At 68.4% G+C, this 111,638-nt stretch carries 95 protein-coding genes and 1 tRNA gene; 36 read left to right on the forward strand and 60 right to left on the reverse strand.

Features of this window, described 5'->3' with window-relative positions:
• Positions 1 to 218 precede the first annotated feature (218 nt).
• Genes ACXJLU_RS04285 through ACXJLU_RS04300 form a run of 4 tightly spaced genes read right to left on the reverse strand, consistent with a single transcriptional unit; the run spans position 219 to position 3,238 of the window.
• Positions 219 to 992 carry an SDR family oxidoreductase gene (locus ACXJLU_RS04285; protein ID WP_457329238.1) on the reverse strand — a complete coding sequence of 258 codons (774 nt, stop codon included), beginning with the start codon at positions 990 to 992 and terminating at the stop codon, positions 219 to 221.
• Entirely contained in the window at positions 989 to 1,678 is a 690-nt protein-coding gene (gene lptC / locus ACXJLU_RS04290) for an LPS export ABC transporter periplasmic protein LptC (RefSeq protein WP_457329240.1), read from the reverse strand. The genes ACXJLU_RS04285 and lptC overlap by 4 nt, the downstream gene beginning before the upstream one ends.
• On the reverse strand, positions 1,665 to 2,243 hold the full coding sequence (locus tag ACXJLU_RS04295; protein ID WP_457329241.1) for a KdsC family phosphatase: 579 nt from the start codon (positions 2,241 to 2,243) through the stop codon (positions 1,665 to 1,667). Before ACXJLU_RS04295 ends, lptC begins: the two co-directional genes overlap by 14 nt.
• Entirely contained in the window at positions 2,243 to 3,238 is a 996-nt protein-coding gene (locus ACXJLU_RS04300) for a KpsF/GutQ family sugar-phosphate isomerase (RefSeq protein ID WP_457329323.1), read from the reverse strand. The genes ACXJLU_RS04295 and ACXJLU_RS04300 overlap by 1 nt, the downstream gene beginning before the upstream one ends.
• A gap of 70 nt (positions 3,239 to 3,308) precedes the next feature.
• Between ACXJLU_RS04300 and ACXJLU_RS04305 the strand changes: the two genes are divergently transcribed.
• On the forward strand, positions 3,309 to 5,306 hold the full coding sequence (locus ACXJLU_RS04305) for a cation:proton antiporter domain-containing protein (RefSeq protein WP_457329242.1): 1,998 nt from the start codon (positions 3,309 to 3,311) through the stop codon (positions 5,304 to 5,306).
• Between the two features lie 6 nt (positions 5,307 to 5,312).
• On the opposite strand, the gene ACXJLU_RS04310 is transcribed toward ACXJLU_RS04305, so the two are convergent.
• Positions 5,313 to 6,764, reverse strand: coding sequence for an alpha/beta hydrolase family protein (locus tag ACXJLU_RS04310; RefSeq protein WP_457329243.1), 1,452 nt, complete (start codon positions 6,762 to 6,764; stop codon positions 5,313 to 5,315).
• A 209-nt stretch (positions 6,765 to 6,973) separates the two neighbouring features.
• Here ACXJLU_RS04310 and ACXJLU_RS04315 point away from each other — a divergent pair, with 209 nt between their 5' ends.
• Entirely contained in the window at positions 6,974 to 7,534 is a 561-nt protein-coding gene (locus tag ACXJLU_RS04315; RefSeq protein WP_457329244.1) for an adenine phosphoribosyltransferase, read from the forward strand.
• Positions 7,535 to 7,564: 30 nt separating this feature from the next.
• Here ACXJLU_RS04315 and ACXJLU_RS04320 read toward each other — a convergent pair whose 3' ends face one another.
• The 9 genes from ACXJLU_RS04320 to rpmH all read right to left on the reverse strand — a co-directional run bounded on the left by ACXJLU_RS04320 (position 7,565) and on the right by rpmH (position 14,065).
• Positions 7,565 to 8,032: a cyclic nucleotide-binding domain-containing protein gene (locus ACXJLU_RS04320; RefSeq protein ID WP_073467276.1), complete on the reverse strand. Its 468-nt coding sequence runs from the start codon at positions 8,030 to 8,032 to the stop codon at positions 7,565 to 7,567.
• A 172-nt stretch (positions 8,033 to 8,204) separates the two neighbouring features.
• Entirely contained in the window at positions 8,205 to 8,570 is a 366-nt protein-coding gene (locus ACXJLU_RS04325) for an aspartyl protease family protein (RefSeq protein WP_457329245.1), read from the reverse strand.
• Between the two features lie 65 nt (positions 8,571 to 8,635).
• Positions 8,636 to 8,878 carry a hypothetical protein gene (locus ACXJLU_RS04330; RefSeq protein ID WP_457329246.1) on the reverse strand — a complete coding sequence of 81 codons (243 nt, stop codon included), beginning with the start codon at positions 8,876 to 8,878 and terminating at the stop codon, positions 8,636 to 8,638.
• A 62-nt stretch (positions 8,879 to 8,940) separates the two neighbouring features.
• Positions 8,941 to 9,483: a MerR family transcriptional regulator gene (locus tag ACXJLU_RS04335; protein WP_457329247.1), complete on the reverse strand. Its 543-nt coding sequence runs from the start codon at positions 9,481 to 9,483 to the stop codon at positions 8,941 to 8,943.
• Positions 9,484 to 9,550: 67 nt separating this feature from the next.
• Entirely contained in the window at positions 9,551 to 10,939 is a 1,389-nt protein-coding gene (mnmE, locus tag ACXJLU_RS04340; RefSeq protein ID WP_457329248.1) for a tRNA uridine-5-carboxymethylaminomethyl(34) synthesis GTPase MnmE, read from the reverse strand.
• 307 nt (positions 10,940 to 11,246) lie between these two features.
• On the reverse strand, positions 11,247 to 13,034 hold the full coding sequence (yidC, locus tag ACXJLU_RS04345) for a membrane protein insertase YidC (RefSeq protein WP_457329249.1): 1,788 nt from the start codon (positions 13,032 to 13,034) through the stop codon (positions 11,247 to 11,249).
• Positions 13,031 to 13,384 carry a membrane protein insertion efficiency factor YidD gene (gene yidD / locus ACXJLU_RS04350; protein ID WP_457329250.1) on the reverse strand — a complete coding sequence of 118 codons (354 nt, stop codon included), beginning with the start codon at positions 13,382 to 13,384 and terminating at the stop codon, positions 13,031 to 13,033. The genes yidC and yidD overlap by 4 nt, the downstream gene beginning before the upstream one ends.
• 2 nt (positions 13,385 to 13,386) lie before the next feature.
• On the reverse strand, positions 13,387 to 13,836 hold the full coding sequence (locus ACXJLU_RS04355) for a ribonuclease P protein component (RefSeq protein ID WP_457329251.1): 450 nt from the start codon (positions 13,834 to 13,836) through the stop codon (positions 13,387 to 13,389).
• Positions 13,837 to 13,930: 94 nt separating this feature from the next.
• Entirely contained in the window at positions 13,931 to 14,065 is a 135-nt protein-coding gene (gene rpmH / locus ACXJLU_RS04360) for a 50S ribosomal protein L34 (RefSeq protein WP_047486751.1), read from the reverse strand.
• 296 nt (positions 14,066 to 14,361) lie between these two features.
• Between rpmH and dnaA the strand changes: the two genes are divergently transcribed.
• The 3 genes from dnaA to gyrB all read left to right on the forward strand — a co-directional run bounded on the left by dnaA (position 14,362) and on the right by gyrB (position 19,792).
• A complete protein-coding gene (gene dnaA, locus ACXJLU_RS04365; RefSeq protein WP_073467272.1) occupies positions 14,362 to 15,801 on the forward strand; it encodes a chromosomal replication initiator protein DnaA in 1,440 nt (479 codons plus the stop codon).
• Between the two features lie 243 nt (positions 15,802 to 16,044).
• Positions 16,045 to 17,196, forward strand: coding sequence for a DNA polymerase III subunit beta (gene dnaN, locus ACXJLU_RS04370; RefSeq protein WP_457329252.1), 1,152 nt, complete (start codon positions 16,045 to 16,047; stop codon positions 17,194 to 17,196).
• Positions 17,197 to 17,275: 79 nt separating this feature from the next.
• Positions 17,276 to 19,792 carry a DNA topoisomerase (ATP-hydrolyzing) subunit B gene (gene gyrB, locus ACXJLU_RS04375; RefSeq protein ID WP_073467270.1) on the forward strand — a complete coding sequence of 839 codons (2,517 nt, stop codon included), beginning with the start codon at positions 17,276 to 17,278 and terminating at the stop codon, positions 19,790 to 19,792.
• 155 nt (positions 19,793 to 19,947) lie between these two features.
• On the opposite strand, the gene ACXJLU_RS04380 is transcribed toward gyrB, so the two are convergent.
• The 4 genes from ACXJLU_RS04380 to ACXJLU_RS04395 form a co-directional block, all read right to left on the reverse strand.
• The gene (locus tag ACXJLU_RS04380; protein WP_457329253.1) at positions 19,948 to 21,333 is read right to left on the reverse strand and encodes a hypothetical protein; all 1,386 of its coding nucleotides are present in this window, start codon (positions 21,331 to 21,333) and stop codon (positions 19,948 to 19,950) included.
• 1 nt (position 21,334) lies between these two features.
• Entirely contained in the window at positions 21,335 to 22,495 is a 1,161-nt protein-coding gene (locus tag ACXJLU_RS04385) for an ATP-binding domain-containing protein (protein ID WP_457329254.1), read from the reverse strand.
• The gene (locus ACXJLU_RS04390) at positions 22,495 to 23,913 is read right to left on the reverse strand and encodes a protein kinase domain-containing protein (protein ID WP_457329255.1); all 1,419 of its coding nucleotides are present in this window, start codon (positions 23,911 to 23,913) and stop codon (positions 22,495 to 22,497) included. The genes ACXJLU_RS04385 and ACXJLU_RS04390 overlap by 1 nt, the downstream gene beginning before the upstream one ends.
• Before the next feature lie 349 nt (positions 23,914 to 24,262).
• Positions 24,263 to 24,526, reverse strand: coding sequence for a hypothetical protein (locus tag ACXJLU_RS04395; RefSeq protein WP_457329256.1), 264 nt, complete (start codon positions 24,524 to 24,526; stop codon positions 24,263 to 24,265).
• 138 nt (positions 24,527 to 24,664) lie between these two features.
• Here ACXJLU_RS04395 and ACXJLU_RS04400 point away from each other — a divergent pair, with 138 nt between their 5' ends.
• The 5 genes from ACXJLU_RS04400 (at position 24,665) to ACXJLU_RS04420 (ending at position 30,657) form a co-directional block, all read left to right on the forward strand.
• Entirely contained in the window at positions 24,665 to 25,339 is a 675-nt protein-coding gene (locus ACXJLU_RS04400; protein ID WP_457329257.1) for a DUF3348 domain-containing protein, read from the forward strand.
• The gene (locus ACXJLU_RS04405; RefSeq protein ID WP_457329258.1) at positions 25,336 to 27,144 is read left to right on the forward strand and encodes a coiled-coil domain-containing protein; all 1,809 of its coding nucleotides are present in this window, start codon (positions 25,336 to 25,338) and stop codon (positions 27,142 to 27,144) included. The genes ACXJLU_RS04400 and ACXJLU_RS04405 overlap by 4 nt, the downstream gene beginning before the upstream one ends.
• On the forward strand, positions 27,141 to 27,791 hold the full coding sequence (locus ACXJLU_RS04410) for an OmpA family protein (protein WP_457329259.1): 651 nt from the start codon (positions 27,141 to 27,143) through the stop codon (positions 27,789 to 27,791). Before ACXJLU_RS04405 ends, ACXJLU_RS04410 begins: the two co-directional genes overlap by 4 nt.
• Positions 27,784 to 28,368, forward strand: a complete 585-nt coding sequence (locus ACXJLU_RS04415) for a DUF2894 domain-containing protein (RefSeq protein ID WP_457329260.1) — start codon at positions 27,784 to 27,786, stop codon at positions 28,366 to 28,368. Before ACXJLU_RS04410 ends, ACXJLU_RS04415 begins: the two co-directional genes overlap by 8 nt.
• A gap of 141 nt (positions 28,369 to 28,509) precedes the next feature.
• The gene (locus ACXJLU_RS04420; RefSeq protein ID WP_457329261.1) at positions 28,510 to 30,657 is read left to right on the forward strand and encodes a hybrid sensor histidine kinase/response regulator; all 2,148 of its coding nucleotides are present in this window, start codon (positions 28,510 to 28,512) and stop codon (positions 30,655 to 30,657) included.
• A 40-nt stretch (positions 30,658 to 30,697) separates the two neighbouring features.
• Here the strand turns inward: ACXJLU_RS04420 and ACXJLU_RS04425 are convergent, their stop codons facing one another.
• Positions 30,698 to 31,648 (reverse strand): retropepsin-like aspartic protease, encoded by a 951-nt coding sequence (locus ACXJLU_RS04425; RefSeq protein ID WP_457329262.1) that lies wholly within the window; start codon positions 31,646 to 31,648, stop codon positions 30,698 to 30,700.
• 157 nt (positions 31,649 to 31,805) lie between these two features.
• Between ACXJLU_RS04425 and ACXJLU_RS04430 the strand changes: the two genes are divergently transcribed.
• Positions 31,806 to 32,762, forward strand: a complete 957-nt coding sequence (locus ACXJLU_RS04430; RefSeq protein WP_457329263.1) for a LysR family transcriptional regulator — start codon at positions 31,806 to 31,808, stop codon at positions 32,760 to 32,762.
• Between the two features lie 7 nt (positions 32,763 to 32,769).
• Here ACXJLU_RS04430 and ACXJLU_RS04435 read toward each other — a convergent pair whose 3' ends face one another.
• Positions 32,770 to 33,330 carry a carboxymuconolactone decarboxylase family protein gene (locus ACXJLU_RS04435; RefSeq protein WP_457329264.1) on the reverse strand — a complete coding sequence of 187 codons (561 nt, stop codon included), beginning with the start codon at positions 33,328 to 33,330 and terminating at the stop codon, positions 32,770 to 32,772.
• Positions 33,331 to 33,522: 192 nt separating this feature from the next.
• Here ACXJLU_RS04435 and ACXJLU_RS04440 point away from each other — a divergent pair, with 192 nt between their 5' ends.
• The 4 genes from ACXJLU_RS04440 to ACXJLU_RS04455 all read left to right on the forward strand — a co-directional run bounded on the left by ACXJLU_RS04440 (position 33,523) and on the right by ACXJLU_RS04455 (position 41,839).
• Complete coding sequence (locus ACXJLU_RS04440; protein WP_457329265.1) at positions 33,523 to 36,264, forward strand: DUF3857 domain-containing protein; 2,742 nt, start codon at positions 33,523 to 33,525, stop codon at positions 36,262 to 36,264.
• Positions 36,265 to 36,309: 45 nt separating this feature from the next.
• Complete coding sequence (locus ACXJLU_RS04445; RefSeq protein WP_457329266.1) at positions 36,310 to 37,224, forward strand: SMP-30/gluconolactonase/LRE family protein; 915 nt, start codon at positions 36,310 to 36,312, stop codon at positions 37,222 to 37,224.
• A gap of 116 nt (positions 37,225 to 37,340) precedes the next feature.
• Entirely contained in the window at positions 37,341 to 38,234 is an 894-nt protein-coding gene (locus ACXJLU_RS04450) for an ABC transporter ATP-binding protein (RefSeq protein WP_457329267.1), read from the forward strand.
• Positions 38,231 to 41,839, forward strand: a complete 3,609-nt coding sequence (locus ACXJLU_RS04455; protein ID WP_457329268.1) for an ABC transporter permease/M1 family aminopeptidase — start codon at positions 38,231 to 38,233, stop codon at positions 41,837 to 41,839. Before ACXJLU_RS04450 ends, ACXJLU_RS04455 begins: the two co-directional genes overlap by 4 nt.
• 563 nt (positions 41,840 to 42,402) lie before the next feature.
• On the opposite strand, the gene rtcR is transcribed toward ACXJLU_RS04455, so the two are convergent.
• Positions 42,403 to 44,007 carry an RNA repair transcriptional activator RtcR gene (gene rtcR, locus ACXJLU_RS04460; protein ID WP_457329269.1) on the reverse strand — a complete coding sequence of 535 codons (1,605 nt, stop codon included), beginning with the start codon at positions 44,005 to 44,007 and terminating at the stop codon, positions 42,403 to 42,405.
• A gap of 356 nt (positions 44,008 to 44,363) precedes the next feature.
• Here rtcR and ACXJLU_RS04465 point away from each other — a divergent pair.
• From ACXJLU_RS04465 to rtcA, 5 genes are all read left to right on the forward strand, one after another.
• Positions 44,364 to 44,437: transfer RNA gene (locus tag ACXJLU_RS04465), tRNA-Asp, on the forward strand.
• A gap of 251 nt (positions 44,438 to 44,688) precedes the next feature.
• The gene (locus ACXJLU_RS04470; RefSeq protein ID WP_457329324.1) at positions 44,689 to 45,822 is read left to right on the forward strand and encodes a slipin family protein; all 1,134 of its coding nucleotides are present in this window, start codon (positions 44,689 to 44,691) and stop codon (positions 45,820 to 45,822) included.
• Between the two features lie 35 nt (positions 45,823 to 45,857).
• Complete coding sequence (locus ACXJLU_RS04475) at positions 45,858 to 47,087, forward strand: RtcB family protein (RefSeq protein ID WP_457329270.1); 1,230 nt, start codon at positions 45,858 to 45,860, stop codon at positions 47,085 to 47,087.
• Positions 47,088 to 47,098: 11 nt separating this feature from the next.
• Entirely contained in the window at positions 47,099 to 48,487 is a 1,389-nt protein-coding gene (locus tag ACXJLU_RS04480; protein WP_457329271.1) for a hypothetical protein, read from the forward strand.
• Positions 48,484 to 49,527 (forward strand): RNA 3'-terminal phosphate cyclase, encoded by a 1,044-nt coding sequence (rtcA, locus tag ACXJLU_RS04485; RefSeq protein ID WP_457329272.1) that lies wholly within the window; start codon positions 48,484 to 48,486, stop codon positions 49,525 to 49,527. Before ACXJLU_RS04480 ends, rtcA begins: the two co-directional genes overlap by 4 nt.
• A 4-nt stretch (positions 49,528 to 49,531) precedes the next feature.
• Here rtcA and ACXJLU_RS04490 read toward each other — a convergent pair whose 3' ends face one another.
• From ACXJLU_RS04490 to ACXJLU_RS04510, 5 genes are read right to left on the reverse strand one after another with little or no spacing between them, the layout of a single operon-like run.
• A complete protein-coding gene (locus tag ACXJLU_RS04490) occupies positions 49,532 to 50,434 on the reverse strand; it encodes an ADP-ribosylglycohydrolase family protein (RefSeq protein WP_457329273.1) in 903 nt (300 codons plus the stop codon).
• Positions 50,431 to 51,522 (reverse strand): bifunctional nicotinamide-nucleotide adenylyltransferase/Nudix hydroxylase, encoded by a 1,092-nt coding sequence (locus tag ACXJLU_RS04495; RefSeq protein ID WP_457329274.1) that lies wholly within the window; start codon positions 51,520 to 51,522, stop codon positions 50,431 to 50,433. The genes ACXJLU_RS04490 and ACXJLU_RS04495 overlap by 4 nt, the downstream gene beginning before the upstream one ends.
• Complete coding sequence (locus ACXJLU_RS04500) at positions 51,519 to 53,219, reverse strand: NAD+ synthase (RefSeq protein WP_457329275.1); 1,701 nt, start codon at positions 53,217 to 53,219, stop codon at positions 51,519 to 51,521. The genes ACXJLU_RS04495 and ACXJLU_RS04500 overlap by 4 nt, the downstream gene beginning before the upstream one ends.
• Before the next feature lie 10 nt (positions 53,220 to 53,229).
• Entirely contained in the window at positions 53,230 to 54,417 is a 1,188-nt protein-coding gene (gene pncB / locus ACXJLU_RS04505; RefSeq protein ID WP_457329276.1) for a nicotinate phosphoribosyltransferase, read from the reverse strand.
• Positions 54,418 to 54,425: 8 nt separating this feature from the next.
• Positions 54,426 to 55,280, reverse strand: a complete 855-nt coding sequence (locus tag ACXJLU_RS04510) for a cysteine hydrolase family protein (protein WP_457329277.1) — start codon at positions 55,278 to 55,280, stop codon at positions 54,426 to 54,428.
• 99 nt (positions 55,281 to 55,379) lie between these two features.
• Between ACXJLU_RS04510 and ACXJLU_RS04515 the strand changes: the two genes are divergently transcribed.
• Positions 55,380 to 56,063, forward strand: coding sequence for an NUDIX hydrolase (locus tag ACXJLU_RS04515; protein ID WP_457329278.1), 684 nt, complete (start codon positions 55,380 to 55,382; stop codon positions 56,061 to 56,063).
• Here ACXJLU_RS04515 and fusA read toward each other — a convergent pair.
• Positions 56,060 to 58,090, reverse strand: coding sequence for an elongation factor G (gene fusA / locus ACXJLU_RS04520; protein ID WP_457329279.1), 2,031 nt, complete (start codon positions 58,088 to 58,090; stop codon positions 56,060 to 56,062). The genes ACXJLU_RS04515 and fusA overlap by 4 nt on opposite strands.
• Before the next feature lie 422 nt (positions 58,091 to 58,512).
• Here fusA and ACXJLU_RS04525 point away from each other — a divergent pair, with 422 nt between their 5' ends.
• The gene (locus ACXJLU_RS04525) at positions 58,513 to 59,250 is read left to right on the forward strand and encodes an NAD-dependent epimerase/dehydratase family protein (protein WP_457329280.1); all 738 of its coding nucleotides are present in this window, start codon (positions 58,513 to 58,515) and stop codon (positions 59,248 to 59,250) included.
• 385 nt (positions 59,251 to 59,635) lie between these two features.
• Here the strand turns inward: ACXJLU_RS04525 and ACXJLU_RS04530 are convergent, their stop codons facing one another.
• Positions 59,636 to 59,968, reverse strand: coding sequence for a hypothetical protein (locus ACXJLU_RS04530; protein ID WP_047503712.1), 333 nt, complete (start codon positions 59,966 to 59,968; stop codon positions 59,636 to 59,638).
• Positions 59,969 to 59,973: 5 nt separating this feature from the next.
• Complete coding sequence (locus ACXJLU_RS04535) at positions 59,974 to 60,969, reverse strand: threonine ammonia-lyase (RefSeq protein WP_457329281.1); 996 nt, start codon at positions 60,967 to 60,969, stop codon at positions 59,974 to 59,976.
• A 58-nt stretch (positions 60,970 to 61,027) separates the two neighbouring features.
• Between ACXJLU_RS04535 and ACXJLU_RS04540 the strand changes: the two genes are divergently transcribed.
• On the forward strand, positions 61,028 to 62,212 hold the full coding sequence (locus ACXJLU_RS04540; RefSeq protein WP_457329282.1) for a class I SAM-dependent methyltransferase: 1,185 nt from the start codon (positions 61,028 to 61,030) through the stop codon (positions 62,210 to 62,212).
• A 20-nt stretch (positions 62,213 to 62,232) separates the two neighbouring features.
• Here the strand turns inward: ACXJLU_RS04540 and ACXJLU_RS04545 are convergent, their stop codons facing one another.
• The 4 genes from ACXJLU_RS04545 to queA all read right to left on the reverse strand — a co-directional run bounded on the left by ACXJLU_RS04545 (position 62,233) and on the right by queA (position 68,498).
• Positions 62,233 to 63,828: a GMC family oxidoreductase gene (locus tag ACXJLU_RS04545; protein ID WP_457329283.1), complete on the reverse strand. Its 1,596-nt coding sequence runs from the start codon at positions 63,826 to 63,828 to the stop codon at positions 62,233 to 62,235.
• Between the two features lie 17 nt (positions 63,829 to 63,845).
• Positions 63,846 to 66,164, reverse strand: a complete 2,319-nt coding sequence (locus ACXJLU_RS04550) for a putative bifunctional diguanylate cyclase/phosphodiesterase (protein ID WP_457329284.1) — start codon at positions 66,162 to 66,164, stop codon at positions 63,846 to 63,848.
• 89 nt (positions 66,165 to 66,253) lie between these two features.
• Entirely contained in the window at positions 66,254 to 67,411 is a 1,158-nt protein-coding gene (gene tgt, locus ACXJLU_RS04555; protein ID WP_457329285.1) for a tRNA guanosine(34) transglycosylase Tgt, read from the reverse strand.
• Entirely contained in the window at positions 67,398 to 68,498 is a 1,101-nt protein-coding gene (gene queA, locus ACXJLU_RS04560; RefSeq protein WP_457329287.1) for a tRNA preQ1(34) S-adenosylmethionine ribosyltransferase-isomerase QueA, read from the reverse strand. The genes tgt and queA overlap by 14 nt, the downstream gene beginning before the upstream one ends.
• Positions 68,499 to 68,579: 81 nt before the next feature.
• Between queA and recG the strand changes: the two genes are divergently transcribed.
• Both recG and ACXJLU_RS04570 read left to right on the forward strand, forming a co-directional pair.
• A complete protein-coding gene (gene recG, locus ACXJLU_RS04565) occupies positions 68,580 to 70,670 on the forward strand; it encodes an ATP-dependent DNA helicase RecG (protein ID WP_457329288.1) in 2,091 nt (696 codons plus the stop codon).
• Between the two features lie 111 nt (positions 70,671 to 70,781).
• Complete coding sequence (locus tag ACXJLU_RS04570) at positions 70,782 to 71,993, forward strand: Yip1 family protein (RefSeq protein ID WP_457329289.1); 1,212 nt, start codon at positions 70,782 to 70,784, stop codon at positions 71,991 to 71,993.
• A gap of 16 nt (positions 71,994 to 72,009) precedes the next feature.
• Here ACXJLU_RS04570 and ACXJLU_RS04575 read toward each other — a convergent pair whose 3' ends face one another.
• The gene (locus ACXJLU_RS04575; protein ID WP_457329290.1) at positions 72,010 to 72,582 is read right to left on the reverse strand and encodes a hypothetical protein; all 573 of its coding nucleotides are present in this window, start codon (positions 72,580 to 72,582) and stop codon (positions 72,010 to 72,012) included.
• A gap of 174 nt (positions 72,583 to 72,756) precedes the next feature.
• Between ACXJLU_RS04575 and ACXJLU_RS04580 the strand changes: the two genes are divergently transcribed.
• The 3 genes from ACXJLU_RS04580 (at position 72,757) to ACXJLU_RS04590 (ending at position 74,922) form a co-directional block, all read left to right on the forward strand.
• Complete coding sequence (locus ACXJLU_RS04580) at positions 72,757 to 73,677, forward strand: LysR substrate-binding domain-containing protein (protein ID WP_073467765.1); 921 nt, start codon at positions 72,757 to 72,759, stop codon at positions 73,675 to 73,677.
• A 122-nt stretch (positions 73,678 to 73,799) separates the two neighbouring features.
• Positions 73,800 to 74,273, forward strand: coding sequence for a Dps family protein (locus ACXJLU_RS04585; protein ID WP_143171714.1), 474 nt, complete (start codon positions 73,800 to 73,802; stop codon positions 74,271 to 74,273).
• A gap of 31 nt (positions 74,274 to 74,304) precedes the next feature.
• The gene (locus tag ACXJLU_RS04590; protein WP_457329325.1) at positions 74,305 to 74,922 is read left to right on the forward strand and encodes a DJ-1/PfpI family protein; all 618 of its coding nucleotides are present in this window, start codon (positions 74,305 to 74,307) and stop codon (positions 74,920 to 74,922) included.
• Between the two features lie 6 nt (positions 74,923 to 74,928).
• Here the strand turns inward: ACXJLU_RS04590 and ACXJLU_RS04595 are convergent, their stop codons facing one another.
• From ACXJLU_RS04595 to ACXJLU_RS04615, 5 genes are all read right to left on the reverse strand, one after another.
• Entirely contained in the window at positions 74,929 to 76,539 is a 1,611-nt protein-coding gene (locus tag ACXJLU_RS04595) for a SpoVR family protein (RefSeq protein ID WP_457329291.1), read from the reverse strand.
• Positions 76,536 to 77,813, reverse strand: a complete 1,278-nt coding sequence (locus tag ACXJLU_RS04600) for a YeaH/YhbH family protein (protein ID WP_457329292.1) — start codon at positions 77,811 to 77,813, stop codon at positions 76,536 to 76,538. Before ACXJLU_RS04600 ends, ACXJLU_RS04595 begins: the two co-directional genes overlap by 4 nt.
• Before the next feature lie 24 nt (positions 77,814 to 77,837).
• Positions 77,838 to 79,760, reverse strand: a complete 1,923-nt coding sequence (locus tag ACXJLU_RS04605; protein ID WP_457329293.1) for a PrkA family serine protein kinase — start codon at positions 79,758 to 79,760, stop codon at positions 77,838 to 77,840.
• A 371-nt stretch (positions 79,761 to 80,131) separates the two neighbouring features.
• Positions 80,132 to 81,025 carry a ParB/RepB/Spo0J family partition protein gene (locus ACXJLU_RS04610; RefSeq protein WP_073467761.1) on the reverse strand — a complete coding sequence of 298 codons (894 nt, stop codon included), beginning with the start codon at positions 81,023 to 81,025 and terminating at the stop codon, positions 80,132 to 80,134.
• Between the two features lie 17 nt (positions 81,026 to 81,042).
• Positions 81,043 to 81,621: an RBBP9/YdeN family alpha/beta hydrolase gene (locus ACXJLU_RS04615; protein WP_457329294.1), complete on the reverse strand. Its 579-nt coding sequence runs from the start codon at positions 81,619 to 81,621 to the stop codon at positions 81,043 to 81,045.
• A gap of 56 nt (positions 81,622 to 81,677) precedes the next feature.
• On the opposite strand from ACXJLU_RS04615, the gene argC reads away from it, so the two are divergent.
• Positions 81,678 to 82,619, forward strand: a complete 942-nt coding sequence (argC, locus tag ACXJLU_RS04620; protein WP_457329295.1) for an N-acetyl-gamma-glutamyl-phosphate reductase — start codon at positions 81,678 to 81,680, stop codon at positions 82,617 to 82,619.
• A gap of 23 nt (positions 82,620 to 82,642) precedes the next feature.
• On the opposite strand, the gene ACXJLU_RS04625 is transcribed toward argC, so the two are convergent.
• Genes ACXJLU_RS04625 through mnmG form a run of 4 tightly spaced genes read right to left on the reverse strand, consistent with a single transcriptional unit; the run spans position 82,643 to position 86,688 of the window.
• Positions 82,643 to 83,422, reverse strand: a complete 780-nt coding sequence (locus tag ACXJLU_RS04625; protein ID WP_457329296.1) for a ParA family protein — start codon at positions 83,420 to 83,422, stop codon at positions 82,643 to 82,645.
• Between the two features lie 26 nt (positions 83,423 to 83,448).
• Positions 83,449 to 84,060, reverse strand: a complete 612-nt coding sequence (locus tag ACXJLU_RS04630; RefSeq protein ID WP_457329326.1) for a LysE family transporter — start codon at positions 84,058 to 84,060, stop codon at positions 83,449 to 83,451.
• A gap of 2 nt (positions 84,061 to 84,062) precedes the next feature.
• Positions 84,063 to 84,719 (reverse strand): 16S rRNA (guanine(527)-N(7))-methyltransferase RsmG, encoded by a 657-nt coding sequence (gene rsmG / locus ACXJLU_RS04635; RefSeq protein WP_457329297.1) that lies wholly within the window; start codon positions 84,717 to 84,719, stop codon positions 84,063 to 84,065.
• On the reverse strand, positions 84,706 to 86,688 hold the full coding sequence (gene mnmG / locus ACXJLU_RS04640; RefSeq protein ID WP_457329298.1) for a tRNA uridine-5-carboxymethylaminomethyl(34) synthesis enzyme MnmG: 1,983 nt from the start codon (positions 86,686 to 86,688) through the stop codon (positions 84,706 to 84,708). Before mnmG ends, rsmG begins: the two co-directional genes overlap by 14 nt.
• A 174-nt stretch (positions 86,689 to 86,862) precedes the next feature.
• Between mnmG and ACXJLU_RS04645 the strand changes: the two genes are divergently transcribed.
• The 3 genes from ACXJLU_RS04645 to ACXJLU_RS04655 all read left to right on the forward strand — a co-directional run bounded on the left by ACXJLU_RS04645 (position 86,863) and on the right by ACXJLU_RS04655 (position 90,388).
• Positions 86,863 to 87,138 (forward strand): YkgJ family cysteine cluster protein, encoded by a 276-nt coding sequence (locus tag ACXJLU_RS04645; RefSeq protein ID WP_457329299.1) that lies wholly within the window; start codon positions 86,863 to 86,865, stop codon positions 87,136 to 87,138.
• An 80-nt stretch (positions 87,139 to 87,218) separates the two neighbouring features.
• Positions 87,219 to 88,202 carry a Bug family tripartite tricarboxylate transporter substrate binding protein gene (locus tag ACXJLU_RS04650; protein ID WP_457329300.1) on the forward strand — a complete coding sequence of 328 codons (984 nt, stop codon included), beginning with the start codon at positions 87,219 to 87,221 and terminating at the stop codon, positions 88,200 to 88,202.
• A gap of 158 nt (positions 88,203 to 88,360) precedes the next feature.
• On the forward strand, positions 88,361 to 90,388 hold the full coding sequence (locus ACXJLU_RS04655; RefSeq protein WP_457329301.1) for a diguanylate cyclase domain-containing protein: 2,028 nt from the start codon (positions 88,361 to 88,363) through the stop codon (positions 90,386 to 90,388).
• Positions 90,389 to 90,686: 298 nt separating this feature from the next.
• Here the strand turns inward: ACXJLU_RS04655 and ACXJLU_RS04660 are convergent, their stop codons facing one another.
• Together ACXJLU_RS04660 and ACXJLU_RS04665 are read right to left on the reverse strand one after the other, a co-directional pair.
• On the reverse strand, positions 90,687 to 90,845 hold the full coding sequence (locus tag ACXJLU_RS04660; RefSeq protein ID WP_159445486.1) for a hypothetical protein: 159 nt from the start codon (positions 90,843 to 90,845) through the stop codon (positions 90,687 to 90,689).
• A gap of 128 nt (positions 90,846 to 90,973) precedes the next feature.
• Complete coding sequence (locus tag ACXJLU_RS04665; RefSeq protein ID WP_159445485.1) at positions 90,974 to 91,669, reverse strand: helix-turn-helix transcriptional regulator; 696 nt, start codon at positions 91,667 to 91,669, stop codon at positions 90,974 to 90,976.
• Positions 91,670 to 91,856: 187 nt separating this feature from the next.
• Between ACXJLU_RS04665 and ACXJLU_RS04670 the strand changes: the two genes are divergently transcribed.
• Positions 91,857 to 92,228 (forward strand): DUF4902 domain-containing protein, encoded by a 372-nt coding sequence (locus ACXJLU_RS04670; RefSeq protein WP_047503652.1) that lies wholly within the window; start codon positions 91,857 to 91,859, stop codon positions 92,226 to 92,228.
• Between the two features lie 13 nt (positions 92,229 to 92,241).
• On the opposite strand, the gene ACXJLU_RS04675 is transcribed toward ACXJLU_RS04670, so the two are convergent.
• Genes ACXJLU_RS04675 through ACXJLU_RS04695 form a run of 5 tightly spaced genes read right to left on the reverse strand, consistent with a single transcriptional unit; the run spans position 92,242 to position 96,568 of the window.
• Entirely contained in the window at positions 92,242 to 92,724 is a 483-nt protein-coding gene (locus tag ACXJLU_RS04675; RefSeq protein ID WP_457329302.1) for a GNAT family N-acetyltransferase, read from the reverse strand.
• Between the two features lie 37 nt (positions 92,725 to 92,761).
• On the reverse strand, positions 92,762 to 93,934 hold the full coding sequence (locus tag ACXJLU_RS04680) for an ABC transporter permease (protein WP_457329304.1): 1,173 nt from the start codon (positions 93,932 to 93,934) through the stop codon (positions 92,762 to 92,764).
• Positions 93,931 to 94,710: an ABC transporter ATP-binding protein gene (locus tag ACXJLU_RS04685; protein ID WP_457329305.1), complete on the reverse strand. Its 780-nt coding sequence runs from the start codon at positions 94,708 to 94,710 to the stop codon at positions 93,931 to 93,933. The genes ACXJLU_RS04680 and ACXJLU_RS04685 overlap by 4 nt, the downstream gene beginning before the upstream one ends.
• Positions 94,707 to 96,203 (reverse strand): alpha/beta hydrolase, encoded by a 1,497-nt coding sequence (locus ACXJLU_RS04690; protein ID WP_457329306.1) that lies wholly within the window; start codon positions 96,201 to 96,203, stop codon positions 94,707 to 94,709. Before ACXJLU_RS04690 ends, ACXJLU_RS04685 begins: the two co-directional genes overlap by 4 nt.
• Positions 96,200 to 96,568 carry a glutaredoxin domain-containing protein gene (locus ACXJLU_RS04695; protein WP_457329308.1) on the reverse strand — a complete coding sequence of 123 codons (369 nt, stop codon included), beginning with the start codon at positions 96,566 to 96,568 and terminating at the stop codon, positions 96,200 to 96,202. Before ACXJLU_RS04695 ends, ACXJLU_RS04690 begins: the two co-directional genes overlap by 4 nt.
• 131 nt (positions 96,569 to 96,699) lie before the next feature.
• Here ACXJLU_RS04695 and gstA point away from each other — a divergent pair, with 131 nt between their 5' ends.
• Positions 96,700 to 97,305, forward strand: coding sequence for a glutathione transferase GstA (gene gstA / locus ACXJLU_RS04700; RefSeq protein ID WP_457329309.1), 606 nt, complete (start codon positions 96,700 to 96,702; stop codon positions 97,303 to 97,305).
• Positions 97,302 to 97,673: a hypothetical protein gene (locus tag ACXJLU_RS04705; protein ID WP_457329311.1), complete on the forward strand. Its 372-nt coding sequence runs from the start codon at positions 97,302 to 97,304 to the stop codon at positions 97,671 to 97,673. Before gstA ends, ACXJLU_RS04705 begins: the two co-directional genes overlap by 4 nt.
• Positions 97,674 to 97,683: 10 nt before the next feature.
• Here ACXJLU_RS04705 and ACXJLU_RS04710 read toward each other — a convergent pair whose 3' ends face one another.
• From ACXJLU_RS04710 to pabB, 3 genes are all read right to left on the reverse strand, one after another.
• Positions 97,684 to 99,294, reverse strand: a complete 1,611-nt coding sequence (locus ACXJLU_RS04710) for a thioredoxin family protein (protein ID WP_457329312.1) — start codon at positions 99,292 to 99,294, stop codon at positions 97,684 to 97,686.
• A gap of 73 nt (positions 99,295 to 99,367) precedes the next feature.
• Positions 99,368 to 100,096 (reverse strand): hypothetical protein, encoded by a 729-nt coding sequence (locus ACXJLU_RS04715; protein ID WP_457329313.1) that lies wholly within the window; start codon positions 100,094 to 100,096, stop codon positions 99,368 to 99,370.
• Complete coding sequence (pabB, locus tag ACXJLU_RS04720) at positions 100,093 to 101,436, reverse strand: aminodeoxychorismate synthase component I (protein WP_489742047.1); 1,344 nt, start codon at positions 101,434 to 101,436, stop codon at positions 100,093 to 100,095. Before pabB ends, ACXJLU_RS04715 begins: the two co-directional genes overlap by 4 nt.
• Before the next feature lie 96 nt (positions 101,437 to 101,532).
• On the opposite strand from pabB, the gene ACXJLU_RS04725 reads away from it, so the two are divergent.
• A complete protein-coding gene (locus ACXJLU_RS04725) occupies positions 101,533 to 102,060 on the forward strand; it encodes a chorismate--pyruvate lyase family protein (RefSeq protein ID WP_457329315.1) in 528 nt (175 codons plus the stop codon).
• A gap of 4 nt (positions 102,061 to 102,064) precedes the next feature.
• Here the strand turns inward: ACXJLU_RS04725 and ACXJLU_RS04730 are convergent, their stop codons facing one another.
• The 7 genes from ACXJLU_RS04730 to ACXJLU_RS04760 all read right to left on the reverse strand — a co-directional run.
• Positions 102,065 to 102,904: a 2OG-Fe(II) oxygenase gene (locus tag ACXJLU_RS04730; RefSeq protein ID WP_457329316.1), complete on the reverse strand. Its 840-nt coding sequence runs from the start codon at positions 102,902 to 102,904 to the stop codon at positions 102,065 to 102,067.
• A complete protein-coding gene (locus ACXJLU_RS04735) occupies positions 102,901 to 103,533 on the reverse strand; it encodes a hypothetical protein (RefSeq protein ID WP_457329317.1) in 633 nt (210 codons plus the stop codon). Before ACXJLU_RS04735 ends, ACXJLU_RS04730 begins: the two co-directional genes overlap by 4 nt.
• A complete protein-coding gene (locus tag ACXJLU_RS04740) occupies positions 103,530 to 104,885 on the reverse strand; it encodes a cytochrome-c peroxidase (protein ID WP_457329318.1) in 1,356 nt (451 codons plus the stop codon). Before ACXJLU_RS04740 ends, ACXJLU_RS04735 begins: the two co-directional genes overlap by 4 nt.
• 51 nt (positions 104,886 to 104,936) lie before the next feature.
• Positions 104,937 to 107,246 (reverse strand): alkaline phosphatase family protein, encoded by a 2,310-nt coding sequence (locus tag ACXJLU_RS04745; protein ID WP_457329319.1) that lies wholly within the window; start codon positions 107,244 to 107,246, stop codon positions 104,937 to 104,939.
• Positions 107,247 to 107,424: 178 nt separating this feature from the next.
• Positions 107,425 to 108,339 (reverse strand): hypothetical protein, encoded by a 915-nt coding sequence (locus ACXJLU_RS04750; protein ID WP_457329320.1) that lies wholly within the window; start codon positions 108,337 to 108,339, stop codon positions 107,425 to 107,427.
• A complete protein-coding gene (locus tag ACXJLU_RS04755; RefSeq protein ID WP_457329321.1) occupies positions 108,311 to 109,432 on the reverse strand; it encodes a type IV toxin-antitoxin system AbiEi family antitoxin in 1,122 nt (373 codons plus the stop codon). Before ACXJLU_RS04755 ends, ACXJLU_RS04750 begins: the two co-directional genes overlap by 29 nt.
• 97 nt (positions 109,433 to 109,529) lie before the next feature.
• Positions 109,530 to 111,638: ATP-binding protein (locus tag ACXJLU_RS04760; protein ID WP_457329322.1), on the reverse strand; the 2,109-nt coding region annotated here is incomplete at its 5' end.

Genomic DNA, 111,638 nt, shown 5'->3' on the forward strand with positions numbered 1-111,638 from the left:
AACGCGGCCGCGGGCGCCGCGGCACGGACCGCCAGCGMGGCGCTCTCGGGCTCCATCGGCGCCCCGCGACCGCAGGCGGCCAGGGTGCTCACGACGAGGGACAGGGTCAACACGGGCACAAAACGGCGCATCGGGCGTCTCACACAAAGTTCAGGTGAAGACTGATACGCGCGGCGCCGCCAAACGGGGTGAACCCGCCGCGACGATTCATGCCGCCGTCACTCGCCCTGGCGTTTCTTGCGCGGCCGCCCGGCCAGCGCCAGGTCGTAGAGCCAGTTCGGCAGCGCGCGCAGCAGCGTCGCGACGACCCCCATCTGCCACGGGATCACGCGGTAGGTCACGCCGGCCTCGATCGCGCGGAAGGCCCGGTCGGCGAACACCTCGGGCTGCATCAGGAACGGCATGCCGTAGCGGTTCTCGCGCGTCAGCGGCGTGTCGATGTAGCCCGGGCCGAGCGTGACGACCTTCACGCCGTCGGGCCGCAACTCGCCGCGCAGGCTCTCGCAGTAGGCGATCACCGCCGCCTTGCTGGAGCAGTAGGCGCCATGGCCCGGCAGCCCGCGGATGCCGGCCACGCTCGCGATGCCGACCAGCGCACCGCTGCGCCGCGCCCGCATCGCCGTGATGAACGGCTGGAAGGTGGCCGCCATCCCGAGGTTGTTGGTCTCGTAGGTGGCACGCATCACCGCCAGGTCGTCGAACACCGCGGTGTCGATGCCGATGCTGATGCCGGCGTTCGCGATCACCACGTCGGGCAGGCCCTGCGCCGCGATGCAGGCCCGGCCGGCCGCGGTGATCGCGTCGATGTCGCGCACGTCGGCGGCGTAGATCGCGAAACGCGACGCGTCGAGGCGCTGCGCATCGGCCCACTTGTGGACCTCGTCGGTGCGGCGCGCGACCAGCGCCAGCCGGTAGCCGGCCTGGTGGAAGCGCAGCGCGAGCGCCTGGCCGATGCCACTGGACGCGCCGGTGATGTAGACGAGGCCGCTCATTTCGCTTCCCGCGGGCTGAAGACGGCCCGCATGCGTCCGCCGAACTTGATCACCCGGTCGAGGTGGCTGTATTCCATGCTGTCGGCCCGCAGCTCGGTGCCGCCCTGGGTCACGGTGACCGGCAGGTGCGAACGGATGCGCTCGGTGTCGATGAAGGCATGCAGGAACTCGCTGCGGAAATCGATCGGCGGGCCGCCGTCGACGCCGTCGCGGATGATCTCGGCCTGGCCGACCAGCTGCACCTCGGTGGCGTCGCCATTGGCGATGGCCTGGCGCGCGGTGGCGTGCAGCACCCGGCCATCGGGGCCGACGGCGCGCAGCCGCACGTTGTCGATCTCGACGGTATCGGTGTCGGGATAGTGGCGCAGCACGTCGCCTTCGATCTGCGCGCGCAGCTGGCCCTGCGGCGTGAAGCGCTGCAGCGCGAAGTGGCGCATCTCGTAGTCGGGCACGTGGCGCAGCGGCGCGGCGATGCGCGGGTCGTCGGACAGCGGCGTGTTCTTGACCAGCCACCAGGTGCCCATCGCGAGCACGCCCATCAGCAGCAGCGGCAGGTAAGCCGACAGCAGCTCGACCAGCCGCCAGCGCAGCGGCTGCGGCGTGCGCCGGCCACCCGGGCGTGCCGCGGCCGGCGCCAGCGTGCCGGGCCGGCTGCTGGCCGGGGTCGCCGTGTCAGCTTCCGCCATCGAGCGTGACGAGGTGTCCGCGCAGCAGCGCGGCATAGCGGCCGGTGGCCGACAGCAGCAGGTCGCAGAACTCGCGCCCGGCCCCATGCCCGCCGGCGGCCGTGGTCACGTGGTGCGCGATCGCGCGCACCTCGACGTGGCCGTTGGCCGGCGCACAGGCCAGTGCGGCGCGCGCGAGCAGCGGCAGGTCGGGCCAGTCGTCGCCGATGGCGGCCACCGCGTCCCAGCCGATGCCGAGCGTGGTCAGCAGCAGCTGCGCGGCGGCCAGCTTGTCGTGCACGCCGTACACCGCATGCGCGATGCCGAGGTCGGCGACGCGGCGGCGCACCGCCGGGGAATCGCGGCCGGTGATGACGATCGGCGCGATGCCGCCCTGCGCCAGCAGCTTCAGCCCGTGGCCGTCCAGCGTGTTGAAGGCCTTGAACTCCTCGCCGCGCTCGCTGATGTAGATGCGGCCGTCGGTCAGCACGCCGTCGACGTCGAAGATCGCGGCGCGGATGTCCTGCGCGCGCAGCAGCAGTTCGGGCGCGAAGCCCAGCACCGGGGTGATGTCGTCCAGGGCCATCAGATCACTTTCGCGCGCATGAGGTCGTTGGTGTTGATGACGCCGACCAGCCGGTCGTCCGCATCGACCACCAGCAGCACGGTGATGCGGTGCAGCTCCATCAGGTCGGCCGCGTCGACCGCGAGCGCATCGCTGCGCACGCGCCGCGGGCTGCGGTGCATCACGTCGGCCGCGGTCAGTGCGCGCAGGTCGAGGCCTTGCTCGACGAGCCGGCGCAGGTCGCCGTCGGTGAAGATGCCGAGGATCTCGCCGCGCTCGCCGAGCACCGCGGTGGCGCCCAGGCCCTTGCGCGTCATCTCGCGCATGGTGTCGACGAAGGGCGTGGCCGGCGGCACCTGCGGCACCTCGTCGCCGCTGCGCATCACGTCGCGCACATGGGTCAGCAGCTTTCGGCCCAGGCTGCCGCCGGGGTGCGAGCGGGCGAAATCCTCTTCGCGGAACCCCCGCGCATCGAGCAGCGCGACCGCCAGCGCGTCGCCGACCGCCATCTGCGCGATGGTGCTGGTGGTGGGCGCGAGGTTCAGCGGGCAGGCCTCCTGGTCGACGGCGCTGCTGATGGTGATGTCGGCATGGTTCGCCAGGCTGGAGTCGGGCCGACCGGTCATCGCGACCAGCGTGACGCCCAGGCGCTTCAGCGCCGGCAGGATCGCGGCGAGTTCGTCGCTTTCGCCGGAGTTCGAGATCGCGAGCACCACGTCGCCGGGGGTGACCATGCCGAGGTCGCCGTGGCTCGCCTCGGCCGGGTGCACGAACAGCGCCGGCGTGCCGGTGGACGCCAGCGTGGCCGCGACCTTGCGGCCGACGTGCCCGCTCTTGCCCATGCCCATCACCACCACGCGGCCCTTGCAGTGCAGCATCGCCCGCACCGCCTCGACGAAGCTGTCGCCTTGGCGCGCCTGCAGCGCCAGCAGCGCGCGGGCCTCGATGTCGAAGGTCTCGCGCGCCAGCTTCAGCACGCGTTCGGCATCAAAAGAAACGGCGGGAGAGGCGGTCAGGGGCACGGAGAGCGGCTTCGGTCCGATAGGATCCGGCGATTGTAGGCACGCACGTTGCGTTGGCGATTCAATGGCATCCACTCTCGAACTCGTCCTGCTGTATCTCGTTGCCGCGGTCGCCGGGGTGGTGGCATGCCGTTCGTTGAAACTGCCGCCGATGCTCGGCTATTTGACGGTCGGCGTGCTGATCGGCCCGAATGCCCTGGGTCTGGCCAAGGATTCGGCCGGCATGACCTACCTGGCCGAGTTCGGCGTGGTGTTCCTGATGTTCGTGATCGGGCTCGAGTTCAACCTGCCGAAGTTGAACAGCATGCGCCGGCTGGTGTTCGGCCTCGGACTCAGCCAGGTCGCGATGACGGTGCTGGCCGCGCTGGCCGGCAATGCGTTGCTCGGCTGGGGACTGGCCCAGGTCGGCCGCAGCTGGGGGCTGTCATGGCAGAGCGCGTTCGCGCTCGGCGGGGCGCTCGCGATGAGCAGCACCGCGATCGTCGTCAAGCTGATGGCCGAGCGGCTCGAGCTGGAGAGCGAGCATGGCCGCCGCGTGATGGGCGTGCTGCTGTTCCAGGATCTGGCCGTGGTGCCGTTCCTGGTGCTGATCCCGGCGCTGGGCGCGTCGCCCGACGCGCTGGCGCCGGCACTCGCCTGGGCCGGGCTGAAGGCGGTGGCGCTGCTCACCGTGCTGCTGGTCGGCGGCCAGCGCGTGATGCGCTGGTGGCTCACGCTGGTGGCGCGGCGCAAGAGCGAGGAGCTGTTCATCCTGAACCTGCTGCTGGTCACGCTGGGCCTGGCCTGGCTGACCGAGCATGCCGGGCTGTCGCTGGCGCTCGGCGCCTTCGTGGCCGGCATGCTGATTGCCGAGACCGAGTACAAGCACCAGGTCGAGACCGACATCCGCCCGTTCCACGACGTGCTGCTCGGGCTCTTCTTCATCACGATCGGCATGAAGCTCGATGTCGAGATCGTGCTGCGGCAGTGGCCGCTGGTGCTGGCGATGACGGTGCTGCCGGTGCTGTTCAAGTTTGCGCTGGTGACGCTGCTGGCGCGGCTGTCGGGCGCGGCGCCGGGCATCGCGCTGCGCACCGGCCTGTACCTCGCGCAGGCCGGCGAGTTCGGCTTCGTGCTGCTGACGCTGGCGACGCAGGAGCACCTGATCCCGGCCTCGCTGCAGAGCCCGGTGCTCGCGAGCATGGTGCTGAGCATGCTGGCCACGCCCTTCATCATCATGTACAGCAACCGCATCGTGATGCGGCTGAGTTCGAGCGACTGGCTGATGCAGTCGGTCGCGATGACGAGCATCGCCAAACGCGCGATCAACACCGAGGCGCACGTGATCATCGCCGGCTACGGCCGCAGCGGCCAGAGCCTGGCGCGCATCCTCGACGGCGAGCACATCCCGTACATGGCGCTCGACCTCGACCCCGACCGCGTGCGGCAGGCCGCGGCCGCCGGGCAGAGCGTGGTGTTCGGCGACGCCGCACGGCTGCAGAGCCTGATGGCGGCCGGGCTGGCGCGCGCCAGCGCGGTGGTGGTCAGCTACCACGACACGCCGTCGGCGATGAAGATCCTGCGCCTGGTGCAGGCGCATGCGCCGACGGTGCCGGTGATCGTGCGCACGCTGGACGACAGCGACATCGAACGCCTGCAGGCGGCCGGCGCGACCGAGGTGGTGCCGGAGGCGATCGAGGGCTCGCTGATGCTCGCGAGCCATGCGCTGGCGCTGGTGGGCGTGCCGATGCGGCGCGTGATCCGCGTCGTGCAGGACCAGCGCGATGCGCGCTACGGGCTGTTGCGCGGCTACTTCCACGGTGCCGACGACGACACCGTCGACGAGCTGCAGCAGGCCCGGCTGCTCAGCGTGACGCTGCCGACGGCGGCGACCTGGGTCGGCCAGCCGCTGTCGGCGCTGGCGCTGCACGCGGTCGGCGCCACGGTGGTGTCGGTGCGCCGCGCGTCGGGCGCGGTGACGAAGCCGCACGAGGCGCTGGTGATGGCCGGCGGCGACACGCTGGTGCTGTCGGGGCTGCCCGAGCCGCTTGCGCTGGCCGAGAGCAAACTGCTCGGGCGCTGACCGGGTTCAGGGCGCAGGGCAGGCCGGCATCAACGCGCGCGTCGCGATCGTGGTCGGGTTGTCGTCGGTGCCACCGGTGTTGACGGTGTAGGTGCAGCCGTACGCCGGATCGGCCACCGTCGCCGCGGTGACCACGTCGTCGCCGGCCGGCTTCACGCCGGTCTCGGCCCACGCCACCATCGCGGCGAACGCGCCGACCTGCTCGGCCACCGTGAAATCGCAGTGGCTGGGCGCGCGCACCGCCCGCTGCACCAGCCAGCCGCCGTTGCCCTTGGCCTCTACTCGCGCGCGGTAGACCTGCTCCATGCGGAACGGCACGTACAGGTCGCCGAGCGTGTGCAGGCTGACGACCGGGATCTTGAACTCGCCGTTCACCTTCGGGATCCAGCGCAGCCCGTCGCTGCGCAGGCGGTTGGCGTCGGGCGCGGCAACCGCCTTCGCGATCGACGCGTTGAACGAGGCCAGCACGGCATCGCTGGCCGTGAACTTGTAGCTGAAGCGCTGCGTGTCGATCACGCTCTTGTTCAGGATGCCGTTGATCGTGCCGTCGCCGCCGAAGGTGCCCCAGACGACGTTCTGCAGCCCGTTGTTCGCGAAGCCCTGGTCGAAGATCGGCCGCGGGCCGCCGGTCAGGTTCATCACCACCTCCTTCAGCTTCGCGCCCTGCGCGGTCGGCGCGGTGAACGCGGTCTGGCTCGCGAACAGCGTGGTCCGCACGTCGGCGACGAGGGTGGCCCAGTCGGTGGTGGGGAAGGACGCCGCCGGCACGCCGGCCAGTTGCTGCGCCGCGAGCTGGTAGCCGGCGAAGTAGTCGAACAGTTCGGTGTCGCCGACCACGCCGCACATCGGCACCGCGCCGTCGTACTTCTGCTTGTGCACGGCGGTGGCAGCGGCCTCGTCCTCGATCGCCGCGGCGGTGATGTGACCACCCATCGAAACGCCGATCAGGTAGGTGCGGGTCGGCGCGGTGAGCGTGCGTCCGTTCGCCGCGGCGATCTGCACGAAGGCCCGTGCGAGCGCGTTGGTGTCTTCGACGCCGGCGCGCACGTCGTAGTAGTTCTTGCTGTAGCTCGATGCGGCCCACGCGAAGCCCTGCTCCAGCAGGTAGCGGCGGATCGACGGGCTCGTCACGACCAGCCCATTGCCGGCGCCGGTGTAGCCGTGCGCATACATCACGAGCTTGCCGTTCCAGCCCGTCTTCGGCACCTCGATGCGGAAGCCGGCGCCGCCTTGCACGCCGGTCCAGCGGTCGGTGTCGACCGCCACGCCGGCGAGCGCGTCGAACGCGAGCGCCGCAGGATCGGCGGCGAAGGCGGTGCGGCCGTCCTGCGCACGCGTTTCCTCGGGGACCGGCGCAGGCGCCGGGCCAGGGCCGTCGTCTCCGCCTCCGCAGGCAGAGAACAGCAGGGTCGAGGCGGCGGCGAATGCCGTCATCCTCAGCAGGTGTCGCTGATGCATGTGGGTCTCCTGGTGTGTGGTCTCGTGGGCTCGCGACAGCGTGTTCGCCGTGTGGCAGATCCAGACTAGTCGGCGTGCACCGTCGCGTCGCCCGGGCTTTCCCGTCGCGGGCTGTCGCGCGGGGGACAAGCCGTCCTGCACGGTGAAACACCGGCCGCTGGGGTCACCCTTGGGTTCACAATGGCGCCCCGTTCCCGACGGCGAAACCCATGACCGCAGACACCCCCCAGGAATCAGCGCGCGACACCATCAAGCGCAGCATCCGCACCGTGCCCGACTGGCCGGAGGCGGGCGTGCAGTTCCGCGACATCACGCCGCTGCTGGCCGATCCGCGCACCTTCCGCATCCTGATCGACGAGTTCGTGCACCGCTACTTCGACGTGCGGCCGACCGCGATCGCCGGGCTCGACGCGCGCGGCTTCATCATCGGATCGGTGCTGGCCTACGAACTCAACGTCGGCTTCATCCCGATCCGCAAGAAGGGCAAGCTGCCGTTCACGACGGTGCAGGAAACCTACGAGCTCGAGTACGGCTCGGCCACGGTCGAGATGCACACCGATGCGGTGAAGCCGGGCGACCGCATCGTGCTGGTCGACGACCTGATCGCCACCGGTGGCACGATGATGGCCGGCATGCGGCTGCTGCAGCGGCTGGGCGCGGTGGTGATCGAAGGCGCGGCGATCGTCGACCTGCCGGAGCTGCACGGCTCGCAGCGGCTGCGCGAGGCGGGGCTGCCGCTGTTCACGCTGGTCGATTTCGGGGGGCACTGAGCGCGGGGGCACCGAGCCCCGCGGCCGAACTCAGGTGATCGGTGTCTGGCGCGTGATGTTGGCGCGCATCCTCAGCGCCATCACCGAGCCGGCAGCCCGCACCAGTTCGAGCGCGAGCGCCGGCGTGCGCTGGGCCAGCTCCTCGAGGCGCGGACCGCGCAGCGCCCAGACGATGCACGGCGTCATCGCCTCGACGTTGGCCATGCGCGGGCCATCGAGGAACAGCGCCGGTTCGCCGACCACCGAGCCGGCGCGCAGGATCGCGATGCGGTTGCTGCCAGGAGGGCCGCCGGTCACGAAGACCTGCAGCGAGCCCTGGCCGAGGAAGTACATGCTGCGGTCGGAATCGCCCTGCTTGATCAGCAGGTCGCCGGCGCGGATGTCGTGGCGGGTGAGGTAGGGACCGATGACGCGCCACTGCTCCACCGACAAACGGGCGCGAAAGGCGTCTTCCGCATTCAACGTTTGAATCGCTTGGGCCAGGTCCTGCAGTTCCATCGTGTCCTCTGTGTGGTGTGACGCGAACTTGCGAGGCAAGTGCGTGAAAGTGACGCGATTATCAGCGCGTGTGACGGGCATCACAACAGCGCGTGGCAAAACTTGTGCCCGTCGGTCGCCGCAGGCGCCCCGTTCATCGGACGAAACTCAAATCAACAATCTCGCGCGCCTGTTAGTAGTCGAGGATGTAGTGACCCGCCCAGCCATCCAGTGTGAAGCGGGCGCGCATGAGAACGTCGCGTCCAAGAAGTGCTTGGAAGGGTTGGTTGAGCAACGGCGTGGCGAGCACCTCCAGTGGATCGATATGCCAAGTGTCCGGTCCATGTAGCCCGTTGATGTAGAGCCGAACATCGTAGACGTCGCAGGATCGAGCAACGCCATCCGTTGACGCTGTGTGAACCAACGCTCCGCCTTTCGCATCCAGCCCCAACGTTCGAATGATGCTGTCATCCAGCTGCGTTGCGCTTGCGCCGGTATCGATTAAATAGGTCAGATGGACGGGTGGCGGAACCGCAAGTCCGGCCGCTGCAAGTGCCAACGCTCTTGGAGTGCTCACACCCACGTGGCCGTCTATCAATGCGCCGACGCCGGAGACCGCCTTCGTTATCCTACGCACGGCCGCAAATCTCGGGTGAAATGTGCCGCCATTTCTTCCCTCGCGATCTGCTTGACAAAGAAAGGCTCGAGTCCAAACCGTTCATACGCCCACGCGAGTGCTTGCCCGTAGGACGGAAAGAAGTCGCAAACCTGCTCCCCGCGGATCACCACAAATTGCCCCTCCCCTTTGGCGATCAGATTCGGGAGTTCAGATTGAAATGTTTCAAATTCTCTTTGCAAGGTAATCATTGCGTTCTCCTGTGTCAGCTCCTACTCGAATGGTCAAGAGGAGAGGGCGTATAGATCGGTGGTCAAGAGACCTTTGCGCGACGCGGCTGAATCGTGCCCCAAATTCTTTGTCTCTCTTGTTCCGCCTCATGCGCGACGTCACCAGCAAGACGGAAGCCACAACGGTCCTGATCAATCTCTATGCAATCAGCCACTTCCTGCGAGACAACGGACAGATCCACTACAAAAGAGAAGGTCAGCTGGCCACTGCGCAACTGTCGAGCACCCTCACTTGGCGAATAGAGGCACAACTCATCGCCGAGCACAAACAACTGCTTGTCAATCCGCTGACCTGGAGCGATCGGACCAAAGTCCCGCCTGAAGTTGGCCAAAGCCGTTTTCAGGTGCCGTATCCGCCCCTTACCCGCACAGATGACGTTCAAAGCACGAAGCAGGACGACGTCTGAGTAACTGTACTGCCGACGGATACCGCGGCGACTGACCGTCACGGCAGAGGGCGCAAATATGCCGTCTCGAACCAAGTAGTCGAGCATGTGCTTGGAGAAGCCCGTGAGCACAACGACCTCGTGGAGCGTAAAGGTCAGCTTTACCGACGAACTCTTCATGTATGTAGTCTATTGTCAGACTCCATACAATACAACGCGAATCGGTTGTGGGTCGTCGCCACGGTTCCTACTTGCCAATGCAGAAGCGGCTGAAGATCTCGCCGAGCAGGTCATCTGACGTGAACTCGCCGGTGATTTGCGACAACGCCGTTTGCGCGAGGCGCAGTTCTTCGGCGAGCAGGTCCAGCGCCGGGTCCGGCGAGGTGGCCAGTTCGAGCGCCAGCGCCAGGTGCTCCGCGGTGTGGCGCAGCGCATCGACGTGGCGGGCCCGCGCGATGAACAGCCCGTCGGGCGACGCATGCCAGCCGGCCAGTTGCAGCAGCAGGCGGCGCAGCGCGTCCAGGCCATCGCCGGTGCGGGCCGACAGCGCGAGGTGGTGGCCGCCGTCATCGGACAGGCTCGCCATCGCCGCGAGATCGCTCTTGCTGTAGACGTGCACAATGCGTTCGCCATCGCGCCGGGGTGGCGGCAGCCGCGCGGCAATCTGCGCCTCGGCCGCGTCGTACGCCGGCTCGCCGCGCCGCGTCAGGTCGTGCAGGAACAGCACCGCGTCGGCCCGCTCGATCGCTTCCCAGCTGCGCGCGATGCCGATGCGCTCGACCTCGTCGCCCGCCTCGCGCAGCCCGGCGGTGTCGATCACGTGCACCGGCACACCGTCGATCTGGATCGTCTCGCTGACCTTGTCGCGCGTGGTGCCGGGGATCGGCGTCACGATCGCCAGTTCGGCGCCGGCCAGCGCGTTCAGCAGCGAGCTCTTGCCGACGTTCGGCTGCCCGGCCAGCACGATCTGCATGCCTTCGCGCAGCAGTGCGCCCTGGCGCGCTCGACTTAGCACGCCGGCCACGTCGGCGTCGATCGCGCGCAGGCGGCCGAGCGCATCGGCCTTCTGCAGGAAGTCGATCTCCTCCTCGGGGAAGTCCAGCGTCGCCTCGACCAGCATGCGCAGCGAGATCAGCCGGTCGCGCAGCGCATGCACCTCGTCGGAGAACGCACCGCTCAGCGAGCGGCTGGCCGAGCGGGCCGCGGCTTCGGTGCTGGCATCGATCAGGTCGCTGACGGCCTCGGCCTGCGCGAGGTCGAGCTTGTCGTTCAGGTAGGCCCGCTCGGTGAACTCGCCCGGCTCGGCCAGGCGTAGCCCCATCGCGCGCCCGGCTTCGAGGCAGCGCGCGAGCAACAGCTGCAGCACGACCGGTCCGCCGTGCGCCTGCAGCTCGAGCACGTCTTCACCGGTGTAGGAGTGCGGCGCCGGAAAGTACAGCGCCAGCCCGCGATCGATCACCTGGCCCTGCGCATCGGTGAAGGGCAGGTAGGTGGCATGCCGCGGGGCCAGGCTGCGGGCAAACAGCGCATCGACCAGCGGCTTCAGGTCGCGGCCCGACGCACGCACGATGCCGACGGCGCCGCGGCCGGGCGCGGTGGTGATCGCAATGACGGGGTCGTGGTGGCGCGGCAGCATGGCGGCGATTGTCGAGGAAGGGCGCTTCGGGGCGGAAATCAACGGCCCGAAAACGACAAACCCGGGCGACGCACAAGGCGTCACCCGGGTTGAAGATGGCGCGGGGGGAAGCGCCGGTGCAGCATGCTGCGATCCGAATCATCCTCCCGAGCCGCTGCCGAGAATCACGGCAGCGGGTCTGCCCCGCATTGAACTGGTGGAAGCGTCGGCACGGTGCCGTCGTTCCATGGGTGCATGGTCGCGCCGGCCGGGTCTGGCGACAAGCCCCCGCTTGGGGGGCCGCAAGCGCGGGGGCGCTGTCGGCGCGCTACTTGCCGAGCACGCCCAGCTGCTTGTTGATCAGCCACTGCTGCGCGATCGACAGGATGTTGTTCGTCAACCAGTACAGCACCAGGCCGGCCGGGAAGAAGAAGAACATCACCGAGAACACCAGCGGCATGATCCACATCATCTTGGCCTGCACCGGATCCGGCGGCGTCGGGTTCAGCCAGGTCTGCAGCAGGCTCGACAGCGTCATCAGCAGCGGCAGGATGAAATACGGGTCCTTGGCCGACAGGTCGGTGATCCAGCCGATCCACGGCGCGTTGCGCATTTCCACCGTCGACAGCAGCACCCAGTACAGCGCGATGAAGAACGGCATCTGCGCAATGATGGGCAGGCAGCCGCCGATCGGGTTGACCTTCTCCTCGCGGTAGATGCGCATCATCTCCTGCTGCATCTGCTGCGGCTTGTCCTTCAGGCGCTCACGCAGCTCCATCACCTTCGGGTTGATGGCCTTCATCTTGGCCATCGAGCGGTAGGCGCTGGCGTTGAGCCAGTAGAACGCGATCTTCAGCAGCACCACCAGCGAGATGATCGACCAGCCCCAGTTGCCGATCAGCTTGTGCAGCTGGGTCAGCACCCAGAACAGCGGCTCGGCCAGGATCTTGAAGTAGCCGTAGTCCTTCACCAGCTCGAGGCCGGGCGCCAGCACGGCGAGCTTGTGCTCTTCCTGCGGGCCGACGAACAGTTGCGCGTCGAAGGTCCTGGTGGCGTTCGGCGCGATGTCGCCCAGCGGCACGGTCATGCCGACCTGGTAGACGTGCGCCGGGCCGCCGGTCACGTCGTTCGTGACGTCGGCCTTGCCGGTGAAGTACTCGCGCGGCTGCTTGGTGTCGGCCTTGTCGATCAGCCAGGCGGACGTGAAGTAGTGCTGGACCATCGCGACCCAGCCGTTTTCGGCGGTCGTGACGTGGTCCGGCGCCTCGGTCGGGCCGCGCTTCTCGATGCTCTTGAAGTCGACCTTCTTGAACTTGCTGCTGTCGTCGTACACCGCCGGGCCGGTGAAGGTCGAGTAGAAGCTCGAACCGCCGGTGCCGTCGTTGCCGTCGCGCACCAGCTGCAGGTACAGCCGCGCATTGACCGGGGCGCCCGAGGCGTTGGTGATCTCGTTGTGCACCGCGATCACGTAGTCGCCGCGCTTGAAGGTGTAGGTCTTCACCAGCTTGACGCCGTTGACCACCGGCGACTCGAAGCGCACCACCAACTCGTTGCTGCCGTCCTTCAGCGTGCGTTCGCCGGGGACGAGGCTCATCACCGTCAGGTGGTTCGGCAGGCCGCTGCCGCCCGCGGCCGGAATCAGGCCGCTTTGCGCGACATACAGGCGGTGCGCCGATTCGTCGAGCACGACGACGTTCTTCTTCTGGAACTGCTCGTCATGGCGCGGCGCGAGGCCGACCAGCTCCTGCACCATCTGCCACAGGTCCTTCTGCAGCTGCTCGTGCTGCGTCAGCAGCTCGACGCGCACCAGCGTGCCGCCCTTGCTGTCGAGCGTGGCCTTCACCAGGTCCGTCTGGATGTCGACCCGCTCCGACACCACCGCCGAGGCGGCCGGTGCGGTGGCAATGGCCGCCGCCGCCGTCGCCGTCGTGGCCGACCCGGTGGCCGCCGGCACGCCGGCCGGGGCGCTGCCCGGGCCCGCGGCGGCGACCGGTGCCGTCACCGGCTGCGGTCCGAACAACGACGGTTGACCGTTGTGCCGGCTCCAGGCGTCCCAGATCAGGACGAGCGACATCGAGAACACCACCCACAGCAGGGTGCGGCGCATATCGGTCATGGGAGAGTCTCTTCGCGGGGAATGGGGGAAGAAGGAATGCGGGAGGCCGCGTCGGAAGTGGGGGCTGAACGCCGGGCCTCAAGCCGGGTGAACAGGCCACCCAGCGTGTCGGGCACCGGATCGTGGCCGCCATTGCACCACGGGTGGCAACGCGCCAGCCGGTGCAGCGTCAGGTAGCTGCCGCCGAGCGCGCCATGCCGCTCGAGCGCCTGCAGCGAATACACCGAGCAGGTCGGCTCGAAGCGACATGCGCTGCCGAGCCAGGGGCTCAGGAAGAAGCGGTAGCCGCGCACCAGCGACATCAGCAGGCGTTGCGGCGCGGACTTCAACGACTCGACCCACCGAAACATCGTCAGGCTCCTGTCCGGGCAGCTTTCGCCATCACGGCCAGCAGTTCATTGCCGGCCACCGTGCGCAACGCGTCGGATGCCGCGCTCGGAAACAGCTTGCGGTCGAACGGGCTGCGCAGCCGGATCACCCACAAGCCGCTCGGCAGGCCGACCTGCGCATGCACGACGCGCCGGATCTGACGCTTCAGCAGGTTGCGCGTGACCGACCGCTTGGCATGCCGCTTCGGCACCACGGCGCCCAGCCAGCAGGCGCCTTCGGGCAAGTCATCCACAGCTGCGCCCTCAATCGGTGCCTCACCTGTTGACAACTTGTGGGCAGCATGTCGGACAGCAGCCACTTTGACGGCAGGCCGGGCGGCCAGGAAATGAACGGCGAAATGCGTGCTGCGGGCCCGGGTGGGCGCCGCGAGCACGCGCTCGAAGTCAACCGATTGAACGATTCGCCCGATCACGGTGTCGCCCTGGACGCCACGCTGGGCGTCGGCGCACCCGAGGCCGAAGCTGTGGGTGCCGTCGATGCGGTGACTGCAGCTACTGCAACCGGCCTCAGACGGCCAGGCGCTTGCGGCCCTTGGCGCGGCGTGCGTTGATGACGGCGCGGCCGCCGCGGGTCTTCATGCGCACGAGGAAACCATGGGTGCGGGCGCGGCGGGTCTTCGAAGCTTGGTAGGTGCGTTTCATGTTGATCAGTCCTGCAGAAAGGGGGTCCCAAGTTCACGTGGCTGCTGGCGTCATACTCCAACGCCGCTGCACATGACTCGACCCTGCATGCTCACCTTGATCTACAAGAGTCACAAGAGCCGGGCCTTCGGGAAACCCACTATTACACCAAAAACCCCCTGCCAAGTCAAAGACTTGCACGGTGGCATGCGCCCCCGCGGCGGTTGCATCCCGCTTCACAAGACTGTGGATAACCTCGCCCGGCGGGCCCGTTGCACCGTAGAATCCGGCCGCTCCGAGAAGAACTTTTCCACAACATGAGCGCTGATCTCTGGCAGCGCGGCTGCGAGCGTTTGGCAGCCGAACTGCCCGAACAACAATTCAACACCTGGATCCGCCCGCTACCGGCTGCCGACGTCACTGACCAAGGCATCTCCGGCGCGGTGGCATCACTGCGTGTGCCCAATCGGTTCAAGCTCGACTGGATCCGCAACCAATACGCCGGCCGCATCGAGGCCGTGCTGAGCGAACTCGCCGGCAAGCCGGTGCGGCTCGACCTGATGCTCGCGCCGCGTGACAACCCGGCGCCGATCAGCGGCTTCCGCAGCGACGGTCCGGTGCCGATCGTCCGCGCGCTCGGACCGGCCCGGTCTGCCGGGGGCGCCGATGTGGCGACGCTGGGCGCGCCTGCGGTGACCGTGCCGCGCAGCCCGTCCGCCGCGAACGCAGCCTTGCCGCGCCATCGCCTGAACCCCGCGCTGACCTTCGGCTCGCTGGTGGCCGGCCGCGCGAACCAGATGGCCCGCACCGCGGCGCTGCACGTCGCCGGCGCGCCCGGGCAGATGTACAACCCGCTCTTCATCTACGGCGGCGTCGGCCTCGGCAAGACCCACCTGGTGCATGCCGTCGGCAACGCGCTGCTGGCCGACCGCAGCGATGCCCGCGTGCTCTACCTGCACGCCGAGCAGTTCATCACCGACGTCGTCAAGAACTACCAGCGCAAGACCTTCGACGAGCTGAAGGCCAAGTACCACTCGCTCGACCTGCTGCTGATCGACGACGTGCAGTTCTTCGCCGGCAAGGAGCGCACCCAAGAGGAGTTCTTCAACGCCTTCGAGGCGCTGCTGGCCAAGCGCGCCCACATCATCATGACGAGCGACACCTACCCGAAGGGGCTGGTGGACATCGACGAGCGGCTCACCTCGCGCTTCGACGCCGGGCTGACGGTGGCGATCGAGCCGCCGGAGCTCGAGATGCGCGTGGCGATCCTGATGCGCAAGTCGGATGCCGAAGGCACCGCGATGCCGGAAGACGTGGCCTTCTTCGTCGCGAAGAACGTGCGGGCCAACGTGCGCGAGCTCGAAGGGGCGCTGCGCAAGATCCTGGCGTACTCGCGCTTCTCGCACAAGGACATCAACATCCAGCTCGCCCGCGAGGCGCTGAAGGACCTGCTGTCGATCCAGAACCGCCAGGTCGGCGTCGAGAACATCCAGAAGACCGTGGCCGACTTCTACAAGATCAAGGTCGCCGACATGTACAGCAAGAAGCGCCCGGCCAGCATTGCGCGGCCGCGCCAGATTGCGATGTACCTGGCCAAGGAAATGACGCAGAAGAGCTTGCCCGAGATCGGCGAGCTGTTCGGCGGGCGCGACCACACGACGGTGCTGCACGCGGTGCGCAAGATCGCGGGCGAGCGCCAGAAGAACACCGAGTTGAACCAGCAGCTGCACGTGCTGGAACAGACGTTGAAAGGCTGAACGCAAGCGCAACAGAAGCGCGTGGGGATGTCAAAGCACAAGCCTGGGGACAACTCTCGAACAACATGCGAGATGTCCACAGGCCAAGCGGGTTCCGGAAAGTTGTTGTGTGCGAGTCCCGAAGTTCAGGGGCGACTGCACACAGGGTTTCGAGGTCTGTAAGCGGTTGATGGAAAAGGGGAAAATGGCGTTCTCCACAGAGAACGCGATCCTCTACTAAGACGACTAATTTAAGAGGTTGACATGATTGTCTTGAAGGCAGCGCAAGAAAAAGTGTTGGGAGCCCTGCAGGCCGTCTCCGGCATCGTCGAACGTCGGCACACCTTGCCGATCCTGGCCAACGTGCTGATCCGCAAGACCGGCAACCAGGTCGAGCTGACCAGCAGCGACCTGGAAATCCAGGTGCGCACCACCGCCGAGTTCGACGGCGATGCGAGCAACTTCGCGACCACCGTCGGTGCGCGCAAGCTGATCGACATCCTTCGCTCGCTGCCGGCCGACCAGACCGTGACGCTGAGCGCGGCGCAGAACAAGCTCACGCTGCAGGGCGGCAAGAGCCGCTTCACGCTGCAGACGCTGCCGGCCGATGATTTCCCGCTGGTGCAGGAAGCCGCCGATTTCGGTCCGGTGTTCAGCGTGCCGCAGAAGACGCTGAAGACCCTGATCAACCAGGTGCACTTCGCGATGGCGGTGCACGACATTCGCTACTACCTCAACGGCATCCTGTTCGTCGCCGAAGGCAAGAGCCTGACGCTGGTCGCGACCGACGGCCACCGCCTGGCGCTCGCGCAGGCCAACCTCGATGTCGAGATCCCGAAGCAGGAAGTGATCCTGCCGCGCAAGACGGTGCTCGAGCTGCAGCGCCTGCTGAAAGACGGCAAGGACGACAAGAAGGACGACAAGGACAGCAAGGACGAGAAGGACAACGCCCCGATCGAGATGCGCTTCGCCGGCAACCAGGCCAAGTTCAGCTTCAGCGGCATGGAGTTCGTCACCAAGCTGGTCGAGGGCAAGTTCCCCGACTACAACCGCGTGATCCCGAAGAACCACAAGAACCACGTGACGCTCGGCCGTGCGCCGCTGCTGGCCAGCCTGCAGCGCGCCGCGATCCTGACCAGCGAGAAGTTCAAGGGCGTGCGCGTCAACATCGAGCCCGGCGTGCTGCGGATCGCATCGAGCAATGCCGAGCAGGAAGAGGCCAAGGAAGAGCTCGAGATCGACTACAACGGCGACGCGATCGAGATAGGGTTCAACGTCACCTACCTGATGGACGCGCTGGCCAACATGAGCGTCGAGATGGTCAAGCTGGAGCTGCAGGACACCAACTCCAGCGCCCTGTTCACCGTGCCCGAGCAGGCGGGCTTCAAGTACGTGGTGATGCCGATGCGGATCTGACCTGCCGGTCGAGATCCGCAGGGCGTGTCCTGCACGCCGGCCGCCCGTACCCGATGCATTCCATGAGTTCAATACCGCGATGACCGATTCCCTGAACACTCCCGACGACGGCGCCGCCAAGAAGGCGGCTGCAGATGCAGTGTCGAGCGCCTACGGCGAAGGCAGCATCCAGATCCTGGAAGGCCTGGAGGCCGTGCGCAAGCGCCCGGGCATGTACATCGGCGACACCTCCGACGGCACCGGGCTGCACCACCTGGTGTTTGAGGTGGTCGACAACTCGATCGACGAGGCGCTGGCCGGCTACTGCGACGACATCGTCGTGACCATCCACAGCGACAACGCGATCAGCGTCACCGACAACGGCCGCGGCATCCCGACCGGCGTCAAGATGGACGACAAGCACGAGCCCAAGCGCAGTGCGGCCGAGATCGCGCTGACCGAACTGCACGCCGGCGGCAAGTTCAACCAGAACAGCTACAAGGTGTCGGGCGGCCTGCACGGCGTGGGCGTGTCGTGCGTGAACGCGCTGTCGAAGTGGCTGCGCCTGACGGTGCGGCGCGACGGCAAGACGCACTTCATCGAGTTCCGCAAGGGCGTGCCGCAAGACCGCGTGCTGGAGATGCGCGACGGCTTCGAGGTGAGCCCGATGAAGGTCACCGGCGAGACCGAGAAGCGCGGCACCGAGGTGCACTTCCTGCCGGACGACGAGATCTTCAACAACATCGACTTCCACTACGACATCCTCAGCAAGCGGCTGCGCGAGCTGAGCTTCCTGAACAACGGCGTCAAGATCCGGCTGGTCGACGAGCGCAACAACAAGGAAGACAACTTCGCCTATGCAGGCGGCGTGAAGGGCTTCGTCGACTTCATCAACACCGGCAAGAAGGTGCTGCACGCGAACATCTTCCACGCCACCGGCGACAAGATGTCGGACCAGAACACCAACATCACCACCGAAGTGGCGATGCAGTGGAACGACGGCTACAGCGAGAACGTCCTCTGCTTCACCAACAACATTCCGCAGCGCGATGGCGGCACCCACATGACCGGCCTGCGTGCCGGCATGACGCGGGTGATCAACAAGTACATCGAGGACAACGAACTCGCGAAGAAGGCGAAGGTCGAGATCACCGGTGACGACATGCGCGAAGGCCTGTGCTGCGTGCTGAGCGTGAAGGTGCCGGAGCCGAAGTTCAGCAGCCAGACGAAGGACAAGCTGGTCTCCAGCGAAGTGCGCGGCCCGGTGGAAGACGTGGTCAGCAAGGCGCTGACCGACTACCTGCTCGAGAACCCGGTCGACGCGAAGATCATCTGCGGCAAGATCGTCGAGGCGGCGCGCGCACGCGAAGCGGCCCGCAAGGCGCGCGAGATGACGCGGCGCAAGGGCGTGCTCGATGGCATGGGCCTGCCCGGCAAGCTGGCGGACTGCCAGGAGAAGGATCCGGCGCTGTGCGAGATCTACATCGTCGAGGGCGACTCCGCCGGTGGCTCGGCCAAGCAGGGCCGCGACCGCAAGTTCCAGGCGATCCTGCCGCTGCGCGGCAAGATCCTGAACGTCGAGCGGGCGCGCTTCGAGCGGCTGCTGACGAGCAATGAAATCCTGACGCTGATCACCGCGCTGGGCACCAGCATCGGCAAGGACGAGTTCAACCCGGACAAGCTGCGCTACCACCGCATCATCATCATGACCGACGCGGACGTGGACGGCGCGCACATCCGCACGCTGCTGCTCACGTTCTTCTACCGGCAGATGCCGGAGATCGTCGAGCGCGGCCACATCTACATCGCGCAGCCGCCGCTCTACAAGGTGAAGCTCGGCAAGGAAGAGCAGTACCTGAAGGACGGGCACGAGCTCGACGCCTACCTGCTGAAGGTGGCGCTGAAGGATGCGAAGCTCGAGACCGGTGTCGGCGGCACGGTGCTGCTGGGCGAGACGCTCGAGACGCTGGCGCGCCAGTACGTGATGGCGAACAACGTGGTGGAGCGGCTGTCAAACTGGATGGACATCGAGGCGCTGCGCGCGATGGCCAACGGGCTGGCGCTCGACCTCGACACGCTGGAAGCGGCCGAGGTGTCGGCGGCCGGGCTGAAGGGCGCGTTGCACGATGCCGAAGTGACGGCGGAGTTCGATGCCCGCACCGACAAGCACATCCTGCGCATCAGCCGCATGCACCACGGCAACCGCAAGAGCAGCGTGATCAGCGCCGACTTCGTGCACGGTGCCGACTACGAAGCCTTGTCGACGGCCGGCCAGACCTTCAAGGGCCTGGTCAGCAGCGAGGCGGTGGTCAAGCGCGGCGAGGGCGAGAAGCAGAAGGAAGCCAAGGTCGGCGACTTCCGCCAGGCGATGGCCTGGCTGATCCAGCAGGCCGAATCGGCCGTCGGCCGCCAGCGCTACAAGGGGCTCGGCGAGATGAACCCGGCGCAGTTGTGGGAGACCACGATGGACCCGACCGTGCGCCGCCTGCTGCGCGTGCAGATCGACGATGCGATCGAGGCCGATCGCGTGTTCACGATGCTGATGGGCGACGAGGTGGAGCCGCGTCGGGAGTTCATCGAGGCGAATGCGTTGAGGGCGGCGAACATCGACGCGTGAGAGTCGAGCGGAACCGACAGCGAGAGGCGCGACAGTTTTGGTTAACCGCGCCGTCGCGATCGGCGCAAGGATTCAAGACAGTCGAAGGGAAATGAGACGGCTTAATGGCCTTCCCTTTGTTTAGATTGCAGGGTCAGCGAGGCCGGCTCTACCGGCTACCGGGGTTCGCCTTTGGCGCGGCCTCGCTTGCTAGCGTTGTAAGCCTTCTTTGAGGAGTCTGGCTCTGAAGACTGGTCTTCTCGCATGTCTTGAACAATATCGATCATGAGGCCGATCAACTGCTGCAAACGTGCCTTGGCAGATTCAGTCGGTTGCTCTGTGTCCAAGGGTAGCTGCTCAGGTTCGGCACGCGCACGGTTGCGCCCGTGGAGCGAAAAGCTTGAAGTGACGTGGGGAACGAGTTCAACTTCAACCTCTCCTACGTGCCCAAAGCGTCGTGCCATGGTTTCAATACCGGCGCGTTCAAGAACGCGAAACTCGGCGAACGCAATGTCTGCAGTGGGACGGCTGACGGGATCCGAGATAGCGGTGAGCTCACGTAGTACTCGCTGGCCGACACCAGGGATTCCTGCCACGATATCGTTTGGGGTTTGAAGTGCGGCGAAAAGGGCGTACCAGAGCACCATCGCTGGAGTGCCATTTATTTTAAGAAGTTCTAGATGTTCAAGCGATCCCGGAGCGACTTGCGTCGCGAGAAAAGCGCAGACAGCCACACGTTCGTCGCGTTGGGTCGATCCACTTTGAGACATCAGCTTAAGTGCTGATTGGAGATATAGGCCGCGCTCTTCTCTAGTTGCTGCGGCAATATCACGTAGCGACCATCTATCACCCAACTGAGTCGATAGGTGCTGCCAAATTTGTTGCTGCTCACTAGCATTACCGTGAAAGGTGCTGTAAGCCAGTTCACCAAGCGTTCCAGGAGGCTTGAGGCCCATTGCAAGGTGCGCACAGATCCCTAGTGGCCCCATTAAGTCTGAAACCACGGATTGGAACGAGCCGGGCGTTGCGGTGGTATTCAGGCCCGCATAGGTTTCCGTCCACCGTTGAGGTAGCTCCTGCATCATTCGCGCCGGCAGCTGTATTGAGAGTGCTTTGCCCCATGCGTAGGAGAGTGTTCGCTTGCAGATGGCGGGCGTGACCAATCGAGGCAGTAGACGGCCATCGGCGAGTAGGACGGCCTCCGCAATGGCCAGTGCCAATATCGGGACCGAGACATCTTGCTTGGTGTCCAGTAGAGACTCTTGGAAAAGATCAGACGCTTCTTCTCTAGTCAAAATCCTGCACAGCGCTGTGATAGGTGAAGGGGCGGTCGGCGACGCATTGAGTGCCACTAGTAAAGCGGAAATCGTACTTCCTGGCACTATCAACAGGTTTGGTAATGGCAGAGTTGAGATCGGCTGTTCCTGCCAGTATGCGTAACAAAGAGTCTGATCTACGCCGGGATTAATACTCGTGACGCGACTTATATTAAGATCGTCAATCTTGCGTGCGCCGATAACGAGTTCAACGAGCTCTTTCCGAGTTAGTGCCGTATTCCACATATCAAGCCTTGCCGAAGATTTGTTTCTTGGTTGCGGGTGCCTTTGGCGGGGCGACTAGCCTGAGCGCTGCATCGAGATAGCCGGGAATCGAATTTTTCCAGTACAGCGAGAGCGCGGTCTTGGCTCGTGTGATACCCGTATAGATCAACTGCTTCTGTGCGGCTTGGCCGGTGGCCGATAGGTGGTCTAGGGCAGCAATGTGAACAGCGCGAAATTCCAGTCCCTTGGCAGCGGTTATCGTGGATAGCCAGACCATTCGTGACGCTTCGAATTGCCCCGCGAGATTGGCTCGTGTGAGCTGAGGGGCGAGGATCGTTTTGCGAAGTTCATCATGGATTGCATTCAGATCTTCATTCCGAGGGCAGAGTATTGCTATGAGATCATCGGGATACGCAAAACGCTGCGCTTCGATTTGTTCCGCAATTGCTGCTGCTTGCTGAGGCAAGGTGAGGCCTGGCTTTGGATAGACTTTCGATGGATACAACGCGTCGTCGTACTGGCACGACGGAAGCATCGGCGTGTAGTCGGGCTTGCCCTTATAGATTGCGTCGGCGACTTTGCAGATCTCTCGCCCATTGCGAAAGTGGTACTTGAGAGGATAAATCTCGTCGACGCAGTTTTCCAGAACTTTCACTGGATCGCCGCCAATGCGATAGATCGCTTGTTTGCGATCAGCGGTGGCAACTAAGACAGTAGTGAGTTGTCGAAGCAGTCGAATCTCTTGCTCGGAGAAGTCTTGCGCTTCATCGAGGAGTAGTGCGTCGTACACCTTGCCAACCTTTCCTGCCTTCAACAGGGCTTCCACTCGATTGGCTCGCTCCTGTCTTGCGGCAGAGATGTCCATACCTTTGCTATCGAAGTGCCGTCCCTCGCTGAGCAAGATGTCATTGAAAAGACGGGTGTGGGTGATGATCTTGTCGTTCGGAAACTTGTACTGCAGTCCGCCCATCTGAATGAATTGCTTCAGTAGTGAGCCGAATACGACGACATGCAAGTTTGGGAACTCATCCAGAAACAACTGGTTCGCACGAAGAAGCAGGAGATTGGTCTTTCCACTCCCTGGCGGGCCCTGCACGAGAAGGTTCTTGTCCTCGTCGAAGTCGAGCAGGGCCGACTGCTCGTTTTTGAGCTCTTTCTCGTCCTTCCACCAAGTTCCAGTCATCACTGTGCTCCCTGCAGGCTCAGAGGTACCACATTGCCGCTGCTGGCAGCGAGGCCGTTGTCCTGCGCTGCGTATGCCGCCTCTAGGGCGGACGTGAATTGGGCCTCAAGGTCCGAACTGTCAAGCAGCGCAGGCAACTGCCCTGAGTAGAAGCGTTTGCGTTCAGGCATCTCTGCTGGACTATTGATCAGCGCGGCTGCCGAAAGTGCATGGAAAACGGGGGAGCCGCCGTTGTAGTCGACCATGTGAAGGTCGACCTCAAACCACAAGCTACTTTCCAATCCGAGGTCTTTGTCGGCTTCGAACTCGATTCGCGTCGCACATGTTCTCGTGTCGTCATCGATGTTCGAACGGGTCTCTCGCAAAGGAAAGCAGTCGAGCCCATTGACGATTGCCAAGCAACGCATTTCTAAGCGATTGCTGGCATCCAGCATGGCTTGACGAATGCTCCAAGCCGTTTCGCTCGATGCGTTCGACTTCGACTGCACCTGAGCTTTGTGAAACTGCTGCCGCTTTCGAATTCGTTCCCGCGCATCTGATGGCGACTCCATTGCAGGGGGAACAGCGATTGCAGCGAAGTCCTCCCACTTCACGAGCTCGAGGCGTGTGGCTGAGTTTTTGAGCAGGCAGTTGCGACACAACGCCACCGAGCGCGCATCGCTGCCATACACGTCGGGACTTATGGATGGATCTTCGATCGCCTGGACCAAGCTGGCGAAGGGATTTTCGAACTCGGCGTACAGGCCCTTGCGCATCAATAGATCATGCAGAACCGCCCCCAACTGATAAAACGTGACAGCTCGCCAGCCCTCTAGCGTATCCGGTTCCTTCCGCAGCAAGAATTCAGGCGAGCTGTAGCGCAACGTCCCGATGAAAGCGCGCTGATCAACGTCTGTGAGATTCGATAGGCCGATGGGCTTGAGGACACCGAGGTCAAGTAGGGTGGCCTTCGAGAAGTCAGCGCTAATGGCGACGTTCTCGGGCTTGATGTCTCGGTGCGCGAGCCCCCGATCCTCAAGGAATCGGGCAGCTGAAGCCAGTTGTGCAACTATGGATGCGATGTTTTCTGGCGGGATGTCATGAAGCGCCTGCTGTAGGTTCCTATCAGCAAGAGGCTCCATTACTACGAAAAGATGCCCAGTATGCGGACAGGCTCCGCCGTCGAGGATGCGTACCAGATTAGGATGGTGCGCACCGACAAGATTAGTCTCTCGCTGGACTCTTTCTAGTTGCACATGTCGCCCGTACCGCTCGACAAGTTCAGGGTGAAAGACTTTTAAGGCTCCCTGAATCCCATCTTTGCGGGCTCGGAATACCACTGCAGATTTGCCGCTGCCGTAGACGCCATCTGTGGTCCAGCCACCGATGACAGCGTTCTCAAGGCTCTTCGCAAAGAGCTTGGCCTGAACTGAGTCCATGGTCCTCTCCCCTTCGCGTCAACGATACCTTGGCACTTGCAGCTGTCAATTGGTGCTACTCGGATGGTTGTGCCACCAGCGTACTGATTTGGAAGAGATTTCTCAATGCCAACATTGAGGATGAAGCGCGGGTAGCGATTGGCTCCATTGCTGCCCTCTCCATGTCCGCAGACGGTAGAAATTGATGAGTGAAGCTGAGCGAGCCGCTCGAACTGCTATGAGCAGATTCGCACCTCAGCGTCTGAGGTTGAGGAGCGAGGCTCCTTCGACATCGAGTTCATCACTCGTTTCGCCGAAGCTCTGCTGCTTTGCGACGCTAGCCCACGGTGGTTCGCCGCGCTCCTCTTTGTCACCACATGCCGGCGCCCGCGGCGGGATCGGGCCGGTTGATGCAGGACTGATCCTGTAATTGAGCGCGGTCTTCGGTCTGGCGTGAGGCACTGCCCGGCGATTGCGATGGCGCAACGAACAAGATGACCACACTGATGTAGCGACGAATCGTCGATATCCACGATTGGTCTGGCTGCTGCTCGAGCGCGGTGCCGCCATCGAGCAAGCCGACGGCCCCACGAGGCGTCGTTGCGTTCGCTATCGACGGCGTTCCTGAATCCAACGCGGTGTCGGAGATCCTGCTCCAGGCGACCCGACATATACGTGCCCTCGCGAAGTGCGAGCCCGAGGGTCTCTGGTGTCAACCCCCCAGACCCGGCCTTCGCCACCCCGTAAAATCCGACGTTTTTCCATCGGCACCTTGACTGGCAGTTTGGCGCTCGCACCGCGCCGCATCCCTCTTTCCGGCTCCGGGCTGATCCGCCTGCTGGCCACGCTTGGCGACACCGACATCCCCACCCCGAAGGACAGCTTCTCGGACGGGCTGTGCCGGTGGTTCGACTGGACGGACGCGATCTCGTTGTCCTCGGCCCTCGATGGCCCGCAGGCGTCGTCGACTGACGCGCCTTCCGGCCGCACCGCCGCGATGGCCGCCGAGCGCGAATGCCGCCGCGTGCGCGACACCGTGACCAAGCTCGCCGCGCCCGACCCGACCACCGACGACTTCCCGCCGCACCGCCAGCGCTACCTCGGCTGGCAGCAGGCGATGGAGTCGAACATCGGCCCGCTGCGCCGCAAGCTGCGGGCCTCGCTGTCGGCCGCCTCGCCGGCACTGGCGCGGCTGGCGGCTGTCGATGCGGTGATGGACAAGGTCATCGGTGCCCGCGAACGCACGCTGCTGGCGACGGTGCCGGCATGGCTCGAACAGCACTTCGAGCGCGTGCGCGGTGACTCGAGCGACGACCAGCCCGACCGCTGGCGCGAAACCTTCTGCCAGGACATGCGCGAGGTGCTGCTCGCCGAACTGGACCTCCGAATGCAACCGGTCGAAGGGCTGCTCGAAGCCCTTCGCGGGTCGTCACCTGACCAACCATGACCAGATTTCTCCATCACGCCGCGTTCGCCACCGGCCTGGCCGCCCTCGGCTGGGTTGGTGCCGGCTATGTCGGCTCCAATCCGCTGGCGCTGGCCATCACGGCCCTCATCGGGGCGTTCTACCTGATGGGTGCGCTCGAGCTGCATCGCTTCCGGCAGGCGACCGCCACGCTGGCCCAGGCTGTCGCCGGCCTGGCCGATCCGCTGCCCGCGCTGCGCCCGTGGCTCGACGGCGTGCCCGCCTCGCTACAGAACGCAGTGCGCCGCCGCATCGAGGGCGAGTCCGCCGGCTTCCCCGGCCCGGCACTGGCGCCGTACCTCGCCGGCCTGCTGGTCCTGCTGGGCATGCTCGGCACCTTCGTCGGCATGGTGTTCACGCTGCGCGGCACCGGCCTGGCGCTCGACACCTCGACCGACCTGCAGGCCGTTCGCGCCTCGCTGGTCGCTCCGGTGCAAGGCCTCGGGCTGGCCTTCGGCACCTCGATCGCCGGCGTCGCCACCTCGGCGGCACTGGGCCTGCTGTCGGCACTGGCCCGGCGCGAACGCGTGCAGGCCTTGCAGCAGCTCGATGCCAGCATCGCCACCACGCTGCGCCCCTTCTCCGGCGTGCACCAGCGCGAGGAATCGCTGAAGCTGCTGCAGCGCCAGGTCGAGCAGATGCCGGCGCTGGTCGACGGCCTGCACGCGGTGATGCAGGCGATGGAGCGGCAGGCCGAGGCAGCGAACGCCCGCCTGCTGGCCAGCCAGCAGCGTTTCCACGGCACGGCCGAGGCGGCGTTCACGGCGCTGGCCTCGTCGGTCGATCGCACACTGAAGGAGAGCCTCGCGGAAAGCGCCCGCCTGGCCGGCGCGACGATCCGTCCCGCGGTCGAGGCCACGATGGCGGGCGTCGCGCGCGAGACCGCTTCGCTGCACCAGACGATCGCGACCACCTGGCAGTCATCGCTCGACGGTTTTGCGCAGGCCTTCGAGCAGCGTTCGAGCGCGCTGCTGGCCACGGTGGCGCAGTCCCATGCCGATCTGCAGTCGGCGTCCGCATTGCAAGAGCAGGAACGCCTGGCCGCCATGGCCGACAGCCTTGAATCGATGGCGGCATCGCTGCGGCACGAATGGCAGCAGGCCGGCTCGCGCAGCCTGGCGCAGCAGCAGCAGGTCTGCGAGACGATGGAGCGCAGCGCCCGCGAGATCACGGTGCAGGCCGAACGCCAGGCCAAGGCCACCACCGCCGAGATCGCCCGCCTGCTGCAGGCCGCATCCGAAGCCCCGCGCGCCGCCGCCGAGGTGATCGTCGAGCTGCGCCAGAAGCTGTCCGACAGCATGGCGCGCGACAACACACTGCTCGACGAGCGCGCCCGCATCCTCGGCACGCTCGGCAGCCTGCTCGACACGGTGCAACAGGCCGCCACCGAACAGCGCAGTGCGATCGATGCGCTGGTCGGCTCGTCGGCCGCGCTGCTCGATCGTGTCGGCATGCGCTTCAGCGAACAGGTCGACGCGCAGACCGACAAGCTCGCCGCGGTGGCCGCCCAGGTCACCGGCAGTGCCGTCGAGGTGGCCAGCCTGGGCGATGCGTTCGGCCTGGCCGTCGAGCTGTTCGGCCAGTCGAACGACAAGCTGGTGGCCCAGCTGCAGCGCATCGACAGCGCGCTCGGCAAGTCGCTGGCACGCAGCGACGAGCAGCTGGCGTACTACGTGGCCCAGGCGCGCGAGGTCATCGACCTGAGCCTGCTGTCGCAGAAGCAGATCATCGAGGACCTGCAGCGCCTCGCCGGCAAGGCGGCCCCGGTGGCCGTGGCGGTGCGGTGATGGAAGAGATCGACGCGGGTGGGGAATCGTCGGTCCCGGTCTGGGCGGTCTTCGGCGACCTGATGGCGGGCCTGCTGGGCGCCTTCGTGCTGATCCTGCTGTGCGCGATCGGCGCGCAACTCGAACTCGCGAGCCGGCTCGAGAACGAGGTGAAGCAGCACCAGCTCGAGGAACAGCGTCGCCAGGCGCTGGAGCGTGCGCTGGCCGGGCCGCTGGCCGCCGGCCGCGTGACGCTCGACCATGGGCGCATCGGCATCAGCGGCAGCGTACTGTTCGCTTTCAATTCGGCCGACCTGCAGCCCGAAGGCCGGCAGCTGTTGCAGAGCCTGGCCGCGCCGCTCGCCGCCTACCTGCGGGCGCGCGACGAGGTGCTGATGGTCAGCGGCTTCACCGACGACCGCCAGGTGCGTGGCGGCAACCGGCAGTTCGCCGACAACTGGGAGCTCTCGGCCCAGCGCGCGTTGACGGTGACGCGTGCGCTGATCGAAGAGGGCGTGCCGTCGTCATCGATCTTCGCGGCGGCCTTCGGCTCGGAGCAGCCGGTCGCGCCGAATGCCGATGCCGATGGCCGGTCGAAGAACCGGCGCGTCGAGATGGCGCCGACACCGCGGCCGTCGCGCGGGAGCGCGGCGCAACCTCATGGCTGACGGCGAGCGGCTCCTCTCGGCGATCGAGGCCTTGCGCGAGCGCGGGGCGCAGCAGGTCGATCCGGTGCGCTTTCGCTTCATCGAATCGCTGGCCGAGCGCGCCGCACGGCACGAGGGCGCCGCGCGGCGCGTGCTGGACGAGCGGCTGGCGCAGCTTCTGTCGGCCCATGAGCTGAAGCTCGACCAGGGGGCGCAGCCGCAGGACAACGCTCGCCCTCCTGCCGGCACTGATCCGCTGCCTCGCAGCGCGCTGGCCGACCTCGTTGCCGAACTTGGTGGGCGTTCCACGCAGACGGCCCCGGTGTCGACAGCACAGGCGAAGACAAAAACGGCGGCAATTGATTCGACCGTCGAACTGGAGACGCTGCCGTTTTTCCGGCGCACCTGGTCGCGGCTGAGCGCCGATCAGCGCCTCGCGCAATCGCAGGCCGCGTTGCCGGACAACGCCGGCCCGCTGAACTCGCACCACCTCGTGCACCGCTCGCTGACGCTGATGCGCGAGCTGTCGCCCGGCTACTTCGACCGCTTCGTGGCCCATGTGGATGCGTTGCTGTCGCTGCAACAGCGCAAGGGATGATGTTGCGGCGGAATGCGCATCCCCAAGTTTGCTGATCCGCGCGTGGGTGGAACTTCGGTTGGCGTCGACTGCGTGACGGGGCTATAACCGACCCTCAGCAATCAGCGCGCGCCGCAAGGTGTTGCGCGAGAGGGAGCCGATGTGAGCGACGAGCCGAGCGCACAGGACTGGCGACAGCCGTTTCGACGCCTGGCCATTGGTGCCGCGCTCGCGTTGGCGGTGGTCGCGGGCTTCCTCGCGTTCTCGCTGTGGACCAGCCACCAGCGCTACCAGGTGGCCGCGGCGGACAACCTGCAGAACCTGACGCTGAACCTCGAGCGCTACCTCTTCACGCGGCTGCAGGCGGCCGACCTGGTGCTGCAGTCGGCGGCCCAGGAGTTCCGGCGGCTCGACAGCCAGGGCCCGGTGCGGGCAGATCAGTTCACCGAGGTGCTGATCGGCCTGCAGCAGCGCCTGCCCGAGGCACCGGCGCTGCGCGCGGCCGATGCGGACGGCCTCGTGAAGTTCGGTGCCGGTGCCGATGCGCAGCGGGCGCTCAGCGTGGCGCAGCGCCATTTCTTCAAGCAGGCCGTCAACGCGCCGGGCCTGGTGCTCGGGCTGCCGCTGAAGTCGCGCATCACCTCGCGCTGGGTGCTGCCGATCGCGCGCCAGCTTCGCGATGCGAGCGGCGCGCTCGCCGGCGTGGTCTACCTCAACATGGATCTCGACGAACTGGGCGGCATCATGCGCTCGCTGCGGGTGGGCGAGCGCGGCGTGATCACCGTCTTCAATGCCGACCGCGAGGTGCTGTTGCGCCTGCCCGAGATTCCGCTCGTCGCCGACGAGAAGCCGGCGCGCCTGGCCTCGCCGGAGACGCAGCAGGCGGTGGCGAGCGGGCAGACCGCGGGTGGTTTCGAGACGCGCAGCTCGCTCGACGGGCAGCTGCGCACCGTGATGTACCGGCAGCTCGGGCGCTACCCCGCCTACGTGCTGATCGGGCTCGAGCAGGGCGAGCTGATGGCACCGTGGCGGCGCGAGCTGACGATCGCCGCGGCGTTCTGGTGCTGCCTGGTGGCCGGTGTCGCCGCGCTGCTGGGCACGCAGTACCGGGCTGCGCGCCACCGTGCCGCGGTGCTCTGCGAGCTGCAAGCGGCGCGCGAGCGTGCCGAGGAAGCCAGCCGCTCGAAGTCGCTGTTCCTCGCGAACATGAGCCACGAGATCCGCACGCCGCTGAACGGCGTGCTCGGTTTCGCGCAGATCGGCTTTCGCGACCTCACGTCGTCGCCCGAGGTGCGCAGCCGCTTCGGGCGCATCCTCGAATCGGGCAAGCTGCTGCAGGGCATCCTGAACGACGTGCTCGACATGTCGAAGATCGAGGCCGGCAAGCTGCTGCTCGACGAGGGCCCCACGCCGCTGCGCCCGATCGCGCAGCGCGCCGTCGACCTGGTGCGCCAGGCGGCGGCCGACAAGGGCGTCGGTCTGCACCTGCTGGTCGACGAGCGGGTGCCCGAGCAGATGCGCGTCGACGGGCTGCGGCTCGGGCAGGTGCTGCTGAACCTGTTGTCGAACGCGGTGAAGTTCACCGACGCGGGCGAGGTGTCGCTGAGCCTGCAGGTGGACCATGGCGAGCTGCTGGTCGAGGTCAGCGACAGCGGCGTGGGCATGTCGGCCGAGCAGGTGGGGCGGCTGTTCGTGTCGTTCGAGCAGGCGGATGCATCGACCACGCGGCGCTATGGCGGCACCGGCCTGGGCCTGGCGATCAGCAAGCGGCTGGTCGAGCTGATGAAGGGCTCGATCCGGGTGTCCAGCCGCACCGGCGAGGGCTCGGTGTTCTGCGTGCGGCTGCCGTTGGCGGGCGCGATGCCGAACGGTGCGCCGGCCGGCGAACGCCTGCCGCCCGCGGCCATCGACGTGCCGATGCGCGAGCGGCTGAGCGGCCTGCGGGTGCTGGTGGCCGAGGACAACATCGTCAACCAGATCGTGATCCAGAGCCTGCTGGAGAGCGAGGGCGCGCAGACCGACATCGTCGGCGACGGGCACCTGGCGGTCGCCCGGGTGTCGGCGCCGGACGCGCGCTACGACGTGGTGCTGCTCGACGTGATGATGCCCGGCATCGACGGCTACGAGACCGCGCGGCGCATCCATGCGCTGTACCCGCAGCTGCCGATCATCGGCCAGACGGCGCATGCGCTGCCCGAGGAGCGGGAGCACTGCATCGCCTCCGGCATGGTCGACCGGGTGACCAAGCCGATCGATGCGGACGAGCTTGTGCGGGTGATGCTGCGGCATTGCCGCAGCCGGGTGACGTGACAGGGTGAGCTGAGGGACAGCCCGGCTCGGCGGTCCGGGGTCAGGGCGGATCGCCGAGCGAGAACACCGGCCCGCCGAGGTGGCTGATGTAGACGCGGCCCTGGCTCGACGAGAACAGCACGCGGTGGGCCTTCAGGAAATCCAGGCCGAGGACCATCTCGGGTTGCCCAGCGATGCGCTCGGCATCGTCCCAGCTCGAATGCTTGCGGCGGTAGGACGCCCACCGGTCGGAGACCAGCACCTGCGTGTTGCGGATCGACTCGGCACCGAGCTCGATGCTGTCGAAGCGGCCCGGCCACATCCGCGCGGCGCCTTCCGGCACCTGGAGTCCGGCGCGAACGGCCGCGGCCTGGTCGATCACGCTGACCGCTGCCGACGATGAGAAGATGGCGCGCACCGGCTTGCCGTTGAGCAGCACCTCGACCACCGCGCGGCGGTCCTGCGGGCTGCGCTCGATCATCGGCAGCTCGACCGCCTGCGCATCCCAGTAGGCGAGGAAGGCATCGCCGCAACCGTCGGGGCGGAAGAAGCGCAACTGCCGCTCTGCCAGCACCATCTCGAGGTCGGTCTGCAGCAGGTAGTCGGCGGCCAGCACCGCCTGCCGGTTGCTCGGGCCCTGGTCGTCCCAGGCCACGCCGATGCCGGCGCGTTGCCAGTGCAGCAGCGGCCCGAAGCTGATCTCGTCGGCGAGCGCCCGGTAGGCGCGGGTCTCGCCGGCGGTGCCGTACAGCACGAATTGCGTGTGCTGCAGCGTCAGCTTCGCGCGTTCGGCGGTCGCCCGGTCGATGTGCGTCGCCGTGGTGCCGACGTCGATCGACACGCGCATCGGCTGGCCGTTGATCGTGCCGTCGATCAGCGGCACGGAGGTCGATAGGTCGACGGCCAGCGCACCGACTTTCGTGAGGCGGCAGGCCGCGCCGGCGCCGGACGCGGCCAACAGCCCCACGGCGAGAAAGGAAGCGGCTGCGGCGCGGCGAATGTTGGCGGTCATGGGGTTGTGAAATCGGCCATCTGCATGCGACGGCCTGTCATCTGTTGGCGCGATGGTATCGGCGGCCCGGCCGCCGTGGACGCCTAGAGTCGCCGATTCACGAAAACGGAGCGGGCGCGACGCCGCCATCCTTGCATTGATCGATCGCTTTCACGGCATGGAAGTCTTCACCCGCGTGGTGGAGCTGGGCAGCTTCACGCGGGCCGGCCTCGCGCTGCAGATGCCGAAGGCGCGCGTGACGACGGTGATCCAGGCGCTCGAGGCGCACCTCGGCGTGCGCCTGCTGATCCGCACGACGCGGCGCATCAGCCTGACCGACGAAGGCGCGCTGTACCACCAGCGTGCCCTCGCGATACTGGGGCAGATGCGCGAGCTGGAAGGGGCGCTGCACGATCCGTCGGGAGCGCCGTCGGGCCGCTTGCGGGTCGACGTGCCGGCGGCGATGGGGCGCCAGGTGATCGCGCCGGCGCTGGCGGATTTCTTCCGCCGCTACCCCGGGATCGTGATCGAGCTCGGCAGCTCCGACCGCCCGGTCGATCCGCTGGCCGAAGCCTACGACTGCGTCGTGCGCGCCGGCGAGGTGCATGACGAGCGGCTGGCCGCGCGGCTGCTCGGCCGCCTGCCGGTCGTCACCTGTGCGGCGCCGGCCTACCTCGATGCGCACGGCACGCCGCACTCGCTCGACGACCTGGCGCAGCACCGCGTCGTCAACTTCCATTCGCCACGCGACGGCCACCTGTTCCCGTTCGATTTCCATCGCGCCGGCGAACACCACCAGTGGCGCGGCGCGCACAGCGTCGCCTGCAACGATGTCGACACCTCCATCGCGGCGGCAGTCGCCGGGCTCGGCCTGGTGCAGGCGCCGTGCAGCCGTGTGGTGGTCGACCACCTGGCGCACGGCCGCCTGGTGCAGGTGCTGGCCGACTGGAGCGCCGGCAGCCTGCCGCTCACGCTGCTGCATGCGCGGCCGCGCCAGCCGACCGCGAAGCTGCGGGCCTTCAGCGACTGGCTGGTGGCGCTGTTCCAGCGCGAGTTCGACGACCTGCCGACGCAGCTCGACAGCCTGCAGCCGTCGCCATGGCTCGCGATGCTCGACCGGCCGCCGCCGCGCTGAACGGCCCTCAGGGCGGCAGCACCGGCAGCGGGGCGATGTCGCCACCCGGCTCGGCCGGGATGTGGCCCACGTTGAGCACCATCGACACCATCGCGAAGTAGCCGACCAGGCCGGTCAGCTCGACGGCACCCGCCTCGCCGAAGCGCGCCACCGTGCGCGCCCAGGTCGGCTCGCTGACGCCGTGATGCGCCAGCAGCTCGGTGCAGAAGTCGTGCACCAGCGTCTCGTCTGCGTCCATCGTGTCGGGGCGGCGGCCGTCGCGCAGTGCATCGATCGTGGCCTGCGCCGTGCCGGCCTGCAGCGCCAGCGCGACGTGCACCTTCCACTCGAACTGCTGCCGCCAGTGCCGTGCGACCAGCAGCGTCGCGAACTCGCTGGCGCGCACCGGCAGCGAGGTGCCGAAGCGCAGGAAGGCGCCCAGCTTCTGCACATGGGCGAGCAGCTCGGGGCTGCGCAGCAGCGCAATGAACGGGCCCTTGACGGCCTTGCGGGGGCCGGCAATCAGTTCATCGGCGGCGGCGCGCTGGGCGGGGGTCATCGCATGGTCGGGCAGGGGTGGCAATCGCATGAGGGGTCTCGCTCTTCAGGGTTGGGGGAGGGAGGTGACCAGGGGCCGGGCCCGATGATGACCGATGGCGGCAGGCCGGCCACGCTTACCATTGCGGGATCGCCGACGGCCGCCAAAGTGCCGCGGCTTTCGGGAGGATGCATGACACTGATTCGATGCGGGCGTCTCGTGGCGCTCATGCTGGCCCTTGCCATGACGGCCGGGGTCCGGGCCCAGGCCGCGGCATCCCCGCGCGCCGCGGCAGGCGCCTTCACTTACGCCACCGGGCCGGCACCGGCCTGGGTCGTGGCCGCCGCCGAAGCCCCGCAGGCCGCGGTCGACCGCAGCGCGATGCACTACCGCATCATCGACCGCCAGTTGCTCGCCGACGGCAAGTCGATCTGGGACTACAACCACGTGGTGCGGGTCGTCGACACCGATGCCGGCCTGTCGGTCGCGTCGCAGATTGAACTCGAGTTCGACCCGAGCTACCAGACCTTCACGCTGCACCACCTCGACCTGGTGCGCAACGGCAAGCGAATCGCCAAGATGGACCGGCGCAAGATCCAGCTGCTGCAGCGCGAGACGCAGCTCGAGCGGCGCATGCTCGACGGACGCGTCACGGTGTCGGCGGTGCTGGACGACGTGCGGGTCGGCGACGAGATCGACTTCGCGTACTCGGTGCGCGGCGCGAACCCGGTGTTCGGCGGCAAGTTCGTCGCGCTCGAACCCCTCTCGTCGCAGCGCGGGCCGGTGCAGGCCTACCAGGTGCGGTTGCTCGCACCGGTCGAGCGGTCCTTGCAGGTGCGCGTCGGCCCGGCCGACACCGTCAGCACGAGCCAGGTGCGCAATGGCCGGCGCGAGACGAGCTGGCGCCGTGTCGCGGTGCCGCGCTTCAATCCCGATGCCAACGCCGGTTTCAGCGTGGGTGCGGCACAGATGCTGCAGGTCAGCGAGTTCGCCGACTGGGCCGAGGTGGCGCGCTGGGGCCAGGGCCTGTTCGCCGGTCTGCCCGCCGGCCCGCGCGTGGATGCGGTGGTGCAGGAGATCCGCGACAAGGAGGCCACCCCGGCCGACCAGGTGCGCGCCGCGCTGCGCTTTGTGCAGCAGGAGGTGCGCTACTTCGGCACCGAGATCGGCAGCAGCTCGCACCAGCCGGCCGCGCCGGACCGGGTGATCGAGCAGCGCTTCGGCGACTGCAAGGACAAGGTCGCGCTGCTGGTGGCCCTGCTGCGCAAGCTCGACGTGCCCGCGACCCCGGTGCTGGTGTCGATGGCAGCGCGCGGCCGGGTCGGCAGCCTGCTGCCCGGCCCGCTGGCCTTCGACCACGTGATCGCGCGCGTCGAGCTCGACGGCAGCACCTACTGGCTCGACGCGACCCGCAGCCGCCAGACCGGCCAGCTGGAGAACCGCCAGGCGGTCGATTTCGAGGCCGGCCTGCCGCTGCTGGCATCGACCACCAGCATGGCCGTGCTGCCGAGCGCGGTCGACACCGATCGCCAGGTGGTCGAGGACAGCCTGCGTTTCGAGCGCTTCGATGCCGATCCGGTGCTGGAGTCGCGGGTCACGTTCCGCGGCATCCTGGCCGAAGCCTTCCGCGACACGGTCACCACGCGCGGTCCCGAGGCGGTGCAGACGCAACTGGCCGCGCCCTACCTGCGCCTCTACCCGAAGGCCCGCAGCCTGGGGGCGATGGAGGTCGTCGATTCGCATGTCGACGATGCGGTGACCTTCGTCCAGCGCTTCAGCGTGCCGGGCTTCTGGCGTTTTCCCGAAGAGCGCATGCTGGTCGCCGACATCGGCTACTGGGCCACCGCCGACGTGATGCTGGTCGCCAAGGCCGAGCAGCGGCGCGATGCCTATGCCGGCCCCTTCCTGGGCACCTACCGCCACTCGGTGGCGCTGGACTTCCCGGGCGACGTGACCTCCAAGCCGCTGTCTCAGAGCACGACCGAAGGGGACGCCCATTTCACCTGGAAGGGAACGTTCGACGCCGATCGCAAGCATGCGGTCTACCGCTCGGTGCTGCGCGTGTCGGCGGACCAGATCGAGGCGCCAGCCTGGCCGGCCTACATGGAAAAGCTCGGCAAGCTGTGGCCGAAGCTGTCGACGAACGTGTCGATCTCGACACTGGCGACGACCGACCTCGACAAGCTGCGGGCCGACCTGAACGGGGTCGAAGAGGGCCTGCGCAGCAAGAAGCTGAAGGCGGCGACCCGCATCCAGGCGGACGCGCACGGGCGGGTGGTGCTGCTGTCGGCCCAGCTGGCCGCGGGCCGCCTGACGCCACCGTTGCAGGCGCAGGCGCTGACGGCGCGCGGCATCCAGTACGACCACCTGGGACGCCTGGCCGACGCGCGGCGCGACTTTGCCCGTGCGCTCGAACTGGCGCCTGACGTCACCGAAACGCAGAACGCAGCGGCCGTCAATGCGATCGGCCTGCGCGAGCTGCCGCGCGCCGTCGAGTTGACCGGCAGCGTGCTCCAGCGCGATCCGCGCGATGCCGAGGCACGCCGGATGCGCGCGGTGGCCCGCTACTTCCAGAAGGACTTCGCGGCCGCGCAGGCCGACCTGGAGGAGGTCTTGACCGATCCGGCGGCGGTGCAGCGCGGCTACCCGCTGCTGTGGCTGGCGCTGGCGATGCGCCAGGCGGGGCAGGATCCGTCGGCGCTGGCAGCCCGCCACCCGAAGGAGCAGCTGCCGGCCGACTGGCCGCGCCCGCTGGTCGACTATGCGATCGGCACGATATCGGCCGATGCGCTGATCGACGCCGCACGCGCCACCAAGGTGCCCGCCGAGTCGCTGAGCGAGGCCTACTTCTACATCGGCGAGCGCTACCAGGCGGAGGGCAAGCGCAGCCGCGCGATGGACTTCTGGCGCAAGAGCGTCGACCAGGGCGTGCTGGAATTCCTCGAGGACATGGCCGCGCGCCTGCGGTTGGCCGAGCCGGCCTGATCCCCTAAAGTCGGGACCGGCAGCCGGCGCTGCCGGGAGCAGACCATGGCCGAGACGGATTTCGAGATCCTCGACGAGCGATTCCGCAGCTGCGTGCGCACCAGCGCCCGCGTCGAGACGCTGCACCAGGGCCTGCGCTGGGCCGAGGGGCCGGTCTACGTGCCGGCCGGGCGCTACCTGCTGTGGAGCGACATCCCGAACGACCGGATGCTGCGCTGGGACGAGACCGACGGCCGCGTCAGCGTGTTCCGCGCGCCGTCGAATTTCGCGAACGGCAACACGCTCGATCGCCAGGGCCGGCTCGTCACCTGCGAGCACGGCTCGCGCAGCGTCACCCGCACCGAGCACGACGGTCGCATCACGACGCTGGTCGACCGGGTGCAGGGCCGGCGGCTGAACAGCCCGAACGACCTGGTCGTGAAATCCGACGATTCGATCTGGTTCACCGACCCGGCCTACGGCATCGACTCCGACTACGAAGGCCACCGCGGCGAGAGCGAGACCGAGGGCTGCCACGTCTACCGGCTCGATCCGCGCAGCGGCGCGTGCGTGCGCGTCGCCGATGATTTCGTGCGGCCGAACGGCCTCGCGTTCTCGCCCGACGAATCGAAGCTCTACATCGTCGACAGCGGCGCGACCCACCAGCCGGGCGGGCCGCGCCACCTCCGGGTGTTCGACGTGACGGCGCACGGCGGGCTGTCGGGCGGCGAGGTGTTCGCCACCTGCAGTGCCGGGCTGTTCGACGGCTTCCGCGTCGACGATGCCGGCCGGCTCTGGTGCGGCGCCGCCGACGGCGTGCACTGCCTGGCGCCCGACGGCACGCTGCTCGGCAAAGTGAAGACGGCCGAGCGCGTCGCCAACGTCGTGTTCGGCGGGCCGAAGCGCAACCGGCTCTTCCTGTGCGCGACCAGCTCGCTGCTGTCGGTGCTGCTGCCGGTCAACGGCGTGAAGACGTTCTGAGCCGCCCCGCGCGCGGCCTGTCCGCCCCGCCGTGCAGCCTGTCGCGCGGCGATGGCATTCCGTCGTGCCGCCCCTAGAGTCTCTTGTTTTTCCAACCTCTCCGACGGAGACCCCGCATGCTGACCATCGCCCAGCTGTCGCACACCTATGCCAACGGCACCCGCGCCCTCGACGACGTGACGCTCGAGATCCCGCGCGGCATGTTCGGGCTGCTCGGACCGAACGGTGCCGGCAAGTCCTCGCTGATGCGCTGCCTGGCGACGCTGCAGCAGCCGAGCGCCGGGCGCATCGCGTTCGACGGCATCGACGTGCTGGCCGAGCCGGCGCGGCTGCGCGCGATGCTCGGCTACCTGCCGCAGGATTTCGGCGTCTACCCGCGCGTGTCGGCGTACGACATGCTCGACCACCTGGCCGTGTTGAAGGGCGTGGCCGGGCGCGGCGAGCGGCGCGAGACGGTGGAGTCGCTGCTGCAGCAGGTCAACCTGTGGGACGTGCGCAAGAAAGCCATCGCCGGCTTCTCGGGCGGCATGCGCCAGCGCTTCGGCATCGCGCAGGCGCTGATCGCGAACCCGCGGCTGATCATCGTCGACGAACCGACCGCCGGGCTCGACCCGGAGGAGCGCAACCGCTTCAACAACCTGCTGGCCGAGATCGGCGAGAACGTGGTCGTGATCCTGTCGACCCACATCGTCGACGACGTGACCGACCTGTGCCCGCGGATGGCGATCATGGTCGGCGGGCGCATCGTGCGCAGCGGCACGCCGCAGGCGCTGATCGCCGAGATGGTCGGGCGCGTCTGGCAGGGCGAGGTCGCGAAGGAGGACCTGGCCGACGCCCGCAGCCGCATGGACGTGATCGCGACCCGGCTGCGCGGCGGCCGGCCGGTGGTGCACGTGCTGGCCGATGACGCGCCCGCGCCGGGCTTCACGCCGGTGGAGGCGGGGCTGGAGGATGTGTACTTCTCGACGCTGCACCAGCTTCGCAGCGCGTCCGCCGAGGTTGCGGCATGAGTGGCAGCATGCTGATGCACGTCGCGCGCTTCGAGGTGCGCTACCAGCTGAAGAGCCCGGTGTTCTGGGTCGGTTGCCTGATGTTCTTCCTGCTGACCTTCGGCTCGGTCACGGTCGACACCATCCAGATCGGCAGCCGCGGCAACGTGCACCTGAACTCGCCGTTCGCGATCCTGCAGACGCTGGCGATCATGAGCCTGTTCGCGGTGTTCATCGTCGTCGCGATGGTGTCCAACGTCGTGATCCGTGACGACGAGACCGGCTTCGCACCGATCATCCGCTCGACGCGGCTCGGCAAGGGGTCGTACCTGGTGGGGCGCTTCATCGGCGCGAACCTCGTCGCGCTGCTGGTGCTGGCCTCGATTCCGCTGGGCATCGCGGTCGGCGTCGCGATGCCGTGGGTCGACGGCGAGAAGGTCGGCGCGTTCCACCTCACGCACTACCTGTATGCGCTGTTCGCGTTCGGGCTGCCGACGCTGTTGATCGTGTCGGCGGTGTTCTTCGCCGCGGCCACCGCGACGCGTTCGATGATGTGGACCTACGTCTGCGCGGTCGCGGTGCTGGTGCTGTACTTCGTGATGCGCGGCCTGCTGCGCAACCCGCAGTACGACGGCATCGCGGCGCTGCTCGACCCGTTCGGCGTGTCGGCCCTGAACACCGCCACCAAGTACTGGACGGCCGCCGAGCGCAACACGCTGCTGCCGGCGATGACCGGGCCGATGCTCGCGAACCGGTTGCTGTGGTCCGGCATCGCGCTGGCGGTGTTCGCGCTGGCTTGCTGGCTGTTCCGCTTCGAACAGCGCGCGCCGGTGGAAAGGGTGTCGAAGAGGGCGCCGAAGAAATCGAAGGACGCCGCCACCGACCGGGCCGCGACCCCCACCGCGATCGGCGCGCTGCCGGTCGCACGCGCCGACGCGCCGACGCGCCGCGCCCAGCTGTGGCGGCTCGCGCGCTTCGACATGGCCTTCGTGTTCCGCAGCCCGGCCTTCTTCGTGCTGCTGGGCATCGGGGTGCTGAATGCCGGCGGCTCGCTGTGGTTCAGCGGCGAGTGGTACGGCAGCGGCTCCTACCCGGTCACGCGCCTGATGGTGCAGACGCTGGCCGGCACCTTCAGCCTGATGCCGATCATCATCGCGATCTTCTATGCCGGCGAGCTGGTGTGGCGCGATCGCGAGCGCCGCATGCACGAGATCGTCGACGCGACCGCCGCGCCCGACTGGACGCACCTGCTGCCCAAGATCGTCGCGATCGCGCTGGTGCTGACGGCCAGCGCGGGGGTCGCGGTGCTGACCGGCATGCTGGTGCAGGCGCTGAAGGGCTACACCCGCTTCGAGCCGCTGGCCTACCTGCTGTGGTTCGTGCTGCCGATGACGGTCGGTGCGCTGCTGCTGGCGGTGCTGGCGGTGTTCGTGCAGGTGCTGGTGCCGCAGAAGTTCATCGGCTGGGGCGTGATGCTGCTGTACATCGTCGGCTCGGTCGCGCTGGCGGCGGCCGGCTTCGAGCACAACCTCTACAACTACGGCGGCACGCCGAACGTGCCCTTGTCGGACATGAACGGCCTGGGCCGCTTCTGGATCGCGCAGGCCTGGTTCCAGGTGTATTGGGGCGGGTTCGCGCTGGTGCTGGCCGTGTTGTCGCACGCGCTGTGGCGCCGCGGCGCGAACCTCGCGCTGCGCCCGCGGCTGGCCCACATGGGCCGCCACCTGCGCGGCGGGGCCGGGGCGCTGCTGGCGATCGGTCTCGCGGTGTGGGCGGGCAGCGGCGGCTGGATCTACTACAACACCAATGTGCTGAACGCCTACGTGACGCAGCCGCAGCGCGATGCGCGGCTGGCGCAGTACGAGCGCGACTTCCTGGCCTTCGAGAAGCTGCCGCAGCCGCGCATCACGGCCGTCACGCTCGACGTGCAGCTGTACCCGCGCGAAGCGCGCGCGGTGACGACCGGCAGCTACCTGCTGCGCAACCGAACCGGCGCGCCGATCGACACGCTGCACCTGCTGTGGCCCGAGCGCACGACGCTCGACCGCGTGGAGCTGCCCGGCGCGGCGCTGCAGCGCGAATGGGCGAAGGAGCACTACCGCATCTACAAGCTCGAGCCGGCGATGCAGCCGGACGAGACGCGGGTGCTGCGCTTCGCGACGACGCTGGAAGAGCGCGGCTTTCCGAACGGGCAACCGCTGACGCGCCTGGTCGCCAACGGCAGCTTCATCGACAACACCGAGATCACGCCGGCGATCGGCATGTCGCGCAACGGGCTGCTGACCGACCGCGCGAAGCGCCGCAAGCACGGCCTGCCGCCGGACCTGCGCCCGCCGACACTGGAGGACGAATCTGCGCGCGCCGACAACGGCTTCCGCAAGGACAGCGACTGGGTCGATGCCGACATCACGGTGACCACCGATGCCGACCAGACGCCGATCGCGCCGGGCTACACCGTCAGCGACACGACCGCGAACGGGCGGCGCACCGCGCACTTCAAGCCCGATGCGCCGATCAACCACTTCTTCTCGATCCAGTCGGCGCGCTATGCGGTGCTGCGCGACCGCTGGAAGGAGGTCGACCTCGCGGTCTACCACCAGCCCGGCCACGAGTTCAACACGGCCCGGATGATGGAGGCGATGAAGCTGTCGCTCGAACTCTTCAGCGAGAAGTTCTCGCCGTACCAGTTCCGGCAGGCGCGGATCCTGGAGTTCCCGTCGTATGCCGACTTCGCGCAGTCGTTCGCCAACACCATCCCGTACTCGGAGAACCTCGGCTTCATCTCGCGGCTGACCGACCCGCAGAAGATCGACGTGGTGACCTACGTGACGGCGCACGAGATCGGCCACCAGTGGTGGGGCCACCAATTGGTGCCGAGCTCGCAGCAGGGCGGCGAGCTGCTGGTCGAGAGCTTCGCGCAGTACTCGGCGCTGCTGGTGATGGAGAAGATGTACGGGCGCGACCAGATCCGCCGCTTCCTGAAGTACGAACTCGACCGCTACCTGCGCCAGCGCGGTGGCGAGGTGGTCGAGGAGCTGCCGCTCGCGCGGGTCGAGAACCAGGGCTACATCCACTACCAGAAGGGCTCGCTCGCGATGTACTGGCTGAAGGAGGTGGTCGGTGAAGAGGTCGTGAACCGGGCGCTGGCCAAGCTGCTGAAGGAGTTTGCGTTCAAGGCGGCGCCGTACCCGAACACGCGCGACTTCCTGCGCATCCTGCGCGCCGAGGCCGGGCCGCAGCACGATGCGCTGATCACCGACCTGTTCGAGAAGATCACGCTGCTCGACCTGAAGGCCACGGCCGCGACCGCGACGAAGCGTGCCGACGGCCGCTACGACCTGGTGCTGGAGGTCGAGGCGCGCAAGCTCTACGCCGACGGCAAGGGGCAGGAGACCGAAGCGCCTCTGGACGAACCGGTCGACATCGGCGTGTTCAGCGCCGAGCCGGGCAAGGAGGGCTTCACGGCGGCATCGGTGCTGCACTTCGAGCGCCTGCCGGTGCACAGCGGCAAGCAGTCGATCGCTCTGGTGGTGGACAAGGCGCCGGCGTTTGCCGGGGTCGACCCCTACAACAAGCGCATCGATCGCATCTCGGAGGACAACCTCGTGAAGGTCGATTTGAAGTGAGTGCTTGAGTAAATGCTTGACGAATCGGTAAAGAGTTTTTACGATCCGCCCCTTGCTTGAAAAAGCGCACCGAATCAACGAATCCGAGGACCCCATCGTGATCAGCCGCCACCTTCCCCGTCACCTGCAGCAAGCCGTCCGCGCATCGGGCGGGTGCTTCTGCATGGCGATGGGCAAGAAGGGTTACGGCAACGATCGACGGCATCCGGGAGAAGGCAGGGCGTAGGCCCACCCTTCGACTCTGTTCACAGAGGCCCGGATTCCGCGATGGATCCGGGCCTTTCTGCTTTTCGAGCCTGTTTTTTTGAATGCGCCACCCGCTCCACTTCGGGTGTGCCCTTGCCCTCCGCGACCGCACGAAATGGTGTTGGCGGCGCGGGATGTGCGCGGTCCGGACCCGGACCCCGTGCAGCGAGACACCACATCCGACGGGATGCTCGCGCTTGGACACAGCCGAAGTGCAGTGGATGCCACGGACCCCGGCCCTGAACGACATACCGCGCGGCGCGATGCGGCGCGGCCAGGGCCAGGGGGTTCGACTCCCCCGCCGCGGCATCAGGCTGTCACCCCGTCTCGACGACCCGGTCCCAGTGGAGTCCGTGCTTCGCGAGGTACTTGCGCAGCCGGTCGGCGTCGTTGACGACGCTGCGCTGCTGGCGCGAGACGTCGAACAGCTGTCGCCCCGCCTCCGACAGGTTGCGCGAACGGCGGCACATCTGCACGACGGCTTGCAGCTGCAGCCGGTCGAACAGGTCGAGTGCTGCGGCGGCATCGCCCAGCAAGGCATCGAGGTCGACGGCGTCGCTCGCCGGCGCATCGCTCGCATGGTGCTGCCACAGCCAGCGCAGCCGCTGCAGTTCGGCGTCGACCAGCGCCGACGAGATGCGCCCGCCGTCAGCGAGCGTCGCCAGCCGCGTGATGCTGGCCGACAGGTCGCGGAAGTTGCCGCGCCACAGCGCTTCGGGCGACTGCGCAAAGCGCAGGTACTGCAACCGGGCCTCGGCATTGAAGCGCACCGCGCGGCCGTTCTCGGCGGCCACACGCGCCAGCAGGTGCTCGACGTTCGGCTCGATGTCTTCCGGCCGCTGCGCGAGGCCCGGCAGCACGTAGCTCCACAGGTTGATGCGGGCGTACAGGTCTTCGCGAAAGCGCCCTTCGGACACGTCGATGCGCAGGTCGCGGTTCGTGCCGACCATCAGCTGGAAGTCGCTCGTGACCTCGCGGTCGCTGCCCATCGGGTAGAAGCGCTTCTCCTCCACCGCCTTCAGCAGCATCGCCTGCTCGTCCAGGCCCAGCTCGCCGATCTCGTCCAGGAACAGCACGCCGCCGTGCGCGCCGCGCAGCAGGCCGGCGCGGTCGGCGGCCGCGCCGGTGAACGCGCCCTTGCGGTGGCCGAACAGCGTGGAGGCGGCGCCGTCGCCGTGCAGCGTCGCGCAGTTGACCTCGACGAACTCGCCGCCGACCTGGTGGCGCGACTTTTTCAGCTCGAACATGCGCCGAGCCAGGTGCGACTTGCCGGCGCCGGTCGGTCCGGTCAGCAGGATCGGCGCGCGTGAGCGCACGGCCACGCGCTCGATCTCGTCGATCAGCGCGTTGAAGGCCTTGTTGCGCGTCGCGATGCCGTCCTTCAGGAACTCCACCGCGTCCTGCTGCTCCTGATGGAAGCGCTTCGCGAGCACGTCGTAGCGCGACAGGTCGAGGTCGATCAGCGTCAGGCTGCCGGGGTTGTCGTGCGTCTGCTTCTTCGGCGGTGCGGTCTGCAGCAGCACGCCCGGGATGAAGCGTGACTCGACCATCAGGAACATGCAGATCTGCGCGACGTGCGTGCCGGTGGTGATGTGGGCGCGGTACTGCTCGCGCTCGGTGTCGAACGGGTAGGCGCGCACCCAGTCGTAGAGCGCGCCGTACATCTCGCCGAAATCCCACGGGTCGGCCACGTCCATCGGGATCAGGTTGACCAGCGTCTCGGGCGAGACCGACGCGATGTCGCGCTGCAGCTGCTGCGCGAGGCCGACGTGGCGCGGCGTGTGGATCAGCTCGATGCGGTGGACGACGACGTCGGGCTGCTGCACCAGCGAGACGGTGGGACGCCACTTTTCCCAGCGGCCGGCGCCCTGGCCGGCATCGAGCTGGGTGCCGAGGAAGCCGATGACGACGGTTTGCTTCATGTTCTGGATTGCTAAGAGGCTAGCGGTGATTCTAGATTCCAGGTGTCCTGGTTCAAGCGTCCAGATTCTGTCGGACCTAGATGAATGAAGAAACTCGTTGTGCGACAAGCACTTGCCCCAAGACGCAGGCCGACGCCGACACGCTGGCACGGGCGCTGCAATGGAAGCGGTGTCCTGACGCAAACGAAGAGAGCAGTGGCCAGGGGTTGAGGCGAAGGCCTGCCCCGCTGGCGCAAGGGGTCCGGGGTGTCACAGCCCTGTCGGTGTCTTGCGTACCGCGCTTCGGGAACGTCGGGTGTGAGGGCAGTCAGGTGAACGCACGCAAGTCGCGCCGGGTTCGAGTCCCGGGCTGCCCACCATCTGTAGCTCAGCTTGGTAGAGCAACTCGTTGTCAGCGAGTCCGTCGCGGGTTCGACTCCCGCCAGGTAGACCGGCCGAAAGGCCATGGTGTTGCCGGGTCGAAAGACCCATGCCGAACGCGGAAGACAGCCGGCTTGTCCGGAACGATTCCGTCAGCAGCGGCGGCCCGCACTGGGAAACCGGTCGGCCCTTGCCCGCACCCCTCGCCACGGCCACGGTCGTGGCGAGCGTTGCGAGGCCAGCGGCCGGTGCGATCCCCGTCCGCCGACGCTGCTGTAACGGCACCTATTCGAAGAGAAGAAAGAGGAGAAGAAGATGTTGATGTTCGAGCGTGTGATGGTGAAGAAGAGCGAACGCGGCCTGCTGCTGCGCAACGGCGATTTCGAACGCGTGCTGGCGCCTGGGCGGCATTGGGTGTTCAAGGGGCTGGACCGCTTGCGCGTCGAGACCTTCGCGCTCGACCAGCCTGCGTTCACGCACGGCCTGGCCGACTACCTGATGGCCAAGGAGCCCGAGGTGGTCGCGGCCGAGTTCGTCAAGGTCGAGCTGTCGGAGACGCAGGTGGGCCTGCGCAGCGACAACGGCGTGCTGGTCGAGGTGCTCGCGCCCACCACGCGGCGCCTGTACTGGAAGGGCTTGGTGGAAGTGACGGTGGACGTGGTCGATGTTGCCGCCGGAGCCGAGTTGTCGCCCGCGCTGACCGCCCGCCTGGCCCAGACGCAGACGCGCGCCCGCGGCGTGTCCGGCCTGGCCGGCGTGCTGCAGGTGCAGGTCAATGAATTCTCGGCCGGCATCCTGTGGATCGACGGCAAGGTCGATCGCGTGCTGGGCTCCGGTTCGTATGCGTTCTGGAAGTTCAACCGCACGGTCTCGGTCGATCTGGTGGACCTGCGCCTGCAGGCGGTGGACGTGAGCGGCCAGGACATCCTGACGCGCGACAAGGTCAGCCTGCGCCTGAACCTGGCGGCCACCTACCGCATCACCGACGTGCTGAAGGCGTTCACGCAGTTGCAGAAGCCTGCCGAGCACCTGTACCGCGAGCTGCAGTTCGGCCTGCGCGCCGCGGTGGGAACCCGCAGCCTGGACGAGTTGCTGGAGAACAAGACGGTGATCGACGAGGTGGTGACCGGCCATGCGCGTGCCAAGCTCGCGGACTACGGCTTGGCGCTGGAGAGCGTCGGCGTGAAGGACATCGTGCTGCCCGGCGAGATGAAGACCATCCTGGCGCAGGTGGTCGAGGCGCAGAAGGCGGCCGAGGCCAACGTGATCCGCCGCCGCGAGGAAACGGCGGCCAGCCGCTCGCTGCTCAACACGGCCAAGGTGATGGAGGACAACCCCACCGCGCTGCGCCTGAAGGAGCTGGAGACGCTGGAGCGTGTGGCCGAGCGGATCGACAAGATCTCGGTGTTCAGCGGACTCGAAGGCGTGCTGAACGGGCTGGTGAAGCTGGCCTGACGGCCGATGACAGACAACGAGAGAGAGGAAGAAGAATGGAAACCCTGAAGAACTACGACACCGAAACCATCGAAGGCGGCGTGCCCGTCAAGATGTGGACCCGCGGCGTGCCGGTCGAAGCCGAGGCGCGCAAGCAGCTCGCGAACGCGGCCCGCCTGCCGGTCGTCTTCAAGCACATCGCGGCGATGCCCGACGTGCACCTGGGCATCGGCGCGACCGTCGGCTCGGTGATCCCGACGCTGCGCGCGATCATCCCGGCCGCGGTCGGCGTCGACATCGGCTGCGGGATGATGGCCTGCAAGACCACGCTGCGTGCGGAAGACCTGCCGGACAACCTGGGCCCGCTGCGCTCGGCCATCGAGCGCGCGGTGCCGCACGGCTCGACGCCGCGCCACCGCGGCCGCGACCAGGGCAGCTGGGAGAACCCGCCGGAGACCGTCGACCAGGTGTGGTCGACGCTCGTCGACGAGTTCGATGCCCTGTGCGAACTGCACCCGCGCCTGAAGAACACCAACAACCGCAAGCACCTGGGGACGCTGGGCGGCGGCAACCACTTCATCGAGGTCTGCCTCGACGAGGAGGGCGCTGTCTGGTTCATGCTGCACTCCGGTTCGCGCGGTGTCGGCAACGCGATCGGCACCCACTTCGTCGAACTGGCGAAGAAGGATGCCGAAGCGCAGCAGCGCAACCTGCCGGACCGGGACCTGGCGTACTTCGAGGAAGGTGCGCAGTACTTCGGCGACTACGTGCGCGGTGTCGGCTGGGCGCAGAAGTTCGCGGCGCGCAACCGCGAGGTGATGATGACCAACCTGATCGCCACGGTGCGCCAGGTGATCGCCAAGCCGTTCGAGACGCACGTCGAGGCCGTCAACTGCCACCACAACTACGTGCAGCAGGAACGCCACTTCGGTGAAGACGTGTTCGTCACCCGCAAGGGAGCGGTCAGCGCGAAGCGCGGCCAGATGGGGATCATCCCCGGCAGCATGGGTGCGCGCAGCTTCATCGTGCGCGGCCTCGGCAACCCGGAGAGTTTCGACAGCTGCAGCCACGGCGCCGGCCGCGTGATGAGCCGCACGAAGGCGAAGAAGCTGTTCAGCGTGGCCGACCAGGTGAAGGCGACCGAGGGCGTCGAGTGCCGCAAGGATGCCGACGTCATCGACGAGATCCCGATGGCCTACAAGGACATCGACGCGGTGATGGAAGCACAGAAGGACCTCGTGGAGGTCGTGCACACGCTGAAGCAGGTGGTGTGCGTGAAGGGATAGGGAGAAGGAGCATGAACACCTGGTTGAGCCGATGGCTCGGAAAGCCCGCCGAGAGCGCGAATGGCGTCGAGGCGTGGCTGGCCGCAGCCGCGTCGCCGGATGGCTTCGAGCGGCAGGCGGCGGTCGAGGCGTTGGCGGCCAGCGACGACCCGCGCGCGCTGCGCATGCTGCTGGTGCGGGCCAACGACTGGGTCGCGCCGGTGCGGCAGGCCGCGGGGCAGGCCGTGCTGGCGTGGCTGGACGAGCGCCGCCTGGAAGGCTGGCGGCAGGCGCTTCCGGCATTGCTGCGGCTGCGCGAGGCGCGCCGCGTCGACCACGGTGAGCTGCTGCGGGCGATCGAGGACTTTCTGTCGACGCCGGGGTACTTGGCGCGTGTGGGCGTCGGCGTGCCGGCCTCCGAACGGGAGGCCGGGCGCTTCCTGTTCATGCTGAGCGCGAAGACCTGTCGCGGCGACGATGAAGGCCGTGCCGTGCTGATGGACGGCCTGCGTTCGGGCGACGTGCTGCTTGCCCGCATCGCGGTGCAGCGCGCCGCGGCGCTGCCGAACGGGCCTGCCCGCTTGCAGCTGCTGCACGAGGCCTGCCGTGGCCGTTTTGCCGATGTGCGAGTGGCGGGCCTGCGGGCGTTGTCGGCGGGCGCGGAAGGCGTCGAGCCGGCGCTGCTGCAGGTGCTGTGCTTCGACCGCAGCGCGGCCGTGCGCGAGCTGGCCGTGGCGGCGGCATCGCCCGCGCTGCGTGCCGAGGTCGATCAGCGTGCGTTGGCCGGTGTGCCGGATGCATCGCTGTCGGCCCGCCTGCGCGTCGTGATGCTGCGGCTGCTGCGTGCACGTCAGCACCCTGATCACCCGGCGTTGTGCCGGGCGATGAGCAGTGCGAGTGCCGTTGCATTGCGGGTCGCGGCCTACGAAGGGTGGATGGCCGAGCCGGGTACCGACCTGCCGATGCTGATCGAACGCACACTGCTCGACGCGTCGCCGCGCGTGCAGCGGCTGGCCGTCAAGGCCGTCGTTCGCGGCGCGCCGGCACCGTCGGCCGAACGTGCGCGGCAGTTGGTCGAAGCACTCGGGACGCTGCATGCGATGCGCATCGCACAGCAGCTGATGGGCCGTGCGTCGCCGTGGGACCGTGCGTGGTTCCTGCTGACCACGTTGGCCGACGGCACGCTGCCGGAACCCGCTTGGCAGCTCGTGACCCAGGGCCTGCGGGCCTGGCTCGCCGACATGAACCGCTGTTTCGTCGCGCCCACGCCCGTGCAGCGGGGCAGCGTGGCGGCGGCCTGGCGCGACGCGCAGGCCGGCATCGCCGAGCCGCTGCACGCGGCAGTGCGGTTCCAGCTCGGGTCCTTCGGGATCCCGCTTGATCGCACGGTGGAACAAGACAACAACAAGGAATCACGATGATCGAACTCGACGGCGCCAGCGGGGAGGGTGGTGGCCAGATCCTGCGCAGCGCGCTGGGGCTCGCGATGTGCACCGGCCAAAGTGTCGCGCTGCACGACATCCGCGCGCGCCGGCCCAAGCCGGGCCTGATGCGCCAGCACTTGGCCTGCGTGCAGGCGGCGCAGGCCGTCAGCGGGGCGCGGGTGCAGGGTGCGGAGGCCGGCTCGACCTCGCTGGTCTTCGAGCCCGGCGCGGTGTGCGCCGGCGACCATGTCTTCAGCGTCGGCACGGCCGGCAGCGCCACGCTGGTGCTGCAGACCGTCTGGCCGGCGCTGATGCTGGCCAATGGAACGAGCCGGTTGACGTTGAGCGGCGGCACGCACAACCCGATGGCGCCGCCGTTCCACTTCATCGAGCGTTGCTACGCGCCGCTGTTGCAGCGCCTGGGCGCAGGCAGCCGACTGCAGTTGCGCCGCCACGGGTTCTTTCCGGCGGGCGGCGGCGAGTTCGTCGCCGAGATCCTGCCGGCCGTCGGCGGGCTGCAGCCGTTCGACCTGCTGGAACGCGGTGCCCTGCTCGCGGCCCATGCGGAAGCGCTGGCCGCGGCAATTCCGCGCAGCGTCGCCTCACGCGAGCTCGCGATCCTGCAGCGCGAGCTCGGCTGGCCCGACGACGCGTTGCAGGTGCCGGTGTTGCGCCAGAACGAGGGTCCCGGCAATGCGCTGATGGCGACGCTGGCCCACGAGCACGTGACCGAGCTGGCGATCAGCTTCGGCGAGCGTGGCCGCAGCGCCGAAGACGTTGCGCTGTCGCTCGCGGCGGAGCTGCGCGCCTACCAGGCCGGCACCGGCGCGCTCGGCCCGCATCTGGCCGACCAGTGGGTGCTGCCGCTCGCGCTCGCGGTGTGGCGCAGCGGCCGGCCGGCGAGCTTCAGCTGCACCGAGTTGACGGAACACGCGCGGACCAACTTCGCGGTGATCGAGCGCTTCTTGCCGCTGCGCATCGTGACCGACGGTGTCGAGGGGCACTGGCGTGTCACGGTCACGTCGCTGGGCGCGTGACGGCTCAGCGCCGCAGCGCGTCCGCCAGCTTCTCGATCTCGGCCCGCTGGTGCAGCCGCACCAGCCAGCGCGCCGGGATGCCGGATTTGCCATAGTGCGCGCCGGCGAGCTGGCCGACGATCGCGGCCGTGGTGTCGGCATCGTCACCAAGGTTGGCGGCGCGCAGCACGGCGGCCTCGAAGCTGTCGGTCTGCGCGAAGCACCACAGCGCGGCCTCGAGCGACGCGACGCAGTAGCCGGTGCCGGCGATCTGCGATTCCCGCTTGTGCAGGTACTCGCGGGCCGCGATGGCCTGCACCTTCGGCATCGTCGGTGCCGCGAGCCGGCTCGACAGGATCGCGTCCTTCGGGTGGCCATCCAGCGCGTGGCACAGCAGCTCGGCAAAGAGCGTGCAGCACTCCAGCGCCTCGGTGGCCGCGTGCGTGGTGGCCGAACTGCGGCGGGCCAGGTCCATCGCAGCGGCCATGTCCGGGTGGCCGAACAGCACCGCCGGCGCGAGCCGCATCAGCGAGCCGTTGCCGGCGCTCATCGGATCGGTGGAGCCAGCGAGCGGGTTGCGGGTCTGCAGGTAGCGCTGCAGCGCGGCCGAGACGGTGATGCCGATGTCGAAGCAGGCGCCGGTCGAACTCAGGTAGCCGTGGTGCCACCAGTTCACGTAGCGGTTCATCTGGTCCTCGGCATCGAAGCCGCGCCGTTCGACCAGGCTGGTCGCCAGGCACAGCGCCATCGAGGTGTCGTCGGTCCACTCGCCGGCCTTCAGGCCGAACGGACCGCCGCCGACCATGTCGGTGATCGGCTCGAAGCTGCCGCGGCGGCGGAACTCCAGCGTGGTGCCGACCGCATCGCCGCAGGCCAGCCCGAGCAGGCAGCCGCGGTAGCGGTCGAGCAGGGCGGCTTCTTCCCTCATCGCGGCGTCAGTCCCAGGAAGTGGTCGAGCATGTGGAAGTGGTCGTCGAGGAACTGGTCCTCGAGCGCGGGCAGCTCGCCGATCGGCGTCCACAGCGCGGCGGCCGCGTCGTCGCCGGCCACCACCTCCGGCAGCTCGCGTCCGCCGAGGTCGAAGTGGTGGGCGTGCGTGATCGTGCGGCCGCGCTGGCTGCGGTCGGGGTGGTCGAACACCGCGGTCTCGCGCAGGCACTGGCGCATGCTGGCGTCGAGCAGGTGCAGCTGGGTTTCTTCGCGCAGCTCGCGCAGGGCCGACTGGTAAGCAGTCTCACGTTGCTCGATGAAGCCGCCCGGCACTGCGTACAGGCCCTTGCCGGGCGCCTGGCCGCGGCGCACCAGCAGCACGCGGCCGGCGCACTGCACGATCGCATCGACGGTGACGAAGACCGGCGGGTACGGCGAGGCGGCCCACGACGCGCGGTAGGCTTTCAACATCTGCCACTCGGCCGTCAGCGCGCCGAACAGCGGCAGCCGCGACCAGGCGCGCAGGAAGCCGAGCGTCGTCGATGGTGCCTGGCCGACCAGCGCGGCGAGCGTCGCGTCGACATCGTCCGGCGCGCACGCGAAGAACGCGTCGCGCAGCGCGGTGCCGTCCGCGGCCGTCACGCGCTCGACGCTGTGCAGCCGCCAGCCGGGGAAGCCCTGCAGGTACTCGCTGGTCGCGTCCTTGAAATGCCCGACGACACCGATCGAGCCGAGCCGCGGATCGGCGTGCTTGGCGATCAGCGCCTGCACGCCTTCGTGCACCGCCTTCAGCCAGCGCGTCTCGTCGTAGTAGTCGCGCACCGGCAGGAAATCGATGCGGCCGCGCTCGTCTTCGGGCACTGCGAGCCGGATCATCTCGGCCCGCTCTTCCCAGCTGAACGGGTTCTTCGGCGAGCGCGCCTGGTGCGCCGAGCCGATCACGACGATGACCCGCGGCGCGATCGCCAGCGCCTGGTTCAGCAGCGCCAGGTGGCCGTTGTGGAACGGCTGGAAGCGGCCGATGTACACCGCGGTGTCGTGGTGCTGCCCCGGCGTGGCCGGCTGGTGGGACGGAATGGTTCTCATGGGATGAAGGCCGCGATGGGCATCTGCCGGCCGCTGCCGAAGGCACGGGGGCGGACGCGGATGATGGGGGGCGCCYGGCGCCGCTTGTATTCGTTGCGGGCGATCATGCGCCGCACCCGCTCGACCAGCGCACGGCCTTCGTCACTGCGTTGCAGTTGCGTGACGAACGCATCGGCTTGGGCGCGCTCGCGCGGCGCGAGCCGGTCTCCTTCGATCAAGAGCTTCAACACCTCGTCGAGCACCTCGTAGGGTGGCAGGCTGTCGGTGTCCTTCTGGCCGGGCGCGAGCTCCGCCGACGGCGGCTTGTCGATGATGGCCACCGGGATGATCTCGCGGCCGGCCGCCTCATTCAGGTGGCGCGACAGCGCGAACACCTCCGTCTTGTACAGGTCGCCGATCAGCCCGAGGCCGCCGTTGGTGTCGCCGTACAGCGTGCAGTAGCCGACCGAGATCTCCGACTTGTTGCCGGTCGTCAGCAGCAGGTGGCCGAAGCTGTTCGAGTAGGCCATCAGCGCGGTGCCGCGGATGCGCGCCTGCAGGTTCTCGTGCGGCAGGCCTTGCAGCGGCTTGCCGAAGCTGCGCTCGAACTGCGTGCCGTAGCCGTTGACCAGCTCGGCGATCGGGTGCGTGAACAGCTCGATGCCGAGATTGCGGCACAGCGTGACCGAGTCGTCGACCGAGCCGGCCGACGAGTAGTGCGATGGCATCGTCACCGCGCTGACGTTGTGCGGCCCGAGCGCCTGCGCGGCGAGTGCCAGCGTCAACGCGCTGTCGATGCCGCCCGACGAGCCGACCACCGCCTGCCTGAAGCCGCAGCGCCGTGCGTAGTCGGTCAGGCCGAGCACGATCTGCGCCTGGTAGAACGCCATCGTCGGCAGGCCGGCGGCCGGCACCGGCGGCGGCGCGTTGCCATCAAGCGTCAGGAAGCGGCCGTGCTCGAAGCGCAGCGTCGTCACGTCCTCGACGAAGCGCCGGGCCTCGTACACCACCCGGCCGTCGGCCTCGGTCGCGAACGACGCACCGTCGAACACCAGCTGGTCGTGGCCGCCGATCTGGTTGACGTACAGGATCGGCAGCCGGTGGCGGCGGCTCGCGTCGCCGAAGATCTGGTGCCGCTGCTCGCGCTTGCCGATCTCCGACGGGCTGGCGTTGATCGAGACCACCAGGTCGGGCGCGGCGTCGCGCATGCGCTCGAACGGGTTGACCGCGTAATCACCGGCCACGTCGTTCCAGCCGTCCTCGCAGATCAGCATGCCGACCTGCGTGTCGCCGATGCGCAGCACCTTCGCGACATCCGGCCCGGGCTCGAAGTGGCGGCGCTCGTCGAAGATGTTGTAGGTGGGCAGCAGCTGCTTGGCGTAGCGCAGCACGATCTCGCCGGCATGCAGCACCAGCAGCATGTTGTGCAGCCGCTTGCCGGGGCCGTCGCGCCGCAGCGGTGCGCCGACCACCCAGTGCAGCCCGGGCAGCTCGCGCGAGGCCTGCAGCAAGGCCTCGAGCCCGGCGTCGACGCGCTGCAGGAAGCCGGGTTCCTCCAGCAGGTCGGCCGGGTGGTAGCCGGTCAGGCCGAGTTCGGTGAAGACGATTAGCTCGGCGCCCTGCGTGCCGGCCTGCCGGGCCGCGGCGATCATCTTCGCGACATTGCCGTCGATGTCGCCGAGGGTCGGGTTCAGCTGCGCGATCGTGATTCTCAGCATGCGCGCTCCATCAGGTGGGGACGTTGAAGACCTGGCGCAGGTACGCGAGGAAGGTCTGGTCGTCGCACAGCGTCTTGCCGGGGCTGTCGGACAGCTTGGCGACCGGCTGGCCGTTGCAGCGGGTCAGCTTCATCACGATGTTCAGCGGCGTCAGGCCGACGTCGTTCGACAGGCTGGTGCCGATGCCGAAGCCGGTCTGCGTGCGGTCGGCAAAATGACGATAGAGCTCGAGGGCCGTTTCGATGGTCAGGCCATCGGAGAACACCAGCCGCTTCGTGTGCGGGTCGATGCGCAGCTTCGCGTAGTGGGCCAGCGCCTTCTCGCCCCACACGACCGGGTCGCCGGAATCGTGGCGCAGCCCGTCGAACAGCTTCGCGAAGTAGAGGTCGAAGTCGGCGATGAAGGCGTCCATGCCGACCACGTCGGTCAGCGCGACGCCCAGGTCGCCGCGATACTCCTGCACCCATTCCTCGAGCGCGGCCTTCTGCGAATCGCGCAGCCGCACGCCGAGCGCCTGGAAGGTCTGCAGGTACTCGTGCGCCATCGTGCCGATCGGCACCAGGCCGAGCTCCTTCGCGAGCAGCACGTTGGAGCTGCCGCGGAAGTACTCGGGCAAGGCCTCCTTCAGCGTCGAGACGACCTCGCGCTGCCACGCGCCGCTGTAGCGCCGACGCACGCCGAAGTCGAAGAACTCGAACGGGTTGCGGCGCGGCGGCTCGGCGCCGAAGGCACGCAGCGTCGCGATCTTCGCCTGCAGTCGCTCGCGGCCGGCGGCGAGCGCGGCGGCGGCATCGAAGCGGCGGAAGTACAGCTCGTTGACGATGGCCAGCACGAAGATCTCGAAGGCCATCACGTGGACCTGCGGGCCGTTCGCGATGATCTGCAGCGTGTCGCCGTCGGCCCGGGCGGTGATGAAGACGCGCTGGAACTGGAAGATGCGCAGGAAGTCGACGAAGTCCGACTTGATGAAGCGCAACGCGCCGAGGTAGGCGAGTTCGTCTTCGGTGAAGCGCAGCGCGCACAGGTGGTCGAGCTCGCGGTTCACGTCGCCGAGCAGCTCGGCCAGAGGGTACGCCGGCGCGTTGCGGCAGACGAAGCTGTATTCGGCCTGCGTCTGCGGGTGCCGGTGCAGCATGGTCTGCCACATCGTGAACTTGTAGAGATCGGTCTCCAGCAGGCTGTGGATGACGGGTGGCATGGTGGCTTTCAAGTCAGGCGGCGAAGGACCTCGCCGCTGGTCGCGAGTTGAACACCGCGGGCGCGCATCGCGTCGAGAAACCCTTGCTGCTGCGCCTCGAAACCGCCGACCGGGCTCAGGCAGTCGGTCAGCAGCACGACGCGTTCCAGCCGCCCACCGGGCAGGTGGTCGACCACGTGCTCGGTGGTGGCCTTCACGCAATGGCTGCCGGCCTCGCCGGCGATCAGCAACAGGTCGGCGCGGTCCAGGCGCTCGATCAGGGCCTGGTTGAGCTGGGTGTCGGGATCGGCCGCATCGGGCACCTCGGCCTGCACCGCGCTGTAGTGCTCGGTCCACGGGTTCTCGCCCTTGGTGACCATCTCGACCGCTGCGAGCCGGCGCTCTTCCCAGCTGTTGCAGGCGGCGCGCACGTCGGCATGAATGTTGTGACCCCAGCTGCCGATCTCGCAGTGCACCGGCCAGACCATCAGCGTGTAGCGGCCTCGGGCTTCGAGTTCATCGAGGTAGGCGAGGGTGCGCGGCAGCGCGGCGGCATCGCGCGGGCGGAACGCGCCGTCGCGCACTTGCTGCGCGGTGATCGGCGTGAACGGGCCGACCGCGCTGCCGTCGCGTTGTTGCCAGAAGGTCGGGTGGGCGATGTCGACGCGGTGGTGGGAATCGAGCGTCACGGTGATGTCGGTGATCGCATCGCCGGCCTGGCGGATGAAGCCGGCCAGGCGCTGCATGTCGGCATGGGCGCCGCTGACCGGCAGCGCGGGGGCGACCGGTTGGCCGGTCAGCGGATCGATGGGCCGCCAGGTGGCGGGCAGGTCGCAGAAATCGTTCTGCGGGTCGATGATCAGAAGCTGGGTTCGCAGGTTCATCGCAGGCTTTCGTCTTGAACGTGACGGTACTCTAGACGAGTTAGATCAACATTGCAACTAACTAGCGGGTTGCCGGACGGTGGCCCTAACATCGAGCCCATGGCCGCCGACTCCTACCCACCCGTCATCTGCACCGTCGACGTGGTGCTGCTGACGCTGCGCGATGATGCCTTGCACGTGGTGCTGCACAAGCGCGACCGCGAGCCCTTCCGCGGGGCGCTCGCGCTGCCCGGCGGCTACGTGCACCAGCAGGAGGACCAGGGCGCGGAGGATGCCGCGATGCGGGTGCTGCGCGACAAGGCCGGCATCGCGAGCCCGTACCTGGAGCAGCTCGCGACCTTGTCCGGCCCCGGGCGGGATCCGCGCGGCTGGTCGGTGTCGATCGCGTACTACGCACTGGTGCCGCTGCAGCTGGTGCCGGTCGATGCGGCGCACCTGCGCGTGCTGCCGGCCGACCGGCTGCCGACGCTGCCGTTCGATCACGGGCGCATCGTCGAGCTGGCGGTGTCGCGGGTGCGGGTGAAGAGCCACTACTCGTCGCTGCCGGTGCACCTGTGCGGCGAGCGCTTCACGCTGCCGCAGCTGCAGGCGGTGTACGAGGCGGTGCTCGGCGAGCCGGTCAACAAGGTGAGCTTTCGCCGCAAGATGGACGAGCTCGCGATGCTGGAGCCGATCGACGGTGAACTGGAGCTGGGTCGGGCCAACCGGCCGGCCCAGCTGTACCGCGTGCGCCGGGAATTCCGGCGCACGCTGTCCCTCAGCGAACGCGGGCTGGGGACTTAGGCGGCGAGCAACTCGGCTTGCAGCGGCGCCGGCACTTCGGCGTAGTGGCTGAACTGCATCGAGTACTGCGCACGCCCGGACGAGAGCGCCCGCAGGCTGCCGATGTAGCCGAACATCTCCTTCAGCGGCACGTGCGCTTCCAGCGCCGTCGCGTTGCCGCGCGGATGCTGGGCGCGCACGTGGCCGCGCCGGCGGTGCAGGTCGCCGATGCTGTCGCCGAGGTAGTCGGCCGGCGTGACGACTTCCACCGCCATCACCGGTTCGAGCACCACCGGCGCCGCGCGTGCGACGCCGTCGCGGAAGGCCGCAACCGCCGCCAGTTCGAACGCCAGCACCGACGAGTCGCGCTCGTGGAAGCTGCCGTCGAGCAGCGTGATCTCGATGTCGACCACCGGGTAGCCTGCCAGCACGCCGGTCTCGGCCGCGCGCTTCACGCCGGACTCGACGCCCGGAATGAACTCGCGCGGGATCGCGCCGCCGGTCACCTGGTTCACGAAGCGCAGGCCGTCGCCGCGCGCCAGCGGCGCGATGCGCAGCGTCACGCCGGCGAACTGCCCGGGGCCGCCGCTCTGCTTCTTGTGCACATGGCTCACCTCGACCGTGCGCGTGACCGTCTCGCGGTAGGCGACCTGCGGCCGGCCCACCGTCACCTCGACACGATGGCGCGTGCGCAGCTTCTCCAGCGTCACCTCGAGCTGCAGCTCGCCCATGCCGGACAGCAGGGTCTGGCCGGATTCGGCGTCCTGGCGGATGCGCAGGCTCGGGTCTTCCTTGGCGAGCGCGGCCAGTGCCTTGCCGAGCTGCTGCTGGTCGACCTGCGTGCGCGGCTCCACCGCGATGTGGATCACCGGTTCCGGAATCGAGATGCTCTCCAGCACGACCGGATGGCGCTTGTCGGCGAGCGTGTGGCCGGTCGTCGTGTCCTTCAGGCCCACGAGCGCACCGATGTCTCCCGCCTCGAGGGCCGGGACTTCCACATGCTTGTCGGCATGCACTTCATACAGCCGCGCCACGCGTTCGGTGCGGCCGGTGCTGGCGTTGAGCACGCTGTCGCCGGGCCGCAGGCGGCCGCGGTACACGCGCACGAAGACCATCGCGCCGTGGTCGTCGGAGACGACCTTGAACGCGAGCGCGGCCAGCGGGCCGTCGGCGTCCGATTCGGGTTGGCCTTCGGTCGCGACGTCGCCGGGAGCCGGCAGGTAGTCGATGACGGCATCCAGCAGCGGCTCGATGCCGCGGTTGCGGAACGCCGAGCCGGCCAGCACCGGCACGAAGGCGCCCGCCAGCGTGCCGGCGCGCAGGCCCGCACGCAGCTGCTCGACCGACGGCTCGTCGCCTTGCAGCCAGGCCTGCAGCAGCGCGTCGTCGCGCTCGACCACGGCCTCGACGAGGCGGGCGCGGGCGATCGTCGCCTGCGCCTGCAGGTCGTCGGGGATCGCTTCGATGAGCGGCGGCTGGCTCGCATCGGCGGCCGGCCAGACCAGCGCGCGCCGGCCGAGCAGGTCCACGACGCCGCGGAACGAGTCCTCGGCGCCGATCGGCAGTTGCAGCGGCAGCGCGGTCACGCCCAGGCGCGACTCCATCATCTGCACGACGCGGGTGAAGTCGGCACCCACTCGGTCGAGCTTGTTGATGAAGGCGAGGCGGGGCACGCGGTACTTGTCGGCGAGGCGCCAGTTGGTCTCGGTCTGCGGCTCGACGCCGGCGACGCCGTCGAACACGACGACCGCGCCGTCGAGCACGCGCAGCGAGCGGTTCACCTCGATGTTGAAATCGATGTGTCCGGGCGTGTCGATCAGGTTGATCTGCGCACCGTTCCAGAACACGGTGGTGGCCGCGCTGTTGATGGTGATGCCACGCGCCCGCTCCTGCGGGTCGTAGTCCATCACGGTGTTGCCATCGTTCACATCACCGATGCGGTGATTCGCACCGGTGTAGAACAGGATGCGTTCGGTGGTGGTGGTCTTGCCGGCGTCGACGTGGGCGATGACGCCGATGTTGCGCAGGAGGCGGGTGTTGCGGTTCATGACGAATCTTTCAAACTGGGGCTGTTCTTGCCAGCCCAAGCGAAGATTCGCGGTGGGCTAGCCCGTAACTTGCATGGCTGGGGTGGTGTCGACGGACACGCCAAAGGACGAGCGCAAGCCTCCCGTGCTTTGGCGGTCTTGAATCGTGGCGATCAACTTGTCGTAGGTGCGCATGGCAGTAACGTGCAGACTGAAAAGCAGAAACCCCGGGGGCAGTGCCGACCGGGGTTTCTGGGACCGGAAGGCGCAGGGCCTTCCGATGGTGGGGAAGACCTTGAACTACACGACGAACAGCAACACGTCGCCACGCGACGGTGCTGCTTGCGAGATGGCTTCAAGGTTCTTCAACATGGCCGCGATTGTCCTCCCGCTGCAGAGCACCTGTTGCCGGTGGGGCTTCCGCTTTGGTGTGGAATGAGTTCATGACTTCCACGAAGATTCTTCTTGCCGGTGCGACGGGTGTCGTCGGTCGCCGGCTCATCCCGCTGCTGGTCGGCGGTGGCTACAACGTGTTCGGCACGACGCGCAGCCAGGCGAAGGCAGCGTCGATCATGGCCGCGGGCGCCGAGCCGATCGTGCTCGACGTGTTCGATGCGGCTGCGGTGCGCGCGACGATGCTGCGCCTGAAGCCGGACGTGATCGTGCACCAGGTGACCGACCTGGCGCTGCTGAACGATGCGGCGACGCGCGACGAAGCGCTGGCCCGCAACGCGCGGCTGCGGATCGAGGGCACGCAGAACCTGGTCGATGCGGCGCTTGCGTGTGGAGCGAAGCGGATGGTGGCGCAGAGCATCGCGTGGGTGTATGCCGCGGGGCGCGAGCCGCATGCCGAGAACGATCCGCTGGACCTGAAGGCGGAAGGGGCGCGGGCGCACACGGTGGAAGCGGTTGCGACCCTGGAGCGCCTGGTGACGCAATCCCCGGGTCTCGACGGCGTGGTGTTGCGCTATGGCCAGTTCTACGGGCCGGGGACCGGGGTCGAGACGGCCGCGGGCAAGCCGTCTGCATTGCATGTGGACGCTGCGGCGTATGCGGCGTTGCTGGCGGTTGATCGCGGCGCGCCGGGCATCTACAACGTCGCTGAGCCGAGCTGGCAGATCACGGGTGACAAGGTGCGGCGCGAGCTCGGCTGGGATGCCGCGTTTCGTCTCCGGAGCTGACGGTTTTCGCGCGAGCAAAGGCGCGGGTGGGGAGGGGGAAAAGACTGAACAGACGGACAAGCGCGCCGACGCTCGCATGCTCAACCGTCTGTTCGGTCTTTTCCCCCAACAAGAGCGGGTGGTGTTGAGCGTCGCGGCGGGTGGCGGGAGGGGCTGGGGGCGATTTCTGGGGCGACGAAGAAGATCGGCTTCGGGGGTGGCGTGCGCAGCACGCTTCGTGGACTGACTCATCGGCACTGTTTGACCACAACGAACGAAGTGAGTGGCGGGAGTTTGCCGATGCACCCCCGAAGCCGATCTTCTTCGTGGAGTCGGCCCCCGGGCCGACCGCCCCGGCATGAGTCCCCAGCCCCTTCCGCCACCCGCCGCGATGCGACGCGACGCGCTACGCCTGCCAGACTCCGAACCCGGCCTCCCGCAGCGCAATCCCCAGCTCCACTTCCATGTCCCGCGCCCCGTCGTACGGCATCGGGTTGTAGACCTCGTACAGCTTCGGCAGCAACCGCAGCCCATAAGTCGTGACGAAGCGATTGGCCTGGATGCCGGCCTTGTGCTTGTCGAAGCGCACGTCCGGGTCCAGGCCGGTCATGCCGACGTAGACGAAGGGCTTGCCCAGCTGGTAGTCGGGGTTCGCCTTGCGGAAGCTCGGCTCGTTCCACACCTGATCGGCCAGCTCCACCACGTAGACGCTGTAGTGATGCTTCGGCCGCCGCGGCATGCTCGTCAGGCCGGCTTGCCGCGCGCCACCAGTTCGGCGTGGCGGGCGGCGTCGATGTTGCTGCCGCACATGACCAGGCCGACGCGGCGGCCATCGAGTCGCTCCTTCAGCGGGCCGAACAGCGCGGCCACCGCCGCGGCCGGCGCCGGCTCGACCGCGAGCTTCATGTCGATGAACAGATCGTGCATGCCGCGGCACAGGTCGTCGTCTGACACGCGGACGATCTCATCGACGAAGCGACGGCACACGTCGAAGCTGTACGCGAGTGCGTACGGCGCGCCCAGGCTGTCGGCGATCGTGTCGACCGCGTCGAGCTTCACCGGTTCGCCGGCCTGGAAGCTGCGGTACATCGCATCCGCACCCAGCGGCTCGACCCCATAGACGCGGCAGTCCGGATTGATCTGCTTGACGGCCGCGGCGATGCCCGAGATCAAGCCGCCACCGCCGACCGGCACCACCACCGCGTCGAGCTGCGGTACCTGCTGCATGAACTCCAGCCCGACCGTCGCGGTGCCGAGCGACGTCAGCGGGCCGTCGAACGGGTGGATCATCGTGCGGCCCTCGTCGGCCACCAGCGCTTGCGCGCCTGCAAAGGCCTCGTGCACGTTGGCCACCAGCACGACCTTTGCGCCGAAGCCCTCGCAGGTGGCGATGCGCAACGGGCTCGCGTGCTTCGGCATCACGACCGTCGCGCTGGTGCCGGCGATGCGTGCCGCGTACGCCGCGGCGATCGCATGGTTGCCGGCACTGGCGGCAACGATGCCGCGTTGCTTCGCGTCGGCGTCGAGCGCCTCGATGCAGTTCAGCGCGCCGCGCAGCTTGAAGCTGCCGGTGGTCTGCCAGAGCTCGAGCTTCAGCCAGACCTCGGTCGACGGCGCGAGCCGGGTCGCGGCGGCACCGGTCTGCCAGCGCCACACCGGCGTGGCGAGCACCTTGCCGGCCAGGCGGTCGGCGGTGGCGCGGATGTCATCCAGAGAAGGGAAGGGCGTATCGGGGTTCATGGAGACGGATTGTCCGCGCAAGCGATGCGGTGGCCGAGGGCCCGGGATAATGCGGCGGATGACGAGCAGCACGAGCGACGGCGACAAGTTTTTCAAGCGGCTGGCCGACAGCCTGGACGAGCACAGCTTCGTCAAGCTGGTGCTGGCCAAGTACCGCGGGCCCGAGCCCGACCTGCTGCGCGCCACGGTGCGCCGCATCCAGGTGCGCGACGCCGACACGCTCAGCTTCGTCTACACCCACCGCACCCGCGACGTGACCAAGAACATGCCGCTCGCCGATGGCCTGCAGAGCCTGCGCGAGCGCGCCACCGAGCTGTTCGGCCACCTGCACCTGATGACGCGCGCCGAAGACGTGCAGCTGATGGTCAGCAAGAAAGGCCAGCAGACGCTGCGCGTGGCCGCCGTCGAGCACGAGGCCGACGACGCGGCCACCGGTCATGACCGCGAGAAGCACCGCTTCGTCGACCTGGCCCGCCCGTTCCTGACCGACCTCGGCGTCACCACCCCGCAGCACCAGCTGGTGCCGGCGATGGCGCGCAAGTGGAAGCAGATCAACAAGTTCGTCGAGGTGCTCGACAGCGCGCTGAAGGCCTCGCCGCTGCGCGACGCGAAAGAGGTGAGGGTGCTCGACTTCGGCGCCGGCAAGGGCTACCTGACCTTCGCGATGCACGAGTACCTGCACGCAACGCGCGGCATGAACGCCCACGTCACCGGTGTCGAGCTGCGCGAGGACATGGTGCGCCTGTGCAACGCGGCCGCGCAGCGCAACGGCATGGCGGGGCTCACGTTCCGCCACGGCGACGTGCGCACGCATGCGCGCGAGCCGGTCGACGTGATGATCGCGCTGCACGCCTGCGACATCGCCACCGACTACGCGATCGACATGGGCATCCGCGCCGGCGCGTCCATCATCATGTGCTCGCCGTGCTGCCACAAGCAGATCCGCCCGCAGCTGCTGAGCCCGCACCCTCTGCGGCCGATCCTGCAGCACGGCATCCACCTTGGCCAGGAAGCCGAGATGCTGACCGACGGCCTGCGCGCGCTGCTGCTCGACTCGCAGGGCTACGACACGCAGGTGTTCGAGTTCGTCGCGCTCGAGCACACCAGCAAGAACAAGATGATCCTCGCGGTCAAGCGGACCCAGCCCAGGCCGGCCGACGAGGTGCTGRCGCAGATCCGCGAGATCAAGGCCTTCTACGGCATCCGCGAGCACTGCCTCGAGACACTGCTCGCCGCGGCCTGAATCTGCCGCAGCCTGACCGCTCAGGCGGCGGCCAGGATCAGGTCGGCCGCCTTCTCGGCGATCATGATCGTCGGCGCGTTGGTGTTGCCGCCGATCAGCGTCGGCATCACCGAGGCGTCGACCACGCGCAGCCCCTGCAGCCCGTGCACGCGCAGCGCCGCATCGACCACCGCCAGCGCATCGCCTCCCATCCGGCAGGTGCCGCTCGGGTGGTAGATGGTGTCGGCGCGGTTGCGGATCACCTCGCGGATCTCATGGTCGCTCGCGACGCCCGGCGTGAACAGGTCGCGCTTCAGGCGTGACGCGATCGCCGGCGCCTGCAACAGGCGCTGCGTCAGCTTCCAGCCCTCGACCAGCACCTCCAGGTCGTCGGGATCGTCGAAGTACTTCGGATCGATCAGCGGCACGTCGCGGATGTCACCGCTTTGCACCAGCACCGTGCCGCGGCTGCGCGGGCGCAGCAGGCAGACGTGGCACGACAGCCCGTGCCGCAGGTGCAGCTTGCGCGCATGGTCGTCGACCAGCGCGACGACGAAGTGCAGCTGCACGTCGGGTGCCGGCGAATCGGGCGACACGCGCAGGAAGCCGCCGCCCTCGGCGAAGTTGCTGGTCAACAGGCCGCGGCGCTCGCGCCGGTAGCGGCCGTACTCGCGCAGCGCGTTGAGGCTGCCGGCTGGCGAGAAGCCGAACAGCGCGGTGTCGGGCACGCGGTAGCCGAACGTGAAGTCGACGTGGTCCTGCAGGTTGCGGCCGACGCCGGGCAGGTGGTGCTTCAGGTGGATGCCGGTGCGCTGCAGGAAGGCGCCATCGCCGACGCCCGACACCTGCAGCAGCTGCGGCGTCTGCAGCGCGCCGGCGCACAGGATCACCTCGCGGCGCGCCATCAGGCGCTCGACGTGCCGGCCGCGCGCCATCTCGATGCCGATGGCGCGCTTGCCGTCGAACAGCACCCGCAGCGTCTGCGCCTTCGTCAGCACGTGCAGGTTGTCGCGGCTGTCCATCACCGGGTGCAGGTAGGCGCGCGCGGCACTCCAGCGCTCGCCGCGGTGCTGCGTGACCTGGTAGATGCCGATGCCGTCCTGGCTCGCGCCGTTGAAGTCGTCGTTGATCGGGAAGCCGGCCTCGCGTGCCGCCTGCAGCCAGACCTGCTGCCACGGGTTCGCGCTGCGCAGTTCGCTGACGTGCAGCGGGCCGCCCTGGCCATGGAACTCGTCGTGCAGGCGCTCGTTGTTCTCGGCCTTCTTGAAGTAGGGCAGCACCTCGTCGTAGGACCAGCCCGCGTTGCCGAGCGCGGCCCAGTGGTCGTAGTCGCTGCGGTGGCCGCGGGTGTAGATCATCGCGTTGATGGCCGACGAGCCGCCCAGCGCCTTGCCGCGCGGCTGGTAGCCGCGGCGGCCGTTCAGTCCGGGCTGCGGCACGGTCTCGAAGGCCCAGTTGTTGAGCCGCGTCGGCAGCATCGTGACGGCACCGACCGGCATGTTGATCAGCGCGCCGCGTCCATCGCCGCCGGCCTCGATCAACGCGACCGTGGTCGCCGGGTCGGCGCTGAGGCGGTTCGCGAGCACGCAGCCGGCCGAGCCGCCGCCGACGATCAGGTAATCGACCTCTCCCGTCACGCTGTCTCCCGTGTTCCTCAAATGAGGCTGTGGCCGAATTGTGGCGGCCCGGGCAGCATCAGGTCCTCGATCGACGGCAGCCCGCCGAGCAGCATCGGCGTCCAGTGCTCGGCCGGTGCCGGCGCGTGGAACAGGAAGCCCTGGTAGGCGTCGACGCCCAGCATCTGCAGGAAGCGCAGCTGCGCGCCGCGCTCGACGCCTTCGGCGACCACCTGCAGGTGCAGGTTGTTGGCCAGCGTGACGATCGATCGCACGATGCGCTCGCGCCGCGCGTTGCCCGGCAGGTCGAGCAGGAAGCTGCGGTCGATCTTCAGCACGTCGATCGGCAGGTCGGCGAGCTTGGACAGCGACGAATACCCGGTGCCGAAGTCGTCGATCGAGATCTTGAACGACCATTCGCGCAGCAGCTTCAGCTGCGCGAGCGCGCGCTCGGGCCGCTCGGCGAGGAAGGTCTCGGTGACCTCGAGGTCGAGCGCGCCGACCGGCACGTCGTAGCGGCCGACCGCGGCCAGCACCGTCTCGAACAGGTTGTCGCGGTCGAGGTCGCGCGCCGACAGGTTCACCGCGACGCGCGGCGCCTGCGCCCCGGCCGCCATCCACAGCGCGAGCTGCCGGCACACCTCGTCGAGGATGTAGTCGGTGATGCGCGACACGCAGCCCATCTGCTCGGCCACCGGCACGAACTCGGCCGGCGACACCGCGCCGAGCGCCGGGCTGTTCCAGCGCACCAGCGCCTCGAAGCCGAGCAACTGGCCGTTCGAGCGCACCTGCGGCTGGTAGACGACGTGCAGCTCGCGGTCGTCGATCGCACGCTCCAGCGCCGATTCGATCGCGATGCGGCGGCTGACCGCGCGCTCGCTGATCGGCGTGCCGACCTCGTCGGCGCTCGCGCCCTCGCGCGACAGCTCCATCGCGACGCCGCTGCGGTGCATCACCTCGGCGGCCTGCGCGCTGTCGATCGGGAACAGCGCGGCGCCCACCGCCAGCTCGACCAGCACGTGGCCGCTGCCGACCTGCAGCTGCTGCGGCAGCGCGCGGCGCAGCCGCGTGACGGCCATCGTGGCCTGCACCGCCGGCACCGGCGGCAGCGCGATGCTCAGCATCGAACCGCGGGTGCGGGCGATGTAGCTGTCCTTGCCGCCGGCCTCGCGCAGCGCGTTCGCGAACGCGACGATGAACTGGTTGCCCTGCGCCATGCCGAAGCGCGCATTGACCTGGCGCAGCGAGCCGAGCCCGCACGACACCACCGGGATCACCATGCCGGGCAGCAGCATCGCGCGCTGGCGATCGAGCCACTGCGCCATGCCTTCCGGGCGCGGCAGGCCGGTGACGACGTCGTGCGACGCCAGGTACTCGGCTTCGGCCTGGCTGCGCACCAGGTTGCGCTGCAGCTCGCGCAGCTCGGTCACGTCCTGGAAGCTCACCGCGAAGTGGCGGTCGCCGCAGGCGAAGCGGTTGCGCACCACCAGCCGGCGCTGCGCGCGGCCCTCGCCGGCCAGCCATTCGGTGCCGGCGTCGAAGCTCGGGACAGCGCTACCCTCCGGGGCGGTCGAACGCAGCCAGCGGGACAGCGGCTGGTCGTCGAACCCGCTGCCGGCGAGCTGCGCGAACAGCCGGTTGCCGCGCCGCACGCGGCCGTCGTCGCGGCACACGACGACGGCGGTGCCCTGGTTCTCGAACAGGTCCTCGTACAGGTCCTGCATGCGCTGCGCGTGTTCTCGCGAATGCGTGGCCGCGCTCAGGATGCGGAACACCGCAAGCGGCAGGCAGAAGTTGAAGAAGGTGAAGAGCAGGCCGTGGATGTACAGCGGCGAGGTGTTGAGCGTGACGTCGAGCCCGAACAGGTTGGGCATCACGAAGCCGGAGGCCGCGAGGCCGAACGGCACCAGGTTCAGCGCCATCAGCGCCAGCGCGAGCCGGTAGCCGCGCAGCAGCCCGGCCAGCAGCGGGGCCGAATAGCAGAACACGTAGCCGAGGCGCTGCACCTCGGGGATGCGCACGCAGGTGGCGATCACCAGGCCGGCGGCGTAGACGATGACGATCAGTCCGTTGCTGGCCAGCCGCTGGTGCTGCGTCGACCAGCGGATCGCTGCCAGCAGCGCGACGTAGAACGCGATGACGATGACGAGGATGTAGTAGACGCCGCGCTGCAGCCCGATCCACGAGCTGTGCAGCGCGATCGCCGCTTCGAGCGTGATGCCGCTGAGCAGGACGATGCGCAGCGCGCTCAGTTGAACGCGGCTGTCGGTGTCCTGGGATGGGCGGCCTGGCAACTGCAGGAAGGCGTGCAAGGACGCCCACAGGCGCTCACCCGTCGAGATCAATCGGCGGAGCATCGGGTCGGGCTGACGTGGCTGCTATCTGGCAAAGCTGCTGAGTGTGCCCGTCGCTGGTGCACACGCGACGGCGGCGAGCGTGAACGACTTCACGGCAGGGTAGCCGGTTCCGGGATCGGCCCCGGGCCGCGTGCGCGGTCGGCGGCGAACTGCTTCGTGAACTCGGCGAAGCGGCCGGCGTCGAGCGCGTCGCGCACCTCGCGCATCAGGTTCAGGTAGTAGTGCAGGTTGTGGATGGTGGTGAGCATCGGCCCGAGCATCTCGCCGCAGCGGTCGAGATGGTGCAGGTAGGCGCGGCTGAAGCCCTTGCAAGTGTGGCAGCTGCAGGTTTCATCGATCGGGCGCTCGTCGGTGCGGTAGCGGGCGTTGCGCAGGCGCAGGTCGCCGAAGCGGGTGAACAGGTGGCCGTTGCGCGCGTTGCGGGTCGGCATCACGCAGTCGAACATGTCGACGCCGGCGGCGACGCCCTCGACCAGGTCTTCCGGCGTGCCGACGCCCATCAGGTAGCGCGGCTTGTGGGCCGGCAGCCGGTGCGGCGTGTGGGCCATGATGCGCTGCATCTCGGCCTTGGGCTCGCCGACGCTGACGCCGCCGATCGCGTAGCCGGGCAGGTCGAGTTCGACCAGCGACGCGAGCGATTCCTCGCGCAGGTTCTCGAACATGCCGCCCTGCACGATGCCGAACAGCGCGTTCGGGTTCTCGTTGCGCTGGAACTCGGCCAGGCAGCGGCGCGCCCAGCGCAGGCTGAGCTCCATCGAGACGCGGGCCTCGCGCTCGGTCGTCAGGTGGCCCTTGCTTTCGTAGGGCGTGCACTCGTCGAACTGCATCACGATGTCGCTGTTCAGCGCGCGCTGGATCTGCATGCTGATCTCGGGCGTCAGGAACAGCTTGTCGCCGTTGACGGGGGAGGCGAAGCGCACGCCTTCCTCGCTGATCTTGCGCATGTCGCCGAGCGACCAGACCTGGAAGCCGCCGCTGTCGGTCAGGATGGGCTTGGTCCAGCCTTCGAAGCGGTGCAGCCCGCCGAACTGGCGCAGGATGTCGACGCCCGGGCGCAGCCACAGGTGGAAGGTGTTGCCGAGGATGATCTGCGCGCCCATCTCTTCGAGCGATTGCGGCATCACGCCCTTGACGGTGCCGTAGGTGCCCACCGGCATGAAGATCGGGGTCTCGACGACGCCATGGTTCAGCGTCAGGCGGCCGCGGCGCGCGCGGCCTTCGGTCTTGAGGAGGTCAAACTGGAGCATGGGGGGATTGTCCGGCAACGGAAGAGGTGGGGCGCTCCAGCAGCATCGCATCCCCATAGCTGAAGAACCGATACCCCTGCGCGATCGCATGCCGGTACAGCGCCATCACGTGCTCGTAGCCGGCGAACGCGCTGACCAGCATCAGCAGCGTGCTCTTCGGCAGGTGGAAATTGGTGACCAGCACGTCGACGACGCGGAACCTGAAGCCGGGCGTGATGAAGATGTCGGTGTCGCGGCTGCCGGCCTGCAGCACGCCGCCGCGCGCGGCCGATTCCAGCGCGCGCAGCGTCGTCGTGCCGACCGACACCACCCGCCCGCCGGCCGCGTGCGTGCGCGCGATCGCGTCGACCGTGGCCTGCGGCACCTCGAACCATTCGCTGTGCATCGTGTGCTCGGCGATGTTCTCGCTGCGCACCGGCTGGAAGGTGCCGGCGCCGACATGCAGCGTGACGCTCGCGCTGCCCACACCGCGCTCGCGCAGCGCCGCCAGCACGCCTTCGTCGAAATGCAGTGCGGCGGTCGGCGCGGCGGCGGCGCCCGGCCGCGCGGCGAACACCGTCTGGTAGCGCCGCTCGTCGTCGGCCTCGTCGGCATGCGTGATGTACGGCGGCAGCGGCACATGGCCGTGCCGCTCCAGCAATGCCAGCGGGTCGGATGGGAAGCGCAGGTGGAACAGGCTGCCGTCCGGCCCGCCGCGGCCCAGCACCTCGGCATCGAAGGCGTCGGCGAAGCGCACCGTCTGGCCCGGCTTCGGCGACTTGCTGGCGCGCAGGTGCATCAGCAGCTCGTTGCCGGGCAGCAGCCGCTCGACCAATGCCTCGACCGCGCCGCCGCTGGCCTTGGCGCCGTACAGCCGGGCCTTGATCACGCGCGTGTCGTTGAAGACGAGCAGGTCGCCCGGTTGCAGCAGCGCGGGCAGCTCGCGGAAGATGCGGTCGACCGGCGGTGCGGTGCGGCCGTCGAGCAAGCGCGACGCGCTGCGTTCGGCGGCCGGGTGCTGCGCGATCAGTTCGGGCGGCAGTGCGAAGTCGAAATCGCTCAGCGTGAAGTGGCGAGAGGTAGGGAAAGGAACGGAATCGGACGACATGGCATGCAGGCTGGACCGGCCTGACGAAGATCTGCAGGGGACGGATTCTTCCACGGTCGGTCGACGCGGCAGAATCCGCGCATGCCCGGTCGCGCCGCCTCCTCTCCCAGCGAGTCCCCTGTCGAACCTCCTGCCGCCGTGCCCGTGCGCGAAAAATCCGCCCCGCAGAAGGCGATGGAGAAGCTGGGCCTGGTGCGCGACATCGACCTCGCGCTGCACCTGCCGCTGCGCTACGAGGACGAGACCCGCATCACGCCGATCGCATCGCTGCGCGACGGCGACAACGCGCAGGTCGAAGGCATCGTGCGCGAGTGCGAGATCCAGTTCCGCCCGCGCCGCCAGCTGGTCGTCAAGATCGACGACGGCACCGAGGAACTCTGGCTGCGCTTCCTGAACTTCTACCCGAACCACCAGAAGACGCTCGGCGTCGGCAAGCGGGTGCGGGCGCGCGGCGAGGTGCGCGGCGGCTTCTTCGGGCGCGAGATGGTGCACCCGAATTTCAAGGGTGTCGACGACGGCACGCCGCTGGCCGAGGCGCTGACGCCCGTCTACCCGACCAGCGCGACGCTGCCGCAGGCCTACCTGCGCAAGGCGGTGGCCTCGGGGCTGCAGCGCGCCGACCTGTCGGAGATCGTGCCGCCGGCCTTGCTGCCGCCCGGGTTGATGAGCCTGCGCGACGCGTTGCGGTTCCTGCACCACCCGACGCCCGACGTGAGCCTCGCCACGCTCGAGGACCACAGCCACCCGGCGTGGCAGCGCCTGAAGTTCGAGGAGCTGCTCGCGCAGCAGCTGTCGCAGCTGCAGGCCAAGCAGGAGCGGGCGCTGCAGCAGGCGCCGGCCTTCACGGTGCATGCCGGCGGCCTGCAGGAGAAGCTGCTCGCGGCGCTGCCGTTTTCGCTGACGCCGGCGCAGCGCCGCGTCGTCGAGGAGATCGCCATCGACCTGCAGCGCCCGGTGCCGATGCACCGGCTGCTGCAGGGCGACGTCGGCTCGGGCAAGACGGTGGTGGCCGCGCTGTCGGCCGCGATCGCGATGAACGAAGGCTGGCAGTGCGCGCTGATGGCGCCCACCGAGATCCTCGCCGAGCAGCATTTCCGCAAGCTGGTCGGCTGGCTCGAGCCGCTGGGCGTGCAGGTGGCCTGGCTGACCGGCAGCCGCAAGGGCAAGGCGCGGCGCGAGATGCTGGTGCGCGTGGCCTCGGGCGAGGCCGGGCTGGTGGTCGGCACGCATGCGGTGATCCAGGGCGAGGTCGAGTTCGCGCGGCTGGGGCTGGCCATCATCGACGAGCAGCACCGCTTCGGTGTCGCGCAGCGGCTCGCGCTGCGCGCCAAGCTGCAGCAGGGCGCACTGGAGCCGCACCTGCTGATGATGAGCGCGACGCCGATCCCGCGCACGCTCGCGATGACGGTGTTCGCCGACCTCGACGTCAGCACGATCGACGAGCTGCCGCCCGGGCGCACGCCGATCGTCACCAAGGTGTTCAGCGATGCGCGCCGCGGCAACGTGATCCTGACCATCGCCGACGAGGTGGCACGCGGCCGGCAGGTGTACTGGGTGTGCCCGCTGATCGAGGAATCGGAGACGCTGGACCTGCAGAACGCGACCGCCACGCACCAGCAGCTGTGCGAGGCGCTGCCGGATGAAATGGTCGGCCTGCTGCACGGCCGCATGCCGGCGGCGGAGAAGGCCGCGGTGATGGCGCTGTTCACCGCGGGCGAGATGAAGGTGCTGGTCAGCACGACGGTGATCGAGGTCGGCGTCGACGTGCCGAACGCCTCGCTGATGGTGATCGAGCATGCCGAGCGCTTCGGGCTGAGCCAGCTGCACCAGCTGCGCGGTCGCGTCGGGCGCGGCTCGGTCGCGAGCGTGTGCGTGCTGGTCTACACGGCGCCCTTGTCGCCGACCGGCAAGGACCGGCTGCGCGCGATGGCCGAGACGAACGACGGCTTCGAGATCGCGCGGCGCGACCTGGAAATCCGCGGGCCGGGCGAGTTCCTCGGCGCGCGGCAGTCGGGCGCGCCGCTGCTGCGCTTCGCCGACCTCGCGCTCGACGAGGCGCTGGTGCACCGCGCGCGGGCCGTCGCGACGCTGTTGCTGGCGCAGCATCCGCGCATCGCCGAGCAGCACGTGGCGCGCTGGCTGGGCGGCAAGGCCGAGTACCTGAAGGCCTGAAGGTCTGACGGCACGAGGCGGCGCGGGCATCCCCCTAGTTTCTGGCGCCCTGCCAGCGGAACGCGCGGGATAGCATCCGCGCGGCACCATCAACCGCGGAGGGCCTGCCCCATGAACCTGATCCAGCGCGTTCAAGACATCCTGCTGAAGCCGAAGCAGACCTGGCCGGCGATCGATGCCGAGCCGGCGACACAGGCCTCGATCTACAAGGGCTACGTGCTGATCCTGGCGGCGATCCCGCCGGTCGCGTCGTTCCTCGGCCTGATCTTCATTGTCGGACCGGGGTTCTGGGGGCTGTCGACGCTGGTGCTGGGTTATGTGCTGGCGCTCGTGAACGTCTTCGTGCTGACGCTGATCGTCGACGCGCTCGCGCCCAGCTTCGGCGGCACCAAGGGGCAGGTCAGCGCGCTGAAGCTGGTGGCGTATGCCAGCACCGCCGGCTGGGTCGGTGGCGTGTTCCACCTGGTACCGGGGCTGTGGATCCTGGGCATCATCGCGTCGCTGTATGGCATCTACCTGATCTACCTCGGCCTGCCGGTGCTGATGAAGTGCCCGCAGGACAAGGCGGGCGCGTACACGGCGGTGGTGATCGTCTGCGCCATCGTGATCTACATCGTGCTGGGCGCGCTGACGGCGATGGGCGGGCCGATGCGCGTGGGCTCGTGGGGCGGTTGGGCCGGCTCGCACGGCAGCGCGGTGACGATCAAGACGCCGGGGGGCGAGATCAAGGTCGACACCGCGAAGATGGATGACCTCTCGAAGAAGTTGGAAGAGGCCGGCAAGCGCATGGAAGAGGCGCAGAAGTCAGGCGACCCTGCGGCGACCGGCAAGGCGATGGGCGAGATGATGGGTGCGCTGACCGGCGGCAACGGCCAGCCGATCGCGCCGGCCGACCTGAAGGCGGTGCTGCCCGAGGCGCTGGGCGAGCTGAAGCGTGAATCGATCGAATCGCAGGGCGGCCAGGCGATCGGCATCGCCAGTTCGATGGCCAAGGCCTCGTATGCCGCGGCCGACAAGCGCGTGCAGCTGACGATCACCGACCTGGGCGGCACGGCCGGCCTCGCGGCGCTGGCCGCCTGGTCCGGCATGACGATGGACAAGGAGACGGCCGAGCAGGTCGAGAAGGTCTACAAGCAGGGCGAGCGCACCGTGCGCGAGGAGTACCGCAAGGACGGCAGCCACGGCGAGGTGACGGTGTTGCTGACCAATGGCGTGGTCGTCGAGGCCAAGGGCCAGCAGGTCGATCTGGCGGCGCTGAAGAAGGCGCTCGAGGCCGTCGGCCTCGACAAGCTCGAAGCGGTCAAGCGCCCCGCGAAGGCCTGAGAGAAGCTGAGGCCGCTCAACTGCCGAAGTGGATCTGGTAGCGGGCGCCATCGGAAAACTGGCAGGCGCCGGTGCCGATGCCCGGCCCGGTGATCAGGTACTCGCACTGGGCATTCACGCCCTTGCCGCCATACGCGTTCGCGATGCCGCGGCGCCCGCTGAAGCTGCGCTGGTTCAGCCCCAGCACCTCGTTGTAGATGCGCCCGAACGCGGCATAGCTGTTGTCGACGCGGGTGCTCTCGCCCTGCATCGTGTCACCCAGGTACGACAGCGTGAAGCTGCCGCGGCCGGTGTTGTTGTCGACCACGACGGCCGTCAGCAGCCCGCCCTTGTTGGCCTGCGTGTTCAGCGGGTAAAGCCGGGCGTTCAGCACGGTGGGGGCGGGCGGTGCCGCGGGCGCGGGGGGCGTCACGACGGTCACGCTGGCGGGCGGTGGCGTATCGCCACGGGCGTCGCCGCGCTGGATCGGGTAGCCCTGGCCGGTGCGCGGGTCGATCGGCACGACGTAGCAGGCGCTGAGGCTGGCCGACAGCGAGGCCACGGCCAGCAGCGAGGCGGCGCTCAGGGCGCGTGAAGGGGGCTTGCTCATTCGGGGTCTTCCGGTGCGCGGCGGATGCCGCGGGCCGGAGAATCTGCTGGCGCTCCGGCCTTCGCAAGCGCCACAGCCCGGGGTATCGCAAGGTGATGCCGGCAGGCGCATGACGCGCGCCCGGGTGTCGGATATTCTTCCGTGCTTCTCCGTGCTGGGCTTGAGCGGGTTGCCATGACACTGACCGAACTGAGATACATCGTCGCCGTCGCCCGGGAGAAGCACTTCGGGCGCGCCGCCGAGGCCTGCTTCGTCTCGCAGCCCACCCTCAGCGTCGCGATCAAGAAGCTCGAGGAAGAACTCGACGTCAAGCTGTTCGAGCGCGGCTCCAACGAGGTCAGCGCGACCCCGCTCGGCGAGGAGATCGTGCGCCAGGCCCAGTCGGTGATCGACCAGGCGGCCGGCATCAAGGAGATCGCCAAGCGCGGCAAGGACCCGGTGTCGGGGCCGCTGCGCGTCGGCGTGATCTACACGATCGGCCCCTACCTGCTGCCCGACCTGGTGAAGCAGGCGATCGAGCGCGTGCCGCAGATGCCGCTCGTGCTGCAGGAGAACTTCACCGCCCGGCTGCTCGACATGCTGCGCACCGGCGAGCTCGACTGCGCGATCATGGCCGAGCCCTTCCCCGACACCGGCCTCGCGATCGCGCCGCTGTACGACGAGCCCTTCGTCGTCGCGCTGCCCAAGGACCACCCGCTCGCCAAGCGCAAGCGCATCACCGCCGAGGAACTCAAGCAGGAGACGATGCTGCTGCTCGGCACCGGCCACTGCTTCCGCGACCACGTGCTCGAGGTCTGCCCCGAGTACGCCCGCTTCTCGAGCGATGCCGAGGGCATCCGCAAGAGCTTCGAGGGCTCGTCGCTCGAGACCATCAAGTACATGGTGGCGTCGGGCATGGGCATCACCGTGGTGCCGCAGCTCAGCGTGCCGAAAGACCAGCAGCCGCACGTGCGCTACGTGCCGTTCGCGACGCCGGTGCCGACGCGGCGCGTGGTGCTCGCGTGGCGCCGCACCTTCACGCGCTACGAGGCGATCGCCGCGCTGCGCAACGCGATCTATGCCTGCCCGCTCGAAGGCGTCAGCAGAGTGTCATGAGGGGCCTTTGAAGCCTGACTAGACTCGAACCCGAATTCACCTTGTTTCCCGGAGATTCCCAGATGGCGAAGAAGACCAAGACCGCATCCGTTCCCGCAGCCGCGACCGCCCCGAGCGGCGGCATGGGCATCCACATCGGCATCAGCGACAAGGACCGCGCGGCGATCGCCGGTGGCCTCAGCAAGCTGCTGGCCGACACCTACACGCTGTACCTGACGACGCACAACTTCCACTGGAACGTCACCGGGCCGATGTTCAACACGCTGCACCTGATGTTCATGACGCAGTACACCGAGCTGTGGGCCGCGGTCGACCCGGTCGCCGAGCGCATCCGCTCGCTCGGACACCCGGCCCCGGGGTCGTATGCGCAGTTCGGCGCGCTGGCCTCGATCAAGGACGCGCCGGCCGTGCCGCCGAAGGCGCTCGAGATGGTGCGCATCCTGGTGCAGGGCCACGAGGCGGTGGCGCGCACTGCACGCAGCCTGTTCCCGCTGGCCGACAAGGCCGGCGACGAGCCGACCGCCGACCTGCTGACCCAGCGCCTGACGGTGCACGAACAGACTGCGTGGATGCTGCGCAGCCTGCTCGAAGAGTGAACGGGCCGGCGCGATGAACGGCCCCACCGCGGTGCGAGCGGCGATCGTCACCTTCGACGGCTTCAACGAGCTGGATTCGTTCGTCGCTCTCGGCTTGATGAACCGGCTGCGGCCGGCCGGCTGGACGGTCGAGATCGCCGGCCCGAGCCAGCGGCTCACGTCGATGAACGGCGTGACGATCGAGACGCAGCAGCCGCTGGAGTTCGCGAACGAGGCCGACATCGTGCTGTTCGGCAGCGGCATCTACACGCGGGCGATCGCCGAGAACAGCGCGCTGCTGGACCGGCTGCAGCTGGATCCGCTGCGCCAGCTGATCGGCGCGCAGTGCTCCGGCACGCTGCTGCTGGCGCGGCTGGGGCTGCTGGCCGACATTCCGGCCTGCACCGACCTGACGACCAAGCCATGGGTGGTCGAGGCGGGTGTGCGGGTGGTCGATGCGCCGTTCCATGCGCGCGGCCCGATCGCGACGGCTGGCGGCTGCATGGCCTCGCAGTACCTCGCCACCTGGGCGATGCTGCGGCGCGCCGGTGTCGATGCGACGTCGAAGGCGCTGCACTACGTGGCGCCGGTGGGCGAGAAGGAAGCCTACGTCGACAAGCTGATCAGCACCGTCCGCGCCTTCATCCCGCCCGACGAACTGCTGCTCTGACGGGCTTCAATGCGAGGGCGCCGGCACCGACCAGCGCTTCTGCACCTCACCCGCCGAGTTGACGCTCTCCATGTGCACGCCGAAGCCCCACAGCCGGGCGGCGTGCTTCAGCACCTCTTGCGCGTTGTCGTGCAGCGGCCGGTCGTTGTGCTGCGCATGGCGCAGCGTCAGCGAGCGGTCGCCGCGCAGGTTCACGCTCCAGACCTGGATGTTCGGCTCGCGGCTGCCCAGGTCGTACTGGTGCGACAAGGCCTCGCGCACGCGGCGGTAGCCGCTCTCGTCGTGGATGGCCGAGACCTCCAGCTCCTTGTCCTTCTCGTCGTCGACGATCGCGAACAGCCGGAACTCGCGCATCAGGTTCGGCGACAGGTACTGGCCGATGAAGCTCTCGTCCTTGAAGTTGCGCATCGCATGGTCGATGGACTCGAGCCAATCGGTGCCCGCCAGCTGCGGGAACCAATGGCGGTCCTCGTCGGTCGGTTTCTGGCAGATGCGCTTGATGTCGGTGTACATCGCGAAGCCGAGCGCATACGGGTTGATGCCGTTGTAGCCGCGGTCGCCGACACGCGGCTGATACACCACGTTGGTGTGCGACTTCAGCCACTCGATCATCATGCCGTCGCTCAGGTGGCCGTCGTCGTACATGGTGTTCAGCAGCGAGTGGTGCCAGAACGTGGCCCAGCCCTCGTTCATCACCTGCGTCTGGCGCTGCGGGTAGAAGTACTGCGCCACCTTGCGCACGATGCGCACGATCTCGCGCTGCCACGGCTCCAGCAGCGGCGCGTGCTTCTCGATGAAGTACAGCAGGTTCTCCTGCGGCTCTTCCGGGAAACGCCGCGACTCGGCTTCCTCGAGCGCGGTCTTGTCGGCCTTGCGCGGCAGCGTGCGCCACATCTCGTTGATCTGGCGCTGCGCATAGGCCTCGCGGTCCTTCGCGTCGGCCAGCTCCTGCGCGAGCGACTTGCGGCTCGGCCGGCGGTAGCGGTCGACGCCGTGGTTCATCAGCGCATGGCAGCTGTCGAGGAAGTTCTCGACCGCCTCCAGCCCGTGCCGCTCCTCGCACTCGGTCACGTAGTTCTTCGCGTAGACCAGGTAGTCGATGATCGACGACGCATCGGTCCACATGCGGAACAGGTAGTTGCCCTTGAAGAAGCTGTTGTGCCCGTAGGCCGCATGCGCGATCACCAGCGCCTGCATCGCCATCGTGTTCTCCTCCATCAGGTAGCTGATGCAGGGGTCGGAGTTGATGACGATCTCGTAGGCCAGGCCCATGTGGCCGCGTCGGTAGTTCTTCTCGGTCGAGATGAACTCCTTGCCGTAGCTCCAGTGGCGGTAGTTCACCGGCATGCCGACCGACGCGTAGGCGTCCATCATCTGCTCGGCGGTGATGATCTCGAGCTGGTTCGGGTAGGTGTCCAGGCCGTAGCGCTCGGCCGTGGCCTTGATCACCTCGTGGTAGCGCTCGACCAGCTCGAACGACCAGTCGGTGGGCGAGGGCAGCGGCGCGTGCGCACGTTTGGGCGCGGCCATGTCGGACGCGCGGCGTTTCGGGGAAGCGGTCAGCATCTGGTTCTTGCGCCTCTCGGCGCCCCACGGTGGAGTGACTTGGAGGTTCATGTCGGTGCACCCTCCTTCTTGAACAGGTCGCGGAACACTGGGTAGATCTGCGAGGCCTCGGTCACCTTGCGGATCGCGAAGGCCTTCGCGTCGGCGGCCAGCGCCGAGTACTCGTCCCACAGGTTCTGCTCTTCCTCGGCCACCTGCACATAGGCGAAGTAGCGGCACAGCGGCAGGATGTTGTTGGCCAGCAGCTCACGGCAGCGTCCGCTGTCGTGGTGCCAGTTGTCGCCGTCGCTCGCCTGCGCGCCGTAGATGTTCCATTCGCTGGTCGGGTAGCGGGCCCGGGCGATCTCTTCCATCAGCACGAGCGCGCTCGACACCACGGTGCCGCCGGTCTCGGTCGAGTGGAAGAAGTTCTGCTCGTCGACCTCTTGGGCCTGCGTGTGGTGGCGGATGAAGACGATGTCGATCTTCTCGTAGTGCCGCGTCAGGAACAGGTACAGCAGGATGAAGAAGCGCTTCGCCAGGTCCTTGCGCGCCTCGTCCATCGAGCCGGACACGTCCATCAGGCAGAACATCACCGCCTTCGAGGTGGGCACCGGCACGCGCACGCGGCTGCGGTAGCGCAGGTCGATCGGGTCGAGGTAGGGGATGCGCTTCAGGCGCGCGCGCAACGCTTCGATCTGCAGTTCGAGCGGCGGGATCTCGTGCGCGAACGGGTTCGGGTGCGGATGGCGCTTCAGCTGCACCAGCTGCGCCTCGAGCTCGGCCAGTTCGTGCCGCGACTCCGCGCCGAGCGCGATGCGCCGGCCGATCGCGCCGCGCATCGAGCGCACCACGTGCAGGTTGTTCGGCGTGCCGTCGCTGCTGTAGCCGGCGCGGTGGGTCTTGAACTCGGGCGTCTCGGCAAGCGTCGTGCGGGCGAGGTTGGGCAGCGCCAGGTCGTCGAAGAAGACCTGCATGAACTCTTCCTTGCTGAGGTGGAAGACGAAGTCGTCGTCCCCCTCGCCGGAATCGCTCGCCTGCCCGCCCCCACCGCCGCCCCCGCCGCCCTTGGGGCGCTCGATGCGGTCGCCGCGCACGTAGTCCTGGTTGCCCGGGTGCACCATCTCGCGCTTGCCGCCCTGGCCGTGGCCGAACACCGGCTCGGCGATGTCGCGCTTCGGGATGTGGATGTCCTCGCCCTGCGCGATGTCGCGGATGCCGCGCCCATCGACCGCGCGCTTGACCGCCTCGCGGATCTGGTCCTTGTGGCGGCGCAGGAAGCGCTCGCGGTTGCCGATGGACTTGTTCTTGCCCGCCAGCCGCCGGTCGATGATCTGCTGGAGCATGTGGACCTTTCGTGGGTCGTCAGATCACGAACTCTTGCGCACGCGCAGGTACCACTCGCAGAGCAGGCGCACCTGCTTCGAGGTGTAGCCCTTGGCCACCATGCGGGTCACGAAGTCCTCGTGCTTCTTGGCCTCGTCAGCGCTCGCCTTCGCGTTGAAGCTGATCACCGGCAGCAGCTCCTCGGTGTTCGAGAACATCTTCTTCTCGATCACCGTGCGCAGCTTCTCGTAGCTCGTCCAGACCGGGTTGTTGCCGGCGTTGTTGGCGCGGGCACGCAGCACGAAGTTGACGATCTCGTTGCGGAAATCCTTCGGGTTCGCGATGCCGGCCGGCTTCTCGATCTTCTCGAGCTCGGCGTTCAGCGAGCCGCGGTCGAACACCTCGCCGGTGTCGGTGTCGCGGTACTCGTGGTCCTGGATCCAGTAGTCGGCATAGGTGACGTAGCGGTCGAAGATGTTCTGGCCGTACTCGCTGTAGCTCTCGAGGTAGGCGGTCTGGATCTCCTTGCCGATGAACTCGGCGTAGCGCACCGCCAGGTGCTCCTTGATGAACGCGAGGTACTTCTGCTCGGTCTCGGCCGCGAACTGCTCGCGCTCGATCTGCTGTTCGAGCACGTACATCAGGTGCACCGGGTTCGCGGCGACCTCGGTGCTGTCGAAGTTGAAGACCTTCGACAGGATCTTGAACGCGAAGCGCGTCGAGACGCCGCTCATGCCTTCATCGACGCCGGCGTAGTCGCGGTACTCCTGGAAGCTCTTCGCGCGCGGGTCGGTGTCCTTCAGGTTCTCGCCGTCGTACACCAGCATCTTCGAATAGAGGCTGCTGTTCTCGGGCTCCTTCAGCCGGGTCAGGGTCGCGAACTGCGACATCATCTTCAGCGTGCCCGGTGCGCAGGTGGCCGCAGCCAGCGACGAGCCGCGCAGCAGCTTCTCGTAGATCTTGACCTCTTCGCTGACGCGCAGGCAGTACGGCACCTTGACGATGTAGATCCGGTCGAGGAAGGCCTCGTTGTTCTTGTTGTTGCGGAACGCCTTCCACTCGCTCTCGTTGCTGTGCGCGAGCACGACGCCGTCGAACGGGATCGCGCCGAAGCCTTCGGTGCCCTTGTAGTTGCCTTCCTGCGTGGCGGTCAGCAGCGGGTGCAGCACCTTGATCGGCGCCTTGAACATTTCCACGAACTCGAGCAGGCCCTGGTTCGACAGGCACAGGCCGCCGGAGTAGCTGTACGCGTCGGGGTCGTCCTGCGCGTAGGTCTCGAGCTTGCGGATGTCGACCTTGCCGACCAGCGACGAGATGTCCTGGTTGTTCTCGTCGCCCGGCTCGGTCTTCGCGATGCCGACCTGCTTGAGCACCGACGGGAAGCGCTTGACGATGCGGAACTTGCGGATGTCGCCGCCGAACTCGTCGAGCCGCTTGACGGCCCACGGCGACAGGATGCGCTGCAGGTAGCGGCGCGGGATGCCGTATTCCTTCTCGAGGATCGCGCCGTCTTCGACCGCATCGAACAGGCCGAGCGGCGATTCGTTCACCGGCGAGCCCTTGATCGCGTAGAACGGCACCTCCTGCATCAGCGACTTCAGCCGCTCGGCGATCGACGACTTGCCGCCGCCCACCGGGCCGAGCAGGTAGAGGATCTGCTTCTTTTCCTCCAGCCCCTGCGCGGCATGCCGGAAATACGACACCACCTGCTCGATGGAGTCTTCCATGCCGTAGAACTCGGCGAAGGCCGGGTAGATCTTGATGACCTTGTTGGCGAACAGACGGGACAGGCGCGGGTCGTTGCGTGTGTCGATGGTCTGTGGATCCCCGATCGCCTGGAGCATGCGCTCGGCAGCGGTGGAATAGGCCACGGGGTTGCGCTTGCACTCGGCGAGGTACTCTTCGAGCGAGAGTTCCTCTTCACGGGTGCGCTCGAATCGCGCTGCGAAATGGCTGATCACGTCCATGCTGACCTCCTAAGACATCGGGATGGCGACAGCGAAGGGGCCACCTTCGCTGCCGTCTGGGGAAGTTCTGATGAAGTCCCGGGTGAGGGCTCCATCAGAGCTTTCCTTCAAAGGTCAGCTCATTTCGTGATTCAAGCTTGCGTCATTTTGGGATGTCGTGTGCGTGGAGATGTGGTGAAAAACGCCCGCTGTTCAACGCTTCGATGAGATGAAGGTGTACAGCAAATAGTGTGCCCCCGTCTGTTGCAGCGTGTCACCCACCTGAGTGGATGATGCATGCAATGAGCCGTTTGCGGCCGGGGAAGTTCCTGATGCGGGGCTCAGGGATTTTGCGGACAACCGCGTGTCGATCGGCATGTCAGGTGCTGTTCTCAGGTGTTCGTCAGTCCGAGCTTGTCGAGCAACCCATTCAACTCCTCCAGCGAGCCGAAGGCAATGGCGACTTCGCCTTGTTCGCCGCGCTTGGTGCGTTTCTTGACGCGAATCTCGACCTGCGCGGTCAATGCATCGGAGAGTTCTTCCTCGATGCGCGCGATGTCGCGCGGCTTCTCTTTCGGCACGCGCAGCAGCGGTTGCTGGCGCGACGAGCCCATCTTCGTAACGAGCTTCTCGGCCTCGCGCACGCTGAGTTTCTTCGCGACGATCTCGGCGGCCCCGATGATCTGGTGCGCGCCGTCGAGCGGCAGCAACGCGCGCGCATGGCCCATGTCGAGGTCGCCGGCCATCAGCATCTGCTGCACCGGCTCGGCGAGATTCAGCAGGCGCAGCAGGTTGCTCGCCGCGCTGCGCGAGCGGCCGACGGCCTGCGCCGCCTGCTCGTGCGTGAGGTGGAACTCGTTGACCAGGCGCGCGATGCCTTGTGCCTCTTCGAGCGGGTTCAGGTCTTCGCGCTGGATGTTCTCGATCAGCGCCATCGCCGCGGCGGCTTCGTCGGGCACCTCGCGCACCAGCACCGGCACCTCGTCGAGGCCGGCCAGCTTCGCGGCCCGCGTGCGGCGTTCGCCGGCGATGATCTCGTAGCGGTTGGGTGCGACCGGCCGCACCAGCACCGGCTGCATGATGCCCTGCGCCTTGATGCTCTCGGCGAGCTCGTACAGCGAGCCTTCGTCCATGCGGGTGCGCGGCTGGTACTTGCCGGGCTGCAGCTGGGTCAGCTTCAGCGTGCGCGGCGTGCCGTCGTTGACCGGAACGGGGTTGTCGTTGACCGTGGGGCCGAGCAGTGCTTCGAGGCCGAGGCCGAGGCCTTTGGGTTTCTTGGTTGCCATCCGGGCATTTTCCCTGATCACCCGGCGCGGGCCGTCGTCGACTGCAGCGATTGCAGCAGCGCGCGTCCGTCGGGCCAGGCGCCGAGCCCGGAGTCGCTGTTGATGTGGCCGCGCGGGCCGATGTCGACCTGCCGGCTGCCCCACGCGCGGACCATGCCGGCGGCGCGTTCGGGCGCGCAGAACGGGTCGTCGCTGCTGGTGACGGCGATGCTCGCGAAGGGCAGGGCCTGGCGAGCGATCGGGCGCCACGGCGTCAGCTGCGGCGGCATGTCGACGCGCTCGATGTCGGGCGGCGCGACCAACAAGGCGCCGCGCACGCGGGCCGTGTGGTGCGAATGTGCAGCCCAGGCGGCGACCAGCTGGCAGCCCAGGCTGTGCGCGGCGAGCAGCGCGGGGCGTTCGTCCTGCAGCAGCACGTCTTCGAGGCGGGCCATCCAGTCGCCGCGCTTCGGCCACAGCCAGTCGGCCTGTTCGACGCGGAGGTCGCCGTGTTCACGTTCCCAGAGGCTTTGCCAATGGCCGGGGCCGGAGTTCTCCCAGCCGGGGAGCAGGAGCACCCGCACGTCGTGCAGGGCTTGCGGGTGGGCGTTTGTCATGCAGGTGGCTTATCCTCGCGGTCCGAATTCTCTTTTTTGGGCAGGTGGACGATTCAATGAAGCATCGCGTGTTTGTCGACGGTCAGGAAGGCACGACCGGTCTGCGCATCAACGAATACCTGGCGGCGCGCAGCGACGTCGAAGTGTTGCGCATCGATGCCGACCGACGCAAGGATGCCGCCGAACGCGCCCGCCTGCTGAATGCCGCCGACGTGGCCTTCCTGTGCCTGCCGGATGCGGCGTCGCGCGAAGCGGCTGCGCTGGTAACCAACGCCAACACCTGCCTGATCGACGCCAGCACGGCGCATCGCACGGTGCCGGGCTGGGTGTTCGGCCTGCCCGAGCTTGCTGCCGACCAGCGCGAGCGCCTGCGCGGCAGCAAGCGCATCGCGAACCCGGGCTGTCACGCCAGCGCCTTCATCCTGCTGATGCGCCCGCTGGTGGATGCCGGTCTGGTGCCGGCCTCGCTTGGCGTCAGCGCCACGTCGATCACCGGCTATTCCGGTGGCGGCAAGAAGATGATCGAACAGTACGAAGCGGGCGGCGACGCGCGCCTCGACGCGCCGCGGCCGTACGGCCTGACGCTCGCACACAAGCACATCCCCGAGATGATGGCGCACACCGGCCTGACGACGAAACCGGTGTTCATGCCGATCGTGGGCAAGTTTTACAAGGGTCTGGCGGTGAGTGTGCCCTTGCATTTGTCGAGCTTGCCGGCGGGCGCGAGCGCAGAATCGGTGCATGCGGCGCTGAGCCGGCGCTACGAAGGCGAGCGCTTCGTGCGCGTGATGCCGCTGCGCGATGCGCCGACGCTCGAGGACGGCTTCTTCGACGTGCAGGCCTGCAACGACAGCAACCGTGTCGACCTGTTCGTGTTCGCCAGCGATGACCAGCTGCTGCTGATGTCGTGCCTCGACAACCTGGGCAAGGGCGCCAGTGGCGCGGCGGTGCAGTCGATGAACGTGCACCTCGGGCTGGACGAAGGGCTGGGGCTGTAAGGCCTCGGACCGGGCGTCAGACCTCAGGCCGCCACGGCCTCGTTGGCCCGCGCGACCATCTCGGCCGCGAATTCGACAAAAGCCTGCGCGCCGCGCGAGGCCGGGTCGAACACCACGCCCGGCAGGCCGTAGCTCGGCGCTTCGGCCAGGCGCACGTTGCGCGGGATCACGCTGTTGAAGACCTTGTCGCCGAAGTGCACCTTCAGCTGATCGCTGACCTGCTGCTGCAGCGTGATGCGCGGATCGAACATCACGCGCAGCAGGCCGATCAGCTGCAGGTCGGGGTTCAGGTTGGCATGCACCTGCTTGATGGTGTTGACCAGGTCCGACAGCCCTTCGAGCGCGAAGTACTCGCACTGCATCGGCACCACGACGCCGTGGGCGCTGCACAGACCGTTCAGCGTCAGCAGGCTCAAGGACGGTGGGCAGTCGATCAGCACGAAGTCGTAGTCGGTGGCCACTGCCTCGAGCGCAGCCTTCAGCCGTTTGTCGCGCCGCTCCAGCTTCACCAGTTCGACCTCGGCGCCGGCCAGTTCGCGGTTCGCGCCCAGCACGTCGTAGCCCACCTTCTCGCTGCGTTGCCGGGCTTCGGCGATCGTCGCCGATTCCAGCAGCACGTCGTAGACGCTCAGCGACAGCGCCCGCTTGTCGATGCCCGAGCCCATGGTCGCGTTGCCCTGGGGATCCAGGTCGACGACGAGCACGCGCTGGCCGATCAGCGCCAAGCCGGCGGCCAGGTTGACGGTGGTCGTCGTCTTGCCGACGCCGCCTTTTTGGTTCGCGATGCAGAAGATGCGGGTCATGGAGGAGGGCGCTGCTGGAAGAGGGATCAGTTGCTGCCGAGGCGAATGCCGAAGCCGATCAGGAAGATACCAGCCGCCTTCTGCAACCACGCGGCCAATCGGCGATGCCGGCGGACTTTGTTCGACACCGACTGCGCGAACGCGCACAGCGTGAGGCAGTAGGCGAGGGTGATGAACGCGATCGTCGCGGCCATCGCGGCAAAGGTGATCGCGCCGCGGTGCGTGGCCGGGTTGATGAACAGGGGGAAGAAGGCCATGTAGAACACGATGGCCTTCGGGTTCAGCAAGGTGATCAGGAAGGCCTGGCGCGCGTAGTCGCGCGGCTCGATGCGGATCGGCGACGCATCGCCTGGCTTGGCGAGCAGCAGCCGCAGGCCGACCCAGGCCAGGTACGCGGCGCCGCCGTACTGCACCAGTCGGAACGCGGTCGGGTGGGACGCGAGCAACGCGGCGACGCCGCCGACGGCGAGCCACAGCAAGACCTGGTCGCCGACGATCAGCCCGAGCGTGGCGGCTGCACCGGCGCGGAATCCACCCTTCGCGGTCGAGGTCAGCAAGGCCAGCGTGCCGGGGCCGGGCAGGGCCAGGAACAGCACGATGGCCAGGCAGAACGAGCCGTAGTCGGAGATGCCGAGCACCGTCATTCGGCGGCCCGGGGGCGAATCCAGATCAGGCAGCGCTCGGCATCGAGGTCGGGCACTTGCAGCGGTTCCACGTGAAACACATCGAGGGTCGCCGGCAGCTCCGCGATCTCGGCGGTGGGCGGCTTGCCCTTCATCGCCATCCAGATGCCACCGGCCGGTGCGAGGTGTTTGGCGGTCAGCCGGGTGAAATCGCTCAGCGACGCGAATGCCCGGGACGTGACCACGTCAGCCTGGGCGGGTGGCATTTCTTCCACGCGCGCATGCTCGGAGCGAAGCTGGCGCAGGCCCAGTTCGGCCGCGGCTTGCTGAATGAAGCTCGCCTTCTTGCCGACGGTGTCGACGCAGGTGATGTGCCACAGCGGTTCGGCGATGGCGAGCACGACGCCGGGCAGGCCTGCTCCGCTGCCGACATCGAGCAGGCGCAGCGGTCGTCCGGCGGCATGCCGGCGCAGGGGCAGCACGACGGACAGGCTGTCGAGCAGGTGGTGGGTCAGCATCTCGGCCGGGTCGCGAACCGCCGTCAGGTTGTAGACGCGGTTCCACTTCGCGATCAGCTCCTGGTAGGCGAGGAGGCGGGCCTGTTGGTCGGCATCGAGCGCGAGCCCGAGCCGCTCCAATCCGCTGGCGAGCGTGCGGGCCTCAGGCGGCTGCATCGGTCGGCGTCGTGTCGTTGCCGGCGCGGTCGGTCGCCATGAACTCCTTGAAGCGGCCCTTCTTCAAGTGAATCAGCAACAGCGAAATGGCGGCCGGGGTGATGCCGGAGATGCGCGAGGCCTGCCCCAGTGTTTCGGGCCGGTGCGTCGTCAGTTTCTGCCGGGCCTCAAAACTGAGGGCGGTCACCTGGGCGTAGTCGAGTTCGGCCGGCAGGCGCAGGTTCTCGAAGTGGGTGGCGCGTTCGACCTCGTCGTTCTGCTTGGTGATGTAGCCGGCGTACTTGATGCTGATCTCGGCCTGCTCGATCACCGTGTCGGCCAGCGTCTGGCCCAGCTCGGCGTGGAGTGCCGCGCGCGAGACGGCCACCTCCGGCTTCGCGATGGCCGCGACTTCGGCGATGGCATCGAAGTCGACACCCGGGCGCCGAAGCAGGTCGGCCAAGCTGTATTCATGTTCGATGGCCTTGCCCAGCAAGCGCTCGGCGTCGGCCACGGGCAGCAGGTTGGGGTGCACCCAGGTCGAGCGCAGCCGTTCGGTTTCACGTGAAACAGCATCGCGCTTGCGGTTGAAGGCGGCCCAGCGCTCGTCGTCCACCAAACCCATCTCGCGGCCGACGTCGGTGAGCCGAAGGTCGGCGTTGTCCTCGCGCAGCTGCAGCCGGAATTCGGCGCGGCTGGTGAACATGCGGTACGGCTCGGTCACGCCCTTGGTGATCAGGTCGTCGACGAGCACGCCGAGGTAGGCCTGGTCGCGGCGGGGCGTCCAGGCGTCTCGGCCTTGCACCTGGCGGGCGGCGTTGATGCCGGCAAACAGGCCTTGGGCGGCTGCCTCTTCGTAGCCGGTCGTGCCGTTGATCTGGCCGGCGAAGAACAGCCCACCGATCGACTTGGTCTCGAAGCTGGCCTTGAGGCCGCGCGGATCGAAGTAGTCGTACTCGATCGCATAACCGGGCCGCAGGATGTGCGCGTTCTCCAGGCCTTGCATCGAGCGCACCGCAGCCAGCTGGATATCGAAGGGCAGGCTGGTGCTGATGCCGTTCGGGTAGAACTCGTGCGTGGTCAGGCCTTCCGGTTCGAGGAAGATCTGGTGCGAGTCTTTGTCGGCAAAGCGGTTGATCTTGTCTTCGATGCTCGGGCAGTAGCGCGGCCCGACGCCCTCGATCACGCCGGTGAACATCGGGCTGCGGTCGAAGCCGCTGCGGATGATCTCGTGCGTGCGCTCGTTGGTGTGGGTGATCCAGCAAGGCAGCTGCCGCGGGTGCTGCGACACATGGCCCATGAAGCTGAACACCGGCATCGGGTCCAGGTCGCCCGGCTGTTCGGTGAGCTTCGAGAAGTCGATCGTGCGGCCGTCCAGGCGCGGCGGCGTCCCGGTCTTCAATCGACCTTGCGGCAGCTTCAATTCCTTCAGGCGGGCGGACAGCGACACCGCCGGAGGATCGCCGGCGCGGCCGCCGGCATGGTTCTGCAGCCCGACGTGGATGCGGCCATCGAGGAAGGTGCCGGCCGTCAGCACGACGGTCCGGGCTCGAAAGCGGATGCCGACCTGCGTGACGGCGCCCACGACGCGGTCACCCTCGACGATCAGGTCGTCGACCGCCTGCTGAAACAGCGTCAGGTTCGGCTGGTTCTCCAGCCGCTGGCGGATGGCCGCCTTGTAGAGAATGCGGTCCGCCTGCGCGCGGGTGGCACGAACGGCGGGGCCCTTCGAGCCGTTGAGGATGCGGAACTGGATGCCGGCTTCATCGGTGGCGCTCGCCATCGCGCCGCCGAGCGCATCGACCTCCTTCACCAGGTGCCCCTTGCCGATGCCGCCGATCGACGGGTTGCAGCTCATCTGGCCCAGCGTCTCGATGTTGTGCGTCAGCAGCAAGGTGTTGCAGCCCATGCGGGCCGCGGCGAGCGCGGCCTCGGTGCCGGCATGGCCGCCGCCGACGACAATCACGTCGAAATCATGGGGGAACAACATGGGGGCTCCGGTTGGGATCGCAGCGGCGGTCATCCGCACTGCAAACGCGGGGCGCGAGGGGCGCCGGCGAGGGCTGAATTTTAGGCGGGGGCTGGCTTCCCGTCATCCGTTGTCGCAGCCTGCCGTGCCTGTGGCGTGGTTTCATCGACACCTTGGTTTCACGTGGAACAAGCAATGAACACGGGTTTGGCTTGCCGATCCGGTTGTGGTGCCTGCTGCACCGCGCCGTCGATCAGCACACCGATTCCCGGCATGCCCGAGGGCAAGCCGGCGGGCGTGCCCTGCGTCCAGCTCGATGCGCAACGGCGTTGCAAGATCTTCGGTCACCCGGATCGGCCAGCCGTCTGTGGGTCGCTGCAACCGAGCGCTGAGATGTGCGGCGCCGACGCCGATCACGCCATCCAGTGGCTGACCCAGCTCGAACGGCAGACCTGCCCGCAGCCCGGTTGATCCCCGCTGCGGCTACCCCCAATGCCGAACGCGGGGCCGCTCTCTAGACTGGTCCATCCTGACTGAGCGGAGACCTCCACATGCCATTCGAATCCATCAACCGCCGCACCTGGCTGGCCGCCGCTGCGGCTGGCAGCTTTCCGTCGATCGGCTGGGGGCAGGGCGCCGCCTGGCCGACCAAGCCGATCCGCTTCGTCGTGCCGTTCGCGCCGGGTGGCAGCTCGGAGATCGTGGCCCGCTCGACCGCGGTCGAGTTGGGCAAGGGCCTGGGCCAGACGGTCTATGTTGAGAACAAGCCCGGCGGCAGCGGCAACATCGCGATGGCCGACGTGGCGCATGCCGAGGACCAGCACACGCTGATCCTGGGCCACATCGGCACGCTGGCCGTGAACCCGTTCATGTACGACAAGCTGCCGTACGACCCGATCAAGGATTTCCGCCCGATCACCTTGCTGGCCAAGGTGCCGAGCCTCTACGTCGTCCACCCGGACGTGCCGGCCAAGAACCTGAAGGAGTTCATCGCGCTGGTGCGCAGCAAGCCGGGGCAGTTGAACTTCGGCTCCGCCGGCAACGGCAGCGCGGGGCACCTGGCGATGGAGTACCTGAAGGCCGTCGCCAACCTGTTCATCGTGCATGTGCCGTACCGCGGCACCGGTCCGCAGTTGACGGACCTGCTGGCCGGGCGCCTCGATGCCGCGTCGGTCGGTGCGCCGGCGATCCTGCAATTCATCAAGGCCGGCAAGCTGCGCTGCCTGGCCACCGGGTCGAAGCAACGCCTCGCACAGCTGCCCGACGTGCCGACCGTCGCGGAGCAGGGCTTCCCGAACTTCGAGATGACGCAGTGGTACGGGTTGTTGGCCCCGTCCAGCCTCGCGCAAACGTATGCGGACCGCCTCGCGGTCGAGGCGGCGAAGGCCATCCGCTCCCAGGCCGCGAAAGAGCGGCTGGAAGGCGATGCGGCGGAGGCGATCGGCAACACGCCGGCGCAGTTCGCGCAGTTCATCGCGCAGGAGCAGGCGCGCTGGAAGCCGGTGATCACGCGGGCGCGCATCAAGCCGGACTGAGCCTCCAATCGTCCGCCGCTCATCTGGCAACGGCTGAACTGAACCACGATCGACGCGCTTCCTGGCGCTTTGCAGGGGGCGGCTCCGTGGGAGCATCCGCGGACACGGTCTGACGGCGGCGCTGGGTTGCCGCCGACACCGTGGCTGGATCGTCGTCCATGGTGTTGAAGTTTCGTCAACTGCTGCGTCGGGTTGCCTCTTCGGTCAAGTTCAAGATCGTTGCGGCCGGCGTGGTCACGGCCGTTGCCGCGACGGCGGTCACGACGCACTTCGTGCTGTCGACCACGCAGAGCCGCTCGCGGCAGCAACTGCTGCTGCAGAGCGCGAACGACGTGGAGCGCACGGCCAACCTGCTGTCCAGCAAGCTCGAGTTGCTGCAGACGGCGCTGCAAGGTGTCGCGAGCCAGGTGCGCCCCGAGCTGCTGCGCGACCGACCCGCGCTGACGCAGTTCCTGATCGACAAACCGTCCGCCGGCCTGCTGTTCGATTCCGTCTTCATCCTGGCCCCGAACGGGGATCTGCTGGTGCGTCTCGAGAAGGGCGTGCCGGGCACCAAGCTTCCGAACCTGGCCGACCGCGAGTACTTCCAGCGCGTGATGCGCGAGAAGCTGCCGGTGGTGTCGCGACCGCTGGTCAGCGCGATCAGCCATGCGGCCGTCCTGATCTTCGCGGTGCCGGTGCGGCAGGTCGATGGCCAGGTCACGGCGGTCGTCGGTGGCGCGTTGCGCCTGGACAAGACCGGGCTGCTGTCGTTCCTGCGCGACTCGTCCGGCCGCGACAACTCGCGCGATCTCGTGATCGACAAAAGCGGGCAGATCCTGGCGCATGCCGATCCGCAGCGCATCCTGGGCCATGCGCGCGAGGAGATCGGCCTGAGCGCCGAGTTCCAGCGCTGGGTCCTGGATGGCAGCACGATCCACGTGGAGGGCACGGCCACGGTGACCCACGGTTACCTGGTGGCGCTGGCCGGCGTGCCGGCCGCGGAATGGATGCTGGTCCACGTCACCCCCGAAACCGATGCGATGCAATCGCTGGCCGCCGCGCGCGACACGGCCTGGCGCGTCGGCGCGCTGGTGGGCTTGGCGGCGGCGTTGCTCGCGGGCTTGCTGGCTTGGTTCATCACGCGGCCCATCTCGCGCCTGCATGCGCGGGCGATGAGCCTGCTCGACGACGAGGCGCCCCTGCGCGGCGACTGGCCGCGTGGTGGTGGCGAGATCGGTGCGCTGTCACGAGCTTTCCAGCATGTCGTCGAACAGCGGGCGCTGCGCGGCCGCGAGACCCATCGTCTGCTGATGCAGCTGCAGGCCGTCCTGGATGCGGCGCACGCCGGCATCGCGCTCACGCGCGAAGGACGGTTCGAGCTGGTGAGCCGGCATTTCTGCGAGCTGTTCGGACGCGACAAGGCCGAGCTGCTGGGGCACGACACACGGCAGGTCTTCGCGAGCGAATTGCAGCACCAGCAACTGAGCCAGCAGTCGCGCGATGCCTTGGGCGAGACCGGCGTGTTCGAGGCCGAGAGTCAACTCGTGCGGCGCGACGGCAGCACGTTCTGGGGCCACATCCGCGGCAGCCTGTTGCCCGACAGCGACCGGCGTGCCGGCATCATCTGGATCGTCGAGGACGTGACCGAGGCGCATGAACGCCATGCGCGGCTGTCGTGGTCGGCAACGCATGATGCGATGACGCGCCTGGCCAACAGGATGCAGTTCGAGAAGGTCCTCGAGGAGGCCACGCTGAGAGCGGGCGAGCAGCCGTTCTGCGCGTTGTTCATCGACCTCGACCGCTTCAAGGCCGTCAACGACAGCGCGGGGCATGCGGCCGGCGACGCGCTGCTGCGCGACATCGCCACGCAACTGCAGGACCGGGTGCGGCCATCGGACACGGTGGCACGCCTGGGGGGCGACGAGTTCGCCGTGCTGCTGCCGCACTGTCCGGTCAAGCGCGCGGTGGAGCTGGCAGACGGCCTGAGGGCGGCGATCAACGGCTATCGCCTGGCCTGGGAGGGCCGCAGCCTCAGCGTGGGGGCGAGCATCGGCCTCGTGCACGTCGACGCCGGCTTCGTGAGCGCGGTCGACGTGCTGAAGGCCGCCGACATGGCCTGCTATGCCGCCAAGCGCGATGGACGCAACCAAGTGGTGGTCTATACCACTGCGATGGCCGCGGCTCAGAATCTGGTGGGGGTTTGAAGGGCCGGCCTCGCGGGAGCTGAGGCGGCCGGGCCAAGCCTGTTGTCACTTCGACAATTCAAAGCGCAACAGACCTGGCTTGGCACACTGACATTGACGAGATCAGGGACATCCCCGTCTCTTCGAGGGAACCTCGCTGCGGTGACAGCCGCTCACGGGTTCCTCTTCGATTTACTACTTCCTCCGCTGAGTTCGTTGCAGTGATCCCGGGAATTTGGAGCGCCCGATCACTGCTCGATCAACTTCTTGCCTAACCTTGCCTTGCAAGCACTGCTGTTGACGCAGCAGTCGGAACATCTCACCAAGTCTTGTTCGGCAGGTCGGTGCCGCCGCTGATCAGACGCAGCAACTTGCTGTCGAGAACGACGGGCTCATTGCGAACGATCTTCGACTCGCTCTCGAAGCGAACCTTGTCGTTCGATTGCGTCGAAGGGATCAGTGTGATTGCTTGTTGCATGAGGAGCTCCTGGCTTGCTGCGTGCACGCCAACTCGTGCACTGGCTCTATTGCAGCAGCCCCCCTCGTTTGCGGTAACTGTCAGCTCTTACAGGTATCGCTGCACGCCAAGTTCGGGCAGTGCAAAACTCAACGAATCAGCCCCATGCGCAAGGCCTTCAGAACGGCCTGATGCTTGTTGACGCATCCTAGTTTGTGCATCGCATTGTTCACATGCAGTACAGCAGTTCGCTCGCTGATACCGAGGATGTTGCCGACTTCCCACGCGGTCTTGCCATCCATCGTCCATCGAAGAGTCTCAACCTCGCGAGGTGTGAGTGGCGAAGCCCCCGGCTCCTGTGCCGCCGGGATGAGGATGCGAGAAGCGCCCTCGTAGGCATGCACTGCGAACAGTTGCAGGTCGGCCACGATACGCGTCAGTTCCTGGCGGTCGGAAGGCAACGCCTTGTCTCGCTCAACCCCCAACACGAAGTGCTTTCCGTCCGGCAGATGAAGCGCCAAGCCGATGCCACAGCTGTAGCCGAATCGCGCCTGCTGTTCCCATTTCTCGCCGAGCCCACGCGAGGTGTAGGTATCTTGGTCCCAGATGATCGGCACGCTCTGCCGCTTGCAGTGCTGCATCACCGGGTCCTTGCTGCCGTTGCTCACGGCCTCATAGGTCTCGCGATATGCCGCAGGCGCGTTGTCGACCGCGATGAACTCCGGCTCGCCCAGGAAGTGGTCGATGACCGTTGTCGCGCTGACCTTCTCGAAGCCGAGCTGCTGCGTGAAGCGAACGATTTCCCCGAGGAACTCGTCGCGGCTTCCCGCCTGCAGCACTGACATGTACCCACCTTGCAGCATGGTCCTCTCACCTCGCAACCGTTTGCTTCGTCCTCACTACCTCAAGCGACCTGACAGGTCTTACAGCTGACAGAAATTACAGCTGGCAAGGTTTACAGCTTGGCGTGCCCTGGACTTGACCACATTATTGGCCAATCACAAAACTCAGGGATCAACACGATCAACCGCTATGACGCCTGCATGGACCATCTACGCCTGGCCACCCGTCAAGTGGCAAGCGGACAGCACCCCCGATCTTCACTTCGTTCACCTGGGCACCCGCGTGCTGAATCCCGGTGATGACGACGGCCCGAGCACCGGCCAGACGCTGTGGGGCGGGCCACTCTCCGAAGGCGCGGCCGGCGTGGCCTGGGACTGGGTCCAGCTCGAGCAAGGCATCGTCGCGATGGCCGACCCGCTCGGCCTGATCACCAACCTGCAGCTGCTGGGCGCCGGCGGCGAGAAGCTCAGCGGCATGGAAGTGGCGATGCGGCTCAACGAGATCGTGCACACGCTGCCGTGGCAGAACGAGGTGCAGCGAGCACTGGACCGCGCGGCGTGAGGGTCGCGCCGCGTCAGCCCGCTGCCAGCACCATCTCGGTGTGCGGGATCCCGTCTTCCATGTAGCGCTCGCCAACCACCTCGAACCCGAAGCTCGCGTAGAACGCCTCCAGGCGGGACTGCGCCGAGATGCGGATCCCGTGTCCGGGCAGCACCTCGCCCGCATGCGTGATCGCGCGCCGCACCAGTTCGCGGCCCAGGCCCAGCCCGCGCGCGGCCTCGCCCGTGATCACCCGTCCGATCGACGGCTCCTCATACTTCGCGCCAGGCGGCAGCAGCCGTGCGTAGGCCAGCGGCTGGCGCTGCGAAGGCAGCCACGCGGCCAGGTGCCATGCCGCTTCGTCATGGCCGTCGACATCGAGGTACGCGCAGTTCTGCTCGACGGAGAAGACCTGCTGGCGCGTCATGTAGATGTCGTGCAACTCGCGCAGCGAGAGTTCGTCGAAGCGGCAGAAGCGCCATTGCAACGCGTCGAGGGAAAGGGGTGCAGTGCTCATCCCGACATGATGCCCGCCGTCCGGGGCGTCGTCATCTCTAGCGGACGGCCGCCGCACGCAGGTGCCGCGCGACGAAGACGACGCTCACCACCGTCAGCACGGTGCACACGCCCAGCGAGATCGCGATCGGCTGCATCGCCAGCACCTCGCCCTTCAGCACGCGCGTCATCAGCGTGAACTGCGCGAGGCCCGGCACCCACGCGTGCCACCAGGCCTCGCCGCCCTGGTTGAAGAGGGTCATCAGCGGCAGCAGCGAGGCCGCCAGCACCACCACCGTGCTGTTCGCCTGCGCTTCCTTGAAGGTCTTGCAGCGGATCGCCACCGCCATCAGCAAGGCCGACAGCGCCGCCGCCAGCGGCAGCAGCAACGCGATGAACAGCAGCGCCTCGAGCCAGCCGAACTGGAACATCGCCTGCAATGTGTCGCTGCGCAGCAGCCACTGCGCCGGCAGGAAGCTCAGGCAGCACAGCACCGCGATCAGCATCGCGAGCGCGAACACCGCGCCCCATTTACCGCCGACCAGCGCCCAGCGCGGCGCCGGGTTGGCCAGCAGCGGTTCCAGCGACCCGCGCTCGCGCTCGCCGGCAGTCGTGTCGAGCGCGGCATTCAGCGCGCCGTAGACCACCGCCATGATCACGAAGAACGGCAGCATGCCGGTGAGCTGCGCGGCGCGGCCCTGCGCGCTGGCGAGGTCGTGCTCCTCGACCTGCATCGGCTCCAGCAGCTGTGGCGACACGCCGCGCAGCGCGAGGCTCAGCGTGCCGCGCTCGCGGGCGTACGCCGCCAGCAGCCGCTGCACGCGGCCGGCACCGGCCTCGGCCGCCTTGTTGCCGGTGTCGGAGACGATTTGCAGCACCGGCTGCTCGCCGCGCACCAGCGCGGCCTCGAAGCCGGACGGGATCACCAGCACCGGATCGCCGAGCTTCTGTGCCCGCAGCTTCGCCTCGTAGTCGGCCGGGGCAGGCGTCACGACGTAGCTCTGCCGTTCGATGAAGTTGCGCAGCGCCGGCGCATGCTCGATGCCGGCGACGACGACCTCGCGCTTCTCGGCCTGCGCCTCCAGCGTCGCGATCAGGCCCGACAGCGCGACCAGCACCAGCGGTCCGAGCAGCACGCTGGAGATCAGCACGACGATCAGCGTGCGGCGGTCGCGCAGCGCGTCGGCCAACTCCTTGCGCAGCACGATGGCCAGCAACGACAGGCCGCTCATGCCGGCGTCTCCAGATGCGCCGGGTGCGCGAGCTCCTCGGCAAAGGCGAGTTTCACGAAGGCCTCCTCGAAATCCTGCTCGCCGGTCTGCGCGAGCAGCTCGGCGACCGTGCCGCTGGCGACGGTGCGGCCGTGCGCGACGACCGAGACGCTGTCGCACAGCCGCTCCACCTCTTGCATGATGTGCGTCGAAAAGACGATGCACTTGCCGCCGCCGGCCGGGCTGCGCAGGTGGCGCAACACCTCGCGCAGCGCGCGCGTGGCGAGCACGTCCAGCCCGTTGGTCGGCTCATCCAGCACGATGTTCGCCGGGTCGTGCACCAGCGCGCGGGCCAGCGCGGTCTTCATGCGCTCGCCCTGGCTGAAGCCGTCGGTGCGGCGTTCGAGCAGCGGCTTCAGGTCGAGTGACTCGGCCAGCGCCTCGGCGCGCGCATGGGCGGCGTCGCGCGTGAGCCCTTGCAGCCGGCCGTAGTAGACGATGTTCTCGCGCGCGCTGAGCCGCAGCGACAGCCCGCGCGCGTCGGCCAGCACGCCCATGCGCGCGAGCGCGGCCCGCGGCTGCGTGGCGACGTCGAGCCCGTCGACCTCGAGCCGGCCGGCATCCGGCGTGATCAGCCCGGCCAGCATGCGCAGCGTCGTCGTCTTGCCGGCGCCGTTCGGCCCGAGCAGGCCGGTGATGCAGCCGTCGGGGGCATGCAGGTGCACGTCGGCGACGGCCTGCACGCTGCGACCGCGCGCGGCGGTGAAGCGCTTGGCCACGTGGTCGATGCGGATCATGTCGGCGCTCCGGGTTGCAGCGGCACGAAGGCCGGCGGACGCGGCACCGCGACTAGGCAGGTGGTGTCGAGCGCCAGTGCCGCGGCATCGTCGGCCGCGTCGATGAAGCGCTGGATCAGGTCGCGCGCGCAGCCGACGCCCATCACGCCGTGGCCCGCGTTCGGCACCACCACCGAGCGCGCCTGCGCGCCCAGCGCGCGCGCGACGCGGTCGGCATGGCGCGGTGGCGTGATCGGGTCCAGCCCGCCGCTCAGCAGCAGCACCGGCGTGGCGCTGGCCGACAGACGGTAGAACGCCTCGGGCACCGCGCCGCGCGGCCAATCGGCGCAGACGCGCGCGTACAGCGTGCCCAGCGCGCGCCCGAAGTCGGCGCCCGGCGGGTCGCTCGCCTGGGCCATCCGCGGCGCGTCTTCCGCGCAGACGACGCTGAAATGCATGCCCATCGCGAGGCCCATGCCCTTGCGCGCGCTCAGCAAGCCACCCAGCCCGACCAGGCCTTCGAAGCGGCCCTGCGCTGCGTCGTGCAGCGCGGTCGGCAGCGCGGCGGCGATCCACGGCGCATACAGCGTGCCACGCACCGCCCCCAGCACCATCTCGCGCGTCAGCGTGAAGCGTTCGATGCGCCCGCTCAGCGGATGCGGGACGCCGACCTCGCGCGGCAGGCCGGCGAGCAACGCTTTCCAGTCGGCACGCAGCGAAGGGTGCGCGCGCGTGCAGGCGGCCTCGGCCTCGCAGGCGGCGAGCAGCGCATCGAAGGCCTGTTGGCCGTCGGTCGAGAAGCTGACCGGCAGCACCATGTCGGGTGGCGCGACGCCGTCGAGCACGCTGCGCCGCAATCGGTCCGGGAACTGGCGCTGGTACTCCAGCGCGGCCCGCGTGCCGTACGACGCGCCGACCAGGTCGATGCGCGGTGCGCCCAGTTGTGCCCGCACGGCATCGAGGTCCTGCATCGCGAGCGTGGTCGTGAAGAAGCCGAGGTCGGCCGGCGCAGCGAGGGGCGCACGCGCCGCGAGGCGGTCGCGGCAGGCGGCCATGCGGGCGAACTGCCGGGCCGGGTCGGCCTCGTCGGCGAGCGTCGCCTCCGGGCTGCCGTCTTGCGCGTTCTGCGGCCCGTCGTCGCAGGCGAGCGGCGCCGAGCGGCCGGTGCCGCGCTGGTCGACGAACACGATGTCACGCCGGTTGTTCAGGCGCTGGAACAGCGGCATCACGCTGCCGGCCAGCGAGATCGCGCTCTGGCCCGGCCCGCCGGCCAGCAGGAACACCGGGTCGGGCAGCTTGCGCCGGGCCATCGCCGGCACGACGACATAGTGCACATCGATCTGCGGACCCGCCGGCCGGGCCGGATCGAGCGGACGCCGCACCTGGCCGCAGCGCACCTCGTTGCGCAGGCCGATCACGCGGCAGGGCGTCGTCGCATCGTCGGCGGCACGGGCCGGCAGCGCGGTACCGGCGAGCAGCGCACCGAGCAGCGTGGCGAAGAACCCGCGCGTCATTCGCCCAGCAGCCGCTTCAGCTCGCCGCTGTCGATCAGCCGCTGCACGTCGGTCTGCCCGCCGACCAGCGAGCCCTTGACGAACACCATCGGGAAGGTCGGCCAGCCGGTCCACATCTTCAGCGCGCTGCGCGGCCGCCACAGGCTGAAGTAGCTGCCGAACTCCAGGTAGTGGTGCGCGATGCCGGCGGCCTCGAGCGCCCGGCGCACGCCGCGGCAGTGCGGGTTCAGCGCCATGCCGACCACCAGCACCGGGTTCGACGCGGCGGCGGCCTGCACGTTGTGGACGATGTCCGCGTGCCATGTGGCGACCTTCTCGCGGATCGCCGGGTGCAATCGGGATTCTTCAAGGACTTGGCGCGGCATGCGGGCTCCAGTGTGGATGCGGGTGCAAAGGCGGGAGATTAGCCGACACGGGCACCTCCTCGGCCCCGATGGCGCCGGCCGCACGCACGCTGTGTAATAACGGGGTCCGCCACCCCGACGAAGGTTTCATCATGAAGCTCTACTACAGCCCCGGCGCCTGCTCACTGTCGCCCCACATCGTGCTGCGCGAGGCCGGCCTCGCCTTCGAACCGGTGCTGGCCAGCACCAAGACGCACCAGCTCGCCGACGGCACCGACTACTACACGATCAGTCCGAAAGGCTACGTGCCGCTGCTGGAACTCGACACCGGCGAGCGGCTGACCGAGGGCCCGGTCATCCTGCAGTTCATCGCCGACCAGGTGCCGACGAAGAACCTGGTGCCGGCCAACGGCACGATGCTGCGCTACCGGGTGCAGGAGTGGCTGAACTTCATCACCAGCGAGCTGCACAAGGGCTTCGGCGTGCTGTTCAATCCGGCGATGCCGGAAGAGGCGAAGGCGGTGATGCGCAGCAAGCTGCAGGGCCGCTTCGCCTGGCTCGACGGCCAGCTGAGCGGCAAGGCCTATCTGATGGGCGAGCACTTCAGCATCGCCGATGCCTACCTCTTCACCGTGAGCCGCTGGGCGCCGCGCGTGGGTGTCGAACTCAGCGGGCTGGCGAACGTGTCGGCGTATGTGGAGCGGGTCGGCGCGCGCCCTGCCGTGCAAGACGCGCTGAAGGCGGAAGGCTTGACGTGATTCATCTCCGAAGCGCCATCGTGGGGTTGTGCACCGCGATGGCAGTGGGGGCGCATGCCGCCCCGACGGTCGGCCGCTATGAGGCCCGGCTGTGCGTCGCCACGTCCGAGGCCGCGCCCAGCTGCGGCCCGGCCGAGGTCGACTGGCGCAGCGGCCAGCAGGTGCGCGTGCAGGTCAGCGACATCGTCTACCGGCTGAAGCTGCACAGCAGCCAGCTCGACGCCGTGCTGACACAGGGCAGCATGCAGCTCGACGAGTTCAGCGCCGACTACGCCTGGCAGGGCGACACGCTGCAGTTCGCCGACCGCGACAAGGGCGCCCGCTACGAACTGCAGCTGGGCGCGCGCAAGAAGGCGGCCATCAAGTAGCGGCCGGGCCTCAGGTCGTCTTGCGGGCCGGCGCCTTCAGCAGCGCGTCGCAGGTCGCGCGCTGGCTGTCGCCGTCGGGCAGCTGCCGGCACGCCGTGTCGAGTTGCGCCTGCAGCCGCTTGACCGCCGCGCGCTGGCCGGGCGTGCGCTGCCAGGCCAGCAGCTTGTCGCTGGCGCGCTGCAGCGAGCGGCCGCTGCGCTCGTAGAAGGCGCCTGGCTGGCCGGCGGCTTCGGTGAAGAGCTGCTGCGCCGCGCGCTCGATGCGCGCATCGTCCTGCGGCGACAGGTCGACCAGCGCCGCCAGGTAGCGCGCGCCCCATTGCAGCCGCGTCGCCGGGCCTTCGCTCTTCTCGAACGATTCTTCGTACCAGTGCAGCGCGCCGGTCTTGTCGCCCCGCTTCTTCGCGTTGGAAGCCAGCCCGAGCATCAGGTAGTACGGCGAATGGCTCTTCGTGAGGTTGGCCTTCAGCAGCGCGTCCGATTCGTCCAGCAGGCCGGCCATCTCCAGCATGTCGGCTGCGCTGGTGATCACCGCCTGGCGCTCGTAGCCGTCGGTGATCTCGCGGTCGGCGCGCGCCGATTGCTCGCGCACCTCGGTCAGCAGTGCCTCGGGCAGCGTCGGCGCGGCGTCCTTCGCGAGATCGATGCGGGCCAGGTCGACGCGCGCGATCAATGCCGTCAACCGGTCGGCGCGCGACAGCGTGGCGTCGGCCTGCAAGCCCTTCAGCGCACCGTCGAAGGCGGCCAGCAGCGGCGGGCGCGCCGGCGTCTTCGGGGCCGACAGCACCCGCACCAGGTCGGCGGCGCTGACGGTCAGCACGTCCATCTGCGCGCGCGCGGCGGCCGGGTCGGCCAGCAGCGCGAGCACGCGCTCGCGGTCGGCCGGCGTTGCCTTCACCTGCGCCGCGTCGCCGGCGGTCAGCGCCTTCAGCAGCAGCCGCTGCGAGGTCTCCGGCTGGTCGGCCGGGCAGCCCTGCGCGAGCTGGCGCAGCACCGCGACCGACTGCGCCTTCGGCAGCACCTGCTGCTCGTCGGTCTCCCACGAGTAGAACGCGAGCAGCTTCCAGTCGTTGGCCGACAGGCCCGCGCTGCCGGTGCGCGCATCGGCGAGCACCGCCTTCACCGGCCGCTGCGCGCTGATGCCGAGCGTCAGCACCTGCGTGTACTGCGCGGCGTCGACCTCGCCGGGCAGGCGGGTCACCTCGGCCCCCGCCGGGTTGAACAGCACCATCGTCGGGTAGCCGCGCACCGCAAAGCGGCTGCCCAGCTTCTGCGCGCCCGGGCTGTCGCCGTCGATGTAGACCGGCACGAAGGCGCGCGAACGTTCGATGAAATCCTGCCGGTTGAAGAGCGTGGCCTTGACCTGGTTGCAGGGCGGGCACCACTTGGCGCCCCAGTAGACGAAGACCGGCTTGTTCGCGGATTTCGCGTCGGCGAAGGCGGCATCGACATCGGCGTCGCTGGCGGCCTGGCGCCAGGCGATCCCGGGGGCGTCGTGCGGCGCGCTGGCGGCGGCGCTGACGACAGGGGCGGCCGCAGCAGGCGGCGGCGCTTCCTGCCGGGAGCAGGCGGCCAGCAGGGCCAGCAAACTCAGGATCGCGAAGGGCGGTTGGGTTCTCATGGTCATCTCCCGGGGCGCTAGGCGTCCAGTGTGGCGCAATCGCGATGGATCGATCCTCGAAATCCGACAGACCTTATTCGCCTGGCAACGAAGGCTGCGCCCCCAGGTGCGCCTGCGCGTCCTCGTCGCGCCAGCCTTCGAGCGGCGTCGCGCGCGCGAGCGCCATCCACAGGTGGAAGGGCATGCGCATCGGCCGCCGCGGCGCCGCGCGTTCGACCTCGAGCCCATCGCCGCGCGCCACCAGCACGCCGCATTCGGGCGGGATCTCGTCGGCGCGCGCGATGCCCTCGGCCAGCACGTACCAGCACTCGCTGCTCAGCTGCAGGTAGGCCGCGCGCTTGGCGGCGCGGCGCAGGTCCGACAGCAGGTCGCTGCGCTGCACCTTGACCTCGTGCACGATCGGTTCGAGGTAGGCCTCGACGGTGGTGTGGCGGATCGAGAACACGTCGGGCATCGCCATCACCCAGCCCTCGTCGACCTTCGCGCGCACCGACAGTCCGCGCCACGCGAGGCGGCCGGCGTGCGTCATCTCGCGCGCGACGCGCTCGACCAGCTGCTCGTGCGCATCCCGCCGCGCGCGGTTGCGCTGCAGCGTCTCAGCCAGCACCGCGATGCCGGCCTCGGTGACGCGCAGCGTCTCGTGGCCCGAGGCCTGGAGCACCCGTTCGACCAGCCCGAGGAACAGCAGTTCGACCTCGATCAGGTCCTGGCACGGCCAGCCGGCCGAGCGCCAGACCTCGCGCAGGCGGCGGCGGTGCACGGCGGTCAGCAGGTGGTTGGCGGGGCTCACGGCGGCGTTCATTGCAGCGGCAGTGTCGATCCCTCGCGCAAGGCGTGCAACAGCAGCCGGCCCTTGGCCAGCGTCTCGTCGAGTTCCTCGCGCGGGTCGGAATCGGCGACGATCGCGCCGCCGACCTGCACCATCACCCGCTGGTCGTGCACGACCGCGGTGCGGATCACCACCGACAGGTCCATGCCGCCGGCCGCGTCGAAGTAGCCGATGGCGCCGGCGTACGGCCCGCGGCGCACCGGCTCCAGCGCTTCGATGATCTCCATCGCGCGCACCTTGGGCGCACCGGTCATCGAGCCCGGCGGCCAGCAGGCGCGCAGCAGCTCGGCGATGCCGGCGCCGTCGCGCAGCCGCGCCCGCACCGTCGACACCATCTGGAACACGCTCGGGTGCGCCTCGATCTCGAACAGGCCGTCCACCCGCACGCTGCCGACCTGCGCGACGCGGCCCAGGTCGTTGCGCATCAGGTCGACGATCATCAGGTTTTCGGCCCGGTCCTTCGCGCTCGCGGCCAGCGCCGCATGCTGTTGCGCGTCGGATTGCGCATCGGCGCCGCGGCTGCGCGTGCCCTTGATCGGCCGCGCGCTGACGTCGCGGCCGTCCAGCCGCAGGAAGCGCTCCGGCGACACGCTCGCGATCGCGCCGCGCGGCAGCGGCAGGTAGGCGGCGAACGGCGCCGGGTTCACCGCGGTCAACCGGCGATACAGCGCGAACGGGTCGCCCTCGAAGTCGCCTTCGATGCGGTGCGACAGGTTGGCCTGGAAGATGTCGCCCTGCGCGATCAACCCGAGCACCTCGTGCACCTGTTGCAGGTAGCGCGGGGCCGGGGTGCGCGAGCGCATTTCGCCGGCGCGGAACTGCGTCGCGAGCGGTGCCGGGCCGGCCGCGGCGGCCAGCAAGGCCTGCCATGCGGCGTCGCGCGCATCGGTGAGGCCGGGCCAGTGGCTGCGGCAGGCGTACCAGCGCTGCGTCGCATGCTCGTGGGCCAGCACCTGGTCGCACAGCAGCAATCGCAGCATCGGCAGCTCGGGGTCGATCGCGGCCTGCACCGGCAGCCGCTCGACATGGCGTGCCAGGTCGTAGCCGAGCCAGCCCAGCCAGCCGCCGGCGAAGTCGAGGCCGGCGGGCCGTGCGTCACCGGCCGGCAGCGCGGTGCGGGCCAGCACGTCGCGCAGCGCGTCGAACGGGTCGCTCCAGTGCCTGAGCACGTGGCCGTGCGGATCGCGCAGCCAGGTGGCCTGCGCATCGGTCTCGAGCACCGCGGCCGGCGGCCCGGCCACGTACGACCAGCCCGACAGCCCGGGCATCGGCTTGCTGCTCTCCAGCAGCGTGGCCGGTCCGCGCGCCAGCAAGCGGGCGCAGAGGGCCTGTGGGGTGGCTGCCAGCGGCAGGGGTAGGATGCTCGAACCGAAATCAGCCACGCAGTACACGCACAGGACACAGGGCGCATGAGTGTAGAGCGGCAACTTTTCCCCGGGTCGGCACGGCACGAATCGCTGCGCCGCCTGCTGCTGGCGCAGGACGGCTCCACCACGCGCACCTGCTCGGCGATGTGCGGCCTGCCGGTGCAGGTGTTGCTGCACCACCAGCACCGCACGGCCGAGGTGCCGCGCACCGTGGCCGAGCAACTGGGCGGCACGTCGTGGCTGGAGCGGGTGACGAGCCTGGTGGCGGGCGGCCAGGTGTTGATGGACAACCTGTCGTACACGCGCCTCGACGCGGTGCCCGATTGGTTCCTGCGCGGCCTCGACGAAGGCGCCGCGCCGATCGGCCACCTGCTGGCCCGCCTGTTCGTGCAGCGCCAGCCGATCGAGAGCGAACCGGCGCTCGAGGCCGGCCTGTGGAAGGTGGTCGGCCTGCCGGATTCGCGGGCCAGCCGGGCCTACCGCATCGTCACGCCGGAGGGGCCGCTGATGCTGATCTTCGAGGTGTTCCGCGGCGGGCTGGTGCCGCAGGCCGAGCCGGTCCTCGGCTGATCGCTCAGAGGCTGACGAACGGCCGCTCGCGCATCCACTTCGTCGCGACCCACTTCTCGCCGGCCAGCACCGGGCGGCTCGCGTGCAGCGAGCCCTCGTCGAGCCCGTCGTACTCGAAGTACACCGCCTGCCCGCGCTGCGGCGTGACCTGCAGGCCGCGCTGCGGAAAGTCGGTCTCGCCACCGGCCGCCACCTCGTTCAGGTAGCACACCAGCGTGCTGATGCGCTGGCCGCTGCGCGCGATCGACGCGAGGTTGGCCTCGTTCGACGGCTGCAGGAAATCGAAGTGCGGCGCACTGCCGGCCCCCGCCGGGTAGTGCAGCAGCTGCAAGCCTTCGCCGTGCGACACCGGCAGCCCCATCAGCTCGGCCAGCCGCCGGTCCAGCCGCGCGATCAGCGGCGTCTCGGCCGGCCGGAAGAACATGCCCAGGCTGCCGCGCAGGCCGCTCGCCACGTCGCGGCCGCTCATCGGGTCGACCAGCGTCGACGGCGTGAGCCGCGGGCGGGCCAGCGCGATCAGCTCGTCGCATTCGGCGGCGTCCAGCACGTCCTGCAGCACCGCGAGCACCGGCGCTTCGGCGCGCATCGCGACGCGGATGCAGCGGTCGTTCGTCTCGACCACCGGCCCCTCGGCCAGGCGCGTACCGAGCGCGACCGTGTCGACCGGCAAGGGCAGGCCGCGCTCGCGCGCCTGCACGAAGGCGTCGACGATGGCCTGAGCCGCCGCCGGGGCCACCTGCCGCTCACGCATCGCGTCGACCAGCGCGCCCGGCGGCTGCCCCTGCGCCAGGTGCTGCGCGACCCATTCGCCGAGCGCCGGCGCAAAGCGCAGCTGGGCCGTCATGTGCCCAGCAGGTCCACCGCGACCCAGCCCTGCTCGGTGCGCACGAAGTTCTCTTCGAGCTGCGCCGTGCCGGCCCCGCGCACCACGCCGGCCACCACCGGGAACACCTTCTGGATCTCGCCGTCGCGCGTCCACGGTGCCGCCTCGACCTGGTAGGTGTAGGTCACGCGTGCATGCGTGTCCGGGCCGTGCTCGCCCCGGTCGAGCTTCCAGCCGACGACGCGGTCGAGCGTCAGGTGCGCGGCGCAGAAGTCGCGCGTCTTCGCATCGCGCTGCACCAGGTAGCGCTTGCCGGCTTCGGTGAGTTCGAAGCGGCGCACCTTCATTGCGTGCTTCGTGCCCTCGTCGTCGACCACCACGTCGGCAACGCTGGAGCTGGCCAGCCCGAGCCGTTCCAGCACCGGCATCTGCAGCGCGTTGCGGCCGCCGGCGTCGATCTCGTGCTGGGTCACGTCGATCGGCCAGGCGGACTTGCCCAGGCACAGGTCGCCGCGCTTCGCGAGGTAGGTGTTCATCGCCGCGGTGAAGGTGGCCTGGTCGGGCGCTGGGTGGCAGCCGGCGATGGCGAGCGCAGCGCCCATCAGCGCGAGCAGCCGGAAGGACAGGGGGTTCAGAGGCAAGGAGCTCATGGCGTGCAGGGAGCGTTGGAAGCGGGCGCCGCCTGCGGCTGGTAGCCGTCGGTCAGCGTGTTCAGGAAGCAGACCAGGTCGGCCATGTTCTGCTCGCTCATCGGCGGTGCGCTGTGGGCCTTGCGGCCGTCCAGCGGCATCTGGGTGTCGATGTTGGCGACGAACTGCGGCGGCAGGTCGTCGTACTTCTGCACCTTGCCGCCGACGTACTGCGTCTTCACGAGGCCGTAGGTCGGGAAGCCGGCATCCGGCGTGGCCTTCGGCTTGCCGCCGACGGTCGGGTACCAGATCTCCGGCAGCGTGTCGCGCGTGTTGTAGAAGCGGATCACCTGCTCCAGCGAATGCATCACGCCGTTGTGGAAGAAGCTCTTGCGGGTGGCCACGTTGCGCAGCGTCGGGGCCTTCACCATGCCGCAGAAGGTGTTGCCGGCGGCGGGCGGGTGGTCGCTGCGCAGCGGGCCGCACAGGCCGGTGTCGACGTAGGCCGGGTCGGCATTGGCCGGGATGGCCGGGTTGCGCGGCACGCCGATCGCCTCGTACGAGAAGTCGGTGAACAGCGCCGAGCTGCCGTTCAGGCCCGCGCCCTGGTAGTGGCACGAGGCGCAGTTGCCCACCTGCGGGTCGGCGAACACCTTGAAGCCGCGCACCTCGGCCGGCGTCAGCGTGCCGCCGATCTTGTTGCCGGCGTACAGGTCGTACTTGCTGGAGTACGGGTGGAAGCTGCGGTCCTCGAGCTGGTAGGCCTGCAGCGCGAGGCCCGCCTTGGCGAACGCGGTGTCGGTGTCGGCGAACACATCGGCGCCGAAGGCCTGGCGGAACAGGTCCGCATAGGCGCCGGCCTTCAGCGTCGCGACCACCGCGGCGGCATCGGCATTGGCCATCTCGTTGGCGGCCAGCAGCGGGATCCGGGCCTGCTCGGCGAGGGTCGCCGCGCGGCCGTCCCACGCGAAGCCACCGCCCGGGCCCGGCACGCTGATGCCGTCGGGATTGTCCAACAGGTCGGCGTAGGGCGGCGTCACGTCCTTGTAGCGCAGCGAGGGCACGGCGCGCGTGCCGGCTGCTTTCAGGTCGGCGCCGCCGGCCTGCACCGCCAGGTCATTGGCTGGTGCGTGGGCGTTCTTCGGGTCGTGGCAGCTGGCGCAGGCGAGCTGGCCGGAACCGGACAAGCGGGCGTCGACGAACATCTTCTCGCCGACCTGGGCAGCGAGGCTGAGCGTGGTGGACGATCGTGCGGCGCCCGCGGCCGAGGCGGCGGCCACGGCGGGCGCCGCACTCGGCGCGCCGTCTCCGCAAGCCGCCAGCGCGAAGGCCGCGATCAATGCCGCGGCCTGGTGGAACGATTTGATTTGCATGATGAAGGTGCCGCCGGCCACGGGGTGTCCCGCAGCCGGCGGCGGTACGGCTTACTTCAGGGACCAGACGCTGGTCTGCACGGGGTCCGGGCCGATCTGCGCCGCGGTCGTCACGTCGGCCGACTGCTTGGCCGTGTAGCCGGCCGGTGCGACGAAGGCGTGGTTGATCGGGCGCACCGCGTCGAAGTGGGTGTCGGCGCTGCTCGCGAACTCCGGCAGGTTCATGATGTTGGCCGCGATGAAGCGCTCGGTGTACTTCGAGCGGTTCATGTACGTCGCATCGACCGCCGGGTCGGCCAGCTGGAACATGTCCTGGAAGGTCCGCACCAGCGAGAAGTGGCTGTACGCGTCGTTGTCGCTGACGCCCTTCGGTGCCGAGGCCTGGTTGCTCAGGATGCCGAAGATGCTCTGGCCGTGGCCGCGGTTGCCGCGCGTGTAGTTGTTCACCGTCGCGTCCGGCGAGAAGCTGCCGTCGCTGTTCTGCTTCAGCGGCTTGGACTTCTCGCTGTTGGACACATTCCAGCCGCAGCAGGAGTTGAAGCCGCTGGTCGCGTTGCCTTCGTCGAACATCAGCACGATGGCCACCCGCTTGTTCGGGTTCTTCCAGATCGGCGAATCCTGGATGCGCTTGACCAGCGCGTCGACGTAGTTGTCGCCGCGCGCGATGATCGCGCCGCCGGTGGCGTTCGGCACGTTGTTGGCCACGCTGCTGCAGTCGCTCGCGGTGACACCGGTGGCGCCGCCTGCCACGCTGCCCTTGACCGAGATGCCGTGCATGTCGTCGCACTGGTCGGGCACCAGGAAGTTCAGCGTGCCGATGTTGCCGCTCGCGAGGTCGGTGCCGAGCTGGTCGACGTCGTAGTTCGCCGGCACGCCGTAGGCGGTGCCGTTCTTCAGCACCGCATCCCACTGGCCGCCGCCCATCGTGCGGTTGCTGTACTTCCATTCCGCCGCGCTGCGCACGTTCTGGTAGGCCATGCCCGGGTGGTGCTTGGTCTTGTACAGGCCGGCCGGCAGCGGCAGCGCCAGGCCGGTGGTGCCGATCTGCGCGGTGTTGCCGGCGAGCGTGCCGGGCGCGTAGACGTGGTCGGCCGCGATCACCGCGGCATCGGCCACGCTGTCGGTGCGGTAGTCCTGGCCCGGGTTGATCGACTCGTTGTAGGTGCGCCAGGTCAGGCCGGCCGCGCTCAGCGCGTTGAACAGGTTCGGCGCGGTGATGTTGTGGTTGACGCCGACGGCCTGCGTGCAGGTGGCGGCGAACGGCGAGCTGGCCAGGCCGGTCTGGGTCTTGTCCGGCAGCGGCAGGTCCTTGACGGCGTTGTCGCCGGTGGCGTCGCAGTTCCACTGGCTGTCGTCGGTGATGCCGAAGTCGTCGGCGCCGCCGAGCGCGGTGTAGTTCGGCTCGCTGGGGTTGCCGGTCGCGTAGTACGAGGTCAGCTGGTTGCCGGCCTTCAGCAGCGCGTTGATCTTCGGTGCGAACGGCGAGCCGGCGATCGACGACGTGGCCTTGTTCTCGAGCATCACGACGAACACGTTGTCGTAGCGCGGAACGCCTTCGAGGTTGAACGCCGCCTGCTCGGCCTGCGCGAAGGTGATCTTCGCGCGGGTGTCGTCGCCGGCCGGTGCGGTGGCCTGCGTCACGTTGGCGGCACCCTTCAGGCGCGGATCGCCGCCCGGCACGGCCAGCGCGTCGGGGTAGAGGTCGCCGCGGTCGAGCTTGGTGATCGCGAAGGTGAAGCGGTTGTCCAGCACCTTGGCTTCGGCCAGCATCGCGGCCTGTTCGGCACCGGTCACGCCGTTGACGTCGGCCAGCAGGTTGGCGGCGCTGACGCCGATGCGGCTGGCGAGGTTCTGCTTCTCGGCGGCGTAGGTGCTGCCGTTGGCTTCCATCGTGCGCAGCACTTCGGACGACAGCGGGCTGATCACGATGCTGCCGCCGGCTTGCTCGACGACCTGGTCGAGCGAGGCACGCAGCACGTCGCGGCTCGCGACCTTGGCGCCGCTGGCGGTGTTGGTGGCGTCGGTGCCGATGTCGGCGATCAGTGCCGCCTTGGTGGCCATCGTGATCGTGAACTTGCCGTGCGCATCGGTGACGACCGGGTTCTCGCCGGCGTCGCAGACGCCGTTGGCATTGGCGTCGACGCAGACCTTGGCACCTTGGTAATACGAGGCCTTGACGGTCGGGTCGGTCGCGCTGCCGGMGACGAACTGGGTCGCGGTGACGACGCCGCTGACGGTGGGGGTGGGGGCGGGCGACGAGCTGTCGCTGCCGCCGCAGGCCGCGAGCACGGCGGCGGCGAGCAGGGTCAGGGAGGCGGTGCGGGACGTCGAGAAAGCTGGTGCGGTGATGATGCTTCGCATGGCTGGGTCCGGAAGGGTGGGTGAGCGCGGCGGACTCTAGGCAGCGCACATGACGGATCGGTGTCAGGAATCGCTTCCATCGCCACGCCGGCACGCGGCAACCCGCATGGCGGCTCGCTGTGCGGAGGTTCGTAAAGTACTGTGGGCGCGTGTGTCGCCGGATGTCGGCGTCGCGGCGTCAGGAGCGGGCTGAGCGCTCGACGAGTTCAAGAAAGCGGGTGACCGCTCCCGCTGCGAAGAGGCGCTCCCTGGCGCGTTCCTGTTCCAGATCGGGATCGTCGCCGTACAGGAACCGCGCGTACTGTGCCGGGCCGTCGCGCTCATGTCCCTCCACGCCCTGGCCATCGCAGAATCGGCGGCGCAAGGTGGCCAGCGTCTGCTGGAAGGCCTCAGCGTGCAAGCCGGTGGCCATGCGTTGCGCGAAGAGTGTCGCGGTCTCTTCGAGGGGACCCGCATACCGGAGGACGTGCAGCAGATCGCCCACATCCTTCGGCTCGTTGCGTTGCCCGCACGCCAAGGCCTTCAGCAGGATGAAGGCCACCAGATCGGCATGGCGCACGACCTCGGTGGCCTTGCCGCCGCCATCGAAAAGCTCGGCGGTGATCTCGATCTCGCGGTACCACTGGTGGACCACGCCGCAGTGCGGGATGCGGACGGCGGAAATGCCTTCTGCCGGGACGGTGCCGACACGCTGGTGGACGCGTTCTTCGAGGGGGTCTTGCAGGAATTCGACGATGACATGACGGTGCTCGCCGACGGCGCGCTGCCAACGCCAGCTCACGGGGGCACCGGCGGCATTCCTGGCGCGCTCGAACTTCAGCGCCCGCAACTGGTCGGCCAGCGTCGAGTAGGCGCCTTCGTCGGCCAGCACCTGGAGATTCAGGACCACGTCGACATCCTGCGTGCCCGCATGGGCCGGCACGAAGGGGTTGTCCTGCCGCGGCGTCAGGTACCGCGGCACCAGCCCACCGACGAGGCGGATCGTGTCCTTCAGCGTGCCGAAGCCGCGCAGCAGGTTGACCAGCGCCTGTTCGCAGGCCAGGGTCTGCGCCTCGGTGTAGCCGTCAGCGGTCGCCGGCTTGTCGCTCGTCATGGCCGTTCTCCGGGTCGACACCCAGCACGGTGGCGCGCAGATGCTGGGCCAGCTCGTTGTTGCGGCCTCGACCATCCAGCGTGTCGGCGTAGGCCACCAGCGGGCTGGCGAGGTTGCAGGCAGCGTCGCCCACCTGGCCGGCCTGGATGGATGACGTGCCGTTCACGACGCGTTCGATGAGCCGCACGTTGAACCCGGCCTTCGCGGGTTTGAGTTCCAGCGCCGCGGCCACGGCCTGCGAGGCTCCGGGCGGGACGACCACGTCGACCACGTCGATGCTCGTCAGCCACGGGGCGTAGTGGTTGGCTGCCGCAGCACCGGTGATGAACGTGCCGGGGTCGCGGCCGATTTTCTGCGCCATGGTGTGAAGCAATGTCGTAGGGTCCTGCGCAAACAGATACCAGTGCGAGGTCGCCTCCCGCCTGGACCGGGTGGCCGCTGCCCATTCATCGAGAACCTTGTCGGGATGGGTCAGCCGGCGCAGCAAGGCACGACCTTCGCCCTTGGTTTCGATCAGGTCCAGCCGCGCCAGCTCATTGACCGTTTGTGACACCGTGAAGGTGGAGGTTCCACTGCGGATCGCCAATTCGGCGCCGGTCTGCCAGGTGCCGCGCGCTTGCAGCATCTCGAGCACGACCGAGCCGCTGGCGCCGGCATGGACCGAACGGGTGCGGCGGGCTGCCTGCTTCGGCGACGGCCGATCGATGTGGATCAGCAGGTCGGCGAACTCCAGGTGCATGCTGCCGCTGCCGTCGAAGTAGCCGAAGTGGCCTTCGCGGAGCAAGGTGCGCGCCGATTCCGTCAGGTGCGGGCTGATCAGCACCGCTTGATCGACGGCGTGCCGGGGCGAGTCCGCCGGCGCATTCCGAGGCTGTCGCAGCTTGAAGATGGCCTCGCGGATGTCTCGCGGGTAAGGTGCGCGCCTGCATTCGAAGGACAGGATCTGTCCCGAGGCAAGGCGCAGCAGTCCTTCGGCACGCGCGTCGCCGTCGAAAGCGACTTCGATGACGGTCACTGCCTTGCCGGTGGCCTGTTCAAGCGCCAGCACGAACTGATCGAGCAGTTTGCGGGGCCAAGCACTGTCAGCTTCCATCGGAGGCATTGTAGAGACAGATTTGCTGTACAGCAAATAAGCGAGAAATTCATAACTTATAGAATCCCGCCGAATTGCTGATCAGCAAACGACGCATTTACAGCTCAGCCAGCGCCGCCAGCAACAGCTGGATCTGCGTTTCCAGTTCGAGGAGCAACTCCGACGGCACCGCCGCGTTCTGGCGCAGCAAGGCCTCGACCTCGGCGGCCGCAGAGGCCAGCGGCACGTCACCCAAGGTGGCCGCGGTCGACTTCAGGTCATGCGCCAGCCGCAGCGCCTGCGCCGCATCATCCGCCGCCTGCGCCACCGCAAAACGGCCGCGCCACGCGCCGATCGCATCGCGCGCGGCGTGCAGCACGCGCAGGTAGAGGCCGACCTGGCCTTCCATGCGCGCCAGCGCCGTCGCGAGGTCGAAGCCGGGCAGCGCGGCCAGCGCCGGCAACGGCGGCGGCGCGTCGGCGAAGGCGGCGATCTCGGGGCGTTCACCGGCTTCCGCCCGCTCGTCCGCGCCGGTCAGCCGGGCGATCACGCGCCGCAGTTGCGCGCGCGAGAACGGCTTGGTCAGGTGCGCCTGGCAGCCGGCCTGCAGGCTGCGGCGCTCGTCGTCGGGCAGCGCGTTCGCGGTCAGCGCGACCACCGGCACCGGGGCGCTGCCGCGCCGCCGCTCCAGCGCGCGCAGCGCGGCGGTCGCCTGGTAGCCGTCCATGCCGGGCATCTGCACGTCCATCAGCACCAGGTCGTAGGGCTGCGCCGCGAAGCGCTCGACGGCCGCCGCACCATCGTGCACCACGTCCAGCCGGTGGCCTTCGCCTTCGAGGTAGGCCTGCACCAGCAGCACGTTCTGCGGGTTGTCGTCGGCCAGCAGGATGCGCAGCGAGGTCTGCATCGCACCGTCGGGCTCGGGCGTGCTCGGCGCCCACACCGCCACCGGCGGATCGGTGCTGACCGGCAGCGCCAGCTCGACGAAGAAGCACGAGCCCTCGCCCTCGCGGCTCTCGACGCCGATGCGCCCGCCCATCAGCGCCACCAGCCGGCTGCTGATCGTCAGGCCCAGGCCGGTGCCGCCATAGGCCCGCGCGACGCCGCTGTCGGCCTGCGTGAAGGCCTCGAAGATCGTGCGCTGCCGATCGGCCGGGATGCCGATGCCGCTGTCGCGCACCTCGAAGCGAAGCTGCCCCGGCGTGTCGGGCACCCGGTTCACCGCGAGCGTCACGCTGCCGCGGTGCGTGAACTTGACCGCGTTGCCCAGCAGGTTGCGCAGCACCTGCGCGAGCCGCGGCGCGTCGCCATCGACCACCGCCGGCAGCTCGGGATCGAACTGCGTCAGCAGCCGCAGCCCCTTCTGCGATGCGCGCGCTTCGAACAGCACCGTCTGGCTCGCGACCAGCTCGACCAGCGAGAACGGCTGGCGGTGCAGCTCCAGCAGGCCGGCCTCGATCTTCGACAGGTCGAGCAGGTCGTTCAGGATCTCCATCAGGCTCGCGCCGGCCGACTGGAACAGCGCGACGTGGCGGCCCTGGCGCTCGTCGAGCCGGGTCTGCGCGAGCAGCTCGGCCGAACCGAGCAGCGCATTCATCGGCGTGCGGATCTCGTGGCTCATGTGCGCGAGGAACTCGCTCTTCATGCGGCTCGCGGCCTCGGCGCCGGCGCGCTCGCGCTCCAGTTGCAGCCGCTCGGCGCGCAGCACGCGGCGGCCCTGCCACTGCGACAGCGCGGCCAGGCCGATCGGCAGCACCAGCACCTGCAGCACGTTCGACAGCTGCGCGCGCCACAGCACACCGGCCGCATCGAGCAGCACCAGCGCGAGCACGGCGGCGACGCACCAGGCCAGGTCGGCGTGCGAGCGCAGCCTGCCGCGCCACAGTGCGATGACGCCGGGCAGCAACGCGAGCAGCCACCACAGCGCATCGAGCGCGAGACGCGGCGGCGCGAACAACGCCCCGGTCGCCAGCGCCGATTGCATCTGCGCGAGCGCCGCCGGCGCCCAGCGCGGGCCGAGCGGCGTCTGCACCCGGTCGTTCAGCACCGCGCTCGCGCCGATCACGATGCTGCGGCCCTGCACCTGGGCGCGCAGGTCGTCATCGCGCAGCACGCCGCGCGCGGCCTGCACCACCGACAGGTAGGACCGCAGCGCGACGGCGTCGCCGCGCGCCGGCCAGCGCGGCCGCACGCGGCTGGCCGCGTCGACCGGCCAGCGGCGGTCGCC

Source organism: Rhizobacter sp. P5_C2 (genome assembly GCF_054049715.1).

What these genes read in the sequence shown, in the direction of transcription:
- ACXJLU_RS04285 (WP_457329238.1), bottom strand. Translation starts at nt 992, where the DNA reads ATGAGCGGCCTCGTCTACATCACCGGCGCGTCCAGTGGCATCGGCCAG.
- lptC (WP_457329240.1), bottom strand. Translation starts at nt 1,678, where the DNA reads ATGGCGGAAGCTGACACGGCGACCCCGGCCAGCAGCCGGCCCGGCACG.
- ACXJLU_RS04295 (WP_457329241.1), bottom strand. Translation starts at nt 2,243, where the DNA reads ATGGCCCTGGACGACATCACCCCGGTGCTGGGCTTCGCGCCCGAACTG.
- ACXJLU_RS04305 (WP_457329242.1), top strand. Translation starts at nt 3,309, where the DNA reads ATGGCATCCACTCTCGAACTCGTCCTGCTGTATCTCGTTGCCGCGGTC.
- ACXJLU_RS04310 (WP_457329243.1), bottom strand. Translation starts at nt 6,764, where the DNA reads ATGCATCAGCGACACCTGCTGAGGATGACGGCATTCGCCGCCGCCTCG.
- ACXJLU_RS04315 (WP_457329244.1), top strand. Translation starts at nt 6,974, where the DNA reads ATGACCGCAGACACCCCCCAGGAATCAGCGCGCGACACCATCAAGCGC.
- ACXJLU_RS04320 (WP_073467276.1), bottom strand. Translation starts at nt 8,032, where the DNA reads ATGGAACTGCAGGACCTGGCCCAAGCGATTCAAACGTTGAATGCGGAA.
- ACXJLU_RS04330 (WP_457329246.1), bottom strand. Translation starts at nt 8,878, where the DNA reads ATGATTACCTTGCAAAGAGAATTTGAAACATTTCAATCTGAACTCCCG.
- ACXJLU_RS04335 (WP_457329247.1), bottom strand. Translation starts at nt 9,483, where the DNA reads ATGAAGAGTTCGTCGGTAAAGCTGACCTTTACGCTCCACGAGGTCGTT.
- mnmE (WP_457329248.1), bottom strand. Translation starts at nt 10,939, where the DNA reads ATGCTGCCGCGCCACCACGACCCCGTCATTGCGATCACCACCGCGCCC.
- yidC (WP_457329249.1), bottom strand. Translation starts at nt 13,034, where the DNA reads ATGACCGATATGCGCCGCACCCTGCTGTGGGTGGTGTTCTCGATGTCG.
- yidD (WP_457329250.1), bottom strand. Translation starts at nt 13,384, where the DNA reads ATGTTTCGGTGGGTCGAGTCGTTGAAGTCCGCGCCGCAACGCCTGCTG.
- rpmH (WP_047486751.1), bottom strand. Translation starts at nt 14,065, where the DNA reads ATGAAACGCACCTACCAAGCTTCGAAGACCCGCCGCGCCCGCACCCAT.
- dnaA (WP_073467272.1), top strand. Translation starts at nt 14,362, where the DNA reads ATGAGCGCTGATCTCTGGCAGCGCGGCTGCGAGCGTTTGGCAGCCGAA.
- dnaN (WP_457329252.1), top strand. Translation starts at nt 16,045, where the DNA reads ATGATTGTCTTGAAGGCAGCGCAAGAAAAAGTGTTGGGAGCCCTGCAG.
- gyrB (WP_073467270.1), top strand. Translation starts at nt 17,276, where the DNA reads ATGACCGATTCCCTGAACACTCCCGACGACGGCGCCGCCAAGAAGGCG.
- ACXJLU_RS04380 (WP_457329253.1), bottom strand. Translation starts at nt 21,333, where the DNA reads ATGTGGAATACGGCACTAACTCGGAAAGAGCTCGTTGAACTCGTTATC.
- ACXJLU_RS04385 (WP_457329254.1), bottom strand. Translation starts at nt 22,495, where the DNA reads ATGACTGGAACTTGGTGGAAGGACGAGAAAGAGCTCAAAAACGAGCAG.
- ACXJLU_RS04390 (WP_457329255.1), bottom strand. Translation starts at nt 23,913, where the DNA reads ATGGACTCAGTTCAGGCCAAGCTCTTTGCGAAGAGCCTTGAGAACGCT.
- ACXJLU_RS04405 (WP_457329258.1), top strand. Translation starts at nt 25,336, where the DNA reads ATGACCAGATTTCTCCATCACGCCGCGTTCGCCACCGGCCTGGCCGCC.
- ACXJLU_RS04415 (WP_457329260.1), top strand. Translation starts at nt 27,784, where the DNA reads ATGGCTGACGGCGAGCGGCTCCTCTCGGCGATCGAGGCCTTGCGCGAG.
- ACXJLU_RS04425 (WP_457329262.1), bottom strand. Translation starts at nt 31,648, where the DNA reads ATGACCGCCAACATTCGCCGCGCCGCAGCCGCTTCCTTTCTCGCCGTG.
- ACXJLU_RS04430 (WP_457329263.1), top strand. Translation starts at nt 31,806, where the DNA reads ATGGAAGTCTTCACCCGCGTGGTGGAGCTGGGCAGCTTCACGCGGGCC.
- ACXJLU_RS04435 (WP_457329264.1), bottom strand. Translation starts at nt 33,330, where the DNA reads ATGCGATTGCCACCCCTGCCCGACCATGCGATGACCCCCGCCCAGCGC.
- ACXJLU_RS04440 (WP_457329265.1), top strand. Translation starts at nt 33,523, where the DNA reads ATGACGGCCGGGGTCCGGGCCCAGGCCGCGGCATCCCCGCGCGCCGCG.
- ACXJLU_RS04445 (WP_457329266.1), top strand. Translation starts at nt 36,310, where the DNA reads ATGGCCGAGACGGATTTCGAGATCCTCGACGAGCGATTCCGCAGCTGC.
- ACXJLU_RS04450 (WP_457329267.1), top strand. Translation starts at nt 37,341, where the DNA reads ATGCTGACCATCGCCCAGCTGTCGCACACCTATGCCAACGGCACCCGC.
- ACXJLU_RS04455 (WP_457329268.1), top strand. Translation starts at nt 38,231, where the DNA reads ATGAGTGGCAGCATGCTGATGCACGTCGCGCGCTTCGAGGTGCGCTAC.
- rtcR (WP_457329269.1), bottom strand. Translation starts at nt 44,007, where the DNA reads ATGAAGCAAACCGTCGTCATCGGCTTCCTCGGCACCCAGCTCGATGCC.
- ACXJLU_RS04470 (WP_457329324.1), top strand. Translation starts at nt 44,689, where the DNA reads ATGTTCGAGCGTGTGATGGTGAAGAAGAGCGAACGCGGCCTGCTGCTG.
- ACXJLU_RS04475 (WP_457329270.1), top strand. Translation starts at nt 45,858, where the DNA reads ATGGAAACCCTGAAGAACTACGACACCGAAACCATCGAAGGCGGCGTG.
- ACXJLU_RS04480 (WP_457329271.1), top strand. Translation starts at nt 47,099, where the DNA reads ATGAACACCTGGTTGAGCCGATGGCTCGGAAAGCCCGCCGAGAGCGCG.
- rtcA (WP_457329272.1), top strand. Translation starts at nt 48,484, where the DNA reads ATGATCGAACTCGACGGCGCCAGCGGGGAGGGTGGTGGCCAGATCCTG.
- ACXJLU_RS04490 (WP_457329273.1), bottom strand. Translation starts at nt 50,434, where the DNA reads ATGAGGGAAGAAGCCGCCCTGCTCGACCGCTACCGCGGCTGCCTGCTC.
- ACXJLU_RS04495 (WP_457329274.1), bottom strand. Translation starts at nt 51,522, where the DNA reads ATGAGAACCATTCCGTCCCACCAGCCGGCCACGCCGGGGCAGCACCAC.
- pncB (WP_457329276.1), bottom strand. Translation starts at nt 54,417, where the DNA reads ATGCCACCCGTCATCCACAGCCTGCTGGAGACCGATCTCTACAAGTTC.
- ACXJLU_RS04510 (WP_457329277.1), bottom strand. Translation starts at nt 55,280, where the DNA reads ATGAACCTGCGAACCCAGCTTCTGATCATCGACCCGCAGAACGATTTC.
- ACXJLU_RS04515 (WP_457329278.1), top strand. Translation starts at nt 55,380, where the DNA reads ATGGCCGCCGACTCCTACCCACCCGTCATCTGCACCGTCGACGTGGTG.
- fusA (WP_457329279.1), bottom strand. Translation starts at nt 58,090, where the DNA reads ATGAACCGCAACACCCGCCTCCTGCGCAACATCGGCGTCATCGCCCAC.
- ACXJLU_RS04525 (WP_457329280.1), top strand. Translation starts at nt 58,513, where the DNA reads ATGACTTCCACGAAGATTCTTCTTGCCGGTGCGACGGGTGTCGTCGGT.
- ACXJLU_RS04530 (WP_047503712.1), bottom strand. Translation starts at nt 59,968, where the DNA reads ATGCCGCGGCGGCCGAAGCATCACTACAGCGTCTACGTGGTGGAGCTG.
- ACXJLU_RS04535 (WP_457329281.1), bottom strand. Translation starts at nt 60,969, where the DNA reads ATGAACCCCGATACGCCCTTCCCTTCTCTGGATGACATCCGCGCCACC.
- ACXJLU_RS04550 (WP_457329284.1), bottom strand. Translation starts at nt 66,164, where the DNA reads ATGCTCCGCCGATTGATCTCGACGGGTGAGCGCCTGTGGGCGTCCTTG.
- tgt (WP_457329285.1), bottom strand. Translation starts at nt 67,411, where the DNA reads ATGCTCCAGTTTGACCTCCTCAAGACCGAAGGCCGCGCGCGCCGCGGC.
- queA (WP_457329287.1), bottom strand. Translation starts at nt 68,498, where the DNA reads ATGTCGTCCGATTCCGTTCCTTTCCCTACCTCTCGCCACTTCACGCTG.
- recG (WP_457329288.1), top strand. Translation starts at nt 68,580, where the DNA reads ATGCCCGGTCGCGCCGCCTCCTCTCCCAGCGAGTCCCCTGTCGAACCT.
- ACXJLU_RS04570 (WP_457329289.1), top strand. Translation starts at nt 70,782, where the DNA reads ATGAACCTGATCCAGCGCGTTCAAGACATCCTGCTGAAGCCGAAGCAG.
- ACXJLU_RS04575 (WP_457329290.1), bottom strand. Translation starts at nt 72,582, where the DNA reads ATGAGCAAGCCCCCTTCACGCGCCCTGAGCGCCGCCTCGCTGCTGGCC.
- ACXJLU_RS04580 (WP_073467765.1), top strand. Translation starts at nt 72,757, where the DNA reads ATGACACTGACCGAACTGAGATACATCGTCGCCGTCGCCCGGGAGAAG.
- ACXJLU_RS04585 (WP_143171714.1), top strand. Translation starts at nt 73,800, where the DNA reads ATGGGCATCCACATCGGCATCAGCGACAAGGACCGCGCGGCGATCGCC.
- ACXJLU_RS04595 (WP_457329291.1), bottom strand. Translation starts at nt 76,539, where the DNA reads ATGAACCTCCAAGTCACTCCACCGTGGGGCGCCGAGAGGCGCAAGAAC.
- ACXJLU_RS04600 (WP_457329292.1), bottom strand. Translation starts at nt 77,813, where the DNA reads ATGCTCCAGCAGATCATCGACCGGCGGCTGGCGGGCAAGAACAAGTCC.
- ACXJLU_RS04605 (WP_457329293.1), bottom strand. Translation starts at nt 79,760, where the DNA reads ATGGACGTGATCAGCCATTTCGCAGCGCGATTCGAGCGCACCCGTGAA.
- ACXJLU_RS04610 (WP_073467761.1), bottom strand. Translation starts at nt 81,025, where the DNA reads ATGGCAACCAAGAAACCCAAAGGCCTCGGCCTCGGCCTCGAAGCACTG.
- ACXJLU_RS04615 (WP_457329294.1), bottom strand. Translation starts at nt 81,621, where the DNA reads ATGACAAACGCCCACCCGCAAGCCCTGCACGACGTGCGGGTGCTCCTG.
- argC (WP_457329295.1), top strand. Translation starts at nt 81,678, where the DNA reads ATGAAGCATCGCGTGTTTGTCGACGGTCAGGAAGGCACGACCGGTCTG.
- ACXJLU_RS04625 (WP_457329296.1), bottom strand. Translation starts at nt 83,422, where the DNA reads ATGACCCGCATCTTCTGCATCGCGAACCAAAAAGGCGGCGTCGGCAAG.
- rsmG (WP_457329297.1), bottom strand. Translation starts at nt 84,719, where the DNA reads ATGCAGCCGCCTGAGGCCCGCACGCTCGCCAGCGGATTGGAGCGGCTC.
- mnmG (WP_457329298.1), bottom strand. Translation starts at nt 86,688, where the DNA reads ATGTTGTTCCCCCATGATTTCGACGTGATTGTCGTCGGCGGCGGCCAT.
- ACXJLU_RS04645 (WP_457329299.1), top strand. Translation starts at nt 86,863, where the DNA reads ATGAACACGGGTTTGGCTTGCCGATCCGGTTGTGGTGCCTGCTGCACC.
- ACXJLU_RS04650 (WP_457329300.1), top strand. Translation starts at nt 87,219, where the DNA reads ATGCCATTCGAATCCATCAACCGCCGCACCTGGCTGGCCGCCGCTGCG.
- ACXJLU_RS04655 (WP_457329301.1), top strand. Translation starts at nt 88,361, where the DNA reads ATGGTGTTGAAGTTTCGTCAACTGCTGCGTCGGGTTGCCTCTTCGGTC.
- ACXJLU_RS04660 (WP_159445486.1), bottom strand. Translation starts at nt 90,845, where the DNA reads ATGCAACAAGCAATCACACTGATCCCTTCGACGCAATCGAACGACAAG.
- ACXJLU_RS04665 (WP_159445485.1), bottom strand. Translation starts at nt 91,669, where the DNA reads ATGTCAGTGCTGCAGGCGGGAAGCCGCGACGAGTTCCTCGGGGAAATC.
- ACXJLU_RS04670 (WP_047503652.1), top strand. Translation starts at nt 91,857, where the DNA reads ATGACGCCTGCATGGACCATCTACGCCTGGCCACCCGTCAAGTGGCAA.
- ACXJLU_RS04675 (WP_457329302.1), bottom strand. Translation starts at nt 92,724, where the DNA reads ATGAGCACTGCACCCCTTTCCCTCGACGCGTTGCAATGGCGCTTCTGC.
- ACXJLU_RS04680 (WP_457329304.1), bottom strand. Translation starts at nt 93,934, where the DNA reads ATGAGCGGCCTGTCGTTGCTGGCCATCGTGCTGCGCAAGGAGTTGGCC.
- ACXJLU_RS04685 (WP_457329305.1), bottom strand. Translation starts at nt 94,710, where the DNA reads ATGATCCGCATCGACCACGTGGCCAAGCGCTTCACCGCCGCGCGCGGT.
- ACXJLU_RS04690 (WP_457329306.1), bottom strand. Translation starts at nt 96,203, where the DNA reads ATGACGCGCGGGTTCTTCGCCACGCTGCTCGGTGCGCTGCTCGCCGGT.
- ACXJLU_RS04695 (WP_457329308.1), bottom strand. Translation starts at nt 96,568, where the DNA reads ATGCCGCGCCAAGTCCTTGAAGAATCCCGATTGCACCCGGCGATCCGC.
- gstA (WP_457329309.1), top strand. Translation starts at nt 96,700, where the DNA reads ATGAAGCTCTACTACAGCCCCGGCGCCTGCTCACTGTCGCCCCACATC.
- ACXJLU_RS04710 (WP_457329312.1), bottom strand. Translation starts at nt 99,294, where the DNA reads ATGAGAACCCAACCGCCCTTCGCGATCCTGAGTTTGCTGGCCCTGCTG.
- ACXJLU_RS04715 (WP_457329313.1), bottom strand. Translation starts at nt 100,096, where the DNA reads ATGAACGCCGCCGTGAGCCCCGCCAACCACCTGCTGACCGCCGTGCAC.
- ACXJLU_RS04725 (WP_457329315.1), top strand. Translation starts at nt 101,533, where the DNA reads ATGAGTGTAGAGCGGCAACTTTTCCCCGGGTCGGCACGGCACGAATCG.
- ACXJLU_RS04730 (WP_457329316.1), bottom strand. Translation starts at nt 102,904, where the DNA reads ATGACGGCCCAGCTGCGCTTTGCGCCGGCGCTCGGCGAATGGGTCGCG.
- ACXJLU_RS04735 (WP_457329317.1), bottom strand. Translation starts at nt 103,533, where the DNA reads ATGAGCTCCTTGCCTCTGAACCCCCTGTCCTTCCGGCTGCTCGCGCTG.
- ACXJLU_RS04740 (WP_457329318.1), bottom strand. Translation starts at nt 104,885, where the DNA reads ATGCAAATCAAATCGTTCCACCAGGCCGCGGCATTGATCGCGGCCTTC.
- ACXJLU_RS04750 (WP_457329320.1), bottom strand. Translation starts at nt 108,339, where the DNA reads ATGACGAGCGACAAGCCGGCGACCGCTGACGGCTACACCGAGGCGCAG.
- ACXJLU_RS04755 (WP_457329321.1), bottom strand. Translation starts at nt 109,432, where the DNA reads ATGGAAGCTGACAGTGCTTGGCCCCGCAAACTGCTCGATCAGTTCGTG.